This is a genomic window from Nonomuraea rosea (genome assembly GCF_039539705.1).
Lineage (GTDB): Bacteria > Actinomycetota > Actinomycetes > Streptosporangiales > Streptosporangiaceae > Nonomuraea > Nonomuraea rosea.
Map to the genome: position 1 here is coordinate 112,318 of NZ_BAABDQ010000019.1, position 84,536 is coordinate 196,853.

Here is an 84,536-nt window from a genome sequence, read left to right on the forward strand (position 1 = left end):
CCGTTGAATCGGCGGCTGGTAGCACTCGGTGTAATTGGAGCACTACAAGAGCTCCTCATCGAATGGCTACTCTCCGACGATCAACCGGAGATCGACCAACTCGTGGACGTCGCGGTGCACATCTTCATCAGGAGCCTCGGCGCGGGCTGATCGCGGATAATCGACGGCCATTCACCGGCAGTTTTCAGTACTCCGCCGGACAACCGAAATCTACATTTTGTCTAAGTCGGGAAAGAGCGGGCAACGGCTGATCGTCGCCCGCCCCGATATGTCATCAGGCCACCGCGGCCGCCGGAACCTCTACGTGCAGGACCCGATTCAGCCGGGTCACGGCGAGAATCCGCATGATCCGCGGTGGCACCCCCCGAAGAACGAGGCGGCGTTGCACGCTGATCGCGCGCCGATGCGAGCCCACGAGCACCCCGAGACCGGTGGCGTCGATCATCTCCAGCTTGGAGAGATCCAGGATGAGGTCGCCTTCGCCTGAGTCGAGAGCCTTGTGCAGCCGCTCGCGCACTCCGGCGGACGTTCCGGCGTCCAGCCGGGCGCCTATCCGCACCACCTGGGCCCTCGGATTGCCCCGGACGCGCATGCCACCTCCTCAGTTACGCACACAGCGTAGTCATACCTCTGCGCATAGCGCTTGCCGAGGTAAACCCCCCGCATGTCATCCCTACCCACCTATCGGGAGTGACACGACTGCGCTGAGAATGAACTGCCCATCCGCGGTCGGACGGGCGTCGACCATGCCCCCCACGGCGGCCAGCCGCTCTCGCATGCCGGCCAGGCCGGACCCCAGGTCGGCGGCCTGCCGCCGGGCCACCCCGTCGTTGACGACGCGCAGCTCAGCCTGCTTCCCGGTGAAGCGAAGCGTGATGTCGCAGGAGGTCGCGTCACTGTGCTTGAGCACGTTGGTGACCGCCTCGCGCACCGCGTAGGCGAACACGGGCGCCATCTCCTGGGGGAGGTCGCGATAGGGCAGATGCACCTCGCAACGGACGCCGGCCGCTTCGAGCACTCCTTTCACGCTATCCAGCTCAGCCGCCAAGTCAAGCTCGCGATAGCCGCGCACGGCCTGCCGCAGCTCCCGCAGCGCCTTCCTGGTCAGCGCGTTGACCTCGGACATCTCGGCCTTGGCCGCCTTCGTGTCCACGTCCGACATCCGTACCGCCAGCTCGGTCTTGACGGCGATGGCGGAGAGCTGGTGCCCCACGAGGTCGTGCAGGTCCCTGGCGAACCGCAGCCGCTCCTCGGCCAGCGCCAGCCGCGTGTGCGCCGCCCGCCCCTCATAAGCCTGTACGGCCAGCATCCAGATCCAGGCCCACAGGCGGTTGGTCGGCGGCATCGTCATGCAGAAGAGCGCGTACACGACGGCCTGGATCAGCAGCGAGGCGAGGAAGAACCGATCGCCGTCGGTGATGGCGGCGGTCCCCGTGGCCAGGCCCAGCGCGCCCACCCCGACGCAACCGGCGAACGTCGAGGCCGAAAGGAGCACGGCGGTCCGCCGCGACGTGCCCACCACCGCGATGGACGCCCAGACCACGGGCACGAGTCCCGTGCCGATGGGCTCGCCCCCGCCCGCACCTGCCGCGAGGAAGGCCAGAGCGCCGGCCCACACCATCTCCCTGGTGGGGTACCGGCGCTCGATCACGGCGTTCACGATCCGCACGTAGAGCCAGGTGAAGCAGCCGGCCGCGATCAGCGCGAGCGCCCCGAGCGGCCAGTACACCTCTCCCTCGCCGATCACGATCACGAACCAGGCGGCCACGAGGAACCACATCACCAGCAGCGCCGAGTTGAGCAGCGCGCGGGTGAGCAGCCTGGCCCGCTTGACCGGGTCCATCTACTTGGCGCGCAGCACGTCGCCGAGCTTGAGCCGGGCACCCGTCCGCAGCACGGCACGTTCGTAGACCTTGGCGCCGAAGGCCAGCACCACGAGCACGGCCGCGACCATCGCCACCATCGACGCCCCGACCTGCCACAGCGGGATCTCGGCTGCCGCCATCCTGACCGGCATGACCATCGCGGAGAACGGCGGGATGTACGACATGACCGTGGCCAGCGTCCCCGTCGCGTCGTTGGTGGCGTAGAAGGCCACGAAGTAGGTGATCATGATGAGCATGGTCAGGGGCGTCATCACGCTGCTCACCTCCTCCTGCCGCGAGACCAGCGAGCCGAAGGCGGCCGCCAGTGTGGCGAAGAAGGCGTACCCGAGCACGAACCACACCAGCACCGCCGCGACCAGCCCCGGGATGCCGGGCGGGAACTCGGACGCGAGCCCGGAGGCCGTGGACGAGACCAGGCCGACGACGAGGATCGTGACCAGGTTGATCAGGCCGAGCGCGCCCAGCCCGACGATCTTGCCGCCCAGGAGCTGCCACGGCCGCAGCGTGGAGAGCAGGATCTCCACGATCCTGCTGCCCTTCTCCTCGACCACGCCCATCGCGACCATCATGACCTGCCCCATGAGCAGCATGAACAGGACGAGCACGAGCACCACGGCGATCCCGGTGCGCGCCGCCTCGTAGCGCGTGTCCGCGCCGACGGACTCCATCTGCAGCGGCGGGATCGACACGCCGGCGGCGCCCAGCTTGGCTTCCCGGTTGACGCTCTGCAGCAGGACGCCGAGCTGGCCGTCGATCTCCCCGTCCGTGAGCACCTTGGTGCCGTTGACGAGGACCGCGTCCACGTCCCCGTCCAGCACCGCCTGCTTGGCGGCGGCCTCGTCGGGGAAGCTGCGCCATTCGAAGTCGGCGTCCGGCGCCGCCCCCTGCAGCGGCAGCTGCTGGGAGTTGACCGTGCCCAGCGTGTACGAGTCCGGCCCGCCCATGAGCTGGGACGCGAACGGCACCACCGCCACCAGCACGGCCGTGATGACCAGGCCGATCAGGAACGCCTTCGTCCGCACCTGCGTCGTGACCTCGCGCCGGGCGACCAGCATCAGTCCGTTCACGCCACGGCCTCCTTGAAGATCTCGGTGAGGGTCGGCTGCTCGACCCCGAAGTGCTCGACGTGCCCCGCCTTCACGGCACGGCGCAGGATCTCCTGGTCGTCGCCGTCCGAGGTGCGCAGGACGTGCCTGTCGCCGGAGACGGTGACCGTGCCCGGCAGGCCGTCGGCCCAGCCGGGCGACGGGTCGCGCACCACCACGCGCAGCGTGTTGCCCTCGGCGGCGCGCAGGTCGGCCACCGCGCCGGTGGCCACCATCCGCCCGGCCGAGACGATGCCGACGGAGTCGCACAGCCGCTCGACCAGTTCGAGCTGATGGCTGGAGAAGATGACCGGCACCCCGCCCCTGCACCGCTCCTCCAGCGCCTCGGCCAGCGCGTCCACCGCGATGGGGTCGAGCCCGGAGAACGGCTCGTCGAGGACCAGCACCTCGGGATCGTGCACCAGCGCCACGGCGAGCTGCACGCGCTGCTGGTTGCCCAGCGACAGCGCCTGCACCGCATCACCTCTGCGCTCGGTCAGCCCGAGCCGCTGCAGCAGGTCGTCCGTGGCCTTCTTCGCGGCCGTCGTGCTCAGCCCGTGCAGCCGCCCGAAATACTCGATCTGCTCGGCGACCCGCATCTTCTGGTACAGCCCGCGCTCCTCCGGCATGTAGCCGAACCGCCGCCGGTCGTCGTAGCCGAGCTGCCTGTCCTGCCAGGTCACCGAACCGGAGTCGGCCTGGAGCACGCCCATGACGATGCGCATGGTGGTCGTCTTGCCGGCACCGTTCGCGCCGACGAACCCGAACATCTCACCAGGACGTACCGCGAAGCTGACCCCGTCCAGGGCGATCTTCCCGGCTGGGGCGTCCGGCCCGCCCGCGAAGCGCTTACGCAGTTCGCTGATCTCGAGCATCAGGTCCTCTCCTTCATCATGGGGTCAATAGTGGCCTTTGCGGGGTTCGTGCAGCCAGTCGCCGAAATCATGGGCCGCATATGGATCCCGCGTCCGATCTGGATGACATTTGTCATTACGCTGAAGCCATGACGCGCGCCGACAAGGACAAGCCGGTCGTTCTCTCCCGCATCTACACCCGCACGGGCGACGACGGCACCACAGCGCTGAGCGACATGAGCCGCGCTTCGAAGACCGACCCCCGGCTGGCCGCCTACGCCGACGTGGAGGAGGCCAACGCCCAGCTGGGCGTCGCACTCTCGCACGGGACGCTGTCCGCCGACCTCGTGGCGGTGCTCGTACGCGTCCAGAACGAGCTGTTCGACCTCGGGGCCGACCTGGCCACTCCCGTGGTGGCCGAGCCGGAGTTCCCGCCGCTGCGCGTGGAGCAGTCCTACATCGACTGGCTCGAAGAGCAGTGCGACCTCTTCAACGCCGAGCTAAAGCCGCTGCGCAGCTTCATCCTGCCCGGCGGCGACCCCGCCACGGCGGCGCTCCACGTGGCCCGGGTCGTGGTCCGGCGCGCGGAGCGTACGACCTGGTCGGCCCTGCACACCCACGACGACATGAACGACCTGACGGCGAAATACCTCAACCGCCTGTCGGACCTGCTCTTCATCCTCTGCCGGGTCGCCCACGCCGGCCAGGAGATCCTCTGGAAGCCCGGCGGCACCCGCTAGCTCAGGCGACGTCCAGGTAGGCGCTCGGCGGCGCGGACTCCAGCCAGGCCAGGAAGCCGGTCAGCGCGTCGGCGCTCATGGCGAGCGACAGCCCGCTCGTCGTCCCGCTGAAGTCCACGGCGTAGAAATCGCCCTCGACCGCGCGACGGGCGGAAACGACGAGGCCGCGCCTCGCGATCGCGTGGCGCGGCCTCAGTCGGACGCCCAGGAGCGGAATCCAGTGGAGCTCCCCGTCGGCATAGCGAGCTACTCCGCTCTGCCAGCCGCCCTCCCCTACGCGCAGGCGACAGGGAACGCTCCCACGAGAGCGAGCCAGCACCACGCCCCGCAACACTATGAGGGCGGCGAGCAGCAATATGAGAAACACAACCGTTGCCACCATGCTGCCGCCCCCCAGAGCCTGTATGAACTTTATTAAACCTCTTCGCCCGCCGCGCGCAGCCGAGCCCTCGCACGCTTGGCCTCAACCGCCGCGTCAGCGTCCTCCTGGTCAGCCTCGATCGAGGCCTGGGCCCGGTCGAGAGCGTCACGGGCAGCCGCCACATCGACCTCGGAACCGAGCTCGGCAACCTCGGCGAGCACGGAGACCTCATCATCGGCCACGGAGATGAACCCCCCGTGAACGGCCGCGACGAGCTCAGGCTCACCTTCCCGCTTCACGCGCAGCACGCCGCCCTCGACGAGCACGCCGAGCACAGGTGCGTGTTGCGGCATAATACCGATCTCGCCGTCCACGGTCTTGGCAATCACCATGTCGGCCTCGCCCGACCAGATCTCACGCTCGGGTGAGACAACCCCTACGCGTAGCTTCGCCACTTGTGTAGGTTCCTTTCCGATCAAGTGGTGGTACGGCCGGGAAGCCGTACCACCACCGTAGGGCTCGCCCTCAGTTGTGGGCGACTTAGCGGCGCTGGAGTTCTTCGGCCTTGGCCACGGCCTGCTCGATGCCGCCGACCATGAAGAACGCCTGCTCGGGCAGGTGGTCGTACTCACCCGCGCAGAGGCCCTTGAAGGAGGCGATGGTCTCGTCCAGCGGAACGTTCTCGCCGGGCTGACCGGTGAACGCCTCGGCGGCGTACATCGGGTGCGACAGGAACCGCTCGATACGGCGGGCCCGCTGCACGGTGACCTTGTCCTCTTCGGACAGCTCGTCGATACCGAGGATCGCGATGATGTCCTGGAGCTCGCGGTACTTCTGCAGGATCCGCTTGGTCTCCTGGGCCACCCGGTAGTGCTCCTCGCCCACGATCTGCGGGTCGAGGATCCGGGAGGAGGAGTCGAGCGGGTCCACCGCGGGGTAGATGCCCTTCTCCGAGATCGGCCGCGAGAGCACGGTCTGCGCGTCGAGGTGCGCGAACGCGTTGTGCGGAGCCGGGTCGGTGATGTCGTCGGCGGGCACGTAGATCGCCTGCATCGAGGTGATCGAGTGACCACGCGTCGAGGTGATGCGCTCCTGGAGCACACCCATCTCGTCGGCCAGGGTCGGCTGGTAACCCACCGCGGACGGCATGCGGCCGAGGAGGGTGGAGACCTCGGAACCGGCCTGCGTGAAGCGGAAGATGTTGTCGATGAACAACAACACGTCCTGCTTCTGCACGTCACGGAAGTATTCGGCCATGGTCAGCGCCGACAGCGCGACCCGCAGACGGGTGCCCGGCGGCTCGTCCATCTGGCCGAAGACGAGCGCGGTGTCCTTGAGGACGTCCGCCTCCTCCATCTCCAGCCAGAGGTCGTTGCCCTCACGGGTGCGCTCGCCGACGCCGGCGAACACCGAGGTGCCACCGAAGTTGCGGGCGACCCGGCGGATCATCTCCTGGATGAGAACCGTCTTGCCCACGCCGGCGCCGCCGAACAGGCCGATCTTCCCACCCTGCACGTACGGGGTGAGCAGGTCGATGACCTTGATGCCCGTGACGAGCATCTCGGTACGGGACTCGAGCTGGTCGAACGGCGGCGACGGCCGGTGGATGCCCCACTTCTCGGTGATCTTGAGAGAAGCGGTCGGCACGTCCAGCGCCTGGCCGAGCGTGTTCCACACGTGACCCTTGACGACGTCGCCGACCGGCACCGAGATCGGCGCACCCGTGTCGGTGACCGCCGCACCACGGACCAGGCCGTCGGTGGGCTGCATGGAGATGGCCCTGACCAGGTTGTCACCCAGGTGCTGGGCGACCTCGGCGGTCAGCATCTTGGTTTCGCCGCCGAGGATGACCTCGACGGTGAGCGCGTTGTAGATCTCGGGCATCGCATCGACGGGGAACTCCACGTCGATGACGGGCCCTGTGACGCGAGCCACGCGGCCGGCACCGGCCGACGGGGTCTCAACAGTCTCAACAGCCTCTGCAGTCATTTCACTCTTTCCCCGCTGCGGCGTCAGCGAGCGCGTTGGCGCCACCGACGATCTCGCTGATTTCCTGGGTGATCTCGGCCTGGCGAGCCTGGTTCATCTGCATGGTGAACACGCGGATCAGCTCGTTGGCGTTGTCCGTAGCGGACTTCATGGCGCGACGCCTGGCAGCCTCTTCGGAGGCGGCCGACTGCAGCAGCGCCGTGAAGATGCGGGACTCCACGTAACGCGGCAGCAGCGACTCGAGAACGTCGCCCGCGGTCGGCTCGAACTCGAAATAGGGGGGGATCGCGGTGGACTCCGTCGCCTCGGTCTCCTCGACCTCCAGCGGCAGGACACGCTTGACCACGACGTTCTGGGTCAGCATCGAGACGAACTCGGTCGAGACGATGTGGATCTCGTCGATCCCGTCCTCTTCCTTGAACGACTCGATCAGCGTCCGCGCGATCTCCTTGGCGTCGGCGTAGGCCGGCTTCCTGGAGAATCCGACCCACTGGCCGCCCATGTCCCGCTGGCGGAAGGTGTGCCAGGTGACACCCTTGCGCCCGGTCACGAACGGCACCACGGTCAGACCGCGGCTCTGCAGCAGACCGCGCAGGGCCTCGGCCTCGCGCAGCACGTTGGCGTTGAAGCCGCCGCAGAACCCGCTGTCGCTGGTGACGATGAGGACGCCCGCCTTGGTGGGGTTCTCCTTCTCCACCGTCAGCGGATGGTCGACGCTCGCGGCGTTGCTGACGACGCCCGTGACGGCGCGAGTGATCTCGCGCTCGTACGGCAACGCCGCATGCATCCGCTGCTGCGCCCGCACGATGCGCGAGGAAGCGATGAGCTCCTGGGCGCGCGTGATCTTGGCGGTCGACTTGACCGACTTGATCCGCCGCCGCAGCAGCCTTAGCTGGGCACCCATCCGCTACTTCTTCTCCGCCGGCCGGACGACCTTCTTGATCTTCTCTTGGCCGACCTCGTCGGCCTCGAGCGGCGCCACCGGCTCATCCTTGACCAGCAGCTCGCCCGAGGACGTGGTGAAGCCCTTCTTGAACTCCGTGATGGCGTCCTTGAGGGTGGTCACCGTGTCGTCGTTGAGATCGTTGGTCTCGCGGATGCTGTCGAGGATGCCCTTGTGCGCGCTCTGCAGATAGTCGAGGAACTCCTGCTCGAAGCGGCGGACGTCTTCGACGGGGACGTCGTCCAGCTCGCCGGTGGTGCCGGCCCAGACCGACACGACCTGCCGCTCCACGGAGAACGGCGCGTACTGCGGCTGGATGAGCAGCTCGGTCAGGCGCTGACCGCGGTCGAGCTGGGCGCGGGAGGCCGCGTCCAGGTCGGACGCGAAGGCCGCGAAGGCCTCCAGGTCGCGGTACTGCGACAGCGACAGACGCAGCGTGCCGGCGACCTTGCGCATCGCCTTGACCTGCGCGGAACCGCCGACTCGCGAGACCGAGATACCGACGTTGATCGCCGGGCGGATGCCGGCGTTGAAGTAGTCGGTCTCCAGGAAGCACTGGCCGTCGGTGATGGAGATGACGTTGGTCGGGATGAACGCCGACACGTCGTTGCCCTTGGTCTCGATGATCGGCAGGCCGGTCATCGAGCCGCCGCCCATGTTGCTGGAAAGCTTGGCGCAGCGCTCCAGCAGGCGGGAGTGGAGGTAGAAGACGTCACCGGGGAACGCCTCACGGCCCGGCGGGCGGCGAAGCAGCAGCGAGACGGCGCGGTAGGCGTCGGCCTGCTTGGTGAGGTCGTCGAAGATGATCAGAACGTGCTTGCCCTGGTACATCCAGTGCTGCCCGATGGCAGAGCCGGTGTAAGGGGAGATGTACTTGTAACCGGCGGGGTCGGACGCCGGGGCGGCGACGATCGTGGTGTACTCCAGGGCGCCAGCCTCTTCGAGGCGGGAGCGCACCTGGGCGATCGTCGAGCCCTTCTGGCCGACCGCGACGTAGACGCAGCGCACCTGCTTCTCGGGGTCACCCGAGGCCCAGTTCTCGCGCTGGTTGAGGATGGTGTCCACGGCGATCGCGGTCTTGCCGGTGCCACGGTCACCGATGATCAGCTGGCGCTGGCCACGGCCGATCGGCGTCATGGCGTCGATCGCCTTGATGCCGGTCTGCAGCGGCTGCTTCACCGGCTGCCGCTCGACGACCGAGGGGGCCTGAAGCTCGAGGGCACGCAGGCCCTCGGACTCGATGGCGCCCTTGCCGTCGAGGGGGTTGCCCAGGGGGTCGACCACGCGGCCGAGGAAGTTGTCGCCGACGGGCACGGACAGGACCTCGCCCGTCCTGCGGACCGTCTGGCCCTCCTCGATGCCGCTGAAGTCGCCCAGGACCACGACGCCGATTTCGCGGGTGTCGAGGTTAAGTGCCAGGCCGCGCGTGCCGTTCTCGAACTCGAGCAGCTCGTTCGCCATCGCCGAGGGAAGGCCGGAGACATGGGCAATGCCGTCGCCGGCGTCGACGACGGTCCCGATCTCCTCGCGCGCGGCGCCTTCCGGTTCGTACGCCTGGACGAAGCGCTCAAGCGCGTCCCGGATCTCGTCCGGCCGGATCGTAAGCTCCGCCATCTCTACTCTGTCTCCCTATTCGCCTAGCCGGCCAACCGGCGGCGGACTTCTTCGATTCGTCCCACAATGGTGGTGTCGATGATCTCGTCGCCGATGCGGACCGAGAACCCACCGAGCACTCGCTTGTCCACCTCGACGTTCAGGTGCACGTCACGGCCGTAGGAGGAGCGCAGCCACGCCGACAGGCGCTGCTTCTGCCCCTCGGACAGCTCGACCGCACTGCGCACCACCGCCACGAGGCGCTGGCGCTGCTGAGCCACGAGCTGGCCGACCTCTTCCAGGCCCTTCTCCAGGCTACGCCCACGCGGGTGCACCACCAGCTGCGCGATCAGGCGCAGACTCGTCGTGGCGACCTTGTCGCCGAGCAGGTCGCTCAGCAGCTGCCGCTTGCCCTCTTCGGGAGCGGCCGGGTCGACCAGCGCGCGGCGCAGATCGGCGTTGCCGGCCACGATGCGGCCGAAGCGGAAGAGCTCGTCCTCCACCTCGTCGAGCCTGGAGTGGCTCTCCGCCTCCGCGGACGCGGCGACGACGCCGAGCCGTTCGAGCACGTCGGCCAGGTCACCGGCGCGCGACCACTTGCCCGCGACCGCGGACTCGGTGGTGGCGATCGCCGCCTCGCTGACCTTGCCGTCGAGCAGGGAGCGCGCGGCGCGCGCCTTCTGCTCGCCGGACCTGGACGGGTCGGACAGGGCACGGCGCAAGCCGTGCTCGCGGTCGAGCAGAGCCGCGACCGCGAACAACTCGTCGGAGAGCGTGCCGAGGTCCGCAGTAGCGGCGACCGCGTTGAACCGCTCTTCGACCTCGGCCAGCGACGTCCTGCTCAGACCACGCATCAGCGCACCGCCTGCGCGTTCGAGCCTTCGAGCTCGTCGAGGAACCGGTCCACGATGCGGGTCTGCCTGACCTCGTCCTCAAGGGACTCGCCGACGATGCGGCCGGCCAGGTCGGTCGACAGACGGCCGATCTCGGTGCGGAGCTGGGCGAAGGCCGCCTGGCGGTCCGCCTCGATCTGGGTGTGCGCCGCCTCCACGAGACGGCGGGCCTCGGCCTGCGCCTCCTCACGGAGCTCGGCCTTGATCTGCGCGGCCTGCTCGCGAGCTTCCTCGCGCAGCCTGGCGGCGTCGCGACGGGCCTCTTCGAGCTGCTCGGTGTAGCGCCGCTGCAGAGCCTGCGCCTCGGCCTGGGCCTCCTCAGCCCTCTTGATCCCGCCTTCGATCGCGTCGGTCCGCTCAGCCAGAGTCTTCTGGATACGCGGTACGAGGATCCTGCCTACGACAACGAGGACGACGAGGAACGAGAAGATACCGACGACGAGCTCATACGTGTGCGGGATGAGAGGGTTGGCGCCCTCTTCCGCCGCGAGGAGCGTAGCTGCCGTTTTCATGGGTGCAGCCTTCCGTCAGTGGGGGGCAATCAGATGGTCTGGAAGATGAACGGGGCGACCAGACCCAGCAGGGCCAGGGCCTCGGTGAGGACGAAGCCGAGGAGCATGTTCTGGCGGATCAGGGGGTAAGCCTCGGGCTGGCGCGCGATGGCCTGCACGCCCTGACCGAAGATGATGCCGACGCCGATGCCGGGGCCGATGGCGGCGAGACCGTAACCGATGGCGGTGACGTTGCCGGAGACCTCAGCGAGAACGCTCATTGCTGTATTCCTTTACTGGACGGCCGGTGAATCGGTGTCTCACCGGTCATGGATATTCCGGTATGTGGTTCTCAGTGCTCTGCGTGCAGAGAGTTACCGATGTACATCGCCGCCAGCATCGCGAAGAGGAATGCCTGCAGGAACTGGATGAACATCTCGAAGGCGGTGAAGATGATCGTCATGACGACGCCGAGGACGCCCACGCCCGCGCCCAGCGGCGTCAGCTTCTCGAAGAGGAACCAGAAGCCGACCATGCTGAAGAAGGCCAGCAGCATGTGACCCGCGAACATGTTGGCGAAGAGCCGGACCGCGTGCGTGAAGGGGGCGATGATCAGGTTCGAGAGGAACTCGATCGGGGCCAGCAGCACGTAGATGAACTTCGGCAGCCCCGGGGGGAACATCATGTTCTTGAAGTAGCCGACCGGGCCCTGGTGCTTCATGCCCAGGTAGACCTTGAGCACGTAGATCGAGACGGCCAGCACGGCCGGGAAGGCGATGTGCGAGGCGACCGGGAACTGGAGCACCGGGACGACGCCCATGAGGTTCCAGACCAGGACCAGGAAGAACAGGGTCAGCAGCAGGCCCATCCACCGCTCGGCGTCCTTGCCCAGGAAGGGCCGGGCGACCTGGTCGCGGACGAACATGTAGCCGTATTCGACGACGTTCTGCACACCCCTGGGGACGATCTTCGGGCTTGCGAAGGCCGCCCAGCAGACACCGATCACCAGGACCGAGCTGAGAAGGGCGAGGAGAACCGGCTTGGTGAACCAGTCGACCCCGGGAATGATCGGGGTAAAGGAGTTGAACAGCTCGTCAGGCGATGGTGCCCGGAACTGGTCTTCAGGAGCGAGGACCGTCAGCGCAGTCACGCGGCGTTCCCTTCAACGTCGTAGTGTGGATCACAAGGGTTTCCTCGGCGGAGTCTTCGCCACGAAGGGCTAGCGGCCGAACTTCCGGTAGGCCAGATAGCCGGCGAGCACCAGCCCCAGGACGATGCCTATGGGGAAGAACGCGGACATGTCCAGCCACCGGTCCAGCAACCACCCGAGTCCGCCATAGAAGGCCATCCCGGCGAGCAAATAGCTGGGGACAGACCACATGGCATCGGCGAAGTCGCGACCGTCTTCTTCCGGTCGGCGTTCCTGTGCGCTCATCGCGGCCCTGACGATAGCAGGCGAGTGGAGGACTAGTCATATCGGGCCCCGCCCGGAAACCGGCTTCATGAGTCGCCTCTACCGGGAACCTTGGCGTCGGGGTCGACGTACAGCATCTTGGTCTTGATGAAGGCGCGCACCTCGAAGCCTGTCCAGACCAGCGTGCAGACCACGACGGCCCAGGCGAACGCCTGGGTGTTCCAGGCCGTGGTGTCGCGGAACGAGGCCAGCACCACCATGATGACGATGACCTTGATGAGGTAGCTGCCCATCGCCGCGATCGCCATCATCTGAGGGGACACGCGTGCGGCATAGGACACCGCTACCACGCTGATGCTGAAGAAAACCCCGACGAGCAAAGTGCCGAGACCCGCGCCCAGCGCGCCCTTGCCACCCGCCAGCAGCAACGCCACGACAACGGCGACCACCCCAACCGCGACGGTAGGAATCGCGGCGCTCTTGAGTACGCGCACGTCGTTGGCCTGCATCGGTGCTCCATCAGCATGTTATCAAGCGAGCGTTTGCTACCTCCAGAAGCTGTGCATCTGGAGTCCCTGCTCGTGAAAGATATCACAAGCTCATGGAAGACCGCTTTTACCTGCCGTTTCCAGTTGGCGATCAAGAACTACGGGGAAAGACCGGTATGACCGGATTTCCCTCGGCGGTCGCGCGCCCATGCGCGGGGCCGTCCGTCGGCGGCATCGGCCGCCTGACCTGGGGCTCCGGCAGGATCGGCGGCATCGGCCCGGTGGGCGGCCCGTCGTCGTCGGGGTCCTTGCTGCGCGGGGCGGCGTGCGCTCCGCCCCTGCCCCGCCAGCGCGGCAGGGCCATCAGCACGAGAACGGCCAGCGCGAGCACGATGACCACCGGGAACAGCAGGACCGGCACGCCGATCGTGGACATTCCCACGATGCCGAAGGCGAACAGGAACGCCCACGCGTACATGATCAGCACGGACCTGCGATGCGAGTGGCCGATGTCCATCAGCCGGTGGTGCAGGTGGCCGCGGTCGGGAGAGAACGGCGACAGGCCCTGCGACGTGCGGCGCACCACGGCGGTGATCAGGTCGACCAGCGGCAGCACCAGCACCGCCACCGGGAGCAGCATCGGCAGCAGCACGGGCACCTTGTTCATGCCCTCGATGATCGCGGGGTCGAGCGGCGTCACGGTGACGATGGAGGAGGCCAGCACGAGCCCGATCAGCATCGCGCCCGTGTCACCCATGAAGATCTTCGCCGGATGGAAGTTGTGCGGCAGGAAGCCCAGGCAGGTGCCGATGAGGATGGCGGCGATGGCGGCCGTGGTGGTGATGCGCCCGCCGCTGATGTTGTCGGCGAGGAAGATGGAGTAGGCCCAGGTGGCCATGCCCGCGATGCAGACGATCCCGGCCGCGAGCCCGTCGAGCCCGTCGACGAAGTTGACCGCGTTGATGGTCACGACCACGACCAGGATGGTGATCACGGTGCTGAGCGTGTAGTCGAGGCTGGTGGAGCCGCCCCAGTCCTGCGGGAGCGGGATGTAGAGCAGCCGCAGGTCGAAGAAGACCAGCACGCCCGCCGCCGCGATCTGGCCGCCCAGCTTGATGAAGGCGTCCATGCCCCACCAGTCGTCCAGGAACCCGGTGAGCGTGATGAGCCCGCCCGCCACGATCAGCGCCGTCACGGCGTTGCCGTCGGACTCGGCCAGCGCCGCACCCGTGTGCGTGAGGCTGCCGGCGACCAGGAGCCCCACGACCAGCCCGCCGTACATCGCCAGGCCGCCCAGCCTGGGCGTCGGCGTGGTGTGCACGTCTCGCGCGCGGACCTCGGGCATGGCGCCGATGCGAATGGCGAAGCGACGCACCAGCGGGACCAGGAGATACGTCACCGCTGCTGAGATGAGCGCCATGAAGAGGTATTCGCGCACGAACCTAGTTTCCCGGATGCTCCGGCCAGCTGTGACCGGAAAACGACTCAGACCAGCTTAATATTCGCTGAGATATGGGCGATGGATGGCCAGAAGCGCCGAAACTCTTTCCCGAACCTCCGCCACGCTGCCCGGATCCCGCACCGCCAGCGTCACCAGAGTGCCCACCTCCTTCAGCTCCTGAGGTCCCATCCCCTGCGTGGTCACGCACGGTGTGCCGACGCGGATCCCCGACGTCACGGCGGCGGGCTCGGGGTCGTACGGGATGACATTGCGGTTGAGCGTGATGCCCGCGGCCGCGCACCGGCGCTCCGCCTCGGCTCCCGACACTCCCACGTCACGCAGGTCGATCAGCGCCAGATGGGTGTCCGTGCCGCCGGACACGGCCCGCATCCCCTCGACGGCCAGCGCGTCCGCCAGGGCTTGCGCGTTCGCGACGATCCGCCGGGTGTAGCCGGCGAACTCCGGCCGCGCCGCCTCCGCGAACGCCACCGCCTTGGCCGCCACCACGTGCATCAGCGGCCCGCCCTGGATGAACGGGAACACCGCCCGGTCGATCTTCCTGGCCAGCTCCGCGGTGCACAGGATGGCGCCGCCGCGCGGCCCGCGCAGCGCCTTGTGGGTGGTGAACGTCACGACGTCCGCGTACGGCACCGCCGACGGGATCGCGCCGCCCGCCATCAGCCCGATCGGGTGCGCCACGTCGGCCAGCAGCCACGCCCCGGCCTCGTCCGCGATGCCGCGGAATGCGCCGTAGTCGATCAGCCTCGGGTACGCCGTCGCGCCGCACACGATGAGCTTCGGCTGGTGCCTCAGCGCGAGAGCCCTGACCTCGTCGTAGTCGATGAGTTCGGTGTCTCGACGCACTCCGTACGAGACGACGTCGAACCATCTTCCCGAGAAGTTCACCTTGGAGCCATGGGTCAGGTGGCCGCCGTGCGGCAGCGCCATGGCCAGCATGGTGTCGCCCGGCTGGAGCAGGGCGGCGTAGGCGGCCAGGTTCGCGGTGGCGCCCGAGTGGGGCTGCACGTTGGCGTGCTCGGCGCCGAACAGCGTGCGCGCCCGCTCGATCGCCAGCCGCTCCGCCCGGTCCACGACCTCGCAGCCGCCGTAGTAGCGCCGGCCGGGGTAGCCCTCGGCGTACTTGTTGGTGAGGGTCGAGCCCAGCGCGGCGAGTACGGCGGGCGAGGTGAAGTTCTCGCTCGCGATCAGCTGGAGCCCGCCGCGCACCCGGTCCAGCTCGTCGAGCAGAACCTGCGCTATCTCGGGATCCTGGCGTTGTAGCAGGCTGAAATCCGGACCGTAGTAGGGCTGTGCACCCATTTCCTCACTGTACGGCCTAGTGTCCATTTCTCCCATATGTGGCGATTGGCGGAAGTTCGTTCAGAACGCGTGCGGCGCGCCGGCCGTCGTCTTCACCCAGCGCGGCGTATCGGCGGCCTCGTCGCTGATGGCGGTCAGCACGGAGTGGCGGTAGACGGCGAGCCTGGCACGCCATTCGCGCACCTCCTTGACGTAGCGCTCGGCCACGGCCGCGTCCCACGTCTGAGGGCTCCTGGCCAGGCTGTAGGCCTTGTCGAGCGCCGTTCTGAGCGTCTCCAGCTGGGGCATGACGGTCTCCCACGCGAGGACCAGCCGCTCGTAGTCCTCGTTGAACACCCAGGCGGTGGCCGGGGTGTCCAGGGCGTCGGTGGCGCTGATCGGCGGGACCTCGCCTTTGACGAACGCTTTGGGGGCCGGCGGGTCTACGTACATCACGCGCTCCTTTCCGGCGAGCCCGGATCGATCGATCCTGGCGGGCCGTCCGGGCGGATGTCGCGCTCGGCCCACGCGCCCTTGCCGTACTCGCCGGGCGGGACCTCGACGGAGGGCATGTCGAGGGGCTGGATCTCGCTGTGGTCGGTTATGACGGTCTTGAGGGCGTCGAGGGCAGGCGGGGTGACGTCCACCGACACCACGTCGGTGCCGTCACTCGCCCACGCCTCGACCCCCGATCCCACCGCCATCGTCGTCTCGTAGCCCGCCGCTTCCGGCCCGGCCGCGTAGCCAGCCGCCTCTGGCCCGACCTCGTAGCCAGCCGCCTCTGGCCCGGCCTCGTAGGCTGCCGCCTCTGGCCTGGCCCCATAGCCCGCTGCTTCCGGCCTGGCCTCGTAGCCTGCTGCCTCTGGCCCGGCCTCATAGGCTGCCCCTTTCGGCCCAGACTCGTATTCCGGCCCAGTCTCGTAGCCGATCTGCACCTGCACCGCCGACTCCGCCCCGTAGCGGGCCCCTGTGCCTGGATTGCCGTCTGCAGCGTATGGACTGCCGTCCGCTGTCCTCGGATTGCCGTCGGCGGTTCCCGGATTGCCGTCGGCGCCCTGTGCGCCGCCCGTGCGCTGCTCGCCGTCGGCGCCGTACTCCGTCTCGGCGACCGTCGTCGTGGGCGGTGCGTCGGCGGTGGCGGTGCCGGCCGGGGGCTCGGTGCTGGGATTCGTCGGCGGGATGGTGACCGGCTTGCCCTGGTCACCCGTCCCTTGATCACCGGTCCCCTGGTCGCCAGTCTCCCGGTCGCCGGTCGCCCGGTCGCCGTCCTCCACGCCCTGGTCCGGGCGGTCTCCCGTCGATCCGTCGGGCGTGGTCTCCTTGCCGTCCGGCGTGGTGTCCGGCGTGGTGTCCTTGCCGTCCGGCGTCGGGTAGGTGTCGCCCGGCGTCGTGTCCCCAGTGCCGGGCGTCGTGCCCGTGTCGCCGGTATCCGGGCTGGTGTCGGTGCCGTCCGGTGTCTTGTCCGCGGCGCAGGCGTCGTCGGTCGCCGCGGTCGAGGAGCCGTCGTCGGCGGGGGTGGCACCCGTCGTGGTGGACGCGTCCGTCGTGGTGGCGGTGCCGTCCGGCCTGGTGGTGTCGCCGTACGTCGTGGAGTCGCCGTACGAGGTGGTGGGGGTGCCGTCCGTCGTGGTGGGGCCGCCGTACGAGATGGGGGCGGTGCCGTCGGAGGTGGTCGCGGGCGGCGGGGTCGTGAGCCCGTCGCCGCTTCCGGTGGTCGGCCTGCTGGGGTCGATCGAGCCTTGGGGACCGTCCGGGCGGATGTCGCGTTCGACCCACTCCCCCTTGCCGTACTCGCCCGCCGGGACCTCGACCGACGGCATGTCCAGCGGCTGGATGTCCCCGTGGCTCTCCACCACGGTCTTCAGCGCGTCGAGGCTGGGCGGGGTCGTGTCGGCGGAGACCACGTCGCTGCCGTCGTTGGCCCAGGCGTTGACGTTCGCGGCGCCGGTGGTGTCGGCGGACACCTTCGGCATCTCCGCCGGCGGGACACTGCCGGTGTCCTTGAGCAGGGCCTCCAGTTGCTCGGCCGTCGGCGGGTCGATGGGCACCTGCAGGACCTTGACGCCATCGACCTCCACGACCCTCGGTTTGGTCAGGTCGGTCGCGGCCGGCTGGTCCTCGGCCGGGGTCCCGGTCGCGCCCGCGTCCACCTCGGCGCCACGATCGCGCCTGCTGTCCAGGTCGCCGTCCTTGGGATCATCGGCCGGCTGCTCACAGGGGCTCTCATCCGCCCCACTGTCAGTCCCGGTGTCCGTGTCCTTGCCCGTGTCGGTCCCGGTGTCCGTGTCCTTGCCCGCGTCCGTGCCGGTGTCCGTGTCCTTGCCCACGTCGGTGCCGGTGTCGGTGTCCTTGCCGGTATCGGTGTCCTTACCCGCGTCGGTCCCGGCCCCGCCATCCTTGCCGGTATCCGTGTCCTTGCCCGCGTCCGTGCCGGCCCCGCCGTCCTTACCGGTATCGGTGCCGGTGCCGGTGTCCTTGCCCGCGTCGGTCCCGGCCCCGCCGTCCTTGGCGTCCTCGCCCGTCTTGGGCTCGTCATCGGCCCGCGGATTGTCGTACCTGTCCTGGTCCCCGCGCACCCCTCTGGGGTCGTCCCCCATCCCGGGAACGTCGGCCCCGGCCCGCGGCTGGTCCTCGCGCTTCTCCAGCACCCCGAGCCGGACGTTGACGTCCTTGACCATCGCGTCGGCCGCCTCCGCCACCTGGGCGGGACGGTGCGTGGTCTGGGTCGCCAGCCCGGCCCGGCCCATGACGAGCCTGACCCGGTCCTCGACCGCGCGCATCTGCGCGGCCGCGTTCTTCACCTCGGCCAGCAGGTCACGGACCAGCTTCGGATCCATGCCGTCGAACTTGCCCATCGGCCACTCCCGGACGTATCTCCGCTCCGGGCCTCACCGTAATCACGGCCGCAGCGCGCCCGCAGCCGGAATAAGCAGCCGGTATACGTCAGTCGTCGGTCGCGACGTAGCCGATGATGCCGCGCAGCTTCTCCACGGGGATCGCCCCGCGCCGCAGCAGCCTGGGCACGGCCGTGGTGATGTCGAGGATGGTCGAGGGCGTGTTGTCGGTGGTCTTGCCGCCGTCGAGATAGACCGCGATCGACTCCCCGAGCTGCTCCTCGGCCTCCGCGGCCGTGGTGGCGGCGGGGGCGCCGGAGCGGTTGGCGCTGGAGACGGCCATGGGCCCGGTCTCCTTGAGCAGGTCGAGCGCGACCGGATGGAGCGGCATGCGCACCGCCACCGTCCCCTTGGTATCCCCGAGGTCCCAGGAAAGGGCCCTGTTGGCCTTGCAGACCAGCGTGAGCGGCCCAGGCCAGAAGGCGTCTATCAGGTCCTGCCCGTACGGCCCCATGTCGTCCACGAGCGCTGTGGCGGCTCTGACGGTGCCGACGAGCACGGGCGGCGGCATCTCGCGCCCGCGCCCCTTGGCGTCGAGCAGCGCGGTGACCGCGGCCGCTGTGAAGGCGTCGGCGCCGATGCCGTAGACGGTGTCGGTCGGGAGGACCACGAGCTCGCCGCGGCGTACGGCGGCGGCGGCCTCGGTCAGTCCCTCGGTCCGCTGCTCAAGGTCGGAGCAGTCAAAGCGCTTACCCACGGTTTTGTCGCCTCGCTCCGCTCGACGGCGAGCGGCGCTCTCGAGGCCTCCTCCGTTCTCCTCGTTCGGTGGCTTCGCCGCCTTTCTCGTGGTCAGGAGAAGGCCGCGCCGCTCGCGTGCATCCTAGTCCTGGCCCAGCCTGGCGGTGACGAAGCGGTCTCTTCTGGTGAGGTCCTGGCGAAGGCGTACGTCCCGCCAGCCGTTGTCCTCGGGGAACGTCAGGTAGACCGCCCTGCCCTGCTCGTCGGCGTGCTCGACGACGAGCCAGCCGCCGGGGCGCAGCAACCGCCTGGCCGTACGCTCGACCGCGCGCACCTCGCCGAGCCCGTCGGCGCCGGAGCCGTAGAGCGCCCTGGAGGGGTCGTAGTCGCGCACCTCGGGGTCGCGCGGGATCGCGCCGGGCGGGATGTAGGGCGGGTTGGAGATGACCAGGTCCACCTTGCCGTTGAGCTCGGGCAGCGCCTCGGCCAGGTCTTCTGGATGCAGGTGGGTACGGCCCTGGCCGTGCTCGGAGATGTTGCGCTTGGCCCACGTGTACGCCTCGGGATCGACCTCCACGGCGTGCACCTCGGCCAGCGCCACCTCCTGGGCGATGGACAGCGCGATCGCGCCGGAGCCGGTGCCGAGATCGACGACGAGCGGCGCGTTCACGTCCATCTCGCGCAGCGTCTCGATGGCCCAGCCGGCCACCACCTCGGTCTCCGGCCTGGGCACGAAGACGCCGGGCCCGACCGCGAGCTCCAGATAGCGGAAGTAGGCGTGGCCGGTGATGTGCTGCAAGGGCTCGCGGGCCTCGCGCCTGGCGATGCCCTCCCAGAACAGCGCGTCGAAGTCGGCGTCCTTGACCGTGTGGAGCTCGCTCCTGCGCACGCCGTGGACGAACGCCGCGATCTCCTCCGCGTCCGTGCGCGGTGAGGGCACACCTGCCTCGGCCAGCCGGGCGGTGGCGAGGGCGATCTCGTCCAGCAGAAATGTCATGAGTGTTGTGCGAGCTTCTCCGCCATTTCGGCGTCGATGAGGGCCTGGGTGACGGCGTTGAGCTCACCGTCGAGAACCTGGTCGAGGTTATACGCCTTGAAGCCCACCCGGTGGTCGGAGATGCGATTTTCCGGGAAGTTGTAGGTGCGTACGCGCTCGGAACGGTCGACGGTGCGGATCTGCGACTTGCGCTCGGCCTGCGCGGCGGCGTCGGCCTGCTCCTGCGCGACGGCCAGCAGCCTGGCCCGCAGGATGCGCATGGCCGACTCCTTGTTCTGGAGCTGGCTCTTCTCGTTCTGGCACGAGACGACGACGCCGGTGGGCAGGTGGGTGATGCGGACCGCGGAGTCGGTGGTGTTGACGCTCTGGCCGCCGGGGCCGCTGGAGCGATAGACGTCGATGCGCAGCTCGTTGGGGTCGATCTGGACCTCGACCTCCTCCGCCTCCGGATAGACGAGCACGCCGGCCGCGCTGGTGTGGATGCGGCCCTGCGACTCGGTGACGGGCACCCGCTGCACGCGGTGCACGCCGCCTTCGAACTTGAGCCTGGACCACACGCCCTCGTCGCCCTTGGCCCTGATGCCGACCGTGACGTCTTTGTAACCGCCCAGGTCAGAGGGCTGGCTGTCGATGACCTCGGTCTTCCAGCCGAGCCGCTCGGCGAATCTCAGGTACATCCGCAGCAGGTCGCCCGCGAACAACGCGGACTCCTCGCCGCCCTCGCCCGCCTTGATCTCCATGATGATGTCCTTGTCATCGTTGGGATCACGCGGGATGAGCAGATGTCTGAGCTTCTCCTCGAGCTGCGGGATGCGCGCCTCGATCTCGGCCGCCTCGGCGGCGAACGACTCGTCCTCGCTCCCGAGCTCCTTGGCGGCGATCAGGTCTTCCCTGGACGACTCCAGCTCGCGGTAGGTGCCGACGACGGGCGTGAGCTGCGAATACCGCTTGCCGAGCGTGCGGGCCTTGTTCTGGTCTGCGTGCACGGCGGGGTCGGCGAGCTGCAGCTCCAGCTCGGAATACTCCTTGAGCAACTCGTCGAGGTTCACCGTGCGTTCCTTCGGTTGGGTGTGGCTGTTCCACCAACAACGCCGACCCGGCGCACCGGGGTGCGTCCGGGTCGGCGTCGGTGAAGCTACTTGCCCGTGGCCTTCTTGCCGAAGCGCTTCTCGAAGCGAGCAACGCGGCCGCCCGTGTCGAGGATCTTCTGCTTGCCCGTGTAGAACGGGTGGCAGGCGGAGCACACGTCGGCGTGGATGACGCCGTTCTTCGCGGTGCTACGGGTGGTGAACGTGGCGCCGCAGGAGCAAGACACCTGCGTCACGTTGTAGTCAGGGTGAATGTCGCGCTTCATCGCTGTCCTTTCGGGGTGCGGCCGCCGGGTCGCCGTCACGCATGGCGTGAACCGGAACCGCAAAATCGGTCAGCTACCAGTGTGCCAGATCGTGCAACCATCCCAGGCCATCGGGCATTCCCCCGATCTTTATGACGCGGTCACTGGCGTCACACTAGGCTCCCCTCGCACAAACCGTACATTTCACCCCCTATTCAAAGGAACGCCATGAAGAGAAAGGTGCGGTTGCTCCTGGCGACCGCCACGGGGGCCGCCGTTCTCCTCGGAGGCACAGGACTCACCGCCACCGGCGCGTACGCCGCACAGCACGCGCTCGCCATGGCGGACGACTTCACGGGCGACGCCTCCGCCAGCGCATCCGTCCCCGTCGGCAGCGACGTCAACGGGACCGTGACGCTCAAGCTCAAGGACCCGTCGAAGGTGACGAGTGTCACGGGCAGCATCGAACCACCCGGCAAGTCGGCCAAGACGGTGACGTTCGACTTCAGGACCGGCGGCACCGCCACCGAGCAGACCATCACCGGCACCTGGCCGATCACCAAGGACGACCCGGCCGGCGACTGGAAGCTCAGCGTCGTCGTGGCCCGCGACACCGGCACGAACACCACCCCGTTCGTCGTCCAGGTCTCCGGCAAGCAGGGCATCAGCGGCGCGAACGTCAGCCCGGACCCCGTGCAGCTCGTCAAGGGCGAGGACGTCAAGGTCGCGGTCGAGGCGTCGGTGAAGGACGCGACCACCGTGTCGGCCAAGCTCGTCAGCGACACGACCAGCGAGTACTACGACCTCGGCGACCTGGCCAAGGAGTCCGACGGCTACTACCGCGGCGTCACCTACTTCAGCGACGACACCGGCGCGGGCGAGTGGACCCTGGAGGTCTACGCCCACAAGGGCGGCCAGACGCTCAAGGGCGAGGCCGGGTTCTCGGTCGTGGCGGCCGAGGGAGGCGCGTCCAAGAAGGCCAAGTCCAGGGTCACCATCGCCGCGCCGAACAAGGTGCGCAAGGGCAAGACGTTCAAGGTGTACGGCAAGGTGTACCGGGGCTCCAAGGCGTACAAGGGCAAGAAGCTGGAGGTGTACTTCAAGGCGAAGGGCACCAAGACCTACAAGTTCCTGGGGTTCGCCAAGGCCACCTCGACCGGCAGGTACACCAAGACGTACAAGGCCAAGAGGGACGGCTACTTCCAGGTGAAGGTGACGGGCACGAGCAAGACGCGCAGCTCGCTGTCACCGCAGGAGTTCGTCGACGTCAGATGACGTCAGCGGCCTAAATAGGTGAGCACGGCGAGCACCCGCCGATGGTCCTCGGGCGCCGGCCCGAGGGCCAGCTTGGCGAAGATGCTGGAGATGTGCTTCTCCACCGCGCCCTCCGAGACGACCAGCCTGGAGGCGATGGCGGTGTTGGAGCGGCCCTCCGCCATCAGGGCCAGGACCTCGCGCTCCCGGGGGGAGAGCGAGTCGAGCGGAGCACCGCGGCGCTGGCGGCTGAGCAGCTGCACGACGACCTCGGGGTCGATGACCGTGCCGCCGGCCGCCACCTGCCGCACCGTCTCCAGGAACTCGGCCACGTCGGCCACCCGCTCCTTCAGCAGATAGCCGACGGCCTTGCCGATCAGGTCGCCCGCGTAGCGCTCCTCGACGTACTGCGACAGCACCAGGATCGGGAAGTCGGGCCGGACCGCGCGCACCCGCAGCGCCGCCCGCAGACCCTCGTCGGTGTGGCTCGGCGGCATCCGCACGTCGACGATCGCCAGGTCGGGGTCGTGCTCCAGCACGGCAGCGACCAGCGCGGCCCCGTCGGAGACGGCGGCGACGGTGACGATGCCCCCGTCGGCCAGGAGTCGCGCCAGCCCTTCGCGCAGCAGTACGGAATCCTCGGCGATGACCACGCGCATGTGCACATGACTACCACTCGCAGGGCAGCTCCGCACGCACGAGCGTGGGACCGCCGATCGGGCTGTGCAGGACCAGTACGCCGTCGATGGTGGCCGCCCGGTCCGCCAGGCCCGCGAGCCCGCCGCCCGGACTGACCACCGCGCCGCCGATGCCGTTGTCCCACACGTCCACGACCACGCCGCGGTAGTCCCGGACGACGGTGACCGCGGCCTCGGTCGCCGCCGAGTGCTTGGCCATGTTGGCCAGCGTCTCCGCCACGATGAAGTACGCGATGCTCTCCACCGCGGCGGGCGGGCGTTCGACCAGTTCGACCGACACGTCCACCCGGATCGGCGCCCGCGCGGCCAGCCCCGACAGCGCGGCGTCCAGCCCGCGGTCGCTCAGGATGGCCGGATGGATGCCCCTGGCCAGGTTGCGCAGCTCGGCGATGGCGGACTTCGTGCCCGCGTGCGCCTGGGCGATGAGCATCCTGGCCTCCTCGGGCTCGTGGTCGAACTTGGCCTGCGCCCGCCCCAGATCCACCGCGACGGACAGCAGCCGCTGCTGCGCGCCGTCGTGCAGGTCCCGCTCGATCCTGCGCCGCTCGGCCTCGGCCGCGTCGATCCCCCTGGCCCTGCTGGCCCGCAGCCGCTCCTCCTCGCTGCCCCCCAGCAGCACCACCGCGAGCGTCCCGTGCAGCCACGCCATCCCCCTGACCAGGTACGCGGTCAGCACCAGCGCCCCGGCGCCGAAGACCGAAGCGACGCAGGCGCCCAGCACGTCGTCGATGACGATGTCGCTGTACACCCCGCCCCACTCCTGCAGCGCGAGCCACACAGGCGCGAACAGCAGCACCGTCGTCACCGCCCACAGGAAGATCGACACCGCCGCCTCGACCAGCCCGAGCGGGACGAGCATCAGCAGGTAGCCGAGGTCCTTCCAGGTCGCCGGATCCGACATCAGCCACCGGATGTGCGCGCCCAGCCCGCGCTCGGGACGGCCACGGTACGGGTCGGCGATCGTGATCCCGAACGCCACCCGCAGCACCCGCCGCTCCAGCATCGCGCCGCCGCGCCACACGAGCACGGTCGCCATCGCCAGCGGCACGCCCACCCACACGATGGACAGCGTCAGCGAGATCGGCACCGCGAAGGCCAGCACCAGGTACCAGCCGAACCCGAACGCCACGCTGACCAGCAAGTACGGTGCCGCCCGCCAGGTCATCGGATCGGCCAGAACTCCCAGAGGGCCGTTCGGCCCCAACGGCACGCGGTCTTTCAACGCCACGGATCGCATGCGTCAAGCCTGCCCGGCAAGCAGGCGGGAGTGAATCCGGCAGCCTTCCGTCGTCGGGGTGGGGATAACCCCACCCCGGGGAAGGACAAGCGAAAGGGGCGGCAGGAAACACCCTGCCGCCCCTCAAGCTGGAGCCGCTAGTCGCGGTCGTTGCTCACCGTGGTCTTCTGGACCTGCAGGAGGAACTCCGCGTTGGACTTGGTCTCCTTCATCTTCTCCAGGAGAAGCTCGAGCGCCTGCTGCATGTCCAGCGCGTGGAGCACGCGGCGCAGCTTCCAGACGATCTGGAGCTCGTCCTTGGCCATGAGGATCTCTTCCTTACGCGTGCCGGACGCGTCCACGTCCACCGCGGGGAAGATCCGCTTGTCGGCCAGACCGCGGTTGAGCTTGAGCTCGGCGTTGCCGGTGCCCTTGAACTCCTCGAAGATGACCTCGTCCATCTTGGACCCGGTCTCGACCAGGGCCGTGGCGAGGATCGTCAGCGAGCCGCCGTTCTCGATGTTGCGGGCGGCGCCGAAGAACCGCTTCGGCGGGTAGAGCGCCGTGGAGTCGACACCACCCGACAGGATGCGGCCGGACGCCGGGGCCGCCAGGTTGTAGGCGCGGCCGAGGCGGGTGATCGAGTCGAGCAGGACGACCACGTCGTGACCCAGCTCCACCAGACGCTTGGCCCGCTCGATGGCGAGCTCGGCGACCGTGGTGTGGTCCTCGGCGGGACGGTCGAAGGTCGAGTGGATGACCTCGCCCTTCACCGACCGCTGCATGTCGGTGACCTCTTCAGGCCGCTCGTCCACGAGCACGACCATGAGGTGGCACTCGGGGTTGTTGTGGGTGATCGCGTTGGCGATCGCCTGCAGCACCATCGTCTTACCGGCCTTGGGCGGCGAGACGATGAGACCGCGCTGGCCCTTGCCGATCGGCGCCACGAGGTCGATGATCCGCGTGGTCAGGATGTTGTGCTCGGTCTCCAGGCGCAGGCGCTCCTGCGGGTAGAGAGGCGTCAGCTTGTTGAAGTCGGGCCTGTTGCGGGCCTGCTCCGGGTCCATGCCGTTGACGGTGTCGAGGCGGACCAGAGCGTTGAACTTCTCGCGCCGCTCGCCGTCACGCGGCTGCCTGACGGCACCGGTGATGACGTCGCCCTTACGCAGGCCGTTGCGGCGGATCTGGGCCAGCGAGACGTAGACGTCGTTGCTGCCGGGCAGGTAGCCGCTGGTCCTGACGAACGCGTAGTTGTCGAGGATGTCGAGGATGCCGGCGATCGGGATCAGCACGTCGTCGTCGCCGATGACCGGCTCGGTGCTGTCGAAGCGGTCGCGGCCACGGCCACGGTTGCGCTCCCTGAAACGGCCCCTGCGGCCACGGCCGCTGCGGTCGTCGTCGTCGCCGCCGCGCGGGTCGTTGCGCGGGTCGTTCCGCTGGTCGTTCCGCTGGTCGCCCCGCTGATCACCGCGCTGTTCACCACGGCCCGAGTCGGCCGCGCGCTCGCGCTGGTCGCCCCGGACACCGTCGCGGCCGTCGCGGCCGTCACGATCCCGGCTGTCACGACCGTCGCGTCCGCTGTCACGACCGCCGTCACGGTCGCGGCTGCCGCCCTCGCCGCGGTCGCTCACGCGGTCGCCAGTCCGGTCATTGGCCCGGTCATTGGCCCTGTCGCCGGCCCGGTCGTTCGTCCGGTCACTGACGCGGTCACCGGCCCTGTCACCGGCCCTGTCACTGACACGGTCGGTGCTGGTGCTGGTGCGGTCGCCACGCTCGCGGCGCTCACCGCGGCTGCGGCGCTCGCGACGGCTTTCGCCGCGCTCGGCGCGCACGTCGCCCTGCCCGGTCTCCACGGGCTGGGCGGCCACGGCGGGCTGCTCGGCGATCGGCTCGGGCGCCGGCGCGGCCACGGGCTCAGGCGCCGCCGCCACGGGCTCGGCGGCCTGCGGAGCCGCCTCTTCCACGGTCTTGGTGCGGGAACGTTCCCTGCGCGTACGCGTGGGCCGCTCGGCCGCCGGTGCCGCCTCGGTCGTGGCGGGTGCTTCCGCCACGGGTGCGGCTACAGGTGCGCCATCTCCGGAACCGCCACCCTGCTTCTCCTGGATGGCCGCGATCAGCTGGCTCTTCCGCATGCGCCCGGTCCCGCTGATGCCCAGCTCCGCGGCCATCTTCTGCAGCTCGGGCAGCACCTTGGCGGACAGGCCGGTGCCGGAGCGACGCGCACGCGGCTTGGCCGGGGCGCGGGTGGGGGTGTCGCCGGACGCCGGCTCAGCGCCTGATGCGTCGGAGAGGAGTTCGGTGGTGTCGCTCAACTAAAAGGTCCTTCCCAGGGGTCGGGCGCCGGTTTTGTTCTGCCGGACGTCCCGGAGGTGCTTGCGATCCGGCGGGACAGACCGGGTCGGGGTGCACTTTGCGATCTTCGGCTGTCGCTGGAGACGGCCGCCACTCTTGGGGAGGGGCTCGTCCAAGCCGCCACAGGACCGTGGCGCGTGGCTGACACCCCCCAGATTGCTGTCGCCAACCAGACGTCGAGATGATTCGAACGCGCAGGTCCCCGTCCACGCCGCCTCACGTTGAGCCAACCGGGTGTGGGCCAACCGGAGGCAACGGATTCCGGGGAGACAGCCGCGCTGCTCACGCCTCGCGACGTGAAGCATGATGCAGCGATGTATGGCTGACAAGCACGCACCCACCAAGGGGGCATCTGGTGCGGCTATTAGCCTAACATCACCAGCGCACACGGCTATTCCCTGAAGGTCTAAAGAGGCATCAGCGTGTCTCGGGGAACTGAACGTTCGCACCAACCGGGTCGACGTCCATAAGCTGGATGTGCCAGTCATTACCCACTTCTGGCGCGATCAAATCCTGCGTATCCGAGGTCGAAAACGCAAGAACCGTGGGACCCGCTCCCGAAACGACCGCGGGCACGCCCACTGCACGGAGACGTTCTACCAGATTCGCGCTCTCCCGCATCGCAGGCGCGCGGTAGTGCTGGTGGAGTCGATCTTCTGTGGCGGCGAGCAGCAGCTCTCGCTCCGGACGCTGGGTCAGCGCGGCGATCAGCAACGCGGCCCTGCCGGCGTTGAAGGAAGCGTCCTTGTGGGGCACGTCCTTCGGCAGCAGCCCCCGTGCGGTCTCCGTGGCCAGCCGCGTCGATGGAATGACGACGACAGGGCGGATGCGCTCGTCGGGAGCCAGCTTCACCATATGGGGTGACGCAGCGTGGTCGGACCAGGCCACGGTCAGTCCGCCGGCCAGACAGGGCGCCACATTGTCCGGATGGCCCTCCATCTCGGTGGCCAGCGCGAAGACCTCGTCGTCCGAGATTTCGCCATCGGCCAAAGCGCGCGCCGCGAGAATGCCCGCGCACACCGCCGCCGAGGAGGATCCCAGGCCGCGCGCGTGCGGGATCCTGTTGCGGCAACGCAGGCGGATCCCCTCCGGCTGCGGCACCCCCATGCGCGCGAACGTCTTGCGCATGGCCTTGACGACCAGGTGACCCTCGCCCGTGTCGACCTCGCCGGCGCCCTCGCCCTCGACCGTGACGCGCACCCCCGGCTCGGCGGTGAGCTCGGCCTCGACCTCGTCGTACATGCTCAGGGCCAGGCCCAGCGCGTCGAACCCCGGTCCGAGGTTCGCCGACGTGGCAGGCACCCGGATTTCAACGGTCCTCATGCACTCACGTTTCCCTCATCACTTCTCACTCCCCGTACACACACGTGTTCTCCCCACGCACCCGCCCGCGCGCCTGCGCTCGCGCGCGCCCCCGCGCGCGCACGCGTCAGGCGAGGTTGAGCGCCGCCGCGGCGGCGTGGACGTCGATGGGGATGACGACCGGCGCCGGCGCGCCCGAGATCGCCCAGTCGGGGTCCTTCAGGCCGTTGCCGGTGACCGTGCAGACGATGCGCTGACCCGGCTCGACCAGACCCTGCGCGTGCGCCTGCAGCAGGCCCGCGACGCTGGCCGCCGACGCGAGCTCCACGAACACGCCCTCTTCCTGCGCCAGCAGCTTGTACGCGGCCGCGATCTGCCGGTCGGTCACCGCCTGGATGGCCCCGCCGGAATCGTCGCGGGCCGAGGTGGCCAGCTCCCAGGACGCCGGGTTGCCGATGCGGATGGCGGTGGCGATCGTGTGCGGATGGGCGACGGGCGCCCCCTCGACGATCGGCGCGGAGCCGCTGGCCTGGAAACCGAACATGCGCGGCAGCTTCGACGACACGCCGTCGGCCGCGTATTCCTGGTAGCCCATCCAGTAGGCCGAGATGTTGCCGGCGTTGCCCACCGGGATGCAGTGGATGTCGGGCGCGTCGCCGAGCGTGTCGACGATCTCGAACGCCGCCGTCTTCTGCCCCTGCAGCCTGAACGGGTTGACGGAGTTGACCAGCGCGATCGGGTAGCTGGACGACAGCTTGCGGGTCATCTCCAGGCAGTCGTCGAACGACCCCTCGACCTGCAGCAGCGTGGCCCCGTGAACGAGCGCCTGGGCCAGCTTGCCCATGGCGATCTTGCCCTTCGGCACCAGCACGGCGCAGGTCAGCCCGGCGCGGACGGCATAGGCCGCGGCCGAGGCCGAGGTGTTGCCGGTGGAGGCGCAGATGACCGCCTTGGCCCCCTCCTCGACCGCCTTGCTGATGGCCATCGTCATGCCGCGGTCCTTGAAGCTCCCCGTCGGGTTGGCTCCCTCGACCTTCAGGTAGACGTCGCACCCCGTGAGGGCCGAGACGCGGTGCGCGGGCACCAGCGGCGTGCCGCCCTCCAGCAGCGTGATGACAGGCGTTTTCGTGGTCACAGGAAGACGCTCGCGGTATTCCTCGATGAGGCCACGCCACGACCTGCTCATGATGACTCCCTACCTGCGGTGTTGGGCACCGAGTGTACGGGGTGTGGGCGGCCGCCGAGGAGCGGCGTCCACTGGTCGGACACCGGATCTCAGTCTATGGTCAGCCGGCGCCCCGGACCACGCCTGTTGGACAGGGCCACTATTCAGGAAATTCTCAGCATCTCCCGATAAGGTCTGAGCAGGGGGTCACCACGATGAACGCGCGTCCTGCTTTGAGGCAGAACGACTATTCACCAATCGCGGCACCGCAGCTCGGCGCCTGGTCACCCGCCCTTTCCGTGAGCGTGGTGATACCCGCTCACGGCGGGCAGGACAAGCTCGGACTGACGCTGGCGGCGCTGGCCGCGCAGACGTACCCGGACCACCTCATGGAGGTCCTGGTCGTGGACGACGGCAGCGCGCCGCCGCTCCGGCTGCCCGAGCTCCGGCCGGTCAACACCCGCCTCGTACGCGTGCGCGACGGCTGGGGCATCTCCAACGCCGTCAACACCGGCGCCAAGGCCGCCGACGGCGAGATCATCCAGCGGCTCGACTCCGACATGGTGGCCTGCCGCGAGCACATCGAGGCGCTGGCCCGCTGGCACCACGTCACGGACTACCTGGTCACGATCGGGATGAAGAAGTTCGTGGACGCGCCGCCCGTCAGCCCCCGGCAGATCTTCGAGGCGCGGCACCTGAGCGAGGTGTTCGACCTGGCCGAGGCCGTGTCGAGCTCGACCGAGGCGACGATCGCCAAGACCGACGGGCTGCGCAAGAGCCGCAACCCGTACCACGTGTGCACCGGGCCGACCTTCGCGCTGCCCAGGGAGGTCTTCCACGCCGTGGGCGGGCTCGACCCGACCGTGGCGAGGGGCGAGGACACCGAGTTCTCCTACCGGCTGGCCATGCACGGCGTGGTGTTCGTGCCCGACCTGGACGCGCAGGCGGTGCACCTGGGGCTGCCCGCGCAGCATCGCGACAGGGAGCGGGCCGTGCGGGCGGTCGAGCCGTACCTGGCGCATCGGATCCCGCTGCGCAGAGACCTGCGCAAGGAGCGGGGGCGGCGGTGGCTGGTGCCGTACGTGGAGATCGTGCTCGACGTCACCGACACCTCCGAGTCGGTCGTGCGGCAGGCGGTGTCGGCGGCGCTGGACGGCAAGCTGCAGGACGTCGTGGTGACGCTGGTCGGGCCGTGGTCGCGGCTGGACGACTCGCGGCGTTTCGCCCTGTCCGACCCGTGTTTCGAGCTGCGGCTGCTGCGTGACCTGTTCGCGCACGACGAACGCATCCGCCTGATCGACGAGGCCGCGCCGACGCCCGCGCCCACCCCGTTCCGCTACCGGGGGCCGGTGGACGTGCCGCTGCACAAGGCGACGCTGGAGCGCATGATCGAGTCGGTGCAGAAGGACCTCGCGGGCGTGCTGGTCGTGGACCTGCCCGACGGGCGCACGGCGCGCCTGGAGCGCACCTCGGCGCTCGGCCGCGCCACCCTGCTCGCCGGCCCCGGAGCCGACCTGGACGATCTCATCGACACCACCCACGGGGTACGCCACGAGCCGCCGGACCGCTTCTGGCCCGCACCCGCGCAACCGGGGCCGGTCACCATTCCCGCGCCGGTGCCGCTGCCCGTGGAATCGCCGGAGAAGACGCTGCTCAGACGCCTGAAGTCGGCCCTCCGCCCGAACTGACCCCCTGACGGCTTCCGCAGGTGCATTCAGGCCGCGCAGGCCTGCGCGCAGAGTGCGTCCGTCACGCAGGCGTTCGGGCGGGGCGCGTTCAGCCGCGCAGGCGTTTGCGCAGGGCGCGTTTCATCGTGGAGGACACCAGCGCGCGCAGGCTCTGCTGGGCGCGGTTGGCGGCGGCGAGCTGGCGGCGCAGGGCGCCCACCTCGCGGCGCAGCTCCACGGCCGTCTTGCGCCAGCGCCCCGCCTCTTCCTTCCACTTGGCCACCTGGGCGCGCAGCCGCTCGGCCTCCTTGGCCTGCCTGGCCGCCTCGGCCTGCGCCTCCACCCGCGCCCGGTACGCCCCGCGCCGGCCGAGCGGCGGCGCGGCGTCCGTGCCGAACCCGTACGTCTCGGCCTCGACCCAGGAGACGCCCGACACGGCGTCGACCACGTCGTCCAGGTCCTCGCCGTCGGCGGCCACGATCCGGGCCCTGGCCAGCGCGGACGTCCGCTCCAGCCGGGCCGCGAGCACGCCCTGTGACGACTCCTGGAGCAGCACGTTCACCAGCCCGAGCCCTTCGTCGCGGGCCAGGTCGAGCAGCCGGGCGAGGCTGTCCTCGCCGGGGACCCAGCCGGCCGGCAGGCGCAGCACGAACGGCACGGCCGGGTCGACGTCCTCGGCGGCGGCCAGGCGTACCCGGCCCTCGTGCTGGTAGTGGCCCTGGACCAGCACGAGATCGAGGTCGGGGTCCTTCAGCGGCGCGCGGCGCTCGCGCTCGACGGCGTCCCATGGTCCGAGCAGGAGGACGGAGATGTCCGGCACGGTGCCGGCCAGCAGGGCGTCCACCGTGGCCCGCACGCTCTCGTAGCCCGCCGTGCCGTCCACCACCACGGTGACGTACGGCACCTTCCACTGCCGCCCCGGATGCCCGCGGAGCCAGCGGTAGGCCGGGATGCGGTCGGCCACGAACGCGTGGCTCACCCGGTCGATGGACTGTTTGTCGCGCATCCGCATGGTGGGACCGAGGTGGTACGCGCGGGCCGCGGGCTCGGGGACGAAGACCGCGCCCGCCTGGCTCAGCCGGTAGCCCATCTCGGTGTCCTGGCCGAGGATGAGCTCGTCGTCCATCGGCCCGGCCGCCTCGATCAGCCGGGCGTTGACCGAGGTCGCGCCCCCGACGTGCAGGCTGAACGGGCGCTGCGGGTTGTCGGTGAGCCCGTCGGTGCGCTCGACGAGGTCCACGATCCAGGCGTGCGGCTCGGCGGGCTCGAAGTGTTTCTCCAGGTCGTCCGGCAGCTCGGCGGGCAGCTCCGCGCCGGTGAACCTGATGTAGCCGGTCACGACCAGGTAGGGCGCCGCGTGGTGCCAGCGCATGTGGGCCTCGATCGCGCCCGGGGTCAGCACCACGTCGGAGTCGAGCCAGTGGATCACGTCGCCCGTGGCCGCGGCCAGGCCGGCGTTGCGGGCGTTGGCCCTGCCCGGCGTCGCGCACACGATCAGGCGCGTCCCGGGCGGCCGGGTGGCGGGCAGGCGCAGCGGCGGCGTGCTGCCGTTGTCGACGACGATGACCTCCGTCAGCCTGGCCGGGTAGGTCTGCCTGGCCAGTCCGGCCAGCGCCAGGTCCAGCTTGTCCTGGCCGCCGTAGGCCGGGATGACGACGCTGACGGTCAGCTCGGGGGTGAGCCGGGCGGCGGGCGTGAGCACGCGATAGTCGTTGCCGCGCACTCTCGACGTGTTCGTGAGGGGGTCGCCGCCCAGCTTCATGCGGCTTCCATCAGCAGGCTCGGGCGGAAGCCCCGCCACTGGTTCGCCGCCACCTTGAGGAAGTGGGCCAGCGGGAGCTGCCATGTGTGCTCGTCGCTGAGCCCTCTGCGCAGGACGTAACCCAGCCCGTGGGTGCGGTAGACGCGGGCGCCGGCTTTCTGCGCCGCTTTCAGGAATTCGAGATCTACGGCGCGCGGCAACCCAGGAAATCCGCCTATTTCGTGAAACTTCGCTCGGGGGACCATGATCGTGCCGCCCGCCACGTGATCAGCCCACACTTCGCTCGGATAACTCGCCCCGCTCGCGAACGTCGTGCGCCTGATCGTCGCCCGCAACGGCTCCAGGTAGAAGAACTCGGCCGTCGTGCCCACCACGTCGGCCTCCGCGTACGACAGCGCCATGAACAGGTCGGCCAGGTGGCGGGGGCCGTACCAGTCGTCGTCGTCCCACTTGGCCAGGTAGTCGCCGCTCGCCAGGGCGGCGACCCGGTTGAGCACCTCGCCGAACGGCACGGACGCCTCGGCCTCGATCCACCGCACGGGCAGCGGGCAGGACCCGATCGCCTCGCGCACCTGCTCGTGGGCCACGCCGTGCAGCCCGAGCAGCACCTCGGCCTCGACGTCGCGCTGGCGGGCCATCTGGGCCAGCGCCGCGCCGGCCAGCCCGGGCCGCTTGGTCGACATGACGATGCTGACCTTCGGCTTGGCGCGGCGGTGGGCGAGGCGGCGCAGGCGCACGCTGTGCTCCTCGCGCCTCAGGTCGGCCACGCAGCGCGCGGTGCCGTCGGCGGTGTGGCCGCGCCAGGCGTGGTCGGTGAGCAGCGCGGCGAGGTCGCCGGGCACCCAGGGCGCGGCCTGATCGGCCGTCAGTGGGATCCCGGCGGCGGCCAGGCCGAGCAGGCCGTCGAGCGGCACCTGGGCCGCGGGCCACTCGATCTCCAGGCCGCGCAGCGGGCGCAAGGCCGCGATGTCGAGCGGCTCGCCGTCGATCACCCAGCCGCTCTCAGCCCAGTGCAGGCGGGCGAGCCCCTTCTCCGGCGTACGCGCGAAGCCGCTAGGGGTGACGGACATGGGTGGCGCTCTCCTTGACCGCGTGGGACTCAGTCGGCGCCTACCTTACGCCGGATTTACTAGCCAGTAGACGCGTCGGTCACTTTCGGGAGGAAGCCCGCAGAGATTCCCAGTTTTCCTCCAGGAACTTATGTCACGGTGGGGGCCCGAGTTTACTAAGGTGTCAATAATCCCTTGATGTCCGTGACGCCTGCGATGTCCAACTAGGTGCGAGCAAGGCGTGATCTACGAAAGGTATGCGCGGATGCTATCGCCCCGCCGACTGGCAGCGACCGTCGCACTCCTCGCCGTCCTGGCCGCCTGTGTGCTGGCGCTTCTCGTACTCGCAGATCTGATCACGTTCGGCGCCGCGGCGGCCACGGCGGCGTTCCTGGTCTCGCTGGCGGCCCTGGCCGTCCTGCTGCTGGCCGTGCGCCGCCTCGACGGCAAGGCGCAGCGGATCGACCTGCGGGTCAAGAAGCACGAGACCGAGCTGGCCAGGACCACCACGGCGCTCAAGCGCATCGAGACCCGGATGGACCTGCTGGTGCAGGCCGTCGAGGACTCGGCGGCGCGGCGGGCCGACGACCTGGGCGCGATTCTGGCCTCGCTCGGTGAGGACCGGGTGAACGCCATGGCACGGGCACGAGAGGTGGAGGAACTGCGCGCGGAGGTTCGCGCGCTGGCCAAGGACGCCGTATGACGCCGGCCAGGCAATCTGTGCCGCGGGTCAGGCACAACGACTACGGGACGCTGCGGCCGCCCGCGATCGGGGCCTGGGAGCCGTCGCTGCGGGTGTCCGTGGTGATCCCGGCCTACGACTGCGCGGACGCGCTTGAGCGCACGGTTCCCGCGCTCGCGCGGCAGACGTACCCGTCGGAGCTGGTCGAGATCGTGATCGCCGACGACGGCAGCCGGCCGCCGATCGAGGTGGCGGGCGCCCGGGTCGTACGGGTGACCGAAGGGTGGGGGCGCGGCGCGGCCAGGCAGACGGGGCAGCTCGCGGCCACCGGCGACGTGATCCACTGGCTCGACGCCGACATGCTGCTGGCCGAGGACCACCTTGAGGCGCACATGCGCTGGCACCACCTGATCGGCTACGCGGTGGTGATCGGCGACACCCGGTTCGTGGACGAGCCGGGCGAGGAGGGCGTCCAGTCCGAGTACACGAGCAAGACCCTGGAGTCCACCAGGCGGCTCAGGGACGCGGGGGCGAGCGCGTACCTGTCGCACACGGGCGCGTCCACCTCCGTACGCGCCGAGCTGCTGCGCGCGGCCGGCGGCGTGGACGTCTCCCTGAACATGGCCGAGGACACCGAGCTGGGCTACCGGCTGGCTCAGACGGGCGCGGTGTTCATCCCCGACGCCGAGGCCAGGGCGTGGCACGTCGGGCCCTCCACCGTGATGCTGCGGGAGAAGGAGGTGCACCGGCACAACTGGTCCTACCTGGGCGATCTGATCCCCGACCTGCGCTGGTTGCGCAACCATCCGCGCCGCCACTGGCTGGTGCCGTACCTGCGGGTCGTGGTGGCGGCGACCACGTACGAGCAGACGCGGGCGACGGTGGACTCGGCCCTCGCGGGCACCCTGGCCGACGCCGCCGTCACGCTCGTCGGCCCGTGGGGCAAGCTGACCGGCGAACGCCGCTCCAACCTCGACGACCCGCTGCTGGACCTGCGGCTGCTGCACCATCTCTACGCGCATGAGCCGCGGGTCGTGTTCGCGGAGAGCGTACCCGCCACGGCCGCCCCCGCGCCTTTCCAGCTCAGCCTGCCCGCCGGGTGGGTGCTGGGCGCGGACACGCTCGCCAAGCTGGTCGGGCACGCGGACCGGGACCTGCTCGGGCTGGTCTGCGTGGCGCTGGCGGAAGGCGCGGAAGGCGTCGTGGCCGCCCGCTTTGAGCGCACGGCCGCCTTCGCCCGCGCCGCCCTGTTCGAGGGGAACGCCGACGATCTCGTGGACGAGATGTTCGGGACGGAGTGGATCAGCGGGAGCGAGTACGGCTTCGCCACCGCGGAGGACGCCGAGCCGCTGGCCGGGGACCCCGCGAAGTGGCGTGGAGTGGCCACGCAGCGCCTGGACGAGGTCAAGGAGCTGCGAGCGGAGGTGTCCAGGCTGACGGCCGAGGTCGAACGGCTCACCACCGAGCCGCCGCCGGACGCGGACGAGCCGCCGGGAGCGCTGCGGTCGTTCATCAGGCACCTGCGGAGCGCCGGATGATCCGGGAACTGCTGGCGGAGCTGCGGGGCGCCCCGGTGTTCCTCGCCGGGATCGACGACATCGAGCCCGTGTACGCCGGCGCGGGCGGGCGAGCGAGCGTCATCGACCTCGACCGGGACCTGCTGGAGCCGCCCGCCGCGGTCGAGCGGGCCCGCGAGGTGCTCGTGCTCGCCAGGACGCCCGCCGACCTGCGCAGGATCGCGACGCTGCACAAGCTGCTGCCCGAGGCCGAGCGGGTCGTGGTGGCCGTGCTCGACACGCCCGCCTCCCATCCAGCGCCCGTGCCCACCCCGACGCCCGCCCATCGGTGGCGGTCGCTGACGGATCTGCGGGTGTACCAGCCCAAGAACCGGGTCTGGGTGGTGGACGCCCGCTTCTCGGGGCCCACGCCCGCCGGGCGCACGGTCGCGGCCACGGCGCGAGCCTTCGCGGGGCATCGCCTCGACGTGATCGCGGCGCCGGCGGCGGCGATCGCGGGCGTCGGGGCGGCGGCCTGGCGTCCCGGTGACCCCAACGCGACGCCGGCCGAGGTCACCGGGCCGGTGCCGGAGCGCGTGGGGGCGCCGGGCAGCGACATGGTGCTGCGCACGCTCGACCACACCTCCGACGAATCTTCCTCCGAGGCGACCGCCGGAAACGCTGACGGGAGCGAGACGGCCGACGTCCCTGCGCCCGCCGCCGACGGGAACCTGGTGTTCGGGTGGGGCGCGGACGGGGAGTCGGTCGAGTGGGCCGGGGATCAGACTCCCATCGAGCGGCCCGCGCTGGCCGCCGCGAGCTGGGAGCGGCTGGGCCGTCCCGGCATGGCGGACTCGCCGCTGGCCGACCCCGACGTGCTGGGCGAGCCGTCGATGGTGCCGCCCGTGGACGAGCGCATGGTCAACCCCCAGGGCTTCATCACCACGCCGTCACGCGGCACGGCGTCGCTCGCCGAGCGCGACGGCCGCTGGTCGGTGCTGCTGGACGGCAAGGTCGTGACGTCGTTCGCCGAGTCCGGCGGGGTCACCGACGCGGAGGTGTCCAGGCTGCGGCAGATCCGCGGCGTCGAGGTGGACTGGCACCACGCCCACAGTGGCCCGCTGGCCGCCGTCCGGGTTCTGGCGGGGCTGGCCACCGCGGGGGTGCCGCTGGTGGCGGACGCGGTGCCGCGATGGGCGGGCGCATTGGGCGAGGAAATCATCGGACTTATCGAGCTTCGCCCCGATATTTCGGATGATCTCCGGCGGGAGGAGCACAGCATCCGCCTGCGCCGCGCCGCCCTCCGTATCCATGGCGTGGCGGCCCGATGGGAGCAGCTCGGCGCGCCCGCGCCCGCCCCGCCGCTCACCTCGGTCCTGCTCGCCACCCGCCGCACCGACATGGTGGCCTTCGCGCTCGACCAGATCGCCCGCCAGCGCGGCGTCCAGCTGGAGGTGATCCTCGCCCTGCACGGCGTCCCGCAGGGGCATCCGGACGTGGCGGCGGCGATCGCCGGGTTCGAGGGCCCGCTGACCGTGTTCGAGGCCGACCGCCAGGCCGTCTTCGGCGAGGTGCTGAACGAGGCCGCCGCCAGGGCCTCCGGGTCGTTCCTCCTCAAGATGGACGACGACGACTGGTACGGGCCCGACTTCCTGGCCGATCTGCTGCTCGCGCACTCGTACTCGGGGGCGCAGGTGGTCGGCACCGTGCCGGAGTTCGTCTACCTGTCCTCCATCGACGTCACCGTGCACCGCAGGCAGGTCACCGAGCAGATCACCAGCTTCGTCGCGGGCGGGACGATCCTGGTGGAGCGCTCGGCGTTCCAGGCGGTGGGCGGGTTCAGGCCGCTGCGGCGGTCGGTGGACACCCAGTTCCAGGAGGCGCTGCAGGCCGCGGGCGGGCAGATCTACCGTACGCACGGGCTCGGCTACATCCTGCGCAGAGGCCCGGCGGCCAACCACACCTGGCAGGAGCCGATCGGGACGTTCCTGCAACGCAACAGGCAGCAGTGGCGTGGCTTCCGCCCGAACGCCCTGATGGCCATGGACGGACTCCTGCACCCATGACCGGCATCCCGCGCATCCGCCGCAACGACTTCGGCTCCCTGACTCCGCCCGCGCTGGGCGACTGGGAGCCCACGCTGACCGTCACCGTCGTCATCCCGGCCCACGACCGCCAGGAGACGCTGGACCTGACCCTCGCGGCCCTGTCCGCCCAGAGCTACCCCGAGCGCCTCCTCGACGTCGTGGTCGTGGACGACGGCAGCAGCACGCCGCTCCGCCTGCCCGAGCTCGTCCCGGCCAGGACGAAGCTGATCTCCAGCCCGCCGGGCGGCTGGGGCCGGGCCTGGGCCGTGCAGGCGGGGCTGGACGCGGCGGCGGGCGACGTCCTGTTCGTGCTGGACGCCGACATGGTCCCGCACCGGCAGCACGTGGAGGCCCAGCTCCGCTGGCACCACCTGGCCCCGTACGTGGTGGCGCTGGGCTGGATCGACTTCACCGCGGCCACCGAGCTGCCGACGCAGGAGAACGTCCGCCAGGCCCTGGAGACGGGCGCGGAGGCGGAGCTCTTCCCCCTGTCGCCGCAGCGCCACGACTGGGCCGAGCAGATCATCGCCGACCATGACGGCCTCCGCACCGCCGCCAGCTCCCTGGCCACCCGCATCCACGTGGGCGCCACGGCGTCGTACCCGGCCGCGCTCCTGCGCTCGATCGGCGGCCTGGACACTTCGCTGGTGCTGGCCGAGGACACGGAGCTGGGCTACCGGCTGACCCAGGCGGGCGTGGTCTTCGTCCCCGACCCGCAGTCCAGGGCGTGGCACATCGGCCTGCCCACCGCGATGCGCGACTTCCGGGCGCTGAAGCGCTACAACGACCCCTACGTGGCCGATCGCGTGCCCTACCGCCGCTATCTGCGCACGGAGGCGGGGCGTCAGTGGCTGGTGCCGTACGTGGACGCGGTGCTGCCCGCCGGCTCGTACGAGGACGTACGGGCCACGGTGGACGCCCTCCTGGCCGGTTCTGTCCCGGACGTCCGGGTCACCGTCACCGGCGAGTGGGACGCGCTGACCGCCACCCGCCGTTCCCCCCTCACCGACCCGCACCTCGACCTGCGCCTCATCCAGGCCTGCTTCGACCACGACGCCCGCGTCCACCTCGCCGGAGACCAAGACGCCCCGCTGCCGGGAACGCCCCCGTTCCGCCTGTCGCTCCCCCCGGGCTGGACGCCCGCGAAGGACACGCTGGAGCGGCTGGTGGCCCACATGGAGGAGCACGATCTCGGGGCGCTCTGCGTGGCGCTGGACGAGACCGGCGAGGGCGTGACGGTCGCCCGCCTGGAGCGTACGGCGGCCCTGTCCAGAGCCGCGCTGGTGGCCGCTCCGGGGGACCGGCTGGACGACCTGATCGACGCCCTGTTCGGCCTGGAGTGGGTGGACGGGGAGACCTACGGGTTCAAGCGCCGCCCGGCCGTCTACCCGCCGCGCAGGAAGCCCGTCCCGGAGATCGACCGGCTCGCCGCCGAGCACGACAAGGAGATCGCCCTCTACCGCAAGCGCACGGCCGCGCTACGGGCGGAGCTCGCGCAGCTGCGCAGGGAGTCGGGCAAGAACGGCAGGGACGCGGCCCGCTGGCAGGAGAAGGCGGAGGCCTGGCGCAAGGAGGCGGTCAGGCTCGCCCGCGCCCAGAACCGCACCGTGCTGAAACGCGCCGTCCGCCGCGTCCGGGGCCTGGCCTTCCCCGACAACTGACGCCCGGTACGCGGCCGCGCCATCCCGGACAGCTGACGCCCGGTACGCGGCCGCGCCATCCCCGGCAACTGAGACCCCGTGCGGGCGCCGCTCGAAGGCGGGCGGCGCCGCGGCGCTCGGCTCAGTCGTCGCCCTCCACGCGCATCACGCTGGCGATCGCACGCACGATGTCCAGGTCACGCAGCCCGTCCATGGTCGCCGACAGCGCGGCGTCCGTGGCCCGGTGGGTGACGATGACGAGCTGGGCGTCGTCGCCGTGCCCCTCCTGGCGGACGGTCTGGATCGACACGTCGTGCTGGGCGAACAGGTCCGCGACCCGCGCCAGCACGCCCGGCTTGTCCGCCACGTCCAGCGCCACGTGACAGCGCGTCACGGTCTCGCCCATGGGGTGCGCCGACAGATCCGCGTACGTCGACTCCTCCGACCCGCGCGTGCCCGCCAGGCGGTTGCGGGCGACGGCCACCAGGTCGCCCAGCACGGCCGAGGCCGTGGGGGCCCCGCCGGCGCCCTTGCCGTAGAACATGAGCTGCCCCGCCGACTCCGCCTCGACGAAGACCGCGTTGTACGCCTCCCGCACCCCCGCCAGCGGATGCGAGCGCGGGATCATCGCCGGGTGCACCCGCACCCCGAACGAACGGCCGTCGTCGGAGCGCGCGCAGATGGCCAGCAGCTTGATGACGTAGCCCATCGCCTTGGCCGAGGCCACGTCGGTGGCGGTGATGTCGGTGATGCCCTCGCGGTGCACCTCGGCGGCCGTGACGCGGCTGTGGAAGGCGAGCCCGGCCACGATGGCGGCCTTGGCGGCGGCGTCGAAGCCCTCGATGTCGGCCGTCGGATCCGCCTCCGCGTAGCCGAGCGTCTGGGCCTCCTCCAGGGCGTCGGTGAAGGACGCGCCCGTGGAGTCCATCTTGTCGAGGATGTAGTTGGTGGTGCCGTTGACGATGCCGAGCACCCGCTTGACGTGGTCGCCGGCCAGCGACTCGCGCAGGGGGCGCAGCAGCGGGATGGCGCCGGCCACGCTCGCCTCGAAGTAGAGGTCGCCGTTGCCCGTCCGCGCGGCCTCGTGCAGGGTGGCGCCGTCCTCGGCCAGCAGCGCCTTGTTGGCGGTGACCACGGACTTGCCCTTGGACAGGGCGGCGACGATCAGCGAGCGGGCCGGCTCGATGCCGCCGATGACCTCGATCACGATGTCCACGTCGTCGCGCGTGACCAGGGCCTCGGCGTCGGTGGTGAGCAGCGCGGGATCCACCTCGATGTCGCGCTTGCGGCCCAGCCTGCGCACCGCCACCCCGGCCAGCTCCAGGGGCGCGCCGATGCGCGCGGCCAGGTCACCGGCCTGTTCGTGCATCAGCCTGATGACCTGCGAGCCGACGACTCCGCAGCCCAGAAGAGCCACTTTCAGCGGTTTCACAGCTGCCCCCTCAAGAGATCGTCCTCGGTCTCGCCACGCACGATCACGCGGGCCGCGCCGTCCGCGACCGCCACCACGGCGGGCTTGGGCAGGTAGTTGTAGTTGCTGGCCAGCGAACGGCAGTAGGCGCCGGTCGCGGCCACGGCGATCAGGTCGCCGGGGGCGAGGTCGGCGGGCAGGTGAACGTCGCGCACGATGATGTCGCCGCTCTCGCAGTGCTTGCCGACCAGGCGGCAGAGCATGGGCTCGGCCTGGCTCTCGCGGCTGGCCAGCACGGCGGTGTATTCAGCGCCGTAGAGCGCCGTGCGCACGTTGTCGCTCATGCCGCCGTCGATGCTCACGTAGGTGCGCAGGCCCTCGACGTCCTTGACGGTGCCGACCGTGTAGAGGGTGACGCCGCCGGGACCGACGATGGTGCGGCCGGGCTCCACGGTCAGCCGGGGCACGGGCAGGCCCGCGTCCACGCAGACCTTGGTGACGATCTCGCGCAGCCCGTCGGCCAGCTCCTTGATGTCGGGCGCCTCGTCGCCTTCGACGTAGGCGATGCCGTAGCCGCCACCCAGGTCCAGCTCGGGCAGGACCACGCCGTGCTCGTCCTTGATCTGCACGAGCAGCATGGCCAGCCGCCGCGCCGCGACCTCGAACCCGGCCGTGTCGACGATCTGCGAGCCGATGTGCGAGTGCAGCCCGACCAGCTCCAGCTGGGGAAGGGCGAGGATCCTGCGTACGGCTTCGGCCGCCGCCCCCGTGTTGAGGGACAACCCGAACTTCTGGTCGTCGTGCGCCGTCGCGATGAACTCGTGCGTGTGCGCCTCGACCCCGGTGGTCACCCTGATCATCACCTTGGGCCGCAGGCCACGCTGCTCGGCGAGGTAGCCGAGCCGGGCGATCTCCTCGTAGGAGTCGACCACGATGTGGCCGATCCCGGCCTCCACGGCCCTGGTGAGCTCGGCGACGGACTTGTTGTTGCCGTGCAGCGTGATGCGCTCGGGCGGGAACCCGACACTGAGCGCGACCGCCAGCTCGCCGCCGCTGGCCACGTCGAGGCCGAGGCCCTCGTCCTGGAGCCAGCGGACCACTTCCTTGCACAGGAAGGCCTTGCCGGCGTAGTGGACGTCGGAGTCGGCGAACGCGGTCGCGTAGTCGCGCATGCGCGAGCGGACGTCGTCCTCGTCGAGGACGTAGAGGGGCGTGCCGTGGTCGCGGGCCAGGTCACGCACGTCCATGCCGCCGACCGTGAGCGCGCCATCGGTCCGGGTCGACGTTCGGGGCCAGATCGCGGGATTGATCCGGTTGAGGTCGGCGGGCGCCAGCGGTGGGCGCTCGTGGGGCAGCATCTCGGCGTGCCGGTCCCCGGCGGGATGGGCGAATCGACTCACCCGATCGAGGCTATCGGAAGCGCCGCTCTCCCATGACCGCGTGCCCACGTATCGAGACGCGATCAAGCTCCAGAAGGGATATTTTTACGATTTTTCGCCGTTTGGCCGGATATTTTACAATTCATCACAGCCGTTCCGGGCCCATGAGCACGCCGCGCACAGCCCGCGCCAGCCGCACCCGGGCCGTGTGCACCGCCCCCGGCCGCTCGTCCCCCACCGGCACGGCGGGCGCGTGCTCGTGCGCGTCGTGAAAGGCCAGCGCCAGCCGCACCAGGTACGTCTCCCACCCCGGATCCCGGCTGACCAGCCGCCCGGGCAGCTCGGCCAGCACCCGCAGCACCCCGCGGTCGTACGGATCGGACAGCAGCTCCGGCCGGAACCCTTCCTCCGCCACCCCCAGCTCGCCGGCCCACCGCTCGGCCGCGCAGGCCCGCGCGTGCCCGTAACGCACCACGAACCCCGGGTTGTCCCAGGTGCGAGGAAAGTCCGGCCAGCCGGGCTCCGGGATCGCCACCGGCTCGAAGGACTCCAGCAGCTCCCCCGGCACGCTGACGACGATCCGCAGGAGCCCCCGCCCGCCGACCGCCACCCCGGCCACGCCGTCCAGCGCCCGCACCCGCTCCGCCAGCGGCCCGGCCGGAACCCGCCGCCGCAGGGCCGCCGCGGAGACGTACACGGCCTCGTGCTCCCACGTGCCCTCGGGCGCCGGCGGCTCCCCCAGGATCTCGGCCAGCTCGCCAGGCGTCATGGGGCGACTCTAGGGCTCAGATGAGCGCGTGCGGCTCCGCGGAGCCGTACTCGACCAGGTGGGCCGCGCCCAGCAGCCAGCGGTCCTCGTCGCGTACCCGCACATATCCGAATCTGTCGGTCGAGAACACCTTGATCCCGTCCGTGCGGCACTGCCGCATGAGCACCTCGTCCCAGCCCTCGGTGAGGTCGGCGAAGCCCAGCTCGCGCAGCGTGTTCCTGCGGGCGATCAGGGTGGCTCCGTTGATCTCCGGGAGGTAGGAGTACTCGGCGTCGGGCTGCTTGAGCAGCGTGGCCTGGGGTTTGCGCAGGTGGGCGTAGAAGGCGGCCTTGCCGACGATGTCGGCGGTGCTGAACAGGAAGGCCCGCCGCAGGTCGGACAGGTAGTGCGGGCCGTAGACGTCGCGCGGGTCCATGACCGCCACCAGGTCGGCCTCGCACAGGTCGATGCCGGCGTCGAGCATGGCGCCCTCGGTCATCGCCGGGTGTGGGCGGCGGTAGATGACTTCGACGTCCGGCAGCACGTCGCGGGCCCGCAGCTCGGCCTCCGGCGGCCCGATGACGATGAGCTGGCTCACGCCCGACTGCTTGGCGACCTGGGCGAGCCCGTGCTCCATCAGGAACGGGTCGAGGATCGGCAGCATGACGGAGGTGTCGAGGGTGGCGCGGGCGCTGGGCAGGCCGATCGCCTCCAGCAGCTCGTCGACGCGCTCGGTCATCGTGCCCATCCCGTACGCCCTGCGCAGCGCCACGTGCGCCCGCCGCGTGTCGGCCTCGGTGCCGATGGGCGTGTTGCAGGCGGCGATCTCCGCCAGCCGCCACTGCGGCGTGCCCGGCGGGCAGTCGGCCGCGGCCGGCCAGCGGTAGGAGGTCAGCACGTCGGGGTAGCGCAGGTGGCCGGGCAGGAGCTGGTCGAGCGTGAGCACCCGGTCGATGCGCCCGCCGGCCAGCGGCAGCGGGTTGTGCACCCGTGGCTGCACCCCGAACTGCAGGCGCGGCCAGGCCACCGTCAGATCGGTGGTGAAGCGGTGCTCGAACAGCTCGGCCGCCGCCGCGTAGTCCGCGACGTCGCCCTGGGTGTGCCAGAAGACGGTACGGATGCCGCGCTCGGCGCACCACGCCAGCAGCGCCTTCAGCCCCTCGCCCGGCTCGCCGGTGAGCTCCTGGACCCACGGGCCCTCGGTGACGGACTCGACCACGAGCAGGTGGGGCACCTCCAGCGGGAGCACCCTGGCGAAGTCGCGCGGCGTGAAGCCGGTCGTCTGCCGCCACTCGTAGCGCAGCAGCGCCTCGGCGTGCGGGTCGGCGATCACCGCGGCCGTCAGATGCGGCCGCGTGTTCGGGCCCGTCGGCACCCGGAAGGGCCTGAGCTTGAACGAGGCGCCCCCGAGCGTCCTGATGGTGCTGGTGGCCTGGAACGCCGCTCCCGGCCGCTCATCCTTGGCCTTGTCCGCGGCCACGGGCTTGCGCTTGGGCGCGATGGGCCGCTTGACCGGCTTGGCCGCGCCCCTGAGCCCCTTGGCCAGCCGCATCGGGTTGTTCTTGCCGCTCTTGATGGCGTCGCCGAGACGGTTCCAGCGGGCGACCTTGATCGAGGACAGCTTCCAGTTGGCGACCTCGGCCTGGAAGCGCTGCTCGGCCAGCTCCCTGCGGAGCTTGTCGGCGGCGGCCTGCTCGGCCTCAAGCCGCTCCTCCACCTCGCCGAGCTGCTCGGCCAGCGCCTTGACCTCGTCGGCGCTCTGCTCGGCCGCGGCCAGCTTGGCCTGGGCGGCGTCCAGCAGCCTGGCCAGCTCCGCCGCGCGCTCAGCCTGCGTGATGGCATCCCGCAGCGCTCGGCGCGTGCTCTCCAGCTCGGTTGTCACCGGTCCTCCTTCATCGGCCCGACCACGCAGACCCGGCAATTCCGACAACGCACACCCTGCCGACAAAGACGCTGTGTCTCACTGCTCGCTCGCCCCGCTCACTCATGGACCTCCGCTTCCTCGGCCCGGCAAAGGATACTCTTCTGCAGGAAGCGTCTCGAAGGGATGAGATCCGGTGCAGTTCAACGTAAGGCCCTACGTATGTGGTGCTCTCGGCCGGATCGACACTGCCATATTGGGCAAACTGACCGCCGCGGGCCCTCGGGTCCGGCCTGCGCTGCAGCAGGCCGAGGCGGCCTTGTTCAGCTCCACGCCGCTGCCGCCGTATCACCGTGCGGAAGGCGCGTTCGCGTTCGCCTGGGGTGAGCGCCGACCGGCCGGTCCCGAGGAGTGGATCTCGGTCGCGGAGACGTACGAGGCTCCCGGCCTGATCGGCGACGGCCGGCGGGTCACGCTGCACACGGGCGGCCTGGGCCTGGTCGACGTCTACTACGTGCGCCACGGCGACGCTGTCTACTTCTCGTCGCTGATCCAGCCGCTGCTCAGCCTGGTGCCGGTCGCGATCGACTGGTCGGCCTGGGCCTCGATCATCCAGGTGACGTTCCCGCTGGGCGAGGCGACGCCGTACAGCGAGGTCAAGCGGCTGCCGGGGTCGAGCGCGCTGGTGTTCGAGCACGACCGGCTGACCACCGAGCGGCGGTTGCCGCGCTGGCTGCGCACGGAGCCGTACGAGTCGTGGATCAGCCCGGAGGAGATCGTCGAGCTGCTGCACGAGGTCTACCGGGACTACGACGGGCGCAAGCTGCTCGTCCCGGTGAGCGGCGGCTACGACTCGCGGCTGCTCGCCAGCGTGGCCAAGGCCCGCGGGATGGACGTCGAGTCGTGGACCACCAGCCCCGATGACGGCAACGACACCGACATCGCGTTCGCCAGGTCGATCACCCGAGAGCTGGGCATCCCGCACCGCGTGATCACCCAGGACGCCGCCGACTACCCCGACGACGCGGTCGAGGTGGCCCGCAGGCTCGAATACCTGACCCCGCACCACGCCTGGTACGCGCCCTTCGCCAAGGAGGTGCACGGCGCCGGCCGGATCCTGGTCGACGGGCTGGCCGGCGGGCCGCTGCTGAAGAACTTCATGGTCAGCGGGGCCGCGCTGGAGGCCACGACGCAGGCCGAGCGCTCGGCGGCCGTGCTCGACTCGCTGTCGCTCGGCGCGCCCACCCAGCCGTTCCTGTCCAAGGTCGCGGCCCAGTGGGTGGAGGAGACCGTGCGCGAGCAGTTCGCCGCCGCCACCTCCATGATGCACGGGCACCGGGCCGAGCTGCCGCTGTCGGTGCTGCACACCAGGACCGTGCGGGGCATCGCGCGCTCGGCGGTCAACCTGGTGGGGCCGGAGGCGTCGTTCGCCGCGCCGTTCATCCACCCGGACTTCTTCGACGCCGCGCTGTCGGTCGGCGTGGCGCGCAAGGCCCAGGGCCGCTTCTATCGCGAGGTGCTGCACGCGGCCAATCCCCGCGTCGCCGCCCTGCCGTCCACCAACGTGATCAAGCAGCCGCTCCAGCGGATCCCGCTGCGCTCCACGGCCGCCCCTGCCCGAAATTATGCGCACAGCATGCTGGAGACCGTGGTGAGCCGCGTTCCGGGGCTGCTGTCGGACGAACTGCACGAGGTGGTGGCCGGCGGACCCGACGCGCTGACCCGCTTCAACAGCTGGAACGACCGTTTCTGGGTGCGGGGATTGGTGCTGTTCGGACTGTGGCTGAACGACCACGAGAACGACCTCAGGGACGTCGCAGCACCTTTTTAGTGAACTCTGGGTAACAGGGTGATTACATACGGATCTCGCGGGTATTAACCGTCGCACAGCAGAAGCGGGTTCCGGAAAGCCAACGGGCTGGTAGTGTTCGGCCCGTAAGCGCCGCACAAACGGGCACCGGATCACAAATCCGGTCTTGTCTGAGGGCATGGAGTTCGCAGGGATGACGACTCCACGCGGCGCGGTCACCAGATAACAACGCCGGGGCATAACCGGTGACTTCGTCCTGCCCACATCTCTTCCTGTGAGCGACATATGATCAACGCATCCCCATTGCCAGAGCCGATCTCCGAGGCGTTCGTCTCGGCGGATCCAGGCTGGTACAAGCGGGCGGTGTTCTACGAGGTCCTCGTCCGGGGGTTCAAGGACTCCAACGGCGACGGCACCGGCGACCTGCGCGGTCTCGTCGAGAAGCTCGGCTATCTCGAGTGGCTCGGCGTCGACTGCCTGTGGCTGCTGCCACTGTACGAGTCGCCGTTGCGCGACGGGGGCTATGACATTTCGGACTATATGAAGATCCTCCCGGACTTCGGGGACCTGGGGGATTTCGTACAGCTGATCGAGGCCGCCCACGAACGTGGCCTGCGGATCGTCACGGACCTGGTGATGAACCACACCAGCGACCGGCATCCCTGGTTCCAGGCGTCCAGGCACGACCCCGAGGGGCCGTACGGCGACTTCTACGTATGGTCCGACCATCCGGGCGGCTATCCCGACGCGCCGGTCATCTTCATCGGCGCCGAAGAATCCAACTGGACCTACGACCCGGTGCGCAAGCAGTACTACTGGCACCGCTTCTTCCACCACCAGCCGGATCTGAACTATGACAACCCGGCGGTGCAGGAGGCCATGCTGGAGGTGCTGCGGTTCTGGCTGGACCTGGGCATCGACGGGTTCCGGCTGGACGCGGTCCCCTACCTGTTCGAGCGGGAGGGCACCGCGTGCTCCGGGCTGCCGGAGACGCACGCGTACCTGAAGAAGATCCGCGCGGAGGTGGACCGCCTCTACCCGGACCGGGTGCTGCTGGCGGAGGCCAACGGCTGGCCGGAGGACGTCGTCGAGTACTTCGGCGACCCCACCACGGGCGGCGACGAGTGCCACATGGCCTTCCACTTCCCGCTGATGCCGCGCATCTACATGGCGGTGAAGAAGGAGACCCGCGAGCCGATCTCCGAGATCATGTCGCGCACGCCCAAGCTGCCCGAGCACGCGCAGTGGGGCATCTTCCTGCGTAACCACGACGAGCTCACGCTCGAGACGGTGACCGAGGAAGAGCGCGACTACATGCACAACGAGTACGCCAAGGACCCGCGCATGCGCGCCTACCTGGGCATCCGCCGGCGCCTGGCCCCGTTGCTGGACAACGACCGGGACCGGATCGAGCTGTTCACGGCGCTGCTGCTGAGCCTGCCGGGCTCGCCGATCATGTACTACGGCGACGAGATCGGCATGGGCGACAACATCTGGCTGGAGGACCGTGACTCGGTCCGCACGCCGATGCAGTGGAGCCCCGACCGCAACGCCGGGTTCTCCTCGGCCGACCCGGGGCGGCTCTACCTGCCTGCCGTCATGGACCCGATCTACGGCTACCAGGCGGTCAACGTGGAGGCCCAGCAGCGGCACGAGGGGTCGTTGCTGCACTTCACCAGGCGCATGCTGGAGATCCGCCGCAACCACCCGGTGTTCGGCGTGGGCGCGTACACGGAAATGTGGTCGTCGAACCCGAGCGTGCTCACGTATGTGCGCGAGGACGGCGACGACGTGATGCTGTGCGTGAACAACCTGTCGAAGTTCCCGCAGCCGGTCGAGCTCGACCTGCGCAGGTTCGAGGGGATGACGCCGATCGAGGCGCGCGGCGGGGTGCGGTTCCCGGCCATCGGGGAGCTCCCCTACCTGCTCACGCTGCCTGGGCACGGCTTCTACTGGTTCGCGTTGAAGCAGGCGGAGATCCGCGTGGAGACGGCGATCAGCGTGACGTGACGGGCACCTGGGCACGGGCCGCGCGGCGGGCGGGAATGAGCGCCACCGCGAGGGCCGTGCCCACGGCTATCACCATGGCCAGGCTCAGCGTCAGGGCCGACGGCGAGCGGCCGATACCCGCGCCCACGCCGCTCGTGGAGCCCTGCAGGTCGATCAGCCAGGTGACGATGGACGCGCCCGCGGCGGCGCCTGCACCGACGCCCAGCACCACCAGCAGCCCCGTGCCGGTCACGAGCGTGGCCATGACCTGGCGCGGCGTCAGCCCCATGGCCTTCAGCACCGCCAGGTCGAAGGCGTGGTCACGCAGGCCGAGCGCGCTGGCGGTGAGCAGGTTGGCCAGGCCGATCAGGGCCAGCACGGCGATCATCGCCACGATCACCACTCTGATGATCGACAGCCGGTCCGCCGGGTTGACCGCGATCTGGACGTCCAGGCTCTCCGACGACTCGGCCAGCAGCCTGCCGCGTACGTCCGCGGGGTCGCTGCCCGGTTTGAGGGCCAGCGCGTAGAACTCCGGCGGCACCGTGTCCTTGGCCGCCAGGCTGTCCAGGCCCACCGAGAGCACCTCGCCGTCGGCGTCGGGCTCGATGTTCCTGCCGACGATCCTGACGATCAGCGGCGTGCCGCCCACGGTCAGCCGCACCCGGTCGCCGATCTTGAGCCCGAGCAGGTCGAGCAGGCCCTGCCCGGCGACGGCCTCCCCCGGCCTGGTGTACATGCGGCCCTCGACCACGGGGAACGGGTAGGGTCTCGCCGAGCCGCCGATGGCCCGCACCTTGACCGAACGGGCTTCGCCGGGGGCCAGGGCGTTCACGTCGGTGCCCGGGTAGACGGCGGCCACGTCTCTGTCCTGCTCGGCGATCCGCTTGGCGTCCTCCGCCTCCAGCTTGCCCTGCCTGACGTACACGCCGGCGTGCTGGCCGACCTGCTCGGGGTGGCTGAGGAAGTTGTCCAGCGTGGCCCACACGCCGAGCCCGATGGTGATCATCATCATCGGCACCGCGAGCCCGAACGCCGTCAGGAACGCCGGCACCCGCCTGGTGAAGGCGTCCCTGGTGCCGAGCACGAGGGCGGGCGGGAGGCGTACGAGGAGGGCGAGCCTGGCCAGCCTGGACAGGTGGCCGCGCGGCGGCGCGGCGGGCACGTCGGGGATCGGCGGCGTGCGGCCGCCGCGCCATGCGGGCACCCCCACCGCGGCCAGCACCAGCAGGGCCGTGCCCGCGACGATGGCCAGCACGGGGATCGGGGCCACGGAGGTCGCGCCGAGCATCGCGGCCATCACGCCCCAGCCCGCCAGCGCGCCGATCCCGACGCCGAGCAGCCCGAGCGCGCCGTGCTCGACCAGGAGCAGCAGCGAGAGCTGGCTCCTGGTGAAGCCCAGTGACTTGAGCGTGGCCAGGTCGCGGAGCTGGCCGAGCACCCGGCCGCCGGCCGCGTTGGCCAGGGCGAGCGCGGCGGCCACGATCCCGACCACCCCGAACAGCGCCAGCAGCGTGCCGAGCAGCCGGTTGTCCAGCTCCATGGCGGCCCTGACCTCGCGCCAGTTGTAGACCCGCTGGAGCTTGTCCTCCAGCATGACGACCACGCGCTGCGAGACGACCTGCGTGGCGTCCGGGTCGGCCAGGCGCAGCCCGGTGACCCACTCGCTGCGGCCCAGCATGGGCTCGATCCGGTCCAGCATGGCCGGCAGCACGTAGGCCAGGCCGGGCGTCCACTCCGGGTAGAAGCCCTGCTCGGCGGAGTCGGCGATGCCGCGTACGTAGAGAGTGTGGCGCTCGCCGCTGAGGGCGATGATCGTGAAGGGCGCCCCGATCCTGAGCCGCAGCGAGGCCGCGAAGGACCGCTCGACCACCACGCCGTCAGGCTGGGCGGCGTCCAGCCACCGGCCCTCGGCCACCACGGGGTGCGCCACCAGCGGCGGCACCTCCGGCATCGCGCGCAGCGCGGCCGGCTCCTTCTTGCCGTCCTGCGCCACGGTCACCGGAGCCGACCGGTAGGGGCCCGCGGTCTGGCTCACGCCGTCGATGTTCCCCAGGGCCACCTGGGGGCTGTCGTCGGTGTAGAGCCAGACGTGGGCCCCCTCGGTCTGGGCGAACAGGCTTCGCCACGGATTGGTGGAGTCCTCCAGGAGGGTCGCCGCGGTGATCAGCGCGGCCACGATGCCCGCCACGGCCAGCACCGTGAGCACCGCCTGACCCGCTCTGGCCCGCAGGTCCGCCCTGATCCACCGATTTCCCGCCCGCGCCGCGCTCATCTGAGGTCGATCACTTCACCCGCGGTGCGGTTGCGCCTGCGCGCGATGCGACCGTCGTCCACGATCTCGCCGTCGAACAGCGACACCAGCCGGTCCGCCAGGCTCGCCACGCGGGCGTCGTGGGTGACCATGACGATCGTCTGCCCCTCCTTGTGCACCTCGCCGAGCAGGCGGAGCACGTCACGGGTGTTGCGGCTGTCGAGGTTGCCCGTGGGCTCGTCGGCCAGCAGCAGGCTGGGCTGGTTGGCCAGCGCCCGCGCCAGCGCGACCCGCTGCTGCTCGCCGCCGGAGAGCTGGGCGGGCGAGGCGTCGGCCCTGTCGGTCAGGTTGAGCGCGCCGAGCAGGCTCTCCCTGCGCTCGCGCGCCACCTTGGGCGAGGCCCCGGCCAGCAGCGCGGGCAGCTCGACGTTGTCGCCCACGGTCATGTTGGACACGAGGTTGAAGAACTGGAACACGAACCCGATCTTCTTTCGCCGCAGGAGCGCCCAGGCGCTCTCGGAGAGGGTGTCCACCCGCTTGTCGTCGAGCCAGATCTCGCCGCTCGTCCTGGCGTCGAGCCCGCCGAGCATGTGGACGAGCGTGGACTTCCCGGAGCCGGAAGGACCCATGATCGCGACGAACTCGCCCGGCTCGACCTGCAGGTCCACACCGCGCACGGCAGGCACGGGCACCGCGCCATCCTGGTAGATTTTGACCAGATTGACCGTTTTCACAACCGCGCTCATGCCAGATCTTCCTGGCAACGCTCCAGCCAGTCAAGGTCAGCCTGGAGATGCAGCATGGCACCCTCGATGAGCAGCATCGCCACCCGGTCCGCCGGCGGCGTGCGCTCCAGCAGGTCGTTGAGATCACTCATGAGCGACAGGTAGTGGCGCCGCTGTCTGCTGATCAGCGCCATCCGGTCGGCGATGCCGGTGAGCGGCGCGAGCACGAGCTTCATGAAGAACTCGTCGCGGACCCTGGGGCCCTCGGTGGGCTCGTCCACCCAGACCGTGAGCAGCTCGCGGCCCTTGGCGGTCAGGTAGTAGACCTTCTTGTTGGGCCGGTTGGACTGCTCCACGTCGACCGCTCTGACCAGGCCGTCCTTCTCCAGCCTGCCGAGCGTGACGTATATCTGGCCGATGTTCGGGGAGGGATAGGCGCTGCCGAACGTCTGCTCCAGCGCCTGTTTGAGCTCGTAGCCGTGCGCGGGTTCTTTGGCCAGGAGCGCCAGCAGGTGAAGCCGCACCGCATCACCTCCCGCTCATGTTACGTATGCGTTACGGAGTTATCCGTTGACCTACAGATTACATGTGTGCATAACATGAATGCATCTACCTAACACGTATGTATCCACTCTGAATACGGAGGAAACAGAGTGCTGCGCTCGCTTCCGCTCGTACTGGTCGTGCTTCTGGCGACGGCCGGATGTGCGGCTTCGAGCAATGAGGGCGGCGGCGAGACGGAGACGGGCGGAACAGGGCCCATCACGTTCGCCACCGGACGCGACACCACGGCGTACCTGCAACCCCTGCTGGATCGCTGGAACCAGGCCCACCCGGCCGAGAAGGTGACGCTGCTGGAGCTGCCCGAGGCCGCCGACGAGCAACGCGCCCAGATGGTGGCCAACCTCCAGGCCCGGAGCAATCGCTACGACGTTCTGGGGCTCGACGTGGTGTGGACTGCCGAGTTCGCGGAGAACGGCTGGATCATCCCCCTGGAGCGCGGGTTGTTCCCGCTCGACAGGTTCCTGCCGCCGGTCGTGGAGACGGCCGTCTACAAGGACAAGCTCTGGGCCGTCCCCTACACCAGTAACGCCGGGCTGCTCTACTACCGCACCGACCTGGTCAAGAAGCCGCCGCAGACGTGGGCCGAGCTTCGCGACCAGTCACGAGAAATCACGAAAAAGCATGACATCGGAGGGTACGCCGGGCAGTTCTTGGCGTACGAGGGGCTCACCGTCAACTTCTCCGAAGCCGTGCAGTCCGCCGGCGGGCAGATTCTCAGCCGCGACGGCACGAAGGTGACCTTCGACCCCGCCAAGGGCAAGCTGGCGCTCGACTTCCTGCTCCAGGGAATGCGCGAGGGCTGGATACCCAAGGAGTCGCTGAGCTTCAAGGAGGAGGAGACGCGCCTGGCCTTCCAGGAGGGCCGGCTGGCCTTCGCCCGCAACTGGCCGCACGCGTACGGTCCCGCCAGGGCCGAGCTGGGCGCCAAGTTCGCGGTCACCAGGCTGCCGGGACTGAACGGTCCCGGGTCCAGCTCGCTCGGCGGGGCCAACCTCGCCATCAGCGCCTACTCCAAGCACCAGCACACCGCCCAGGAGTTCATCCGCTACTTCACCAGCCTGGAGAACGAGCGCCGGGTGCTCACCGAGGGCTCCTTCCCGCCCGTGTGGACAGAGCTGTACGACGATCCCGCCCTGATCAAGCGCTTCCCGTACCTGCCCGCACTCAAGGAGAGCATCCTCGCCGCCAAGCCACGGCCGGCGAGCGCCAACTACAACCAGCTGAGCCTGGTGATCGCCAGTTCGGTCGCCAAGGCCCTGGGCAACCCCTCCACCGAGACCGCCGACGACGTCGCGGCCTCCATCAAGTCCGAACTCGAAGAGATCATCAGAACCCAGTGAGGCAGCCATGCGAAAAGCCAGTGCAGCAGCGATTCTGGCCGGGCTCGCGGTAGCCGTCGCCGCCTGCGGCAACGCCCCGACGACCACACAGCCCACCGCTTCGGGCTCCGCTTCGGCCCCCGCCGCGGGCGGCAAGACGCTTGAGGGCGTCAAGCTCGAGGTGGCCGCCAAGTGGACCGGCGCCGAGCAGAAGAACTTCGAGCAGGTGCTCAAGGCTTTCTCCGACAAGACCGGCGCTCAGGTCACCTACGCCTCCACCGGCGAGGACACCGGCGCCTACCTCGGCCCGCGCATCCAGGGCGGCAGCCCGCCCGACGTGGCGATCCTGCCCCAGCCGGGCCTGGTCAAGCAGTACGCGGACCAGAAGGCGCTCAAGCCGCTCACCGAGGCCGTCACCAAGGAGATCGACGCCAACTACACGCCGTACTGGAAGGAGCTGGGCTCCGTCGACGGCCAGGTGTACGGCGTGCTGATCAAGGCGGCGCACAAGTCGCTGATCTGGTATCGCGGTCAGGCGTTCGACGACGCCGGCGTGCAGCCGCCGACGAACTGGGACGAGCTGATCAAGGCCGCCCAGACGATCGCCGACTCCGGCACGCCGCCGTTCTCGCTGTGCGGGGCCTCCGGATGGACGCTGACCGACCTGTTCGAGAACGTCTACCTGTCCACCGCGGGCCCGGAGAACTACGACAAGCTCTCCAAGCACGAGATCCCGTGGACCGACCCCTCGGTGACCACGGCGCTCGAGAAGATCGCGCAGATCGCGGGCAAGAAGGAGTTCCTGGTCGACGGGACCTCCGGCACCATGCAGACCGACTTCCCCACCTGCGTGAGCAAGGTCTATGGCACGAAGAAGTCGGCCATGATCATCGAGGCTGACTTCGTGGCCGTCGAGGCCGACCAGTCGGGCGCCAAGGTCGGCGAGGAGGCCAAGTACTTCCCGTTCCCCAAGGCCGGTGACACCGCTCCGGTCGTGCTCGGCGGCGACGTCGCCGTGGCGATGAAGGACTCCCCCGGCGCCATGGCCCTGGTGGAGTTCCTGGCCTCCAAGGAGGGCGGCGAGATCTGGGCCAAGCTCCCCGGCTACCTGTCGCCCAACAAGAACGTCTCCCCCGACAACTACCCCGACGAGCTGACCAAGCAGCTCGGCCAGACGATCGTCTCGGCCGGCGACGCCGTCCGCTACGACATGTCGGACCTGGCGCCGAGCGCGTTCGGCGGCACCGACGGCAAGGGCGAGTGGAAGGTCCTGCAGGACTTCCTGCGTAACCCGAGCGACATCAAGGGCGCTCAGACCAAGCTCGAAGACGAGGCCAAAAAGGCCTGGAAGTAAGAGGTAAGGCCGTGACCGAACGGTTGAACGGCCCGCAGGACCCGCCCGCGGACATCGCGGGTGGGGCCTCCACCGGACCGGCTGAAACCCCCCGTAAGACCTATCGCATCGGCCCATCGCCGGCGGTCGCCGTCGCCTTCCTCCTCCCGGCGGCGCTGCTGCTGGGCATCTGGGTGGTCTATCCGATCGTCTACTCCGTGTTCCGCAGCCTGTTCGACTCGACCGGCAGCGGATTCGTGGGATTGGGCAACTACGTCACGATCTTCTCCGACATGAGCATGCTGACCACGATCCGCAACAACCTCATCTGGGTTGTCGTGGCTCCGATCGTGGTCACCACGCTGGGGCTGATCTTCGCGGTGATGACCGAGCGCATCAAATGGGCGACGGCGTTCAAGCTGATCGTCTTCATGCCGATGGCGGTCTCCCTGATGGCGGCCGGCGTCATCTTCCGCCTGGTCTACGAGGAGAACCCGGACAAGGGCCTGGCGAACGCGGTGCTCACCACCGTGCACGACACGTTCTCCTCCGCGCAGGGCTACCCCGAGGCGCGAGCGCGCGAAGGCGACCAGTCACCGGTCGCCACCCAGAACGGCGCGGTCGTCACCAAGCAGCCCGCTCAGGCCGGCCAGCCGGTGCTGATCCCGATCGTCGGCGTCAAGCCGGCGGTCATGCCGGGCAACGCCCAGACCGCTCAGGCCCCGGCGGCCGGCACCGGGGTCTCCGGGACCGTCTGGTTCGACTTCACCGCCGGCGGCGGCGGCCAGAGCGGCGCCCTGGACAGCACGGAGAAGGGCCTGCCGGGCATGACCGTCGAGGCGGTGCAGAACGGCCAGGTCGCCGGCACCGCCACGACGGCCGTGGACGGCACGTTCCGCTTCGACGGACTGCCCGCCGGGTCCTACGTCGTACGGCTCCCGCAGTCGAACTTCGAGGCCTCCTACGGCGGCCTGACCTGGCTCGGCCCCACGCTCATCACCCCCGCCATCATCGGCGCGTTCGTCTGGGTGTGGGCCGGGTTCGCCATGGTGCTGATCGCGGCGGGCCTGGCGGCCATCCCGCGCGACGCTCTGGAGGCGGCCCGCATCGACGGCGCCTCGGAGTGGCAGGTGTTCCGCAGGATCACCGTGCCGCTGCTGTCGCCGGTGCTGCTCGTCGTCTTCGTGACGATGATCATCAATACGCTGAAGGTGTTCGACCTGGTCTTCATCATCGCGCCGGCCTCGGTCCAGCCGCAGGCGAACGTGGTCGCGCTGGAGATGTGGCGCGTGTCGTTCGGCGGCGGGAACAACCAGGGGCTGGGCAGTGCGCTGGCCATCTTCCTGCTCATTCTGGTGCTCCCCTTCATGGTCATGAACATCCGCCGGTTCAGAAGGGAGAACGCATGAGCACCGCGACGGCTACGGCGCCTGCCGGGCTGGAGGCGGGTGCGCCGCGCAGGGGGCTGGCGGGCAGGATCGTCGATCGCCTCGGCAGTGGCGTCGTCCAAGTGGTGATGGTGCTGCTGGGCCTGTTCTGGCTGGTGCCGACGCTGGGGCTGTTCGTCGTCTCGTTGCGTACGACGCAGGTCAACAACGCCGAGGGCTGGTGGACGATCTTCACCAAGCCGGCCGAGCTCACCCTTTCCAGCTACACGAACCTGCTGGCCAGTGGCTTCACCGCGTCCTTCTGGAACACCGTGGCCATCACGGTGCCGACCACGATCCTGGTGATCGGCATCGCGGCGATGGCGGCGTACGCGTTCGCGTGGATGGAGTTCCGCGGGCGGGATACAGGGTTCCTGGTCGTGGTCGGGCTGCTGATCGTGCCGATCCAGATCGCGCTGATCCCCATCGCGTCGTTCTACGGCGGCGTCGGGATCTTCGGCTCGATCCCGGGTGTGGTGCTGTTCCACACGGCGTTCGGGCTGCCGTTCGCGATCTTCCTGCTGCGCAACTTCTTCGTCGGCATCCCGGCCTCGCTGCTGGAGGCGGCGCGGATGGACGGCGCGCCGGAGTGGAAGATCTTCGTGTCGGTGGTCTTCCCGCTGGGCAAGCCCGCCATCGCCTCGCTGGGCATCTTCCAGTTCCTGTGGGTGTGGAACGACATGCTCATCGCGCTGGTCTTCGCCAACACCGAGAACCAGCCGATGACCAAGGCCCTGCAGTCCCAGATGCGGCAGTTCGGGTCGAACGTGGACATCCTCTCGTCCGGTGCGTTCCTGTCGCTGATCATTCCGCTGGTGCTGTTCTTCGCCTTCCAGCGGTACTTCGTCCAGGGCATGATGGCCGGATCGGTCAAGTGACCTGACGGGCGCCCGCCTCCTCCAGGGGGCGGGCGTCCGTAACACCTGCTCACGCGGGCTCGATGAGTCTTCATGAAGCGTCTTCTCGCTCTCACCGCAGCAGCCTTCATCGCACTCCCCCTCACCCCCGCCGTCGCCCAGGACGGCACGCCCGGCGCCCCAGGCGCGGGCGACCCGTACTTCCCCGGTCAGGGGAACGGCGGCTACGACGCCGGCCACTACGACCTGGGGCTGGACTACGACCCGGGCTCCAACCGCCTGTCCGGCGTCACGCGCGTCTCCGCGCGGGCCACGCAGGCGCTGAGCCGGTTCAACCTGGATCTCGTCAGCACGCTGTCCGTGCGGTCCGTCACCGTGGACGGCAGGCCCGCCGCCTACACGCAGAGCGGCTCCGAGCTGGTGGTGACGCCACGGTTCCGGCTGCGCGACGGGCGCGGCTTCTCCGTCGTGGTCCGGTACGACGGCCGGCCCGCCCACGTCCTCGACCCCGACGGCTCGATGGACGGGTGGATCCGGACGAGCGACGGCGTGTACAACGCCAACGAGCCCCAAGGCGCGATGACCTGGTACCCCGGCAACCACCACATGACGGACAAGGCCACCTATCGCTTCACGGTCACCGTGCCGAGCACCCGCGTGGCGGTGGCCAACGGGGACCTGGTGTCGAAGGTGCGCAAGAGCGGGCGCACGACGTACGTGTGGGACTCCAAGGAGCCGATGGCCAGCTACCTGGCCACGGTGTCGATCGGCAAGTTCCAGCTCTCCGACAGCCGGATCGGCGGCTACCGGGTGACCACCGCCGTCGATCCCGCGCTGGCCGCGGACGCCCAGGGCCTGCCCGGACGGCATCCGCCGGTGCTCGACTTCTTCAGCTCGGTCTTCGGGCCGTACCCGTTCTCCTCGACGGGCGCGATCGTCGACGACGCGCCCGAGGTCGGCTACGCCCTGGAGACCCAGACCCGGCCCCTGTACCCGCGGGCGCCGAGCGAGTCGCTGCTCGCGCACGAGCTGGCCCACCAGTGGTTCGGCGACTCGGTGACGCCGACGCTGTGGCGCGACATCTGGCTCAACGAGGGCTTCGCCACCTACGCCGAATGGCTCTGGGCGGACAAACTCGGCACCCAGACGGTGCAGGCGTCGTTCGACGAGGCGTACGCCAGGGCGGCCGACGACGAGTTCTGGCAGACGCCGCCCGCCGACCCCGGCGGCCCCGCCAACCTCTTCCACGACCCCGTCTACGACCGGGGCGCGATGACCCTGCACGTCCTGCGCCGCGACGTCGGCGAGGGCGCGTTCTTCGCGATCCTGCGCGCGTGGGCGGCCGAGCACAAGTACGGCAACGCCGACACCGCCGCCTTCATCGCCCTGTCCGAGCGCGTGTCGGGCGAACAGCTCGACGCCCTCTTCGACGCCTGGCTCTTCAAGCCCGGCAAGCCGTCGTTGTGATCATTCTGGTACGGCTTGAACCGACGTTTCGGCCGCAAGCCGTACCAGACCTGGCTAAGCTCAACGGCCATGGCAGGTCGTCCACTAAGCGAAGTCGTCGAAGCCGGATGGGCCAACGCGCTTGAGCCCGTCTCCGAGCAGATCTCCCAGATGGGCGAGTTCCTGCGCAAGGAAATCGCCGAAGGCAGGCAATACCTGCCCGCGGGGGCGCACGTGCTGCGTGCGTTCAGCCAGCCCTTCGACGAGGTCAAGGTGCTGATCGTGGGTCAGGACCCCTACCCCACGCCGGGCCACCCCGTCGGGCTGTCGTTCTCGGTGGCCCCCGACGTGCGGCCGCTGCCGGGCAGCCTGGTCAACATCTACAAGGAGATGGAGACCGACCTCGGCCTCCCCCGCCCCGCCAGCGGCGACCTGACGCCGTGGGCCGATCAGGGCGTGCTGCTGCTCAACAGGGTGCTCACCGTGATGCCCGGCAAGCCCGCCTCGCACCGGGGCAAGGGCTGGGAGCAGGTCACCGAGCAGGCGATCCACGCCCTCGTGGCCCGCGACAAGCCGATGGTCGCCATCCTGTGGGGCCGCGACGCGCGCAACCTGGCGCCGATGCTCGGCAACGTGCCGCGCGTCGAGTCCGCCCACCCCTCCCCGCTGTCGGCCCGCAGCGGCTTCTTCGGCTCGCGGCCCTTCAGCCGCGCCAATGAGCTGCTGACCCAGCAAGGCGCCGCACCTGTCGAGTGGAAGCTGCCCTAGCATCGTCGCCATGAGTGATGAACCGAAGTTCCTGCGCCTCACGGTCGAGCTGACCGTGGAAGTGCTCGACGTGGACGCGCTGCAGGCGGCGGCGCTGGCTGAGATCAGGCATCCCGACGCCGATCTCACCGAAGAGGAGCGTACGGAGCAGGCCGAGCTGGTCGGCTCCGACGAGAGCGGCGCCTCTGCCCTGCAGTGGCTGATCGAGCCTGACCACGTGCTGCAGCTCGTTGAGCACATCACCGAGATCGAGCCGCGTGAGGCCGTTCTCGGGGTGGAGCCGTCCGAAGGGCCGAGCGAGGAAGATGACGAAGAGGAGCACGACCACGCGTGACGCGTGGCTTACCTGACGAACGGCGGGCGGCCACGACGCTTGGATGCGTCGTGGCTTTTCGCATGGTCTCGCTAAGATCGAAAGTCCTAGTGAGCCGCAAGAGGGGCACGCCGTGATCGTCGCATTCTCCATCACCCCGCTGGGCGTCGGCGAGGGAGTCGCCGAGCCTGTCGCCCGCGCCGTCAAGGTGGTCCGCGACAGCGGCCTGCCCAACAGGACCGACGCGATGTTCACCACGATCGAGGGTGACTGGGACGAGGTCATGGACGTGGTCAAGCGGGCCGTGGAAGCCGTGGCGGAGGTCGCGCCCCGGGTGAGCCTGGTGCTGAAGGCGGACGTCCGCGAGGGGGTCACGGACGGCATGACGACCAAGATCGAGTCCCTGGAGCGCCACCTTTCCTAGCGCCCTTCCGTCAGGTTCTTGACGTAACAAAGGGTGAGCGGCTCGTTCACGTACTTGCCGTAGGGGGCGATCCGGACATATCCGGAGCTCTCATACAGGGCGATGGCCTCGGGCTGCCTGACGCCGGTCGCCAGGCGCAGCCGCTCGTAGCCCAGCGCGGCGGCGCGTTCCTCCAGGGCCCGCAACAGGGACCTGGCGATGCCGCGCCCGCGGTGGGCGGGGGCGACGTACATGCGCTTGAGCTCCGCCGTCGTCCCCTCCAGCGGCTGAACGGCGCCGCAGCCGACGGCGGTCCCGTCATCTGTGGCCACCAGGTACGCCGCGTCGGCGTGCACGCTTGAGCGGCCCTCGGGGCCGTACTTGGCCACCAGCTCGGCGAAGGCCGCGTCGAGCAGGGCGGTGAGGTCGGCGTCGGCGGGGTCACAGTCCACGATCAGCATGCGGGCCAGCCTAGAAGACCGGCATTTCGAGATATGTCTTGACCCTCCCTCAAGACGCGACATATCGTGTCGCTCGACACAACGCGATAGTACGCGTTATCGGAGGTGGAGATCAATGGAGCAGGAGCGAGTATCCGTCCTGGTAGTGGGCGGTGGGTACGCGGGACTGAGCGCGGCGGCACTCCTGGCCTGGCGTGAGGTTCCCGTCATGCTGGTCGAACGCCATCCGGGCACCTCGATCCAGCCCAAGGCGTTCGGCGTCGGCCCACGGGCCGTCGAACTGCTGCGCCCCTTGCCCGGCGTGGAGGAGGAGCTCAGCGACATCTGGGCGGGCATCGGCGAGAACATGCGCATCGCGATCGCCCAGACCCTCACCGATCCCGAGCCTCACATGATCATGAGCGACGAGGCCGAGGAGCTGGCCTTCCTGCGCGACATCACCCCCGCGGCGAACGTGGGCGCCCCGCAGGCCGAGGTCGAGCGGGTCCTGCGGACCAAGGCCGAGGAGATGGGCGCCGACCTGCGCTTCTCCACCGAGCTGCGCTCGCTCGACCAGGACGAGGACGGCGTCACGGCGGTGATCCGCGCCGAGGGCGTGGACCGCGTGGTGCGGGCCGACTACGTCGTGGCCGCCGACGGCTACCGCAGCCCGCTGCGCGCCCTCCTCGACGTGCCCGTCTCGGGCAAGGGCGAGCTGGGTCAGATGTGCTCGATCATGTTCGACGCCGACCTGACCGGGCTGGTCCGCGAGCGCGAGGTCACGCTCTGGTACCTGCAGAACGAGGTCTTCACCGGCGTGATCGTGACCGGCACCGGCGTCGGGGCACACGTGCTCGGCGTCAACTACGACGCCTCCAAGGGCGAGAGCGAGGCGGACTTCACCGAGGAGCGCTGCGTCGAGCTGGCACGGATCGCGACCGGCCGGCCGGAGCTGGACGTACGGATCCTGGACAAGACGACGTTCGCGATGGCGCACGTGGTCGCCGACAGCTACCGGTCGGGCCGGGTGTTCTTCGCCGGCGACGCCGCCCACACGATGCCGCCCACCGGCGGGCAGGGCGGGAGCACGGCGCTCCAGGACGGCTGCGACCTCGCCTGGCGGCTGTGGCTGGTGCTCACGGGCCAGGCGGGTCCCGCGTTCCTGGACACCTACGACGCCGAACGCCGCCCGATCGGCACGCTGACGGCCGACGCCCAGCTCGCCAATCTCGGCGTACGCATGCCGCCCGCGGCCCGCATCGGCTACCCGGAGCCCCTCGAAGACCCGGTGGGCGCGCTCATCGGCTACCGCTACCACTCCACGGCGATCCTGAACGAGCCCGGCGACGACGGCTCGCTCCTGGAGGACCCCCGCGTACCTCATGGCCGCCCCGGCAGCCGCGCCCCCCACGTGATCCTCGACTGGGACGGGCAGCACATCTCCACCATCGACCTGTTCGGCTCCGGCTTCGTCCTCCTGGCCGCCAAGCAGGGCGGCCAGGCCTGGATGGACGCCGGACGCGTGGCCAAGGAGCGGCTGGGGGTGCAGCTGACGCGGGTGGTGGTGGATGAGGAGCTGGTGGACGTGGAGGGGCGTTTCCAGGAGCGGTACGGCGTCCGCGGGGGCGGCGCCGTCCTGGTCCGGCCCGATGGGTATGTGGCCTGGCGCTCCCCGGAGGGGGTCCCGGACCCGGCGGCCATCCTGGAACAGGTCCTGCGACAGCTCCTCAACCGCTGACGGCGGCGGCGCGAGCTACTGAATCCGCTGACGGCGTCCTCCTGAGCCGGCCCGGCGCCCCCACCACCTCCGGCGCCGGGCCCCAGCGGCACGAGCGCCTGAATCCGCATCCCATCCGGCGGCTTCAGTCAGGGCAGAACGTGGCCTCGGGGTAGCGCGGGGACGGCTGGTCCAGGATGGCCTGGCGCTTGGCCTTCAGGTGCTGGTCGAGGAAGGCCGCCACGTACGTGCGGGTGAGCTCGGCGGCGCGCGCCGCGGACAGGACGCCCGCAGTGGGCTTGATGCCGAGGGCGTCCGACAGCAGCGGGGTGTCGGTGAAGGACTGGTGTTCCGCGCCCGACAGCACGATCCACCGCTTCCATCCGGTGAGCAGCTTCCAGTCGCGGTCCCACGTGGGGAAGGGGCCTCCGGAGACGTGCTGCGCCGAGCCCAGGAACATGACCGGCCGGGAGAGCCCGCTCTTGGGGATCCGGGCGTAGGCGGTCCCGTCCATGTCGATCCCGGCCCGCACCCGGGGGTCTTCGAGCATGGTCGCGATGGCGCTGGACCCGCCGATCGACTGGCCGACCATGGCGATGCGGGAGCGGTCGATCGGCCACTTCGCGGGCAGCCGGTCGAGCACGAACGAGACGTCGGCGGCCCGGCCCTGGACCAATCCCGCGCCGAAGCCGGGATCGGAGTTGCTGTCGCAGGCGAGGCATTCGGCCACCCGCCCGCCGGGGAAGGTGGTGGCGTAGCTCTCGTAGGGGTGATCGATCCCGGCCACGACGTACCCGCGGCTGGCCAGGTCCTCGGCCAGGGAGGTCAGTGTGCTCATCGGCTTGGTGAAGCCGGGTGAGAGCACCACCAGCGGCCGCTTCTCCCCTGCGGGTTCGGCGTCTTTGATGGCGTTCGTACGGGTTTTGCGCAGCGTGTCGTACGGCGCGCTCGCGATCCCGGTGCCCTTGAGCAGGAGCTCCGATTCCTTGGGTGTCATGTACGGCGCCCGCTGCCCGTCGTGCTGCTCGGTCGGATACCACAGGGTGACCTTGAGCTCTCTGGCGTCGGCGTCGAGGTTCCAGGGATCGGGGCGGGAGGTGTCCTTCAGGTACAGGGCGGTGGTGCCGACCGGATGGTCGCCGGTGGGGGCGGGCAGAGCCGCAGGCCCGGCCGGCGTGGCGGACGCGGCGGCGGATCGAGGCGGCGCGGGCGCGGAGCAGGCGGACGCGGCGAGGACGGCCAGTCCGGCGGCGACGGCCAGGATCTGTCTCATGGAGAGGTCCATTCACTTGTGCAGCAGGGCCAGGGCCTTGGCCAGAGCGGGGTCGCGCCCGGCGGCCGCGTCCTCGGGGGTCAGGGGCGCGTAGTGGTCCGGCGGCACGCCGATCCCGTCGATGACCTCGCGGTTCGGCCCCAGGTGGTGCTGGGCGGGAAGGCTCAGCAGGGTGTTGTCGCCGAGCAGGTACGCCTGTGCCGGCCCGGAGATCGCGCCGGCGGTTCTGGTGCCGATCAGCCGGCCGATGCGCAGCTCCTTGACCGCGGAGCTGAAGAGCTCGCAGGCCGAGGCGCAGCCACGGTCGGTGAGCACGATCAGCGGCAGGCCGAGCAGTTCGACGGTGTCGTCGGTCCGCGCGGCCGCGCACGTGCCGTCCACGGTGCAGTGGTAGGCGGTGACCTTGCCGTGGACGAACGCGCTCAGCAACCGGGTCGCCTCCGTGGGGCTGCCGCCGCCGTTGCCGCTACTGCCGCCGCGCAGGTCCAGTACGACGCCGTTGAGCGTCCGGCCGTTCCGCAGCCTGGAGATCGCCTTGAGCACCCGGGTGGCGGAGTCGGGCACGAATCCGGTCACCCGTACGTAGGCGGTGTCGTCCATCAGCTTCGACCGCACCACCTGCAGGGCGGCCAGGTCCCGCTGGTAGAGGCCGGGCTTGAGCGTCACGCTCCAGCGGCGTCCGGTGCTCTGCCGCAGGAGGCGCAGCTTCACCGGGCGCGCTTCCGGATACTGCGGGTAGAGGGCGGCGATCGCGGGGGTGGCCTGGCCGTCGATGAACGGCGCCGACCCGTTGACCGATTCGACGACGTCGCCCGGCCGCAGCCCGGCCGCCTGCGCCGCGCCGCCCAGCACGGTGGTGACGAACAGCGGCGGTACGGCGACGCCGAGGTTGCCGTCCGCCTGCGAAGCGTCCACGTTCGCCGCAAGACCCAGGCCGTAGCTGTCGCCGTCGTAGTGGTCCGGCGGCTGCTTGACGTCGTGCGTCCAGCCCGCGTGATCGTCGCCGAGGGCGGCCACGATGGCCTCCAGGGTGACGACGGCCAGCTTGTCGCGCAGACCGGAGACCTGATCGGTGATCTTCCGGTAGACGGCCTCGAAAGCGGCCCAGTCGGCTTTCCGATCGCCGGTGAGCGCGGGCATGCTCGCCTCGGGCAGGTCGCGCCCGTTGCGGTTCAGCTCCTGGGTCAAGGCGGCGAATCCGGCGGTCAGCAGCGCGCGGGCGTCCAGGGTGGTGCCGCTGTAGTGGTTGCCGAGGATGCAGAAGTACGCCTGCTCGATCACGTCGATCGTGGTGGGCGTCTCAGCCTTGGACGGTCCCTGAGGAGGCGCGCAGACCGTGCCTGCCGCCGTGCCCGCCCCGCCGCGCGGCGGCGCCGGTGCCGTGCAGGCCGCCGCCAGGAGCAGGGCGAGCCCGGCGGCCGCGATCCTGGCGACGGTCATGACAAGCCTCTCCTGATCCACCAGAAGGACAACCACGTCAGGCCGAGGGTGAGCAGGGCGTAGAGCCCGGTCTCGATCCATTGGAAAGGCCAGAACCGCTCAAGAGGCTGGTACGTCGCCTGCTGCCGGTAGCCGAGCCGGTTGATCTCGGCCAGGCACGCGTCGGTGCTCGTTCGTCCCGCTGAGGATGCGCAGGGACCTGAGGTCGTGGAGACCGGGATGAACCGCTCGATCGTCGACGATGGCCCCTTGGTCCCATCGTCGCTGCCTGCGGTCGTACGTCCGGCGGGATCGAGGAGGTCGCTGGACAGGACCCAGGCGCCCGCGTGGCCGGGAACGGCGGACGTACTCAGGAAAACCTGAACAGGTCCGCCTCCCTGCCCTTGCATGTGGAGGCTGTCCACGTTCGTCTGGTTGAGCTCGAAGGTCGCGCTGACCGGGGGCATCAGGTGGGGCCGGACCAGCAGCGGCATGGCGAGCTGGATCGCGGCGAAGGCGGCCAGGGTGAGGGCCATGGCGGGCAGTGTGCGGCCTACCAGCATGCCCACGGTCACGCCGAGGACGAAGGCGAAGGCCGCGTACCCGATCGGGGCGATGCCGCGCGCGCCGAACACCAGAGGAGACATCTGGGCCATTTCCGGAACAGCTGACTTGTCCAGCGGATCGGACCACCAGGTCACCGCGAGCCCGCACACGCCGGCGGCGGCCATGGCCGCCAGGCCGGTGAGCCCGAGCTTGACCGCCAGCCAGCGGGCGCGGGTGACGCTCTGGTTCCACACCAGCAGGTGCGTGGCCGACTCCAGCTCGCGGGTGATCAGCGGGGCTCCCCAGAAGAGCCCGACCAGCGCCGGCAGGATCAGCACGACGAGGGTGAGGGCGAGGAAGGGGAGCTGGTACTCGTCGAAGAAGCGGTCGAAGAAGCCGTCGCAGGTGTTGTCCGGGGTGCAGCCGGCGATCCCGGCGGTGTAACGGGAGGCCAGATCCGGGCCGGTCAGGGCCAGCACGGCGGTGAGGACGACGAGTACGGCGGCCGTCATCGCGGCCGAGCCACGGAACTGCCGCCAGGTCAGCCAGATCATCCCTGCACCTCCGGGGCGGCCCGCCGGTTCTCGGCGGTGCGCTGATCCATGTAGGCCAGGACGAGGTCCTCCAGGCTGAGCCGGCCGACCGTCCAGGCGGGGTCATGGACCGGGCCGTCGGCACGGACCACGTACGTGCTCTGCCGGTCGGTGTGCCGCGCGGAAACCACGTACAGACCACCGGGAAGCCGATCGGACCGCCGAGCGGAGGCCTCGTGCCGACCCTCGGAGACCTCGTGCCGACTGTCGGAGACCTGGTCGCGATGCTGAGCAACAACCGCATGCGCACCATCGGGAAGCCGAGCGGAATGCCGGGCAGAGGCTTCCTGCCGGCCGTCGGGATCGCGGCGTGGGCCGGTGAGCCGGTGATGAGTGGCCAGCAGTTGATCGGGCTTCCCGGCGATCTGGACGCGGGAGTCGACGAGCACGATCAGGTAGTCGCAAACCCGTTCCAGGTCGGAGACCAGGTGGGAGGAGAGCACCACGCTCAGCTCGTGCTCGGCGGCGGCCTCCATCAGCCCTTGCAGGAACTCGTGACGGGCCAGCGGGTCGAGTGCGGCCGCGGGCTCGTCCAGGATCAGCAGGTCGGGCCGCTTGGCCAGGCCCAGGGTGAGGGCGAGCTGGGCGCGCTGCCCACCCGACAGCTTCCCCGCCCGATGCGTGGGGACGAGGCCGAGCCGCGCGATGCGTTCCCGCGCCATGCCGTCGTCCCAGCGGGGGTTGAGCCGGGCTCCCAGCCGCAGGTGTTCGGCGACGGTCAGGCCCGCGTAGACGGGGGTCTCCTGGGCGACGAACCCGACCTTGGCCAGCTGCGCGGGCGTGCCGCCCGGCCGGCCGCCGAGCACGGTGATGCCGCCCGCGGTCGGCTCAAGCTGGCCGCTGGCCAGCTTCAGCAGCGTGGACTTGCCGGCTCCGTTGGGACCCACCAACCCCACGACGTGCCCCGCCGGGATGTCGATGGTGCACTCGCGCAGCGCCCAGCGCCGGCCGTATCTCTTGCCCAATGCCTGGGCCTTCAGGACAGAAGTCACGCCATGCCCTCCTGAAAGGGTGGTCCGAAAGGTGGTCATGAACAGCGCCTCGGTCGCCGAGGTCGCGACTCCATGGCGGCGTGGTGCCGGGAACGAAACTAGGCACCGCACATGCCGGTGCGCGTCGGCCGTCAAAGCGAGATCACCTACCGCCTGAGAGCGAGGGGCGGCCGGCTCATCCCTGCGACCTAGTCCCGGAGACCGTGAAACCCGTCACGACGGCCGATGCGGGGCAGACGGGGCAGGCGTGACAATGTGCCGGTGGAAACCGGTGAACGACGGCCCTGGTGGCGGCATGTACTCGACCTGTACAGGCGGCTGAACGAGGACTACCCAGATCAGCGCTACGTCCGGGACACGCCAGGACAGCGCGACCTCCGGGACACACCAGAACGGCGCGACGCCCGGGACACGCCAGGACAGCGCGGCCTCCGGGACACACCAGAACGGCGCGACGCCCGGGACACGCCAGCGCGGCGTGGCGACGGACCCGACAGGCTGTCTCGCAGGGCGCTCGCCGCCGACGTGGTGATCGCGATCGTCCTGACGGTCATCGCGGTGACCGTGTCGGCGAACGATCCAGCGACCGGCCCTACCGTGCGTCAGCCTGATGCGATCGAGTATCTGCGGCTCCGGCCTGATCCCCCGGCCGGCCACGCACCGCTTCCCAGCGTCCTGTCCAACGACCTGCCCCCACGCTCCGGCGACCCGCTCGCCCGGCTTCCGTCCCACGAAGCGCCCGCGTTCCTCGTGGCGCTGACGGCGTTGCCGCTGGCGGTGCGGCGCAGATACCCGCTCATCGCCTTCTGGGTGGTGCTGGTGGCGGCCCGGGCCACGCACGAGGACGCGACCTGGATCACCGTACTGACCTGCGCCGTCGCCGCGTACGGCGCCGCCGCTCACAGCCGTCACCGCATCCTGGCGATGGGTGGCCTCGTGTTCGCGGCCGGGCTCGCCGGCGCTGGGTTCGGGGACATCGCGCCTGCGCTGCCGGGCTGGATGGGGCCGTTCGTCGTTCTGCTGAGCGTCGGCGTCCTCGGGAGCTTCGTCCGCTTCTGGCGGCGGCAGCTAGGAGCCAGCCGCCGCCGGCTCGCCGAGCTGCAGCAGGCGCAGGAGGACGCCATGCGCAGGGCGGTCACCGAGGAGCGGTCCCGGATCGCCGCCGAGCTCCACGACGTGGTGACCCACAATGTCAACGTGATGGTGATCCAGGCCGGCGCGGCCCGCAGCGTGATGGACGCGGAGCCCGAACAGTCGAAGCAGGCCCTGCTCGCGATCGAGTCCGGCGGCCGGGCCGCCATGGCCGAGCTGCGCCATGTCATGGGCCTGCTCGCCGGCCCAGGTGGCGAGCGCTTCGACGGGCCGTCCGACGGGCTCGAACCCCAACCCGGGCTCGACCAGCTCGACGGTCTGGTGGAACGAGTCCGCGCCGCCGGAGTGCCGGTGCGCGTCGCGGTGTCGCCACCCGGGCCATTGCCTCCCGGGATCGACCTCGCCGTCTACCGCGTCGTACAGGAAGCCCTCACCAACACGATCAAGCACGCGCCCGGGGCCGCCGCGTCCGTGACGATCGGCCATGACGGCGACTGGCTGGAGATCGAGGTGACCGACACCGGCGGGACCCGGGCCGCCGGCCCACGGACCGGCGGCAGCAGGGGGCCGATCGGGCCGCAGACCAGCGACGGCAGAGGTCGGGGCCGGCCACGGACCGACGACGGCAAAGGTCTCGTCGGGCCGCGAGCCAACGACGACAGAGGGCTGATCGGGCTGCAGACCGGCGACGACAGGGGGCTGATCGGGCTGCAGACGGGCGGTGGCAGGGGGCTGATCGGGCTGCGGGAGCGGCTCGCTGTCTATGGTGGGACCCTGGACGCCGGACAGACGGCCGAGGGCGGATTCCGGATCAAGGCCCGCGTCCCGTGGAGGACCGCATGACCGACCGGTTGCGCGCCGTCATCGCCGACGACCAGGCACTGGTACGCACGGGATTCCGCATGATCCTCACCGCCAACGGCATCGAAGTGGCGGCCGAGGCCGCGAACGGGGACGAAGCCGTCGCCGCGGTCCGCCGTACCAGGCCCGATGTCGTGCTCATGGACATCCGGATGCCGCAGATGGACGGCCTCGAAGCCACCCGGCGGATCCTCGCGGGCGGTTCGGAGGACACCCGTGTGCTGATCCTGACCACCTACGACCTCGACCATTACGTGTACGCCGCGCTCGCCGCGGGGGCGAGCGGGTTCCTGCTCAAGGACGTCTCGCCCGAACACCTGGTGGCCGCGGTGCGTCTGGTGCGCTCCGGCGACGCCCTGCTCGCGCCCACCATCACCCGCCGCCTGGTCGAGCGATTCGCCCGCCGCGACGAGGCGAAGCCCACCCTGCACCGCGATCTGCACCAGCTGACGCCCCGGGAGCTGGACGTGCTGCGCCTGCTCGCCACCGGTCTGAGCAACGCCGAGCTCGCCGGCCAGCTGACCCTCAGCGTGGCCACGGTGAAGACCCACGTCGCGAGCATCCTGTCCAAGCTCGACCTGCGTGACCGTGTCCAAGCCGTGGTGGTCGCCTACGAGACGGGCCTGATCTCTCCCGGTGGCACCGGCTGACCTGGCTCCACGTGGCCACCCAGCTCACCGCGGCCGGTCAACGGCTGAAGGGTGCTGTCGAGGTCCTGGAGGGATTGGCCACCAAGGCCTCCGAGAAGTCCCAGATGCCGGCCCCGTAGCCGGCCCACGGCGCACTGATCGTCGTCTCAACGCATGCTCAGCGTCACAACGGTTCTCGATTGAGTCGGCTACGTGGAGCGACAGGCCGGGGAGGTGTCAGGCGGCGAGGGCTGGGGTGTGGGGGTCGATCAGCGTCAGTGCGGCGTGGCCGGCTTTCTGGGTGGCGCAGAGCCACTCGTTCAGTGAGCCGGTGAAGCCGGGCGGCGGGCCAACCTTGAGGCACGCCACCTGGCCCGTGCCCGGCGCGGGACCGACCTTGAGCCGGCGGATGCTGCCGGTGCGGCCCAGCTCCCCGAGGTCCATGTCGTACGGAGTCAGCTGGACGGCGAAGGGCTGGCCGCCGTCCGACTGATCCGACGGCTGGATCTGGAGGAAGTCGTCGATCTTGCGCTCCGCGGCTCCCGGGTGGGTGGTGACGTATGCCAGATGGTCGGTGATCAGGCGGTTGGCCACCGTGCGCAGGAGGTTGGTGGCGCACAGGTTGTGGGCGCAGGCGGCACCGTCGAGGGTGATCTCGGGCAGGGCGAAGCGGCGCAGGCCACGCGAGGTGACGCGGAGGCAGTCGCAGACGCCCGTGTCGGCGGGGTCCCACGGCGGGCAGGTCGCGGCGTCGTGGACCTGAACGTCCCAGGCCAGCCAGTCGTCGTTGAGACGGAAGCCGGTCGGCTCGCCCGCGCATCGTCCACAGGTGAGGATGGTGGCGCCGGTCAGCGGGTCGATCAGCAGGCCGTCGCATTCGCGGGCCAGGGCTCTGGCCGCCGCCCGCGCCGCCTGGACGCTGGCGGGGAGATCGTGCGGGGGTGCCGTGGTGGACAGCACGACGTGGTGTTTCGTGCGCCGGAGGTGGCGTCTCTCGTCGTCCGTGAAGGTGGCTCCGGCCGGCTTCCACGGGGCCGGGTGGTGGGTCACGGTCAGGGCGCCCGTGCTTGACGCGCTGATGGCCGCCTTTCTGTACGGCCCGCCGATGCGCCAGGGCACGAACGACTCGACGTCGAACATGAGGTGCTCCATGGCCACGATGAAGAGGGAGGTCAGGGTGCCCGGCAACGGGAGAGCGATCTTCATGGGTGCCTGCTTCCGAGAGAGATCGAGAACGGGGTCGGAGTGGTGAGGCACTCAGGATCGATGAAGTGGTGGGGTGAGGATGGGGCCGAACGCGGTTCTGTGGAAAGGGGGGATTGGCCTCTCGACTCCTGTGGATGAAGTCCTGTGAATGAAGGGCCCGATGCCACTCCACGCTTCACACCGTGGACGAAGGGCCATCGCCCTCCCACGCTTAACCCCGTGGGTGCAAGGGCCGTCGTCTCCCCACGCCTCACCCCGTGGGTGCAAGGGTCCTCGTCTCCTTCGCAGCGCCCCGCCGAGGAGGGGCCGTCGTCTTCCCACGCATCGCCCCACCGGCGAAGGGGCATGCTCCACCCATCGATGCATCGACCCGACGTACGGGACGTCCCCGAGTGCATCGGCCCGATGTACAGGGACGGGCAGGGGCTACGAGGGGGTGGTTCGGTAGATCACCATGGCCTGGCCGGGCAGGCGCAGGCCCTCCCCGTCCGCCACCACCGGCTCGTCCGAGGCCAGCAGCACCGTCCCCTCCGGCAGCGGCAGCGTCACCGACTCCGGCGAGAAGTTCACCGTCACGGCCAGCGCTCCCCGCCACATGAGCAGCCACTTCCCCAGCGGATCCGCCTCCACCCTGACCCGGTCCAGCCGCGGGTCCGACAGCTCGGGCAGGGCCTTGCGCAGCGCGATCAGGTCGCGGTACCAGCACAGCAGCGACCAGTGCGCCTCCTCCTTGACCTCGCTCCAGTCCAGCTTCGAGCGCAGGAACGTCTCCTCGTCCGACGGGTCGGGCGCGTCCCACGCATACCCGAAGCCGTCGAACTCGCGCCCTCGCCGATCCCCCTCGCTCTCCCTCAGCTGCGGCTCGACATGGTCGGAGAAGAACAGGAACGGCGAGCGCGCCCCCCACTCCTCCCCCATGAACAGCATCGGCGTGAAGGGCGAGGTCAGCAGCAGCCCCGCCCCCAGCTTGAGTGCGGCCATCGGCAGCCGGTCCCCGGCCGGCCGGTTGCCGATCTGGTCGTGGTTCTGCAGGCAGGCCACCAGCCGGTGGCCGGGCACGCCGGCGAACGACCCCCCGTGCGAGCGCTCGCGGAAGCTCGAATAGGACCCGTCGTGCAGGACCCCGGCGGTCAGCACCTTGGCCAGCGCCGTCAGGTCGGTGAAGTCCGCGTAGTAGCCGTGCCCCTCGCCGCTCACCGCGCAGTGCAGGGCATGGTGTACGTCGTCGTCCCACTGCGCCGTCATGCCCAGGCCGCCGGCCTCCAGGGGACGTATCATGCGCGGATCGTTCAGGTCGGACTCGGCGATCAGCGACAGGGGCCGCCCGACCGAGCAGGCCAGCGTGTCCACTTCCTCCGACAGCTCCGCCAGCAGATGCGTGGCGCGCCTGTCGTGCAGCGCGTGCACGGCGTCCAACCGCAGCCCGTCGATGTGGTAGTCGCGCAGCCACTGCACCGCGTTGCCGATGAAGTAGCGCCGGACCTCGTCGGACCCGGGCCCGTCCAGATTGACGGCTTCGCCCCAGTAGCTGCCCGCAAATCCGGAGAAGTAGGGCCCGAAGGGATGCAGGAAGTTCCCCGACGGCCCCAGATGGTTGTAGACCACGTCCAGGATGACGCCGATCCCGGCCCGATGGCACGCGTCCACGAACGACTTGAGCCCGTCAGGCCCCCCATACGTCTCGTTGACCGCGTACAGATCCACCCCGTCGTATCCCCAGTTGCGCCCGCCGGGCACCGGCGCGACGGGCATGACCTCCACGAAGTCCACGCACAGCTCGACGAGGTGCGGCAGCTTCTCGATGGCCGCCACGAACGTCCCCTCGGGCGTGAACGTGCCCACGTGCAGCTCGTAGATCACCGCCCCGCGCAGGTCCCGACCCTTCCAGTCGTGGTCGGACCAGGTGAAGCGGGCATGGTCGTAGACGGCGCTGTGCGCGAAGATCCCCTCGGGCTGCCTGCGCGAGCGCGGATCGGGGTAGGGGCCGTCGCCGTCCACCACGAACGCGTACCTGGTGCCGTGCCCGGCCTCGGCCACCTCGGCCGACCACCAGCCCCCCTCCCCGCGCGACATGGCCCGGCGCTCGCCCAGAACCCCGGGAACACCCCCATCGCCCGGCTCGCCCCGATCGCCCTGATCGGCCTGGCCGCCGACGGCGACGTCCGCAACGTCCGCGGCGCCCGCGACGTCCACCTCGACGGCAGTGGCCTTCGGTGCCCAGACCTTAAAGATCATGTCGCTCCAGGAGTGAGACTGGATACTGACCCAGCAGGTGCGTGAGCGGGATCCGCCCGGTGTAGAGGCCGCCGGTGAGCAGGTCGCGCCAGCTCCCGGCAGGCAAGCTCAACGTCGTCGTCCCCCAACCCGTATCGGAGCGGGCCGCCAGGCGTACCGGCAGCCGGGTGGCGACCGCGACCGCCTGCGCGCGCTCGCGCCCGTCGGCCACCGCCCCCCGGGCGAAGGCGATCACGTGCTCGGCCGCCTCCCCCTCCGCCCGCAGCGGCAGGTACGGCGCCGCGCCCCCCAGCCGGCGCCGCAGCCGCAGCGCCTGTGTGGTGACCAGCAGCTTGGCGGCGTCCCACGAGGTCTCCGGTTTGCGCGGGTAGGACACCGGCCGCCGGTTGTCCGGATCGACCAGGGAGAAGTCAGTGGTCTCGTTGCCCTGGTACACATCCGGCACCCCCGGCATCATGAGCTGGACGAGCTTGGCCCCCAGCGAGTTCGACACCGCGAAGGGCTCGATCCGCTCGGTGAACTCGCCGATCGGCAGCCGGACGGCCGCCTCGGCGAACTCCCGCAACCGCCGCTCATAGGACGGATCCGGATTTATCCAGGAAATAGCGGTCTTGGCCTCCCGCGCCGCCTTCATCAGATAGTCCGCGAACCGATCGGCCGAGATCGGCCAGGCCGCCATGAGGTTCTGCCAGGCCAGGTAGTCCAGGCAGGGATCGAAGGACACCTCCGCCGACCACCGCGCCACCGCCGAGGCCCACTCCCCGGGCAGCTCCGACAGCACCGACAGCCGCGCCCGCACGTCCTCCGACCGCTTCGTGTCGTGCGTGGACAGCGTGGTCATCGTGTACGGGAGCAGCTCGGCGCAGAAGTCGTGGAACTCCTCCACCCCCACCCCGAACACATCCGGCTCGCCCCCGACCTCGTTGAGACAGGCCAGCGGATACCACCGGTAGAGCGCAGTGTCCTCCACACCCTTGGCCATGACAGGCCCGCAGGACTGCTGGAACCGGGTGATCGCCTCGGCGGAGCCGTACAGGACCTCTCGGACGAGCGGCCCCACGGCGGGCGAGCACGCCTCGGCGGCCAGCTCGACGATCTCCGCGGACTCGGGCGGCGGCTCCTCCCCCGGCACCACGTACGCGCGATAGACCGGCATCGCGGCGAGCAGCTCCCGCACGGCGGCGGGGTCGCTCGCGGCGGCCCTGGCCAGCCGGTCCACCTCCGCCCCGAAGAACAGGTCGAGCACCTCCCGCTTGGCCTGCGCCATCACGGGCCGGTAGTCCTCAGGCCCCCCGGTCAGCTCGGCGAACAGCCGGACCAGCGGCTCCTTGCCCGCCGGGTCCACGAACAGGCCGTTGACCCGGTTGAGGACGTCGTAGCCGGTGGTGCCGTCGCAGGCCCAGTCGTCCGGCAGCCGCTCGGGGCCGATGAGGATCTTCTCGACCACGATCCAGGTCTCGCCCACGCGGGCACGCAGGCGTTCGAGGTAGCCACGCGGATCGGCCAGCCCGTCGGGATGATCGACGCGCAGGCCATCGACCAGCCCCTCGTCGAGCAGCCAGAAGAACACCTCGTGCGTGGCGAACAGCACGGACGGGTCCTCGACGCGGAGCCCTATTAACGACGACACGTCGAAGAAGCGCCGGTAGCCGGGCCCCTCCCGCCAGTCGACCAGCCGGTAGTGGCCGGGATGGGGGTAGACGTGCTCGTGGTAGCGCAGCACGTCGCCGTCCACGACCGGCTCGGTGTCGTCGCCGAGCACGGGCAGCGCCACTTTCCCGTCGTTCCAGTCGATGTCGAACCAGTGCGCGTACGGCGACCCGGGCCCGTCCTTCAGCACCGACCAGAACTGGGCGTTGACCGTGTTCATGTGGTTCGGCACGATGTCCACCACGACGCCGAGGTCATGGGCGGCGAGCTGCTGCGCCATCTCCCTGAACCCCGTCGCCCCGCCGAACTCGTCCCTGATCCTGGAATGGTCGATGACGTCGTAGCCGTGCCGCGACTCGGGCGTGGCCTGCAGGATCGGCGACAGGTAGACGTGGCTGACGCCGAGGTCGCGCAGGTAGCCGGCGATCTCGGCGACCTGCGCGAAGCCGAAGTCCGGGGTGAGCTGCACCCGGTAGGTCGAGATCGGTCTAGACACGGCGGAGCACCCGCACGCTGCGGCCCGGCACCGCGACGCCCTCGCCCGCGCGGCACATCCGCGCGTCGAGCCTGATCGGCATGGCCGTGTCGATCTCCGTGTGCCACATCTCGCCGTAGTCCTTGGGGATCTGGAACTTGATCGTGTCGTAGTGGGCGTTGAACAGCAGCAGGAACGAGTCGTCCCTGATCGGCCGGCCTCGGCGGTCCGGCTCGGTGATGGCGTCGCCGTTGAGGAAGACGGCCAGCGACTTCGCGTATCCCACGTTCCAGTCGCCGTCGTTCATCTCCTCCCCGGAGGGGGTGAGCCACGCGATGTCGCTCAAACCGCGCACCGGTTTGCCATAGAAGAACCTCCTGCGCCGGAATACGGGATGTTTCTTCCTCAGCTCGGCCAGGCTCTGCGTGAACTCCAGCAGCAGCCAGTTCTCCCGGACGTCCGACCAGTCCACCCAGGTCAGCTCGTTGTCCTGGCAGTAGCCGTTGTTGTTGCCGCGCTGGGTGCGGCCCAGCTCGTCGCCGTGGGAGAGCATCGGCACGCCCTGGGACAGGAAGAGCGTGGTGAGGAAGTTGCGCTTCTGCTGCTCGCGCAGCGACTCGATGCTGATGCCCCCGGGGCCCTCCTCGCCGCAGTTCCAGGACCTGTTGTCGTCGGTGCCGTCGCGGTTGCCCTCTTTGTTCGCCTCGTTGTGCTTGCCGTTGTACGAGACCAGGTCCTGCATGGTGAAGCCGTCGTGGCAGGTGACGAAGTTGATCGAGGCGGCGGGCCGGCGGCTGTCGTCCTGGTAGAGGTCGCTCGACCCGGTGAACCTGGACCCGAACTCGGGCAGCGTGGCCGCCTGCCCGCGCCACAGGTCGCGGATCGTGTCGCGGTAGCGGCCGTTCCACTCCGTCCAGCGGGAGGGGAAGTTGCCGACCTGGTAGCCGCCGGGACCCACGTCCCACGGCTCGGCGATGAGCTTGACCTGCGACAGCACGGGGTCCTGCTGCACCAGGTCGAAGAACGAGCTCAGCCGGTCGACCTCGTGCAGCTCCCGCGCCAGGGTCGAGGCCAGGTCGAAGCGGAACCCGTCGACGTGCATCTCGATGACCCAGTAACGCAGCGAGTCCATGATCATCTGCAGGACGTGCGGCGAGCGCATGAGCAGGCTGTTGCCGGTGCCCGTCGTGTCCATGTAGTAGCGCTTGTCCCCCTCGACCAGCCGGTAGTAGTCGGGGTTGTCGATCCCCCTGAACCCCAGCGTCGGCCCCAGGTGGTTGCCCTCGGCGGTGTGGTTGTAGACGACGTCCAGGATGACCTCGATGCCCGCCTCGTGCAGGCCCCTGACCATGGCCTTGAACTCCAGCACCTGCCCGCCGCGCTGCCCCTGGCTGGAGTAGCGGTTGTGCGGGGCGAAGAACCCGATCGAGTTGTAGCCCCAGTAGTTGGACAGCCCGCGCTGTTCGAGGATGTGGTCGGTGACGAACTGGTGGACGGGCATCAGCTCCAGCGCCGTCACCCCCAGCTTGGTCAGGTGGTCGAGGATCTCCGGGTGGGCGAGCCCCGCGTACGTGCCGCGCAGGTGCCTCGGGATCTTGGGATGGCTTATCGTCAGCCCGCGCACGTGGGCCTCGTAGATCACGGTGTCGTGGTACGGCGTCGCCGGCGGCCGGTCGTGCCCCCACCCGAAGAACGGGTTGATCACGATCGAGCGCGGCACGTAGGGGGCCGAGTCGAAGTCGTTGCGCGTGTCCGGCTGCCCGAAGCGGTAGCCGTAGACCGCCTCGTGCCAGTTCACGCCGCCCTCGATGGCCATCGCGTACGGGTCGAGCAGCAGCTTGGCCGGGTTGCAGCGCAGCCCGTGCTGCGGCTCGTAAGGCCCGTGGACGCGGTAGCCGTAACGCTGGCCCGGCCCGATCCCCGGCAGGTAGCCGTGCCAGATGAACCCGTCCACCTCGGCGAGCGAGACCCTGGACTCGACGTTCTCCTCGTCGAACAGGCACAGCTCCACCGCGTCGGCGACCTCGGTGTAGAGCGAGAAGTTCGTGCCCGCACCGTCATAGGTGGCCCCGAGCGGATAGGGGTCTCCCGGCCAGATCTCGATCATCGAGGCTCCCTTGCGGTCTCTCCCCATGTTCCGTTCCCCCGCTCCACCGGACAAGCCCGGGCCTCACTGATCACTTTGTTCTTCCCACGCTCGGCCGATCATTACCCGTCGTCCTTTTCCAAGGTCGGACAGGGGTGGACCGCCCCCGGCGGCGCGGTGCCGGAGGCGGCCCACGCTCTCAGCATGCGCCTGGCCCGTTTGCCCCGTCGGATCCGGGCTACATGCGGATGTCATGGGCGGTTTCAAAAAGTTCTTACTTCGCGGCAACATCGTCGAACTCGCGGTGGCGGTGATCGTCGGCGCCACCTTCAGCGGGCTGGTGCAGGCGCTCGTCGCCGACCTGATCACGCCGTTGATCGGCGCGATCACCGGCGGCAGGCAACCCGACTTCGCCAGCTACACCTTCACCGTGAACGGCAGCAGGTTCAAGTACGGCGACTTCCTCAACCACCTGCTCACCTTCCTGATCATCGCCGGGGTCGTCTACTGGCTGGTCGTCGCTCCCATGAGCCGGCTCATCAGCATGTTCGAAGGCGACAAGGCGGCCACCACCAAGGAGTGCCCCGAATGCCTCAGTGACATTCCCGTCGAGGCGCGCCGTTGCGCGAGCTGCACGGTCGAGCTCGTACCGGAATCGGAGAAACCCAGGTAGGTATGCCGGGAATGTGCGGTCCGGGTTTCCGGCTCTTGGGCACGGTGGCGCGCGGCCGGGGTACCGGTTCGGCAAGATGGACCGATGAGCGTTGAGTTGATGGTCTGGGACGAGCCGGTGCCGATCAGCAGGGACCAGGCACGGGCGACCTACCTGGCGGTCAAGCGGGCCGATCCGGTCGCCGGTGCCGAGCCCCCCGAGGTGGCCAAGGAGCTGCCCGGGGAGCTCACGCTCTATCCGGGGCACGTGCTGGTGTCCATGGACCTCGACGCCATGGACGAGATGTCCGCGCAGGTGTTCACCATCGCGCGGGCGCACGGGCTGGTCTGCTACGACCCGCAGCGCGACCTCGTGCACAACGTGGCGCCGCTGGGCGTCTACGACGGCATGCAGCTCCACACCGGCGACGGGATGATCGTGCACGACCCCGACCTCGGGCTCGTGCACGACGTGCTGGCCACCCTGTCGCCACAGAACCCGTTCGTCGCCCTGGTGAGCTTCGGCCGGCACTTCCTGCAGGTCTCACCGGGCTACGAGCTGGAGTACAAAGAGGGCACGCTCGTCCGCGCCGTGCTGCCCGAGCTGGCGGAGGTCCAGAACGCCTTCAGCGAGTACGCCACCGGCGACCGCTCGTTCCTGACCCGCCACCGGTGGAGCCCCCCGGACTGAACGACCCATGTCGGGGATGCGGCAGGATCGTGGGCCATGAGAACCCTCTATCCGCCCATCGAGCCGTACGAGTCCGGTCTGCTGGACGTGGGCGACGGCAACCAGATCTACTGGGAGGTCTGCGGCAACCCCGACGGCAAGCCCGCCGTGATGCTGCACGGCGGCCCCGGCGGCGGATGCACCGCCAAGCAGCGCCGCCAGTGGAACCCCGAGCTCTACCGCATCGTCCTGTTCGACCAGCGCAACTGCGGCCGCAGCCGGCCGCACGCCGGCGACCCGGACACCGACCTGGCCGCCAACACGACCTGGAGCCTGGTGGCCGACATGGAGCGGCTGCGCGAGCATCTGGGCATCGAGACGTGGCAGGTGTTCGGCGGCTCATGGGGCAGCGCGCTGGCGCTGGCGTACGCGCAGACCCATCCCGAGCGGACGACCGAATTGGTGCTGCGCGGAATCTTCACGCTGCGGCCGAAGGAACTGCGCTGGTTCTACCAGGAAGGCACCAATTACCTGTTCCCCGACGTATGGGAGTCGTTCCTGGCGCCCATCCCCGAGCAGGAACGCGGCGACCTGATCGCGGCCTACCGCAAGCGGCTCGAAGGGCAGGACGACGACGCCCGGCTTGCGGCGGCCAAGGCCTGGTCCCAGTGGGAGGCCGCGACGATCACGCTGCTGCCCGACCCCGCGCTGATCGAGGAGTTCGGCGAGGACAAGATGGCCGTCTCCTTCGCCAGGATCGAGAACCACTACTTCCACCACGACGGCTGGTTCGAGCCCGATCAGCTCATCAGGGACGTCGGCAAGATCCGGCACATCCCGGCGGTGATCGTGCAGGGCCGTCACGACGCCTGCACGCCCGTGGCCACCGCCTGGGACCTGCATCAGGCCTGGCCCGAGGCCGCCTTCCACATCGTCGACGACGCCGGGCACGCGGCCACGGAGCCGGGCATCGTGGACCGGCTCATCGAGGCGACAGACGGGTTCGCGCCAGGCGTACCGCAGGGGTGAGAGCCCCCACCACCAGCAGCGCGAACAGCGGCGCGAGCACCAGCCCCAGCAGGAAGCCCGCCGCCACGTCGTGCGGATAGTGCACGCCCACGAACACACGTGAGAACGCCATCATCGCCGCCAGCGGCAGCACCGCCCAGGCCAGGGCGCGCCACACCAGCGCGAGCGTGGCCGCCGCCCCCGCCGCGATCACCGAGTGGTTGCTGGGGAAGGACCAGTCGTCCGGCGGCGGGCAGGCGGCGATCGTCGCCACCGCGCCCCGGCACGGCCGGTCCTCCCTGACGAAGGTCTTGACCACTTCGCTCACGACGTACGCGAACACCACACCGGCCGGACCCGCGACCACCAGCGCCAGGTCGCGGGCCGGAGCCCGCCACGCCCTGAGGGCGGCCACCCCGAACAGGGCCACGAACAGGAACAGCCCGGCGTCGGTGCCGACTTCCGCGAGGGTGTGCAACCACCCGGGCGTCGTGCGGGCGAAGTCGACGATGTCGTAGTACACGTGTGTCCAATCCATGAAGAGGGAGTGGACACGACCTTACGAACAAAGATCGTCAAGTGCCTCCACCATTTGGCGGAAAGTCGGCAAAAACCTCGCCCTAACGACCGATCCTCAGGTGAGGAACTGGCTGGCCAGAGCGGCCTGCTTCATGTCCAGCTCGCCCTGAGTGATGAGCCCGCGATCGAACGCCTCGGTGGTGGCGTCGCACTCGGCGACGTAGCAGGCGGCCATGATCTCGCTGCGGAGCGGGGTGAACCCGCGCTCCACGCAGTCGGAGAAGATGCTGACCTTCACCCCGACGGCGTCCGAGGACACCGTGCACGCCAGGTCGTGGTCTTTGAGCTGCTGAACCGCTTCACGAAGGGTGACCGGGCCGAGAGACCCGTTGAAACGGGTGTCAAGAGTGATCTTCACTGTTTTTGCGCCTCCATAGGAGGGCAACGTTCCGGTTGAGGCCGCGTATTCCCAGCTCAGAGCGGGTATGAGGGCCTTCGTGATCGGAGCGCACGTGATCGTCGGCTACAGCGGGGACCCGGGCGGGCGGGACGCTCTCGCCCTCGGATCGGCGATCACACGCGTGACCGGCGGAGAGCTCACCATCGCCACCATCTACCCGCCGGGCAGCCCGGGGCTGGCGGTCGAGGCGCAGGCCAACCTGGCGCACGCGGCGGAGGAGCTGGGGCAGGCCCCGGCCGAATATCTCACCTTCGAGAGCAGGGGCGCGGGCCGTGGCCTGTCGGTGCTGGCCAGCCGGATCAGGGCCGACCTGGTCGTGGTCGGCTCGGCAGGCGGCGGGCAGCCCGGCCGGATCGCGATCGGCTCCACCTCCGATCACCTGCTGCACCTGTCGTCGGAGGCGGTCATGCTGGCGCCGGCCGGTTACCTCCCGCCCATCGAGCCCGTCCGCCTCACGCTGGCCTACGTGCACAGGCCGCAGTGCGACGCGGCGGTCGAGCGGGTGGCGCAGGCCGCGCTGCGGCTCGGCGTGCCGCTCCGGCTGATCACGCTCGACCTGCGCACGGAGGACCAGGGCAGGCTCAGGGACGACCTGGCGCTGGCGGTCCGGCTCGCCTGGGAGAGCACCGGCATCGAGGCCGAGTCCGAGGTGGCGGAGGGCCACGACGTGGCGGCCGCGCTGACCGACATCGAGTGGCTGCCCGGCGAGCTGCTGGTCTGCGCGGCCAGCGAGGACGCGCAGCCGCATCGGGTCTTCCTCGGCGAGCTGGCCATGAAGGTGCTGCGCGCCTCCTCCTGCCCCGTGACCGTGCTTCCCAGGGGCTTCTCCTAGGCTTTGCCCGTGCTCTCCGCCCGTCTGATCGTGATCGCCGTGCTCGCCGCGCTGTCCAGTGTGTACGTCCTGGCCGGGGCCACGGGCGCGGTGCTCGTCTTCGCGGTGCAGTGCCTGTACACGCTCTGGTCCAGGACGTGGTGGCTGCTGGCCGCGCAGGCCGTGCTCGTCTACTGGGTGACGCTGGGGTCGGACGCGTCCGTGGTGATGCTCGGCTTCCTGGCGGGCTCGCTGCTGGCCGGCCGGTTGTGGGCGCTGGCGCCCGGGGTGGTGTTCAGCGCGGTCGTGATCGCGTACGCGCGGGGCGGCGACCCGCTCGCGACGCTCGACCTGACGATCACGACGGTGCTCATGACGTTGATCGTCCCCGGGCTGATCCGGCTGGTCGAGCGGGTGGACGAGATGCACGCCACCCGGCTGGCGCTGGCCGCGGCGGCGGTGGGCGAGGAGCGGCTGCGCATCGCGGCCGAGCTCAGCGACGGCCTCGGGCGCGGCCTGGCCGTGATCGTCGCGGGCGCCAGGCGTGCGCTGGCCGTGCCGGCCCGCGCCTCCGAGGTGCTCGGCGAGGTGACGGACGCGGCGCGGCGGTCGCTGGCGGACGCGCGTTCCGCGGCGGCGAGTTACCGCGCGATGTCGCTGGGCCCCGAGCTGACCACCGCTCGCGCGATGCTGGAGGCCGCGGGGATCGGCGTCGAGGTGCGGGCCGGGCACACCGAGCCGCTGGGGCCCGCGGGGGCGCTGCTCGCCGCGGTGCTGCGGGAGGCCGTCACCGACGTCGTACGCCGCGGCACCGCCGGTACCTGCCTGATCGAGACGGGCGAGCCGGGCGGCACCGTTCGCCTGCGCGTCACCGACGACGGCCGGCGCACGGCCGAGCACGACGGCCTGGACGCCCTGCGCGCCCAGGTGCGCGCGGCGGGCGGCACGCTGGACGGCCACCTGTCCGACGAGGGCCGCTTCACCGTCGAAGCCGTGCTGCCCGCGCCGCACCGCGGGCCCGAGGTCCGCGAACCGACCGACGTGTCGGTGCTGCTGCTGGCCGCCGTGCTGATCGGGTTCAGCGTCAAGGGCCTGCTGCACATCCCGCCGGGGCTGCTGCTGCCCGGCGGGGCGATCCTGGCCGCGATCGTGGTCATGCAGCTCAGGTCCGTCACCGGGCGGCACATGGCGGCGCTGGGCGTGATGGCCGTGCTCGCCTACGCCCCGATCCCGGTCTTCGGCCCGATCTGGCTGGGCGTCCAGGGGTTCCTCGCGGGCCCGGTGCTGCTGGCGTTCCGCCCGCTGGTGGCCTGGCCGCTGACCGCCGCCATCGTGGCCGGCACGGGCGTCATCGCCTCCTCGTACGCCCTGCCGCCGGGCGAATGGCTGAACGTCACCGTCAACACCCTGGTCACCGGCCTGGTGATCTACAGCCTGCTGCGCCTGGCCCAGCTCGCCAAGGAGCTCAAGGCCGCCAGGGAGAGCCTGGCCCGCTCGGCCGTCCTCGAAGAGCGCCTGCGTGCCGCCCGCGACCTGCACGACCTGCTCGGCCACAGCCTGGCGGCCATCCTGCTCAAGTGCGAGCTGGCCCGGCGGCTCCCGCAGGAGCGGTCGAGGGCCGAGCTCGGCGACGTCATCGCCATGGCCGAGCGCGCCGGGCACGACCTGCGCTCGGTCTCCGGCGAGCAGCGCGACCTGTCACTTGAGGCCGAGGCCGAGTCGGCCGCCTCCGTCCTGCGGGCGGCCCGCGTAGAAGTCACCGCCGACCTGGCCCACCCGGCGCTCCCTGCCGAGGTCGAGACCGTGCTCAGCACCGTGCTGCGCGAGGCCGTCACGAACATCCTGCGCCACAGCACCGCCCGTCACTGCTCGATCTCGACCTCGGCCGACGGCCGGACGGTCCGCCTGCGCGTCCGCAACGACGGCGCCCGCCGGGCCGAGGCCCGCCGCGGCTCGTCGGGGCTCGGCAACCTGACCACGCGCCTGGCGACGCTCGACGGGCGGCTCACCACGAGCGTCGAGGACGGCTGGTTCCAGCTCGACGCCCGGGTGACGTACGGGGAGTCGCTAGATCCAGCCGGACTCGGTGGCGATGCGGACGGCGTCGGTGCGGTTGCGGGCGTTTAGCTTGGCCACGATGGCCGTGAGGTAGTTGCGCACGGTCCCCGGCGTCAGGTGGAGCCGCGCGGCGATGTCCGTCGCCCCGGCCCCGCCGGCCACCAGCCGCAGCACGTCCGCCTCGCGCGGCGTGAGCGGGTTGTCGGCCAGGTCCCAGGCCGTGACGGCGAGCGCCGCGTCGAGCACCCGCTGGCCGCCCGCGACCTTGCGGATGGCCGCCACCAGCTCCTCCGGCGGCGCGGTCTTCAGCATGAACCCGCCCACCTGCGCCGCTAGCGCTCGCTTGAGATGGCCGGGCTTGCCGTAGCCGGTGAGCATGAGCGTCTGGCAGGACGGCACGCGCGTGTGGATGGCCGCGGCGGCCTCCAGCCCGTCCATGGCGCCCGGCATGTCGATGTCCAGGACGGCGATGTCGGGCAGCGCCACGGCCGCCTCGGCGAGCGCGGCCTCGCCCGACTCGACGGCCGCGACGACCTCAAGGTCCGTCTCCAGATCCAGCAGCGCCGCCAGGGCGCCCCTGATCACCGCCTGGTCTTCGGCAAGCAGTACGCGAATCACGAAACATGTCTATCAGTGTCCAATTCATGAGGCCGTCATGGGTGTCCAATTCATGAGGCCGTCATGGGTGTCCAATTCATGAGGCCGTCATGGGTGTCCAATTCATGAGGCCGTCATGGGTGTCCAATTCATGAGGCCGTCATGGGTGTCCAATTCATGAGGACGTCATGG

The 84,536-nt window shown here is 70.1% G+C and carries 75 protein-coding genes (1 of these 75 running past the window's edge); 26 read left to right on the plus strand and 49 right to left on the minus strand.

The features are described from left to right. A protein-coding gene (locus ABEA43_RS36125) for a TetR/AcrR family transcriptional regulator (RefSeq protein WP_345569025.1) crosses the window boundary here: on the plus strand, window positions 1–150 show its final stretch. The gene continues 393 nt to the left of window position 1, outside the view; only the last 150 of its 543 coding nucleotides appear in the window; its start codon lies off the left edge, out of view; the stop codon is at window positions 148–150. 124 nt (window positions 151–274) lie between these two features. Here ABEA43_RS36125 and ABEA43_RS36130 read toward each other — a convergent pair whose 3' ends face one another. The 4 genes from ABEA43_RS36130 to ABEA43_RS36145 form a co-directional block, all read right to left on the minus strand. Further along, window positions 275–592, minus strand: a complete 318-nt coding sequence (locus tag ABEA43_RS36130; protein WP_345569027.1) for an STAS domain-containing protein — start codon at window positions 590–592, stop codon at window positions 275–277. Between the two features lie 81 nt (window positions 593–673). Further along, window positions 674–1,843: a sensor histidine kinase gene (locus ABEA43_RS36135; RefSeq protein ID WP_345569029.1), complete on the minus strand. Its 1,170-nt coding sequence runs from the start codon at window positions 1,841–1,843 to the stop codon at window positions 674–676. Next, window positions 1,844–2,953, minus strand: a complete 1,110-nt coding sequence (locus ABEA43_RS36140; RefSeq protein ID WP_345569030.1) for an ABC transporter permease — start codon at window positions 2,951–2,953, stop codon at window positions 1,844–1,846. Further along, window positions 2,950–3,846 (minus strand): ABC transporter ATP-binding protein, encoded by an 897-nt coding sequence (locus ABEA43_RS36145; RefSeq protein WP_345569032.1) that lies wholly within the window; start codon window positions 3,844–3,846, stop codon window positions 2,950–2,952. The genes ABEA43_RS36140 and ABEA43_RS36145 overlap by 4 nt, the downstream gene beginning before the upstream one ends. A gap of 128 nt (window positions 3,847–3,974) precedes the next feature. Here ABEA43_RS36145 and ABEA43_RS36150 point away from each other — a divergent pair, with 128 nt between their 5' ends. Continuing rightward, window positions 3,975–4,565 carry a cob(I)yrinic acid a,c-diamide adenosyltransferase gene (locus ABEA43_RS36150; RefSeq protein WP_345569034.1) on the plus strand — a complete coding sequence of 197 codons (591 nt, stop codon included), beginning with the start codon at window positions 3,975–3,977 and terminating at the stop codon, window positions 4,563–4,565. A 1-nt stretch (window position 4,566) separates the two neighbouring features. Here the strand turns inward: ABEA43_RS36150 and ABEA43_RS36155 are convergent, their stop codons facing one another. From ABEA43_RS36155 to rpmE, 19 genes are all read right to left on the minus strand, one after another. Beyond that, window positions 4,567–4,947 (minus strand): DUF2550 family protein, encoded by a 381-nt coding sequence (locus ABEA43_RS36155; RefSeq protein WP_345569035.1) that lies wholly within the window; start codon window positions 4,945–4,947, stop codon window positions 4,567–4,569. Window positions 4,948–4,979: 32 nt separating this feature from the next. After that, window positions 4,980–5,381, minus strand: coding sequence for a F0F1 ATP synthase subunit epsilon (locus tag ABEA43_RS36160; RefSeq protein ID WP_345569037.1), 402 nt, complete (start codon window positions 5,379–5,381; stop codon window positions 4,980–4,982). Between the two features lie 85 nt (window positions 5,382–5,466). Further along, entirely contained in the window at window positions 5,467–6,915 is a 1,449-nt protein-coding gene (gene atpD / locus ABEA43_RS36165) for a F0F1 ATP synthase subunit beta (RefSeq protein WP_345569039.1), read from the minus strand. Window position 6,916: 1 nt separating this feature from the next. Continuing rightward, window positions 6,917–7,819 carry a F0F1 ATP synthase subunit gamma gene (locus ABEA43_RS36170; RefSeq protein WP_345569040.1) on the minus strand — a complete coding sequence of 301 codons (903 nt, stop codon included), beginning with the start codon at window positions 7,817–7,819 and terminating at the stop codon, window positions 6,917–6,919. Between the two features lie 3 nt (window positions 7,820–7,822). Continuing rightward, a complete protein-coding gene (atpA, locus tag ABEA43_RS36175) occupies window positions 7,823–9,472 on the minus strand; it encodes a F0F1 ATP synthase subunit alpha (RefSeq protein ID WP_345569042.1) in 1,650 nt (549 codons plus the stop codon). Between the two features lie 23 nt (window positions 9,473–9,495). After that, window positions 9,496–10,305, minus strand: a complete 810-nt coding sequence (locus ABEA43_RS36180; protein ID WP_345569044.1) for a F0F1 ATP synthase subunit delta — start codon at window positions 10,303–10,305, stop codon at window positions 9,496–9,498. Next, window positions 10,305–10,856 carry a F0F1 ATP synthase subunit B gene (locus tag ABEA43_RS36185; RefSeq protein ID WP_345569045.1) on the minus strand — a complete coding sequence of 184 codons (552 nt, stop codon included), beginning with the start codon at window positions 10,854–10,856 and terminating at the stop codon, window positions 10,305–10,307. Before ABEA43_RS36185 ends, ABEA43_RS36180 begins: the two co-directional genes overlap by 1 nt. Window positions 10,857–10,885: 29 nt before the next feature. Further along, window positions 10,886–11,116, minus strand: a complete 231-nt coding sequence (gene atpE / locus ABEA43_RS36190; protein WP_345569047.1) for an ATP synthase F0 subunit C — start codon at window positions 11,114–11,116, stop codon at window positions 10,886–10,888. Between the two features lie 71 nt (window positions 11,117–11,187). Further along, complete coding sequence (atpB, locus tag ABEA43_RS36195) at window positions 11,188–11,985, minus strand: F0F1 ATP synthase subunit A (protein WP_345569049.1); 798 nt, start codon at window positions 11,983–11,985, stop codon at window positions 11,188–11,190. Window positions 11,986–12,054: 69 nt separating this feature from the next. Further along, a complete protein-coding gene (locus tag ABEA43_RS36200) occupies window positions 12,055–12,270 on the minus strand; it encodes an AtpZ/AtpI family protein (RefSeq protein ID WP_345569051.1) in 216 nt (71 codons plus the stop codon). Window positions 12,271–12,335: 65 nt separating this feature from the next. After that, a complete protein-coding gene (locus ABEA43_RS36205; RefSeq protein ID WP_345569053.1) occupies window positions 12,336–12,758 on the minus strand; it encodes a Cg1360 family ATP-synthase-associated protein in 423 nt (140 codons plus the stop codon). Between the two features lie 130 nt (window positions 12,759–12,888). Continuing rightward, entirely contained in the window at window positions 12,889–14,175 is a 1,287-nt protein-coding gene (locus ABEA43_RS36210) for a glycosyltransferase family 4 protein (protein ID WP_345569054.1), read from the minus strand. A 57-nt stretch (window positions 14,176–14,232) separates the two neighbouring features. Further along, window positions 14,233–15,498: a serine hydroxymethyltransferase gene (locus ABEA43_RS36215; protein WP_345569056.1), complete on the minus strand. Its 1,266-nt coding sequence runs from the start codon at window positions 15,496–15,498 to the stop codon at window positions 14,233–14,235. A 60-nt stretch (window positions 15,499–15,558) separates the two neighbouring features. Next, window positions 15,559–15,930, minus strand: coding sequence for a hypothetical protein (locus tag ABEA43_RS36220; protein ID WP_345569058.1), 372 nt, complete (start codon window positions 15,928–15,930; stop codon window positions 15,559–15,561). Then, the gene (locus ABEA43_RS36225) at window positions 15,930–18,332 is read right to left on the minus strand and encodes a hypothetical protein (RefSeq protein WP_345569059.1); all 2,403 of its coding nucleotides are present in this window, start codon (window positions 18,330–18,332) and stop codon (window positions 15,930–15,932) included. Before ABEA43_RS36225 ends, ABEA43_RS36220 begins: the two co-directional genes overlap by 1 nt. A gap of 88 nt (window positions 18,333–18,420) precedes the next feature. After that, window positions 18,421–19,068 carry an L-threonylcarbamoyladenylate synthase gene (locus ABEA43_RS36230; protein ID WP_345569060.1) on the minus strand — a complete coding sequence of 216 codons (648 nt, stop codon included), beginning with the start codon at window positions 19,066–19,068 and terminating at the stop codon, window positions 18,421–18,423. Between the two features lie 123 nt (window positions 19,069–19,191). Then, window positions 19,192–20,046, minus strand: a complete 855-nt coding sequence (gene prmC, locus ABEA43_RS36235; protein ID WP_345569062.1) for a peptide chain release factor N(5)-glutamine methyltransferase — start codon at window positions 20,044–20,046, stop codon at window positions 19,192–19,194. Beyond that, window positions 20,043–21,095, minus strand: coding sequence for a peptide chain release factor 1 (prfA, locus tag ABEA43_RS36240; protein ID WP_345569064.1), 1,053 nt, complete (start codon window positions 21,093–21,095; stop codon window positions 20,043–20,045). The genes prmC and prfA overlap by 4 nt, the downstream gene beginning before the upstream one ends. An 86-nt stretch (window positions 21,096–21,181) precedes the next feature. Continuing rightward, the gene (gene rpmE, locus ABEA43_RS36245) at window positions 21,182–21,400 is read right to left on the minus strand and encodes a 50S ribosomal protein L31 (protein WP_345569066.1); all 219 of its coding nucleotides are present in this window, start codon (window positions 21,398–21,400) and stop codon (window positions 21,182–21,184) included. A 207-nt stretch (window positions 21,401–21,607) separates the two neighbouring features. Between rpmE and ABEA43_RS36250 the strand changes: the two genes are divergently transcribed. Then, complete coding sequence (locus ABEA43_RS36250; RefSeq protein WP_345569068.1) at window positions 21,608–22,654, plus strand: hypothetical protein; 1,047 nt, start codon at window positions 21,608–21,610, stop codon at window positions 22,652–22,654. Between the two features lie 2 nt (window positions 22,655–22,656). On the opposite strand, the gene ABEA43_RS36255 is transcribed toward ABEA43_RS36250, so the two are convergent. From ABEA43_RS36255 to thrC, 5 genes are all read right to left on the minus strand, one after another. Further along, on the minus strand, window positions 22,657–23,292 hold the full coding sequence (locus tag ABEA43_RS36255) for a response regulator (RefSeq protein ID WP_345569070.1): 636 nt from the start codon (window positions 23,290–23,292) through the stop codon (window positions 22,657–22,659). Window positions 23,293–23,302: 10 nt separating this feature from the next. Next, entirely contained in the window at window positions 23,303–24,568 is a 1,266-nt protein-coding gene (locus tag ABEA43_RS36260; RefSeq protein WP_345569072.1) for a sensor histidine kinase, read from the minus strand. Window positions 24,569–24,705: 137 nt separating this feature from the next. After that, entirely contained in the window at window positions 24,706–26,859 is a 2,154-nt protein-coding gene (gene rho / locus ABEA43_RS36265; protein ID WP_345569074.1) for a transcription termination factor Rho, read from the minus strand. 457 nt (window positions 26,860–27,316) lie between these two features. Continuing rightward, a complete protein-coding gene (gene thrB, locus ABEA43_RS36270; RefSeq protein WP_345569076.1) occupies window positions 27,317–28,222 on the minus strand; it encodes a homoserine kinase in 906 nt (301 codons plus the stop codon). A gap of 106 nt (window positions 28,223–28,328) precedes the next feature. Continuing rightward, complete coding sequence (gene thrC, locus ABEA43_RS36275; protein WP_345569078.1) at window positions 28,329–29,387, minus strand: threonine synthase; 1,059 nt, start codon at window positions 29,385–29,387, stop codon at window positions 28,329–28,331. A gap of 278 nt (window positions 29,388–29,665) precedes the next feature. On the opposite strand from thrC, the gene ABEA43_RS36280 reads away from it, so the two are divergent. Further along, entirely contained in the window at window positions 29,666–31,054 is a 1,389-nt protein-coding gene (locus ABEA43_RS36280) for a glycosyltransferase family 2 protein (protein WP_345569080.1), read from the plus strand. Between the two features lie 88 nt (window positions 31,055–31,142). Here the strand turns inward: ABEA43_RS36280 and ABEA43_RS36285 are convergent, their stop codons facing one another. After that, window positions 31,143–32,795, minus strand: coding sequence for a glycosyltransferase family 2 protein (locus tag ABEA43_RS36285; protein WP_345569082.1), 1,653 nt, complete (start codon window positions 32,793–32,795; stop codon window positions 31,143–31,145). Beyond that, a complete protein-coding gene (locus ABEA43_RS36290; RefSeq protein ID WP_345569084.1) occupies window positions 32,792–33,865 on the minus strand; it encodes a glycosyltransferase family 2 protein in 1,074 nt (357 codons plus the stop codon). Before ABEA43_RS36290 ends, ABEA43_RS36285 begins: the two co-directional genes overlap by 4 nt. 244 nt (window positions 33,866–34,109) lie before the next feature. Here ABEA43_RS36290 and ABEA43_RS36295 point away from each other — a divergent pair, with 244 nt between their 5' ends. Genes ABEA43_RS36295 through ABEA43_RS36310 form a run of 4 tightly spaced genes read left to right on the plus strand, consistent with a single transcriptional unit; the run spans window position 34,110 to window position 39,770 of the window. Beyond that, window positions 34,110–34,547 carry a hypothetical protein gene (locus ABEA43_RS36295; protein ID WP_345569086.1) on the plus strand — a complete coding sequence of 146 codons (438 nt, stop codon included), beginning with the start codon at window positions 34,110–34,112 and terminating at the stop codon, window positions 34,545–34,547. Then, on the plus strand, window positions 34,544–36,064 hold the full coding sequence (locus tag ABEA43_RS36300) for a glycosyltransferase family 2 protein (protein ID WP_345569088.1): 1,521 nt from the start codon (window positions 34,544–34,546) through the stop codon (window positions 36,062–36,064). The genes ABEA43_RS36295 and ABEA43_RS36300 overlap by 4 nt, the downstream gene beginning before the upstream one ends. Then, window positions 36,061–38,088: a glycosyltransferase gene (locus ABEA43_RS36305; RefSeq protein ID WP_345569090.1), complete on the plus strand. Its 2,028-nt coding sequence runs from the start codon at window positions 36,061–36,063 to the stop codon at window positions 38,086–38,088. The genes ABEA43_RS36300 and ABEA43_RS36305 overlap by 4 nt, the downstream gene beginning before the upstream one ends. After that, complete coding sequence (locus ABEA43_RS36310) at window positions 38,085–39,770, plus strand: glycosyltransferase family 2 protein (RefSeq protein WP_345569091.1); 1,686 nt, start codon at window positions 38,085–38,087, stop codon at window positions 39,768–39,770. The genes ABEA43_RS36305 and ABEA43_RS36310 overlap by 4 nt, the downstream gene beginning before the upstream one ends. A 121-nt stretch (window positions 39,771–39,891) precedes the next feature. On the opposite strand, the gene ABEA43_RS36315 is transcribed toward ABEA43_RS36310, so the two are convergent. The 4 genes from ABEA43_RS36315 to ABEA43_RS36330 all read right to left on the minus strand — a co-directional run bounded on the left by ABEA43_RS36315 (window position 39,892) and on the right by ABEA43_RS36330 (window position 45,169). Continuing rightward, window positions 39,892–41,181, minus strand: a complete 1,290-nt coding sequence (locus ABEA43_RS36315; protein WP_345569092.1) for a homoserine dehydrogenase — start codon at window positions 41,179–41,181, stop codon at window positions 39,892–39,894. Beyond that, window positions 41,178–42,560 carry a diaminopimelate decarboxylase gene (gene lysA, locus ABEA43_RS36320; RefSeq protein ID WP_345569094.1) on the minus strand — a complete coding sequence of 461 codons (1,383 nt, stop codon included), beginning with the start codon at window positions 42,558–42,560 and terminating at the stop codon, window positions 41,178–41,180. Before lysA ends, ABEA43_RS36315 begins: the two co-directional genes overlap by 4 nt. Window positions 42,561–42,684: 124 nt before the next feature. Beyond that, the gene (locus ABEA43_RS36325; protein ID WP_345569096.1) at window positions 42,685–43,308 is read right to left on the minus strand and encodes an anticodon-binding protein; all 624 of its coding nucleotides are present in this window, start codon (window positions 43,306–43,308) and stop codon (window positions 42,685–42,687) included. 16 nt (window positions 43,309–43,324) lie between these two features. Then, window positions 43,325–45,169, minus strand: coding sequence for a hypothetical protein (locus ABEA43_RS36330; protein WP_345569099.1), 1,845 nt, complete (start codon window positions 45,167–45,169; stop codon window positions 43,325–43,327). A gap of 235 nt (window positions 45,170–45,404) precedes the next feature. Here ABEA43_RS36330 and ABEA43_RS36335 point away from each other — a divergent pair, with 235 nt between their 5' ends. Then, window positions 45,405–46,979 carry an asparagine synthetase B family protein gene (locus ABEA43_RS36335; protein WP_345569101.1) on the plus strand — a complete coding sequence of 525 codons (1,575 nt, stop codon included), beginning with the start codon at window positions 45,405–45,407 and terminating at the stop codon, window positions 46,977–46,979. 264 nt (window positions 46,980–47,243) lie between these two features. After that, on the plus strand, window positions 47,244–48,968 hold the full coding sequence (treS, locus tag ABEA43_RS36340) for a maltose alpha-D-glucosyltransferase (RefSeq protein ID WP_345569103.1): 1,725 nt from the start codon (window positions 47,244–47,246) through the stop codon (window positions 48,966–48,968). On the opposite strand, the gene ABEA43_RS36345 is transcribed toward treS, so the two are convergent. Genes ABEA43_RS36345 through ABEA43_RS36355 form a run of 3 tightly spaced genes read right to left on the minus strand, consistent with a single transcriptional unit; the run spans window position 48,955 to window position 52,450 of the window. After that, on the minus strand, window positions 48,955–51,222 hold the full coding sequence (locus tag ABEA43_RS36345; RefSeq protein ID WP_345569105.1) for an ABC transporter permease: 2,268 nt from the start codon (window positions 51,220–51,222) through the stop codon (window positions 48,955–48,957). The genes treS and ABEA43_RS36345 overlap by 14 nt on opposite strands. Further along, the gene (locus ABEA43_RS36350) at window positions 51,219–51,947 is read right to left on the minus strand and encodes an ABC transporter ATP-binding protein (RefSeq protein ID WP_345569107.1); all 729 of its coding nucleotides are present in this window, start codon (window positions 51,945–51,947) and stop codon (window positions 51,219–51,221) included. The genes ABEA43_RS36345 and ABEA43_RS36350 overlap by 4 nt, the downstream gene beginning before the upstream one ends. Next, a complete protein-coding gene (locus tag ABEA43_RS36355; protein WP_345569109.1) occupies window positions 51,944–52,450 on the minus strand; it encodes a PadR family transcriptional regulator in 507 nt (168 codons plus the stop codon). The genes ABEA43_RS36350 and ABEA43_RS36355 overlap by 4 nt, the downstream gene beginning before the upstream one ends. Window positions 52,451–52,579: 129 nt before the next feature. Here ABEA43_RS36355 and ABEA43_RS36360 point away from each other — a divergent pair, with 129 nt between their 5' ends. The 8 genes from ABEA43_RS36360 to ABEA43_RS36395 all read left to right on the plus strand — a co-directional run bounded on the left by ABEA43_RS36360 (window position 52,580) and on the right by ABEA43_RS36395 (window position 60,377). Then, on the plus strand, window positions 52,580–53,830 hold the full coding sequence (locus tag ABEA43_RS36360) for an ABC transporter substrate-binding protein (protein ID WP_345569111.1): 1,251 nt from the start codon (window positions 52,580–52,582) through the stop codon (window positions 53,828–53,830). 7 nt (window positions 53,831–53,837) lie between these two features. Next, a complete protein-coding gene (locus ABEA43_RS36365) occupies window positions 53,838–55,163 on the plus strand; it encodes an ABC transporter substrate-binding protein (protein WP_345569113.1) in 1,326 nt (441 codons plus the stop codon). Between the two features lie 11 nt (window positions 55,164–55,174). Beyond that, window positions 55,175–56,551: an ABC transporter permease gene (locus ABEA43_RS36370; protein WP_345569114.1), complete on the plus strand. Its 1,377-nt coding sequence runs from the start codon at window positions 55,175–55,177 to the stop codon at window positions 56,549–56,551. Next, on the plus strand, window positions 56,548–57,447 hold the full coding sequence (locus tag ABEA43_RS36375) for a carbohydrate ABC transporter permease (protein ID WP_345569116.1): 900 nt from the start codon (window positions 56,548–56,550) through the stop codon (window positions 57,445–57,447). Before ABEA43_RS36370 ends, ABEA43_RS36375 begins: the two co-directional genes overlap by 4 nt. A 72-nt stretch (window positions 57,448–57,519) precedes the next feature. Next, complete coding sequence (locus ABEA43_RS36380) at window positions 57,520–58,893, plus strand: M1 family metallopeptidase (protein WP_345569118.1); 1,374 nt, start codon at window positions 57,520–57,522, stop codon at window positions 58,891–58,893. Window positions 58,894–58,962: 69 nt separating this feature from the next. After that, on the plus strand, window positions 58,963–59,640 hold the full coding sequence (locus ABEA43_RS36385) for a uracil-DNA glycosylase (RefSeq protein ID WP_345569120.1): 678 nt from the start codon (window positions 58,963–58,965) through the stop codon (window positions 59,638–59,640). A 10-nt stretch (window positions 59,641–59,650) separates the two neighbouring features. Next, complete coding sequence (locus ABEA43_RS36390) at window positions 59,651–59,974, plus strand: hypothetical protein (protein WP_345569122.1); 324 nt, start codon at window positions 59,651–59,653, stop codon at window positions 59,972–59,974. Window positions 59,975–60,086: 112 nt separating this feature from the next. Beyond that, entirely contained in the window at window positions 60,087–60,377 is a 291-nt protein-coding gene (locus ABEA43_RS36395; RefSeq protein WP_345569123.1) for an MTH1187 family thiamine-binding protein, read from the plus strand. Here the strand turns inward: ABEA43_RS36395 and ABEA43_RS36400 are convergent. Next, the gene (locus ABEA43_RS36400; RefSeq protein WP_345569125.1) at window positions 60,374–60,817 is read right to left on the minus strand and encodes a GNAT family N-acetyltransferase; all 444 of its coding nucleotides are present in this window, start codon (window positions 60,815–60,817) and stop codon (window positions 60,374–60,376) included. The genes ABEA43_RS36395 and ABEA43_RS36400 overlap by 4 nt on opposite strands. Before the next feature lie 115 nt (window positions 60,818–60,932). Between ABEA43_RS36400 and ABEA43_RS36405 the strand changes: the two genes are divergently transcribed. After that, on the plus strand, window positions 60,933–62,534 hold the full coding sequence (locus ABEA43_RS36405; RefSeq protein WP_345569127.1) for an FAD-dependent monooxygenase: 1,602 nt from the start codon (window positions 60,933–60,935) through the stop codon (window positions 62,532–62,534). Window positions 62,535–62,658: 124 nt separating this feature from the next. Here the strand turns inward: ABEA43_RS36405 and ABEA43_RS36410 are convergent, their stop codons facing one another. Genes ABEA43_RS36410 through ABEA43_RS36425 form a run of 4 tightly spaced genes read right to left on the minus strand, consistent with a single transcriptional unit; the run spans window position 62,659 to window position 67,336 of the window. Beyond that, the gene (locus tag ABEA43_RS36410) at window positions 62,659–63,786 is read right to left on the minus strand and encodes an alpha/beta hydrolase family protein (protein WP_345569128.1); all 1,128 of its coding nucleotides are present in this window, start codon (window positions 63,784–63,786) and stop codon (window positions 62,659–62,661) included. A gap of 12 nt (window positions 63,787–63,798) precedes the next feature. Further along, window positions 63,799–65,226 (minus strand): S41 family peptidase, encoded by a 1,428-nt coding sequence (locus ABEA43_RS36415; protein ID WP_345569129.1) that lies wholly within the window; start codon window positions 65,224–65,226, stop codon window positions 63,799–63,801. Next, the gene (locus ABEA43_RS36420; RefSeq protein WP_345569131.1) at window positions 65,223–66,305 is read right to left on the minus strand and encodes an ABC transporter permease; all 1,083 of its coding nucleotides are present in this window, start codon (window positions 66,303–66,305) and stop codon (window positions 65,223–65,225) included. The genes ABEA43_RS36415 and ABEA43_RS36420 overlap by 4 nt, the downstream gene beginning before the upstream one ends. Further along, window positions 66,302–67,336 carry an ABC transporter ATP-binding protein gene (locus ABEA43_RS36425; protein WP_345569133.1) on the minus strand — a complete coding sequence of 345 codons (1,035 nt, stop codon included), beginning with the start codon at window positions 67,334–67,336 and terminating at the stop codon, window positions 66,302–66,304. The genes ABEA43_RS36420 and ABEA43_RS36425 overlap by 4 nt, the downstream gene beginning before the upstream one ends. Before the next feature lie 261 nt (window positions 67,337–67,597). Here ABEA43_RS36425 and ABEA43_RS36430 point away from each other — a divergent pair, with 261 nt between their 5' ends. Beyond that, window positions 67,598–69,271: a sensor histidine kinase gene (locus ABEA43_RS36430; RefSeq protein WP_345569134.1), complete on the plus strand. Its 1,674-nt coding sequence runs from the start codon at window positions 67,598–67,600 to the stop codon at window positions 69,269–69,271. Further along, window positions 69,268–69,939 (plus strand): response regulator, encoded by a 672-nt coding sequence (locus ABEA43_RS36435; protein WP_345569136.1) that lies wholly within the window; start codon window positions 69,268–69,270, stop codon window positions 69,937–69,939. Before ABEA43_RS36430 ends, ABEA43_RS36435 begins: the two co-directional genes overlap by 4 nt. Before the next feature lie 216 nt (window positions 69,940–70,155). Here the strand turns inward: ABEA43_RS36435 and ABEA43_RS36440 are convergent, their stop codons facing one another. The 4 genes from ABEA43_RS36440 to glgX form a co-directional block, all read right to left on the minus strand. After that, window positions 70,156–71,124, minus strand: coding sequence for a hypothetical protein (locus ABEA43_RS36440; protein ID WP_345569138.1), 969 nt, complete (start codon window positions 71,122–71,124; stop codon window positions 70,156–70,158). Between the two features lie 426 nt (window positions 71,125–71,550). After that, window positions 71,551–73,359: a malto-oligosyltrehalose trehalohydrolase gene (gene treZ, locus ABEA43_RS36445; protein WP_345569139.1), complete on the minus strand. Its 1,809-nt coding sequence runs from the start codon at window positions 73,357–73,359 to the stop codon at window positions 71,551–71,553. Beyond that, a complete protein-coding gene (gene treY / locus ABEA43_RS36450; protein WP_345569141.1) occupies window positions 73,349–75,505 on the minus strand; it encodes a malto-oligosyltrehalose synthase in 2,157 nt (718 codons plus the stop codon). Before treY ends, treZ begins: the two co-directional genes overlap by 11 nt. Continuing rightward, window positions 75,498–77,591: a glycogen debranching protein GlgX gene (glgX, locus tag ABEA43_RS36455; protein ID WP_345569143.1), complete on the minus strand. Its 2,094-nt coding sequence runs from the start codon at window positions 77,589–77,591 to the stop codon at window positions 75,498–75,500. The genes treY and glgX overlap by 8 nt, the downstream gene beginning before the upstream one ends. Window positions 77,592–77,823: 232 nt before the next feature. Between glgX and mscL the strand changes: the two genes are divergently transcribed. From mscL to pip, 3 genes are all read left to right on the plus strand, one after another. Next, window positions 77,824–78,243 carry a large conductance mechanosensitive channel protein MscL gene (mscL, locus tag ABEA43_RS36460; RefSeq protein ID WP_345569145.1) on the plus strand — a complete coding sequence of 140 codons (420 nt, stop codon included), beginning with the start codon at window positions 77,824–77,826 and terminating at the stop codon, window positions 78,241–78,243. Between the two features lie 84 nt (window positions 78,244–78,327). Then, window positions 78,328–78,912, plus strand: a complete 585-nt coding sequence (locus tag ABEA43_RS36465) for a hypothetical protein (protein WP_345569147.1) — start codon at window positions 78,328–78,330, stop codon at window positions 78,910–78,912. 36 nt (window positions 78,913–78,948) lie between these two features. Further along, the gene (gene pip, locus ABEA43_RS36470; RefSeq protein WP_345569148.1) at window positions 78,949–79,920 is read left to right on the plus strand and encodes a prolyl aminopeptidase; all 972 of its coding nucleotides are present in this window, start codon (window positions 78,949–78,951) and stop codon (window positions 79,918–79,920) included. Here pip and ABEA43_RS36475 read toward each other — a convergent pair. Together ABEA43_RS36475 and ABEA43_RS36480 are read right to left on the minus strand one after the other, a co-directional pair. Then, window positions 79,874–80,437 (minus strand): phosphatase PAP2 family protein, encoded by a 564-nt coding sequence (locus ABEA43_RS36475; RefSeq protein ID WP_345569149.1) that lies wholly within the window; start codon window positions 80,435–80,437, stop codon window positions 79,874–79,876. The genes pip and ABEA43_RS36475 overlap by 47 nt on opposite strands. Window positions 80,438–80,533: 96 nt before the next feature. Continuing rightward, window positions 80,534–80,836, minus strand: a complete 303-nt coding sequence (locus ABEA43_RS36480) for a hypothetical protein (RefSeq protein WP_345569150.1) — start codon at window positions 80,834–80,836, stop codon at window positions 80,534–80,536. A gap of 79 nt (window positions 80,837–80,915) precedes the next feature. Between ABEA43_RS36480 and ABEA43_RS36485 the strand changes: the two genes are divergently transcribed. Both ABEA43_RS36485 and ABEA43_RS36490 read left to right on the plus strand, forming a co-directional pair. After that, complete coding sequence (locus ABEA43_RS36485; protein WP_345569151.1) at window positions 80,916–81,710, plus strand: universal stress protein; 795 nt, start codon at window positions 80,916–80,918, stop codon at window positions 81,708–81,710. A gap of 9 nt (window positions 81,711–81,719) precedes the next feature. Then, on the plus strand, window positions 81,720–83,816 hold the full coding sequence (locus ABEA43_RS36490) for a sensor histidine kinase (RefSeq protein ID WP_345569153.1): 2,097 nt from the start codon (window positions 81,720–81,722) through the stop codon (window positions 83,814–83,816). On the opposite strand, the gene ABEA43_RS36495 is transcribed toward ABEA43_RS36490, so the two are convergent. Continuing rightward, the gene (locus ABEA43_RS36495; RefSeq protein ID WP_345569155.1) at window positions 83,757–84,365 is read right to left on the minus strand and encodes a response regulator transcription factor; all 609 of its coding nucleotides are present in this window, start codon (window positions 84,363–84,365) and stop codon (window positions 83,757–83,759) included. The two genes, ABEA43_RS36490 and ABEA43_RS36495, sit on opposite strands and share 60 nt — an antisense overlap. Between the last annotated feature and the right edge of the window lie 171 nt (window positions 84,366–84,536).

Excerpts from the sequence above, each read along its gene's own strand:
- ABEA43_RS36130 (WP_345569027.1), bottom strand. The coding sequence starts at position 592 with ATGCGCGTCCGGGGCAATCCGAGGGCCCAGGTGGTGCGGATAGGCGCC.
- ABEA43_RS36385 (WP_345569120.1), top strand. The coding sequence starts at position 58,963 with ATGGCAGGTCGTCCACTAAGCGAAGTCGTCGAAGCCGGATGGGCCAAC.
- treZ (WP_345569139.1), bottom strand. The coding sequence starts at position 73,359 with ATGATCTTTAAGGTCTGGGCACCGAAGGCCACTGCCGTCGAGGTGGAC.
- ABEA43_RS36390 (WP_345569122.1), top strand. The coding sequence starts at position 59,651 with ATGAGTGATGAACCGAAGTTCCTGCGCCTCACGGTCGAGCTGACCGTG.
- ABEA43_RS36325 (WP_345569096.1), bottom strand. The coding sequence starts at position 43,308 with ATGACGCCTGGCGAGCTGGCCGAGATCCTGGGGGAGCCGCCGGCGCCC.
- ABEA43_RS36145 (WP_345569032.1), bottom strand. The coding sequence starts at position 3,846 with ATGCTCGAGATCAGCGAACTGCGTAAGCGCTTCGCGGGCGGGCCGGAC.
- ABEA43_RS36295 (WP_345569086.1), top strand. The coding sequence starts at position 34,110 with ATGCTATCGCCCCGCCGACTGGCAGCGACCGTCGCACTCCTCGCCGTC.
- atpD (WP_345569039.1), bottom strand. The coding sequence starts at position 6,915 with ATGACTGCAGAGGCTGTTGAGACTGTTGAGACCCCGTCGGCCGGTGCC.
- treS (WP_345569103.1), top strand. The coding sequence starts at position 47,244 with ATGATCAACGCATCCCCATTGCCAGAGCCGATCTCCGAGGCGTTCGTC.
- mscL (WP_345569145.1), top strand. The coding sequence starts at position 77,824 with ATGGGCGGTTTCAAAAAGTTCTTACTTCGCGGCAACATCGTCGAACTC.
- ABEA43_RS36215 (WP_345569056.1), bottom strand. The coding sequence starts at position 15,498 with ATGGGTGCACAGCCCTACTACGGTCCGGATTTCAGCCTGCTACAACGC.
- ABEA43_RS36365 (WP_345569113.1), top strand. The coding sequence starts at position 53,838 with ATGCGAAAAGCCAGTGCAGCAGCGATTCTGGCCGGGCTCGCGGTAGCC.
- atpE (WP_345569047.1), bottom strand. The coding sequence starts at position 11,116 with ATGAGCGTTCTCGCTGAGGTCTCCGGCAACGTCACCGCCATCGGTTAC.
- ABEA43_RS36255 (WP_345569070.1), bottom strand. The coding sequence starts at position 23,292 with ATGCGCGTGGTCATCGCCGAGGATTCCGTACTGCTGCGCGAAGGGCTG.
- ABEA43_RS36435 (WP_345569136.1), top strand. The coding sequence starts at position 69,268 with ATGACCGACCGGTTGCGCGCCGTCATCGCCGACGACCAGGCACTGGTA.
- prmC (WP_345569062.1), bottom strand. The coding sequence starts at position 20,046 with ATGACATTTCTGCTGGACGAGATCGCCCTCGCCACCGCCCGGCTGGCC.
- ABEA43_RS36260 (WP_345569072.1), bottom strand. The coding sequence starts at position 24,568 with ATGCGATCCGTGGCGTTGAAAGACCGCGTGCCGTTGGGGCCGAACGGC.
- ABEA43_RS36300 (WP_345569088.1), top strand. The coding sequence starts at position 34,544 with ATGACGCCGGCCAGGCAATCTGTGCCGCGGGTCAGGCACAACGACTAC.
- ABEA43_RS36345 (WP_345569105.1), bottom strand. The coding sequence starts at position 51,222 with ATGAGCGCGGCGCGGGCGGGAAATCGGTGGATCAGGGCGGACCTGCGG.
- glgX (WP_345569143.1), bottom strand. The coding sequence starts at position 77,591 with ATGATCGAGATCTGGCCGGGAGACCCCTATCCGCTCGGGGCCACCTAT.
- ABEA43_RS36410 (WP_345569128.1), bottom strand. The coding sequence starts at position 63,786 with ATGAGACAGATCCTGGCCGTCGCCGCCGGACTGGCCGTCCTCGCCGCG.
- ABEA43_RS36380 (WP_345569118.1), top strand. The coding sequence starts at position 57,520 with ATGAAGCGTCTTCTCGCTCTCACCGCAGCAGCCTTCATCGCACTCCCC.
- ABEA43_RS36170 (WP_345569040.1), bottom strand. The coding sequence starts at position 7,819 with ATGGGTGCCCAGCTAAGGCTGCTGCGGCGGCGGATCAAGTCGGTCAAG.
- ABEA43_RS36135 (WP_345569029.1), bottom strand. The coding sequence starts at position 1,843 with ATGGACCCGGTCAAGCGGGCCAGGCTGCTCACCCGCGCGCTGCTCAAC.
- ABEA43_RS36185 (WP_345569045.1), bottom strand. The coding sequence starts at position 10,856 with ATGAAAACGGCAGCTACGCTCCTCGCGGCGGAAGAGGGCGCCAACCCT.
- rpmE (WP_345569066.1), bottom strand. The coding sequence starts at position 21,400 with ATGAAGCGCGACATTCACCCTGACTACAACGTGACGCAGGTGTCTTGC.
- ABEA43_RS36440 (WP_345569138.1), bottom strand. The coding sequence starts at position 71,124 with ATGAAGATCGCTCTCCCGTTGCCGGGCACCCTGACCTCCCTCTTCATC.
- ABEA43_RS36290 (WP_345569084.1), bottom strand. The coding sequence starts at position 33,865 with ATGTCCGTCACCCCTAGCGGCTTCGCGCGTACGCCGGAGAAGGGGCTC.
- ABEA43_RS36150 (WP_345569034.1), top strand. The coding sequence starts at position 3,975 with ATGACGCGCGCCGACAAGGACAAGCCGGTCGTTCTCTCCCGCATCTAC.
- thrC (WP_345569078.1), bottom strand. The coding sequence starts at position 29,387 with ATGAGCAGGTCGTGGCGTGGCCTCATCGAGGAATACCGCGAGCGTCTT.
- ABEA43_RS36220 (WP_345569058.1), bottom strand. The coding sequence starts at position 15,930 with ATGTACGTAGACCCGCCGGCCCCCAAAGCGTTCGTCAAAGGCGAGGTC.
- ABEA43_RS36155 (WP_345569035.1), bottom strand. The coding sequence starts at position 4,947 with ATGGTGGCAACGGTTGTGTTTCTCATATTGCTGCTCGCCGCCCTCATA.
- ABEA43_RS36180 (WP_345569044.1), bottom strand. The coding sequence starts at position 10,305 with ATGCGTGGTCTGAGCAGGACGTCGCTGGCCGAGGTCGAAGAGCGGTTC.
- ABEA43_RS36305 (WP_345569090.1), top strand. The coding sequence starts at position 36,061 with ATGATCCGGGAACTGCTGGCGGAGCTGCGGGGCGCCCCGGTGTTCCTC.
- ABEA43_RS36250 (WP_345569068.1), top strand. The coding sequence starts at position 21,608 with ATGAAGAGAAAGGTGCGGTTGCTCCTGGCGACCGCCACGGGGGCCGCC.
- ABEA43_RS36465 (WP_345569147.1), top strand. The coding sequence starts at position 78,328 with ATGAGCGTTGAGTTGATGGTCTGGGACGAGCCGGTGCCGATCAGCAGG.
- ABEA43_RS36205 (WP_345569053.1), bottom strand. The coding sequence starts at position 12,758 with ATGCAGGCCAACGACGTGCGCGTACTCAAGAGCGCCGCGATTCCTACC.
- ABEA43_RS36225 (WP_345569059.1), bottom strand. The coding sequence starts at position 18,332 with ATGGGCAAGTTCGACGGCATGGATCCGAAGCTGGTCCGTGACCTGCTG.
- ABEA43_RS36475 (WP_345569149.1), bottom strand. The coding sequence starts at position 80,437 with ATGGATTGGACACACGTGTACTACGACATCGTCGACTTCGCCCGCACG.
- ABEA43_RS36420 (WP_345569131.1), bottom strand. The coding sequence starts at position 66,305 with ATGATCTGGCTGACCTGGCGGCAGTTCCGTGGCTCGGCCGCGATGACG.
- ABEA43_RS36400 (WP_345569125.1), bottom strand. The coding sequence starts at position 60,817 with ATGCTGATCGTGGACTGTGACCCCGCCGACGCCGACCTCACCGCCCTG.
- ABEA43_RS36310 (WP_345569091.1), top strand. The coding sequence starts at position 38,085 with ATGACCGGCATCCCGCGCATCCGCCGCAACGACTTCGGCTCCCTGACT.
- ABEA43_RS36375 (WP_345569116.1), top strand. The coding sequence starts at position 56,548 with ATGAGCACCGCGACGGCTACGGCGCCTGCCGGGCTGGAGGCGGGTGCG.
- ABEA43_RS36415 (WP_345569129.1), bottom strand. The coding sequence starts at position 65,226 with ATGACCGTCGCCAGGATCGCGGCCGCCGGGCTCGCCCTGCTCCTGGCG.
- atpA (WP_345569042.1), bottom strand. The coding sequence starts at position 9,472 with ATGGCGGAGCTTACGATCCGGCCGGACGAGATCCGGGACGCGCTTGAG.
- pip (WP_345569148.1), top strand. The coding sequence starts at position 78,949 with ATGAGAACCCTCTATCCGCCCATCGAGCCGTACGAGTCCGGTCTGCTG.
- ABEA43_RS36405 (WP_345569127.1), top strand. The coding sequence starts at position 60,933 with ATGGAGCAGGAGCGAGTATCCGTCCTGGTAGTGGGCGGTGGGTACGCG.
- ABEA43_RS36285 (WP_345569082.1), bottom strand. The coding sequence starts at position 32,795 with ATGAAGCTGGGCGGCGACCCCCTCACGAACACGTCGAGAGTGCGCGGC.
- ABEA43_RS36350 (WP_345569107.1), bottom strand. The coding sequence starts at position 51,947 with ATGAGCGCGGTTGTGAAAACGGTCAATCTGGTCAAAATCTACCAGGAT.
- thrB (WP_345569076.1), bottom strand. The coding sequence starts at position 28,222 with ATGAGGACCGTTGAAATCCGGGTGCCTGCCACGTCGGCGAACCTCGGA.
- ABEA43_RS36200 (WP_345569051.1), bottom strand. The coding sequence starts at position 12,270 with ATGAGCGCACAGGAACGCCGACCGGAAGAAGACGGTCGCGACTTCGCC.